The following is a 112965-nucleotide window of genomic DNA, read 5'->3' on the forward strand; positions in this document are numbered from 1 at the left end:
TTTTGGTATTCATTTAGAGACCGATTGAAGTCTGCTTGATGTATCTAGCAATACCTACTATCAACGCGGATAAGTGCGTATTAACTCCAACGAATTAAGTAATTCAATAGATAACCCCAGTCTCTTGCGCTAAACGCGGCGGGCCTGCGTCCGCATGTACTACTTTTTCACGTCGATACTCGCTTAGATTTAAGCTCGCTTTACTTGTAGCAGCGAGCACAGTCCTCGTCTTAAACCTAACTTCTTCCCTTAAATACTTGCTAAAAAATAATACTTGAAAATTCAAATCTACTGTATTAGTATATGCATACAGTGAACTCAAGAAAACGTTCTTATGGCAATAAATCGAGATTTATCTCCTGATGTTTTTCAAATCGCGACTGGCAGTAGTGAGCCTATTTATCGACAAATGGTGGAGCAGTTGCGTCGTCAAATCTTAGGTGGGCAAATTGCAGCGGGAGATGCGATGCCATCGGTGAGGGAGGTAGCGACTGCTTTAGGGGTTAATCCTATGACTGTGTCAAAAGCCTATAGTTTGCTCGAAGGCGATGGCTGGTTGGCACGTCGTCGGGGACTCGGTATGGTGGTCGCCGAACGCGAATCGCAATTTGCTTTGGCTGAATCGCGCCTGGAGCTGATACGTCCTAGTTTGCAAAGAGTTGCCTTGGAATCGCAACAATTAAAATTGCAGCCCGAAGCAGTACTGCAATTATTTTCTGAAATTTTAATTGACGATACGAAGGATATTAACTCGACGTCGAGTTGATATCGCGAGTGTTTGTTTTTGCTTCATTGTGTTTTTTTGTTCGTTTGGTTTTATTTTCTATTTTTTAAATTCATTAGATTCTTAGGAAAATCATGATCTCTACTTTTCGACATATCAGCATCACTATTTCAAAATTGATGGTGATGAGTTTCTTGGGCTTATTTGCCTTTTTGTCTTCTGCAGCGCATGCAGAAACGCGTATCACGACCAATGACGCTAAAGCGGCAAGCGCCTCCGTATCCGCGACTCGCGGTCTCTTGTTTGAAATTAAATCGGGTAAAAATGTTGCGTATTTATTTGGATCTATCCATATTGCCAAAGCGGATTTCTATCCTATGTCGCCCAAGGTAGAGGCCGCCTATCTACAGGCTGATACTGTAGCCATCGAAGCCGATACCTCTGATGCACAGGCGGTGCAAGCCATAATGCCCAAATTAAGTTATGCAGCGCCGGACAAGTTGGAGAATCATGTGACACCGGCAACCTGGAACAACATGAAAAGTGTGTTCGGACCGGCTGTGGAACAAATGCAAGGATTTAAGCCTTTCGTCGTAACTTCGGCATTGGCAATGCAAGCTGGTATGCAAATGGGTTATGACCCTAAGCAAGGTATTGATTTGCATTTCATTAATCGTGCAAAAACGGATAAAAAATCACTGGTGGAATTAGAGAGCCTCGATTTTCAAGCCAGTGTCTTAGGCGGTTTGTCTGACGAAGAGGGCGATGCTTTGCTTTCTTCCTCTATCGACGCATTAAAAAAAGGTGAATTTTCAAAAGAATTAGACGGTATCGTTAGTTCTTGGAAAGCGGCTGATGCCGATGCTATCGCGAACTTATTTGTCGATGCAGCCAACAAGGATCCCGCATCCAAAAAAATGATGAAGATGCTGATGGATGATCGCAATGAAGGCATGGTCACAAAAATTAATAGCATGATGACTAGCGGCAAAAAGCTGTTTGTCGTTGTCGGCGCAGGCCATTTAGCTGGCGAGAAGAGTGTGGTTGATCTTCTGAAAAAGCAAGGTTTGGAAGTGAAGCAAATTCGTTAATTAAAAAGGGCTTTTTTGCCTCAATTAACTCCATTTGTTTGAACATTATTAGAATAATTTAGGACATCGTATGCACGCACCGATAAGCATTAAAGGCTTGAGTAAGCAATTCAAGCCACACAGAGTTTTGAAAAATCTGGATTGGGAAGTGGAAGCCGGTAGTATCGTTGGCCTGCTAGGTCGCAACGGTGCTGGTAAGTCCACTTTGATTGAATGTTTATTGGGCTTGCGTGATGCCGAACCCGAGAGTGAAGTGCGCTTGTTTGGCGACGATGTCTGCGATTTATCCGAAAGCACCAAAGCAAAAATTGGTTATGTACCGCAGACCAGTGATTTGTTTGAATGGCTAACACCACGTCAGATGTTGGCGTATTTTAAAGCTTTGTACCCACACTGGAATGACGCTAAAGTTGATCATTTGATGCAACGTTGGGATCTGCCTTACGACAAGATTATCAGTAAATTCTCTGGTGGACAAAAACAACGCCTGTCCATTATTCGCGCTTTAGCACATGACCCTGAATTATTGATTTTAGATGAGCCCGTTGCCAGTCTCGATCCTGCTGGTCGGCGGGACTTTTTGCGAGAAATTGTGGACAGCGTCATAGGCCAAAATACGACTATCGTTTTTTCTACCCATATCCTGTCTGATCTGGAGCGGGTCGCAATGAAAGTCGCCTTTTTGTCGAATGGCAGAATCGTCCATCAACAAATGCTCGATGACTTGATGGAAGTGAGCTTACAGGTGACCGGACCATCTGCCATCGTCTCCCAGCTTGGTCCGCAAAAAACCTTGCAAAGCACCATTTTGAATGACGGTAATACAAGGTTACTGGGGCAGTGGAGCGAAGCACAATGCAGTCAAATCATGGCGCGTAGTGATCTGAAAGTCGAGCGGCTGAGTCTCGAAGATTTGTTCATAGAAATGACGAAGTAGTCGATAAACCAGAGAAGCTGATCAGTTCGTGGAGCGTGTTGGATGAAGAATGTAGTTTTGATTTGGATGCAGCCTTTTTATGCCAGGCTAAATAATGAAGGCTTGAAATCGCTATTATTGGTGATGGCCATGTTTCCTGTGCTCTCACAAATTTTGGCATTTTTCTCGGAATGGAATAAAGGCGATGGCTTTCACCTAAAGGCATTTGCCATCGCTTTTGGCTTCAGTTTCGTCGTCTTGTTGATTATTGTTTTTTACATTTGGTTTGTCATGCTGATACAAAATATCGGCTTACAGTTTTCGCCTGCTAATGCAGGCTTGGTACCTCGCATTAAAACGTATATGCAAATCGCGATCGTCACGCCTATTGTGTTGTGTGCCGCGGTTGCGGTATTAGTGAATTGGCTCATTACACACAAAATTTCTATGTTGCCAGGATTTGTTTGCGTAGTGGTTACGGTATTTTGTATGTTGATCGTTCGCAGTCAATGGGCAGTGATTCCCATGGTCATTAGCTTTCAACTTCCTGCGATGTTAAAACTCTCGGGCGTTGAAAATATAGAGCAACAGATTGAGCGAACAGTCGGCCTACCCTTGAATCTGGTTTTACTTTTAGCGGCTATCCTCGTTGTAGGTTTGAGTGTGCGTTGGGTGTTCTCAGTGAAAGATGAGAGTTTATTTAGAATGCATAAACGTACTGTAAGCTTTCGTCACAATTTGAGTGGAGACAAAGCACATGAGACAGGCATTATGCATGCATTGTCTAGTGCGTTCTTCTCATGGATGAATTTTTGCGTTAAACAAGCTTCGTTAGAGAATTCAAATCAGCGTAGCAAGCAAAATCTGATTGCGTTTGGACTTGGCCCTCGCTTGCATTGGCTGACTATTTCAACACAGTTACTGGCTATGCTGATCTGGGGTCTATTTTCGGTATTTGTACTGACTCGGTTTTCGGCAAAATCAAATGGCGATTTTGTGAGTGGATTCGGTATGGGATTTGGTGCCATCGTTATAATGTCGCAACCCTTACTCTTAGGTTTGCAAATGTTTTACTCTTTATACCAAACACGTGCGGAACAGGCTTTGGTCAGTTTGACACCTGCGGTTCAAGATGCGCAATTGCAAGATAGCTTGCTTCAGCGATATTTACTAAGGCAATTTTTTATCCTATATAGCATTAGTGTCTTGGTTACGGCGTTGGTTTGTGGATTCGTGTTCCCATTTGATTTAAAAAGTGCCGCCATGGTGTTATTTGTCAGCACAATTTTTCCTATGGTTTTGGTGATAACTCGTAATCACTCGGCCATGCGTTCCGCTTCGGATCACCCTTTAATAAAGCTTCTGCTTATTTGTGTCGCAATTTTTGCTGTGTTTTTCTGCGCCTTGCTGGCACTGCCTTTGCAACTGATCTGGTTGTATTCCCTAGGCATAATTATCGTGACTATCGTGTTATTGGTCAGATCTATGCAATTAAGAAAGCAGTCTAGGATGTTTCCGGTTGGTCGGGCTGCGTAAATGATCTTAGATCATGCTGCATTCCCAAAAGTTCTGGCTTTAATTGATCCGGTTTGAGATGTCAAAAATGGTGCGAGGATTTGAGTGAGTTTTAGGTCGCCCGCTGGCATCGCATAAGTAAAACTATAAAATGAATGAGGTTCGATAGAGTTCGCACGATGAAAAAAGTCTGACTCTTTGGATGCAACCCATCTATATGCGCTTGAATAGAGAGGGTAAAAAAATCTTTGTATTTCTTGCTGGCTTTATTCCCAATTGCTGCACAGATGATTACAGGTTTGCTGGTTTTTTTGGGGCAGAAAAACCTTGGTATTGACTCGGCAGCATGCACGTATGGAGAGTGTTGCTGATCACCCGCTTCTTAAGTCTTTTGTCGTATGCGCTTTGCTTTTTACGGTTGGCTTGGCGATGATTTTTTATATGCCGCTGAGCGTGACGTTCGTCTTTTGTGCTTTGGTCTTGGTGATGACAGTAATTCTGTTCACACGCTATAGACGCCTGCAATTATCACGATCTATTTTTCCTGTCGGGCGCGCTGTTTAGTTCGACTAGATTGATACGACGGAGTTGAAGGGAGTTTTGCCGAGTTCGTCGGGTTTATAAAAACTCGGCAATTAATTTAACCAATTCTGCACCATAGCTTTCTAATTTTTTGGCGCCGACGCCGGTAACACCACGTAGATCGTCAAGCGAGCGTGGTTTGGCTTTGGCGATCTCACGTAGGGTAGTGTCGTGAAAAATAATGAAAGCGGCGGTGTTGTGCGCTTTGGCTGTTTCGACGCGCCACCAGCGTAGGCGCTCGAAGATCGCTTGCTCACTGTCCGACAGATTCGTCTCAGAAAAATCTTTGGCGGATTGGCGTTTATGTTTGACTGCTTTTTCTGCTTTCTTATATTGGCGCAATTGTATTTTGGTTTCGCCACGTAAGACCGCACGTGATTCTTCAGTTAATTTTAGCGAACTGTAATTTTCGTAGTCGACGGCGACTAATCCAAGTGCAATCATTTGACGTAATAGCGCGCGCCATTCAGCTTCGCTTTTATCGGAACCTATCCCGTAAGTCGAGAGTTGATCGTGACGCCATTGTTTTACGCGGTCGGTATCAATACCCCGTATTACGTCGATCACATGACCCGCGGCGAAACGTTGATCGACGCGATAGATCGTTGAAAGAATTTTTTGCGCCGCGACGGTGCCATCGAATGAGCTGGGTGGTAATAAGCAGGTATCGCAATTGCCGCAAGGCTGAGACGCTTGTCCAAAGTAATCGAGAATGTGGACGCGACGACAGTTCAGTGTTTCGCATAAACCCAACATGGCGTCTAATTTGATGCCTTGTACTCGCTTGAAGGTTTCATTCGCTTCCGACTCGTCTATCATGCGTCGTTGTTGCACCACATCCTGCAAGCCATAAGCCATCCAAGCATTAGCGCTGGCCCCATCGCGTCCAGCGCGTCCGGTTTCTTGATAATAACCTTCTATACTCTTCGGCAAATCTAAATGAGCGACAAAACGCACATCGGGTTTGTCTATGCCCATGCCAAAGGCGATGGTGGCGGTCATGACGATGCCATCTTCACGCAGAAAACGCGCTTGATTTCGATAGCGATCAGATTGCTCCATGCCGGCATGATAGGGCAGAGCCGTGATGCCATTTTCATTTAGGAACTCGGCCGTCTCTTCGACTTTTTTGCGTGACAGGCAGTACACAATACCCGCGTCGCCGCTGTGTTGTGCATTGATGAAATCGAGTAATTGTTTGCGCCCATTTGCTTTCTCGACGATTTGATAGCGGATGTTGGGCCGGTCAAATGAAGAGACAAACTGCATGGCATTTTCTAATTGCAGTCTATGGATAATTTCATCGCGCGTTTGTTGATCCGCGGTCGCAGTCAAGGCTATCCTGGGCACATCGGGGAAGCGTTCGTGCAGTATCGAGAGCTTGATGTATTCGGGGCGGAAGTCATGCCCCCATTGTGATACGCAGTGTGCTTCGTCAATTGCAAACAGTGCTAGCGGCGTTACGCTTAGTAGCTCTAAACAACGTTGCGTCATTAAGCGTTCTGGTGCGATATACACCATGTCCAGTTCACCCTCCCGCATCATACGTTCTATACGCATCGCTTCTTCAAAACTCTGAGTCGAGTTGAGAAAGGCAGCACGTACACCGACTTCGGCTAGTGCATCAACCTGATCTTGCATCAAGGCGATTAAAGGCGAAACCACGACACCGACTCCGTGCCGTATCAAGGCTGGAATTTGGTAACACAATGATTTGCCACCGCCTGTTGGCATCAAGACCAGCGCATCACCTCCTTTGACCACATGATCGACAATCTGCCCTTGCTGCGAGCGAAATGCGGGGTAGCCGAAAACCGTCTGCAGCAGGTGCAGAGCCTGATCTTGTTCTGGTGTGGTAGCTTGCTGCATAAGTAACTTGAACCTATTCCGCCCAATGAATTACACCGGTATACGCGGTAATCAAAATCATGCAGCCAAAGGCGATGCGGTACCAGGCAAAGGCATTGAAATTATGCGTGCTGACATAGCGCAGCAACCAACGTACGCAAAAGAAGGCAGAGATAAAAGCTGCCACCGTCCCCAAGCTAAACATTGGGATATCGGCGCTGGAGAGCTCATGTCGGGCTTTATATAAAGAGTAAACCGTCGCGCCCAATAAAGTTGGAATCGCCAGAAAGAAAGAAAACTCGGTTGCTGCTTTACGCGACATACCAAACCACATACCACCGATAATGGATGCGCCTGAACGGCTGGTGCCCGGGATTAAAGCAAATGCTTGTGCCAGACCAATTTTCAATGCATCGCTGATACGCATATCGTCGACGGTTTCTATCTTGGAGGTAGGTTGAAGCTTATTGTGTTGATGGCGGCGTTCTGTCCACAAGATAATAATGCCACCTAGAATGAAGGCGAGTGCAACCGGCTCAGGTTTGAATAAATACGCCTTAATTTGCTTACTAAATAATAAACCGAGTATGGCAGCAGGTAAGAACGCGACAATCACATTGAGTGCAAAACTCTGAGCGGTGCGATCATGACCCAGACCTTTGACCACGCTAAAGATACGTTGCCTATATTCCCAGCAGACGGCAAAAATCGCACCCGCCTGTATCACAATTTCAAACACTTTTACTTTTTCACCAGTGAAATTTAACAGACTACCCGCTAGGATTAGATGACCTGTGGACGAAATTGGCAAAAATTCCGTGAGACCCTCGACGATGCCCATGATGACAATTTTGACTGCGAGTAATAAGTCCATAGCGTGATGAATATTTTTAAATTAGAAAATGCTGAGAAGGCACGAAGCTTATCATGGGCAGGCAAGGCCTGAACCTAAAATTGACGAGAAAGTGAGTGAGAATCAAGCAGCGCGGAAGTTAGATTCAAGATGATTATTTAAGCTTTGTTGGTTAGGGCCTGTTAACATTTAAATTGGGAGATGCGTTCAAGCCAAAAGGCGGGATGGCAAGGCGTAGTTCGCCGCCGAGGCTGGTGCCTCGGCAAGAGCTACAACGCTGTCCATCGCGCGTTTTGGCTTGAACCCTTCGGGAATGGGTAAAACGGGCACATGGCGTTGTTGCAAGTCGCTTACAGTGCTCGCACTGCGGCGCGCCTTGACGGTGAAGTCAGGGTTTAGAGCAGCATGCTGCTCACTGACGCAACGAAGCATCCTTGCAAGGATGCTTTCCTTTAGCGATAGCCTAGCCCTGTGCCCGTTTTTCCGCATTCGCACTCCCAATTTAAATGTTAACAGGCCCTAGATCTGGGGCGGTCGATTGCTCCAATACCTGCAACCAATGCAAAGCATAGTCGCGCGTATCACCACACATTTCTTGTGACGCTTGTAAACCTGAGCAGCATGCGGGCCGACCAGGCTGAGCAAAAATAGCGCAGCGCAGGTCCGCCGTCAATTGGATGCAAGGTATGCCAGCAGGTTTGCCATCGGGCATTCCTGGAATTGGACTGGAAATCGAGGGGGCGATGCAGCAGGCGGCACACTGCGGGCGACATTCTTTGGTTTTCATGGACGTATTGTAAACCGAGTGCCTTTATTTCTTGCTCGGTCTAGTTGAAATTTGCAACTAAATTTGTGGGAGTCGGTTATTTTATATGTGCACTCTGGCATTTTAAAAAGATATTTCAAAACTTTATGTTGTTGGTCTTGCCTGGGTATTTCGAGGATTTGTTGCTGGACTTGCCTTGACCAAATTGAGCATACCGCTTACATTACTGACTCTAGAGTAAGTTAATTTTATGGTGTGTTTTTAATATGATGTCATGCCCTTTTAAGCCACGCTGGGAGCGACGTAAAGATGCGCGTCCGCAGGAGCTATTGGATGCTGCGCTTGATCATTTTGTGGCGCGTGGATTTGCGGCGACCCGTTTAGATGATGTGGCAAAGTCGGCTGGTGTGTCGAAAGGCACTTTGTATTTGTATTTTTGCAGTAAGGAAGAATTATTTAAGGCCGTTGTGCGTGAATCCATCGTGCCATTGATTGGTGAGGCTGAAGAGGTTATTGAGCAATTTACCGGTACCAGCGAAGATCTGTTTCGCAATTTGATGCGAACTTGGTGGGGTAGTGTGGGCGCCTCTAAGCTCTCGGGTTTGCCGAAACTAATGATGGCAGAAGCCGGTAATTTCCCTGAACTTGCACGCTTTTATCAGGAAGAAGTGGTTGATCGCGGTGAAAATTTGGTGACCAGCGTATTGAAACGAGGTATCGCGCGTGGTGAGATACGCCAGCTTGACTTGGAAATCGCGCCAAGGATGATTACCGCACCGATGATTATGATGATGATGTGGAAACATTCCAGTGGCGTGTGTAAAGTCGATGACGCTAAATTGCCAGCCTATCTTGAATATTATATTGACATGGCTTTGCGCAGTATTTTGATAGAAAAGTGATCATTAATCTACAAGCTGTCGTCGACGAATTTGGGCACTTGATACTTTTTTACCAGTTTGGCCTGAGTATTATTTTAAAATTGCGTGATTCCTGCGAAATCACCGAATAAATCGCGCTGATTTTGGCAAATATTGATGTAAATGCTTCTTTTCATGGCGTGCTTTGATAAAATGCAGTTTCTTTTTCGGGCGTAAACTGAATAGACTTGTTCTTGTAGTAAATAGCTAAGATATTCAGAATGACCTTTGACAACTAATGCAAGTGAGTAAATTGACCATGAACATCGAACAAGCCCGTTTTAATATGATAGAGCAGCAAATTCGTCCGACCAATGTGAGTTCGCCAGAGGTCTTGGAGTTGCTCAGTATTGTAAAACGTGAAGACTTTTTCCCAGCAGCGCAAAAAAGCCTGGCATTCTTTGATACTGGCCTGCCTTTGTTTCCTGGCATCGTTTCTTTAACGCCGAAACTGGAAGCCCGCATAGTTCAAGAAGTCGCAGCGAAAAAGACGGATTCCGTGTTAGTGATAGGTGCGGATACTGGTTACCTGGCCGCTATGCTGGCCTATCAGGCGCGCCATGTGACAGTGATGGAAGCCGTGCCTGAAATTCGCGAGCTGGCACAAAATAATATTACTAAGAACGGTATTCGTAATGTTGATGTGCAATGGGGCGATGCAATGCAAGCAGGCTCATTCGCTGCATTCGACGTCATCGTGGTGACAGGTTCCTTAGAATCCTTGCCACAATCCTTGCAAGAGCAACTCAATGTTGCTGGCCGCCTATTTGTCGTAGTTGGCAGTGAGCCAGTGATGACCGCGCAGTTAATCACGCGCGAGTCCGAGTTATTCTTTAACACGAAAAAGTTATTCGAAACATCGGTGCCGCGCTTGTCTCAAGTTGCGCCAGCATCGACATTTAGTTTGTGATTTCTTTGAATTAAATCCATCGTTTCGGTAGAAAAAATACTTATGCAAAATATGACTGCACCCGAGTTAGCACAATGGTTAGCCGATTCTTCAAAAAAAGCGCCATTTTTACTTGATGTTCGGGAACCTTGGGAGTATGAAACTTGTCATATTCCTGAGTCGCAGCTCATACCCATGCATACAGTGCCTTTGAAGTTTGAGCAGTTAGATCGTGAAGCCACCATAGTTTGTATTTGTCATCACGGTGGTCGCAGTATGCAAGTAGCACATTTCCTCGAGAGAAATGGCTTTGATCAAGTTGTTAATTTGACCGGTGGAGTACATGCGTGGGCATTGCAGGTTGATACCTCAATGGCTACATATTAGGGCAGTCTTTAGTGGTGCTAAAGACGCCTGCATTTGATTTATTCAGCTCATTTGTAGCCATCTGCTTGAAGGCAGATCATCAATTGAAGTGATATTTAATTTTTTTCGGAGCATTTTATGCGTAAATCTATTATCGCTAGTGTTATCGCGACCGCGTTTCTTTCCTTGAATGCCGGCGCCAGCGATTTGCTGCAAATCTATAAAGAAGCTTTAGTCAATGATGCCCAATTTAGTGCAGCACGTGCTTCAAAATTGGCCGGTCAGGAACGCTCTGTCCAAGGTCGTTCTAGCTTGTTGCCAAGCGTAGGACTAAGTGCTGGTGTGACAAAGACGCATTCAGAATTTGACCCAGATGTTGGTGCAACCACTACCAGCAATAGTACAGGTCGTTCTATGACTTTGTCCTTGTCTCAGCCGTTGTTCAACATGGCAACTTGGGAGAATTACGAACAATCTAAATTAGCAGTAGTTAGTTCAGATTTGCAATTCGCCGCAGCACAACAGGATTTAATGTTACGTGTTAGTCAGGCCTATTTTGATGTCTTAGCTGCACAAAATACTTTAAAAACCTTGCAAGCGCAAAAAGTAGCGGTAGCAGAACAATTGGCTTCGGCAAAACGTAACTTTGAAGTGGGAACTCAGACGATCACGGATACCCACGAAGCCCAATCACAATATGATTTAATTACCGCACAAGAATTAGCTGGACAAGGTGATTTAGATGTAAAACGTGCAGCCTTGCGCCAAATCATTGGTAAAGATGCCGGTGATTTGGCTATCTTAAAAGACGGCGTGCAATTGAGTGCACCTATTCCTGCTCAGTTGAATGACTGGGTAGAGTCTGCGGAAAAACAGAACTTTTCTGTCGCCGCTTCGGAAGTGTCTTTGGAAGTAGCAAAGCGCGAAATTAAGAAGAGTCGTGCTGGTCATTTGCCAACCATAGATCTCTCTGCGAGTACTGGTCGCAGTACGGGTTCATCCGCTACACTGCCACCTGGCGTGAGTAAGCCAACTACGATAGGTGTTTCTGTCAAGATCCCTATTTTTAATGGCTTTGGCACCGATAGCCGGGTACGTGAAACGATTGCTTTAGAAGATAAAGCCCGCAACGACCTAGAAACTGCACGTCGCAGTGCTGCACAGACGGCACGCCAGTCTTATATTGGTGTAGTTAGTGGTCTGGCGCAGATCAAAGCTTTCGAAGCCGCTGAAATCTCCAGTCAATCTGCTTTGGACTCAACCAAACTTGGTTACCAAGTTGGTGTGCGTATCAATATCGACGTTTTGAATGCACAGCAAAAGCTGTCAAACACACGCCAAAGTTTGGCTAAAGCGCGTTACGATTCCATCATGAGTGGATTGCGTTTGAAAGCAGCGGCGGGTTCTTTGAAAGAAGCTGATCTGGCAGAAGTGAATGCCCTGTTGATAAAGTAAATTTTCTCGAAATTCCCCCAATAAAAAACCCGCTCGATGCGGGTTTTTTATTGGTGAAGTTTTGGGGTGATTGAAAAGCTTTCGAAATTCCAACTTATTTAGTGAGATAGCTGACGGTAGTGTAAGTCACATTGTTTGTTGATGCCGAATAAAATTCTATCCGCAAGCCCCAACATATCCGCAAGAAACACAGCGCGAGCAGCCATCTATTTTTTGTAATGCATAAGCGCCGCAATCAGGACATTTTTTACCTGTTGCCGTATAGGTCATGGGAGCGGATTCGACTTCATATGCTAAGTCATCCATGCCGTAGGCAAGCTGTTTGTTTTTGAATTTTTCTGCCAATACAACGATAGGCACCTGATTACCACCTGCGTCTAAGAAGCCACGCTTCATCAATATGCGTTGTAGGGAATAGCCAATCGCTGCGACTTCGGATTCATGAAACAAGGGGGCTTGTGAACCATCATCTTTGGTGATCATGCCACAACGTACAGTACCTTTATCCCATACTACTTCGCGCATGTCGGCCAGCGCTTTGGCGATGGAGCCGCCTGAGCGTGCTGCCATCGACAGCAAACGCATACTAGCGGAAATCCATTGCTGCCCATCGTTTTTTTGGCCCGCAGGCATGAAAAATTCAAACGGTCGTTCTATGGTCGCTAGTTCACCACCCACCATGCCTTGAATATGAATGAAGCTGACCGTCAGATAAACAGTTTTTTTGCCTTCATAGGTCATGTACTGCACTTTGGATGTGACTGATTCGAGATCGCCAAATGGACGGCCATCAAATTGTTTGCGCAGCAAATCGTCATCCGGTACGGCCTTGATCACGGACGCAGGGGTTTCAGTGCTGACGGATAAAACGCTGCCTAATATATTGTTGGGACGATAGGTGGCAAGGCCTTTGAGCCCAGCGCGCCAGGCATCCATATAGAGATTTTGAAAATCTGCATACGGATAATCAGCCGGCACATTGACGGTCTTGGAAATGGCGGAATCGACATAAGGTTGTACTGCTTGCAGCATCAGCATATGATCATTCGCCGACATATTTAAAGCAGTGACAAAGGCGGGCGGTAATTTGCTATCGTCCGATACGTCATTACCTAAATGACGATACAGACGCCAGGCATGATCAGCCACTTCATAGATTTTACTGTCGCCTACTGCCATGCGTTTTTTGCGGTTATAAACCCAGGAAAACGCGGGTTCGATACCATTCGAGGCATTGTCGGCAAAGGCTAATGTAATCGTGCCGGTTGGTGCGATTGAGAGTAAGTGTGAATTACGTAAACCATATTGCGCGATTTGTTGGCGTAAATGATCGGGTAAGCGTTTTGCAAACGAGCCTTGTAAATATTGCTCACTATCGAATAAAGGAAATGCGCCTTTTTCTTTCGCGAGTTCGACTGAGGCTTGGTAGGAGGTGTTACGCATAGCCTCGGCAACCTGGGTCGCAAATGTGCGTCCTTCCGCCGAGTCGTAACGTAGGCCCAGCATCACCAAAACGCTACCCAAACCTAGGAAGCCCAAGCCGACCCGGCGTTTCGACATGGCTTCGTCGTGTTGCTGTGGCAGCGGCCATGCGGTAGCGTCGAGCACATTATCCAGCATGCGGGTAGCGACACTGACGACGGTTTGAAATGCCTCAAAATCGAAACTCGCCTGTTCGGTAAAAGCAGACTTTGCGAAGCGCGTTAAGTTAATAGAGCCGAGGCAGCAGCAGCCGTAATCGGGTAAAGGTTGTTCACCGCAGTTGTGTACATACAAACCATTGGCATCGAATGCATTGATACCCGGAATTTGCACGTCGTAGACCATTTCTTCGCAGTCGAAGCTGATGCTCGCGACGGTTGCGCTAAAGCGTTCGCGATTTAATTTGCGACGATAATTTGTCAATGCTTTGTCCAAGGCATCGCTTTTTGCTGTATCCGCGAATCCTATTAGTTCAGCATAGCGCTGTAGATTGTCGCCGCTAATACACAATTCATGCACCACTTGTGTCAGGTAAAGTGCCTTGCCACCATGACCATCGGGCATCATCTTTTCTACAGGGTGTGGCCCTTTGCGTTCTTGATAAAGCGTGGCGACGATGCCTAGTCGCATTAACATACGTTGTACGCGTTGCAGCGTGTCGATATTGCTTTGAGTTAAAACTACACTGATGCCTTTTTCTTGTGTGCCTTGTACTGAGCCATCAGCGTCAAATAATCCGCGTAGAAATCCAATGTAAAAATCCGAAGAGCTCGTTTCAAACGCATCGTGCATGATTTTCGCTTGAGGGCGCATGCCTAATTCGAAAGCTAAATCTCTCAAGCTACTATTTTTTAAACGATATTCGTCACGTCCCTTTATCGCACAAAAACCTTGAAAATCCGAACGGGTTTTCAGCTCTGTCATTGCGTGCTCTGCGGCTGCGATGATGCCATTGCTGGTCGCGAAGGAGCTGCCATTGACTTGGTGTTTGATTTCTTTGTCCCACACACTGAGTACGGCTGTTTCTTCTTTTAGCGTGCCATCACCCAAGAGCAGGCCGATCAAGTAGCCCTGATTTTCTGAATAATTCCCTTGCCAGCCAAGATAGTTGCGATGATTGTGCAGGGCAATTTGAACACCAGCTGTGAGTTCGCCCGCTTTGACCCAACTAAATTCTTGGCGGTAGCGAGTCGACTTTGTGATTTTTCTGACCAAATGATCATGGGTCAGACGCAATTCTTGACCTTCTTTTGTCTTCAGTTTGAAGACGGGTTTTATTCCCGTTGCAAAGAAACCTAAATCGCTCGATGCAAATTCTTGTCCATTAATGATGGCATGAAATGGAGTACCTAATAATGCACTGACTTGTTTGGCACCTTCTGACGTGGCAATCCAGGTATCTGCCGTCACGCAAGGATTCGTGGCCTCTATCGTTTCACAATAGTGCAAATTGTTTTCGGCATTGATACGGGATAAAAACAAAATGCCAGGCTCGGCGTGATCGTAAGTCGATTTCATGACTTCATCCCACAAGTCGCGCGCCTTGACGGTTTGATATACCCACAAGCCTTGCTCATTTTGATAAGCACCACTGAGCTTTTTATCGTCGCTGGGTTCGGCTTTATGGGTTAGCAGAAAATCGCCATCGGCGGCAACCGCATTCATAAAGGTATCGGTGACGCCTATAGAAATATTGAAGTTAGTCAGGCCACCTTGATCCTTAGCATGAATAAATTCAAGAATGTCGGGATGATCGCAACGCAGAACACCCATCTGCGCACCACGTCTGGCACCGGCTGATTCAACCGTAGAGCATGAGGCATTGAATACTTGCATAAACGAGACGGGACCAGAAGCACGTGAGCGGGTGCCGCGTACTAAGGCATCTTTGGGACGTATTGTTGAAAAGTCATAACCGACACCACCGCCGCGACGCATAGTCTCTGCCGCATCTGATAGGGCGGTGTAGATACCTGGTTTGCCATCAGTGGTGCTGGAAACTGAATCACCGACTGGTTGTACAAAGCAGTTGATCAAGGTGGCGTGTAAATCCATCCCTGCGGCTGAATTAATTCTGCCTGCAGGTACGAAGCCATTTTTTTGTGCCCATAAGAATTTCTCTTCGTAGTAGGCCTGGAAGTCGGGTGCCTCAACGCTGGACAGGGCTTTGGCGACGCGTGCCTGGACGTCCTGAATGGTCGCTTCTTCGCCTTTGGCGTATTTTTCCAGAAGGACATCGAGGGAAATTTCTTGTGGTGACATATCGGGCCATCCTAGGATTTTGTCGTTGGCATTCATGCTAGTTTTTTCGTGGAGTGAGATCAGAGTGTGATGCTTTTCAGCAGAAATGGATGCTTCATTATAGACCTCTGTACAGCTTTTTCCTTGACTCTTCTCAATTAGAAATTATTAAAATTTAAGCAATTTTTACTCAGTTAGACGCTTTTTATGGAGTGCTAAAGGCGAGGAAAGATTCAGGATTGTCATGAATTTTTTGATATTTGATAAAAAATGGCGAATCTATTGATATAAGTTAAAGAATTCATCGTCGCGAGCACGCCGACTTTGATTTACATAAGAATGATTCTCGTTTATAGTTTTGTCTTGAAACAAGTTTCTTCATTGATCGCGACCCCGACTAGTATTATGAACTCCATAAATGCAAATATGGCAACGCCTGCGAATTTCACCAAGCCAGTACCGGCAGTACCGCTGCCATCGCCATCGCTGAGCATTTCCGCTGAAGTAAAAAAGCTGGCGGATATTGCGATTGGCGAAAAATGTGTGGTGCGTCAGTTGCTCGTGCCGACTGGTATGCCGGAATGGTTGACTCAATTAGAAGACATAGGATTTATCGCAGGAGAGCCAGTGACCTTGATGGCACGCGGTGCCTTCGGCGGAGATCCCTTGGTGGTTCGTATCGGCTTGTCAACTTTTGCCTTACGTAAAGCCGAGGCGGCTTGTGTGCTGGTTGATGTGTTGGCAAACGATTTAGAGAATAAGGCTGCTGCATGAAACAGCTTAAACCCGCAGCGACACAGTCAGTTATTCACTTCCATGCCAGCGGTCCCTTAGTTGCCTTAGTCGGCAATCCCAATTGCGGTAAAACAGCCTTATTTAATCTACTCACCGATAGCAAACAAAAAGTTGCGAATTACGCCGGCGTGACGGTGGAACGCAAAGAAGGGCGCTTGCATACTGCGTCCGGTAAAACCTTGCGCGTGTTGGATTTGCCCGGCACTTATAGTCTGCATCCACGTTCTCCTGATGAACGTGTCACGCATGATGTTTTATACGGTAATGCGATAGGCGAAAAACGGCCTGACTACGTAGTATGCGTGGTGGATGCCACGAATTTACGGCGTGGCTTGCGTTTAGTGATAGCGGTACAGCGTCTCGGTATTCCTTGCATGGTGGCGCTGAATATGACGGATATGGCAGAACAGCGTGGCCTGCATATCGATGAACAGGCCCTAGCACGCGAGTTAGGTATTCCTGTTGTGCGCACGGTGGGTATCAAGCAAGGTGGCGATACTGCCTTGAAAGCGATGTTGGACAATATTCAAGCTTTAAATAGTCACGCCCATCTGGACGACAGCGATCCAGCAATCCAATCGCACACGGATCTCGATCATGAGCGTGTGCGCCAGATTTTGGCAAAATTGGGTTTGGATGAAATAGTCCCCCATAACACGAGTGATAAGATTGATCGTGTCGTGCTGCATCCCGTAGTCGGACCTACGCTATTAGCCGTCATCTTATTTTTGGTGTTCCAAGCCGTGTTCGCTTGGGCAACCGTCCCCATGGACTTGATTAAAGAGGGTACGGAATGGCTGGGTGCAAGCATTTCCACATTGTTGCCTGAAGGTTGGGTACAAAGTTTGATCGTCAACGGCATTATTGCTGGCGCTGGTGGTGTGATTGTGTTTTTGCCGCAAATTCTGATCCTGTTCTTCTTTATCTTGGTCTTGGAAGAGTCGGGCTACTTGCCACGTGCTGCTTTCTTACTGGATCGCTTGATGGGAGGAGTGGGCTTGTCGGGTCGTTCATTCATTCCCTTGTTGTCGAGTTTTGCCTGCGCGATACCAGGCATCATGGCTGCACGCACGATTGCCAATCCACGTGATCGTATGGTGACGATTATGATCGCGCCATTGATGACTTGTTCCGCACGTTTGCCGGTATATGCCTTATTAATAGGGGCATTCATTCCACAGCGAGATGTATGGGGAATTTTTGAATTACAAGGATTGGTTTTGTTCGCCCTATATGGCGCAGGCATTATCGGCGCATTGGCCGTGGCTTGGGTCTTGAAACGATTTACCGCGCAAAGCCAGATACGCACTTTGATGATGGAACTACCGAGCTACCATTTACCAACTATTCGCAATGTCTTGATAGGTTTAAAGCAGCGTGTGGTGATTTTTATGAGTCGCGTTGGGGGCATTATTTTGATGCTGACGATCGCTTTATGGTTCCTCGCCAGCTATCCCGGCGCACCCGCTGGCGCAACCGGAATGCCGATAGAATATAGTTTTGCGGGTTACATCGGTAAAGCTTTGGCAGTCGTGTTCGAGCCTATCGGTTTTAACTGGCAAATCAGTATTGCTTTGGTGCCTGGTATGGCGGCACGAGAAGTGGCTGTCAGTTCTTTAGGAACTGTGTATGCTTTGGCAGCGGCTGGTAGTGACACGGCTGAAGCCTTAATGCCTTTGATCGCAAAACAGTGGAGCATAGCGACCGCATTGTCCTTGTTGGCGTGGTATGTTTTTGCACCACAATGTTTGTCGACGATAGCGACTGTCAAGCGTGAGACTGGCGGTTGGAAAATGCCTATGATTATGCTGGGCTATTTATTTGCACTCGCTTATTTGGCCTCTTTTATTACTTACCGAATCGCACTCGCTTGTGGTTTGGGCTAACTAAAACAAGAACACGATCAATCTAAACAAGTTGGGCGAGGTTTTCTAAAATACTCGTCCAACCTTGAATCACACTGGCTTCATAATCTGACCACACGCCTTCATGCACCAGATGTAAAACGCAACCATGCTCTGATTTGTTAATACTGAGCGTGACGTAGGTGGCAGGAAATGGATTGCCACCAAAACTAAAACGCAGATGCTGTGGCCGGTCGATTTCCAAGTACTCACCACGATGCTCGGCATCGACACCATCCCTGGTTTCGATAATGCAAAATTTGCCACCAACGCGCGCGTCGATTTCCACGGTTTTCATAATACCCGTCGGTGTGGCAAATAAAAATTTCCCTGCTTTCTGCGGATCTAACCAGGCATCAAAAATGGCTACAGCGGAGGCCGTAAATTCACGTGATACTTTGACGGCGCAGGTGGTTTGGGTCATGTTGCTCTCCTTCTTAGTTCTTTGTTTAAATAAAAGCGAGTGTCATTTTTCTGTACGAAAGAAACTGCCTCAAGATTCGCGAGCAAGCAAAAAAATAATATTAGCGCCTAAGCTTTGCTGGACTTTCATTGTAGCTACGTTTTTGAAGTTGCTGGTAAAACTAAGTCAGGACTTGCTGCAAAACGCAGGATTTGAAAATACTTGCGGGTGTCTTAAGTGCTAGTTTGCCGAAAACAGGCAAGGACGGGACATGGAATAAGAGTCATTGCTCACAAAACTAGAATTCGCTTTTTCTTGGGGTTAGAAAACAAAAAAACCATCCGGCGAAACTGGATGGTTTTTTTGTTTTCGAATCTTGGTGGAGTCGGCGGGAATCGAACCCGCGTCCAAGAGCACTCTACAGACAGTTCTACATACTTAGTGCTGTTATTTAATTTAATCCCGACGACGCGAACGCACACGCTGCGGCAGGACGAGTTACCTATTATTTAGTTCCAAGCTAAGTAGCCCAACTTGAAACGATTCCCTATAAATGACTCTAAGCTGTTACCAGCCCGCCCTAGGGAAGAAGCGGTTAAGAGTTAGCGAGCGATTAAGCTGCTAATGCGTACGAGTTATCGTTTGCAGTTATATATTTCAGATTGTATTTACGAGGTAGTCTGGCCTCGGTATGCCCTGCTCTGCTTTGCAACCCCTGTCGAAACCAGGTCGACCCCAAAGCAATGCTAAGTATACTCTATATGGGGCGAGCTCTCCAAGTTTCAACTATTTTTTTAGGCTGTTTGGGTTTGTAATACTTTGCCACGGACTAATTCTAGTAACTCCAATGGCGAATCTAGGATGGCATCGGCTTTCCAATGCGTTGGTTCTGTCGCACCGCAATAACCCCAAGCAGCGGCCACACTGGTCATGCCGGCAGCTTGTGCAGCTTGGATATCACGCAAATCATCACCAACATACCAGCATTCCGAGGCTGGAATTTGAATTCTGCGCGCTGCCTCTAAGAGTGGCTCTGGATGCGGCTTTGCATGAGGTGTAGTATCGCCAGAAATAATGCATGCAGCGCTGATCAGCTCGATTTGTGGTATCAGCGGGCTGGTAAAACGTTCGGCTTTATTGGTAATAATGCCCCAGGTGACGTTTAATTGTTCTAGTCCAGTGATTAATTCTTTGACGCCTGAAAATAGTTGACTATGCACCGCAATTGCAGCTTCATAGTTTGCGAGAAACTCAAGGCGCATTGCTTCGTAGTCTGGATGTTCAGGAGTAATTTGAAATCCAGCTCCGATTAAGCCGCGCGCGCCCGCTGAGGCAAATGGCCGCAAGCTAAGATAGGGTGCTGCGTCTAAACCGCGGTTGAGGCGCATTAAGTTGACGGCTGCCGCCAAGTCAGGTGCGGTGTCGGCAAGCGTACCATCTAAGTCGAATAGAACTGCTTTTGGTGTAATCATAATGGGCGCGTGCAGGCGACTAAATAATTGACGCTAGTATCTTGATTGAGTGAATAAATTTTGCTAAGTGGGTTGTAGCTCATGCCTTTCATTGCATCAACGATGAGTCCGGCATTGCGTATGTCTTGGGTTAACTCGGCAGGTGTGATGAATTTTTCGTAATCATGGGTTCCCTTGGGTAGCATCTGTAGCAAATATTCGGCACCAATGATGGCGAACAGATAGGCTTTGGGATTGCGGTTTATGGTGGAGAAAAACACTTTGCCACCTGGTCTGACTAATTTGGCACAAGCGCGGATCACGGATGCTGGATTGGGTACATGTTCCAGCATTTCCATGCAGGTCACAACATCATATTGTCCTGCCTCGCGGTCTGCCATGTCTTCGGCAGCGATTTTTTCATAGCGAACTTGTATGCCGGATTCTAAGCTATGTAAATCTGCCACCTTTAATGCTTTGTCCGACAAGTCTATGCCAGTCACATCCGCTTTTTTCTTCGCCATCGATTCGGCCAAAATCCCGCCGCCACAGCCTATATCGATTACTTTTTTGCCAGCTAAAGGCGCTAAATTATTGATCCATTCCAGGCGTAAAGGATTGATTTCGTGCAAAGGCTTAAATTCTGAACTGGGATCCCACCAGCGATGTGCTAAATCGCTGAATTTTTGAATTTCAGAAGGATCAACATTAGTGCTTGCATTATCGGAGGTGGATATAGACATAGAAATTTTTAGCAGTGGTAGGTACGAATGCAAACGAAGGGTGGGTGTGCGCTGGTTTTGGAAAAACTGGCCTCATTTTAATGTAAATAGGGATGAAAATTAATTTCACCAGTGTCGTTGGTGAAAGAAATCTAAACTTTATCGATTTGCCATAAAAAAACCCGCCGAAGCGGGTTTTTATTAAGTAAGTTTGAAAATTACTTATTGATAGTACGTGTGCCAACCACTTCGATTTCAACGCGGCGGTTTTTAGCGCGACCTTCTTTAGTTTTGTTATCAGCAACTGGTTGTTTTTCGCCTTTACCTTCAGAGAAAACACGTTTTGCATCGATACCGCGGCTGATGATGTAAGCCTTCACTGCTTCAGAGCGACGAATAGACAATTTTTGGTTGTATTCATCAGTACCAACAGAATCCGTGTGACCAACTGCAACGATGACTTCCAGATTAACGTCTTTCAATTTAGATGCCATGTCATCCAATTTAACTTTAGCTTCTGGCTTCAAGATAGCTTTATCAAAATCAAAGAAGGCATCAGCTGCAAACGTGACTTTTTCAGAAGTTGGAACTGGTGCTTGAGGTTTTACTGGTGCTGGTGGTGGTGGCGGTGGAGCAACTGGTGTTGGAGGTGCCACTGGTTTTGGTGGTGCGGGTGGAACTAGTGGTAAATCGCAACCTGCAACTGCATCGGCTGGAGTGTAATACCCTGTGCGCCAGCATAAACCGAATGGATCGCGAACGATGACGCCACGTGCATCTTGTACATAGGCACTGTATGGTGTGTTCGCTTTGATGTCAGTGATAGTTTGAGCTGAAGCCGAAAAAGTGGCAACGGCACTAGCTGCAATTGCGAGCTTGACTAAAAGTTTCATATTTTTTTCCCTCGGTTGAGAATATACGCAGAAAAACTGCGTTAAAAGATGCAAAAGTGCAAATGCAAAGAACGTAAAGATAGAATTTTAACACGTACTTGATGACATGACTATGACAAGCACCATGCTGTAAAGAAATTTTTCAATTGTCTTGTGCAATGCGGTGAACCGATTTTGCCATAAGTCGACTTCGCAGCATTGAAATGAATTCGAGTGCAAACTCGGTATTGGGGGCTTTTGTCTTTTTTTGACAACATGATAAATATCTTTCTTGAAACTTTCAAGCTTGTGGTGTTTTCGGTAAATAAAGTGAAAGTTGTCAGCTGCCTATTTCTCGATGTTAAAAGACTTTGTTTGTCGTGTATTTAAGTACTTGAATGGCGGTTTATAAAAACGATGGTAGAGCAGGGTAGCCGTGCTAAAATGAGCAGTTGAAAACAAAATGCCGCTGTGGTGGCGATAGTCAAATAAATAAAAATATCGCTATTTTGACGGTGCATTGAGTTAATAGATGTAGGACTTCCGCCAGCCTAGTGCTGGCTTGTTATTTTAACCAAGCTTACTGCTGGTTTTTTAAGCACATAATTAAGCATTTAGTAAGCACTCAAACAAGTCTGACCGCCAATGGATCAATTCGCAAAAGAAACACTCCCGATTTCCCTTGAAGAAGAAATGCGCAAGAGCTACCTCGATTACGCCATGAGCGTGATCGTAGGCCGTGCTTTGCCGGATGTGCGTGATGGTTTAAAGCCTGTGCATAGGCGCGTTTTGTTCGCGATGCATGAAATGAATAACGTCTACAACCGCCCATTTGTGAAGTGCGCGCGTGTGGTCGGTGAAGTCATGGGTAAGTATCACCCGCATGGCGATGCATCAATTTACGACACCCTGGTGCGTATGGCGCAGGACTTTTCCTTACGCTACACCTTGGTCGATGGTCAGGGTAACTTCGGTTCTGTCGATGGCGATAATGCGGCGGCGATGCGTTATACCGAGTGTCGCTTGGATAAAATCGCAAATGAAATTCTGGCCGACATCGATAAAGAAACGGTTGATTTCGTGCCTAACTATGATGGTAAAGAAAAAGAACCATCGGTCTTGCCAACCCGTATTCCAAACCTGTTGATCAATGGATCTTCAGGTATTGCGGTCGGTATGGCGACGAATATCCCGCCACACAATATTACTGAAATCATCAACGGTGCTTTGCATGTACTGCGTAATCCAGAATGCACGATTGATGAATTGATCGAAATTATTCCAGCACCAGATTTTCCAACCGCAGGTTTGATTTACGGTGTATCCGGTGTGCGTGATGGCTATCGTACTGGCCGTGGTCGTGTTGTGATGCGCGCCAAAACCCACTTTGAGGAATTCGGCAAAGAAGGTCGTACTGCGATCATCGTTGATGAGTTGCCGTACCAAGTCAATAAAAAATCTTTGCTTGAGCGTATTGCGGAAAACGTTCGCGATAAAAAGCTCGAAGGTATTTCTGATATTCGTGATGAATCCGATAAATCGGGTATGCGTGTTGTGATCGAACTCAAGCGCGGCGAAGTACCCGAAGTCGTCTTGAATAATTTGTACAAGCAAACGCAATTGCAAGACACTTTCGGTATGAATATGGTTGCGCTGGTGAATGGACAACCAAAGCTATTGAACCTGAAGCAAATGTTGGAATGCTTCTTGTCGCATCGTCGCGAAGTCGTTACACGCCGTACTGTATTTGAATTACGTAAAGCGCGTGACCGTGGTCATGTGTTGGAAGGCTTGGCTGTCGCATTGGCCAATATTGATGATTTCATCGCGATTATTAAAGCGGCCCCAACGCCACCGATCGCGAAACAAGAATTGATGACACGTGCTTGGGATAGCTCCATGGTGCGTGAAATGTTGACCCGTACTGCTGCGGATAATCCGGGTGGTATCGAAGCATTCCGTCCAGAGAGTTTGCCTAAGCATTACGGTATTCAGACCGATGGCCTGTACAAATTGTCCGACGATCAGGCGCAAGAAATTTTGCAAATGCGTTTGCAACGTTTGACTGGTTTGGAACAAGACAAGATTGTTAATGAGTATAAAGACGTGATGGCAGAGATCGCTGATCTTTTGGATATTTTGTCCAAGCCAGAACGCGTTACCGTCATCATCACTGATGAAATGACAGCCTGTATGAACGAATACGGTATCGGTAATAAAGATGCACGTCGTTCTGAAATCGTCTTGAATGCGACGGATCTTGAAACCGAAGATTTGATTACACCGGTCGATATGGTGGTGACTTTATCGCACACGGGCTATATGAAATCGCAACCTTTGTCTGAGTACCGCGCACAGAAACGCGGAGGTCGCGGTAAACAAGCGACAGCGACCAAGGATGACGATTGGATTGAACAATTGTTCGTCGCGAATACACATGATTACATCTTGTGCTTCTCGAATCGTGGTCGTTTGTATTGGTTAAAAGTGTGGGAAGTGCCACAAGGCTCACGTAATTCACGCGGTAAGCCTATCGTGAATATGTTCCCATTGCAGGACGGTGAGAAAATTACCGTGATCTTGCCATTATCTGGCGACAACCGTACTTTCCCTGAAGATCATTACATCTTCATGGCGACTAGTTTGGGTACCGTGAAGAAAACGGCATTGAATGACTTCAGCAATCCACGTAAAGCCGGCATTATCGCGGTCGACTTGGATGATGGTGATTTCCTGATTGGTGCAGCATTGACCGATGGTAAGCATGATGTGATGTTGTTCTCCGATTCCGGTAAAGCTGTACGCTTTGATGAAAACGACGTACGTCCTATGGGCCGTACAGCCCGTGGTGTGCGCGGTATGAATCTGGAAGAAGGTCAACAGGTTATTGCTTTGCTGGTCGCGGAAAATGAGCAGCAATCAGTCTTGACCGCAACGGAAAATGGCTTCGGCAAACGTACGCCTATCACCGAATACACACGTCACGGTCGCGGTACTAAGGGCATGATCGCGATCCAGACTTCTGAACGTAACGGTAAAGTTGTGGCCGCAACCTTGGTTGATCCAACCGATGAAATTATGTTGATCACAACTGGCGGCGTCTTGATCCGCACACGCGTTTCTGAAATCCGTGAAATGGGCCGTGCGACTCAGGGGGTGACTTTGATTGCGGTGGAAGATGGTACTAAACTTTCCGGCTTGCAGCGCATCGTTGAAACAGATGCTGATCCAGAAGCTGTTGAAGGCGGCGAAGCAATTGGTGACGCGGCTGTCGAAGAATGAACGTAGGGTGGGCACGTTTTTGGTGCCCACGCGTTACGGTTAAAATACTTCGGAAAAAATATTGACATAAAATCTCCGGCTTCCGTCGGACACGTGGGCACATAAAACGTGCCCACCCTACGTTTGAATACAACGGTTTGAAAACCATGAACACGATCTACAATTTCTCAGCCGGCCCAGCCGTCTTACCAAAAGAAGTCTTGCAACAAGCAGCAAGTGAGATGTTGGATTGGCATGGTAGCGGCATGTCGGTGATGGAAATGAGTCATCGTGGCCCAGAATTCATGTCTATACTCGCGCAGGCACAAGCTGATTTGCGTGAATTATTGAACCTACCCGCCAACTATAAAATCTTGTTCTTGCAAGGTGGTGGCTTAGGCGAAAACGCCATCGTGCCTTTGAATCTGGTAGGACGCAAAGCCCAGCCAGCGACCATTGATTTTATCCACACAGGTTCATGGAGTGGTAAGTCAATCAAAGAAGCGAAAAAGTACGCGAACGTGAATGTCGCCGCTTCCAGTGAGAGTGCTGGCTTCAATGGCGTGCCAGATCCTTCCACTTGGAATTTGTCAAAAGACCCCGCTTACGTGCATCTTTGCACGAACGAAACTATCGATGGTGTTGAATATCACTTTGTTCCTGATATCGCGCAGCAAACCAATGGCGCAGCTCTGGTAGCAGATATGTCTTCCCATATTTTGTCGCGTGTGATTGATGTCTCAAAATACGGCGTGATTTTTGGTGGCGCACAGAAAAATATTGGCCCGGCAGGTTTGACTTTGGTGATAGTACGCGAAGACTTACTCGGTTCGGCATTGCCAATTTGTCCGTCTGCATTTGACTGGAAAATCGTGGCCGATAATGACTCCATGTACAACACGCCACCAACTTACTCCATCTACATTGCTGGTTTAGTATTCCAATGGCTGAAACGTCAAGGTGGTGTTGCGGCGATGGAGCAAAAGAACATCGCTAAATCTAATTTACTCTATGAGTATTTGGATAGCACAGATTTCTATGTCACGCGCGTTGCAAAAGAATTCCGTTCGCGTATGAATGTACCGTTTTACTTGAAGGACGAATCTTTGAATGCCGCTTTTTTAGCGGCGGCAAAAGAACGCGGTTTATTGCAATTGAAAGGTCATAAATCAGTAGGCGGTATGCGTGCCTCGATTTATAACGCGATGCCGATAGAAGGTGTGCAAGCTTTGGTCGGGTTTATGCGGGATTTTGCTGAGGCAAATAGTAAGTAAAAAATAATCTAAATCATCAGCCCTTTCTTTATATGGCACCCACCATCACCTAGAAACCGTGGCGCTGATGAATCAAGTCACAAGCTTGAATAAGATTGAACATGTTATTTAAATTTTTCAATTGCGCTTGCTGTGTGATTGATCTAAAAACGGTTTTTAGGTTTTCAAATGAACGACAATAAATTACTCCCTCTCAGAGAGAAAATCGATGCCATCGACGCAGCAATTTTGGAATTACTCAATCAACGTGCCAGTGTTGCGCAAGAAGTTGGTCACGTTAAAGCAGAGACCAATGCACCTGTTTTTAGACCTGAGCGTGAAGCACAAGTCTTGCGCAATATGGCAGCGAAAAATACTGGCCCTTTGCTCAACGATGATATTCAATTGATTTTCCGCGAAGTGATGTCGGCATGCCGCGCTTTAGAGCGCCGTGTCGTGGTGGCATTTCTCGGTCCAGTCGGCACTTTTAGCGAACAAGCTGTCTACAAACAATTCGGTCACGCGATCGAAGCCTTGCCTTGCATCTCTATCGACGAAGTGTTCCGTGCGACCGAAGCGGGTACCGCTGATTTTGGTGTAGTGCCTATCGAAAATTCTTCTGAAGGCGCAATCAATCGCACCTTGGATTTGCTCTTGCAAACGAGTCTCGCCATTAGTGGTGAAGTCGCAATTGCTGTACAACATAGTTTGATGAGTAAGTCAGGAACTATGGAAGGCGTGACACGTATTTGTGCGCACTCGCAAGCATTGGCGCAATGCCAAGCTTGGCTCAATCAACATTATCCACATGTAGAACGGCAAGCAGTCGCGTCGAACGCGGAAGCGGCACGCATGGCTAGTGCGGATTTTAGTGTCGCTGCGATTGCCAGTGAGATCGCCGGACATCAATATAATCTGGGTATCGTCAGTGCGCATATTCAGGACGATCCACATAACCGCACACGCTTCGCCGTTGTTGGACGTTTGAATACGACACCTAGCGGCAAAGATCAGACTTCTATCGTTCTCGCAACGCCAAATAAGGCGGGTGCCGTGTATAACTTGCTCGCACCATTGTCTAAGCATGGCGTATCGATGACACGTTTTGAATCGCGTCCTGCGCGTACTGGTAATTGGGAATATTACTTTTACGTCGATGTGGAAGGGCATGCGATGGATGCCAAGGTGAAAGCCGCGATGGAAGAGCTAAATCAAGATGCGGCGTTTTTTAAGATATTAGGTTCCTATCCCTGTACTGTGTAAGTTTTTTTAGCCGCAGAGGTGCAGTGATTTCGTAGGGCGTGTGAAACCCGCGCCGCTGGCACGTCGAATTCCTGAACAGCACGGGTTTCACCCACCCTACGATACTGAGTGAGCTCCTGCTTACGCAAGAGCGACATTAAAGATGATTTGGCGTTGTAAAGCATTTGAATTGGCATAAAGATGGAAAACCAAGCGACGCAAACGCGTCCATTTTTTAACAAGATAGTGTTGATCGGTGTAGGTCTGATCGGCGGCTCTTTCGCCTTGTCTCTGAAAAAGGCGCAAGCGGCTAAGCATATTGTGGGCTTAGATCGTCATTTAACTTCTTTAGAATCTGCAAAACGACTGGGAATCATCGATAGTTTTACCGATGACATGGCGTCTGGCGTAGTTGATGCAGATTTGATCGTGATCGCCACTCCCGTTGCACAAACTGAGAAGATACTCAGCGCGATTTATCCGTATTTACAAGCAAATACGATAGTCACGGATGCTGGTAGTACCAAAGCTGATGTGGTACTCGCTGCACGAAATTCTTTGCAAGAAAAAATCTCGCAATTTATACCTGCGCATCCGATTGCAGGACGTGAAAAAAATGGTCCAGAAGCAGCAATTGACGATTTGTATGTTGGTAAAAAAGTGGTGATCACGCGCTTGGTAGAAAACAGCGATCAAGCAGTCGAATTAGTTGCACAGGCTTGGCGCGCATGTGGTGCCATCATTCATCATTTAAGCCCAAAGGAGCATGATCAGGTTTTTGCTTCGGTTAGCCATTTGCCGCATCTGTTGGCCTATGCATTGGTTGATGATATTGCTGCAAAACCGCACGCCGACCGCTTGTTTCAATATGCGGCGAGCGGCTTCCGTGATTTCACGCGTATCGCAGGATCTTCGCCAGAGATGTGGCGCGACATCAGTCTGGCGAATCGTGATGCAATCTTGGAAGAACTTGATTCTTATAGCCTTAAATTGCAACAATTGCGAGCAAGCTTGGACGCCAGTGATAGCGTTGCTTTAGAAGCGATTTACAGTCGTGCCCAAACCGCACGTGTGAATTGGATTAATGCCATTGAGGCGGCGGAAGCGCAGAATAAAGACGGTGGCGATTAAGTAGATATAAGTAGGGTGTGCCGTGCGCACCCGTAGATGAAATTTCAGTAGCAAAATTATTGAGAAGAGTATGAAAGAACATAGTAAACATTACCCACTACATCTTGATTTACATCCCGTCATGAAAGTGCAGGGCACTGTGCGCTTGCCTGGCTCCAAAAGCATTTCAAACCGGATTTTGTTATTAGCCGCATTGTCCAAAGGCACGACACAAATTCATGATTTGCTCGCATCGGATGACACGATGGTGATGTTGAATGCTTTGCAAAAGCTCGGTGTACATTGGACGCAAGAGGGTAGTTCGCATAACTACACGGTAATTGGCGCCAATGGTGTGTTCCCGAATCATCATGCAGATTTGTTTATGGGGAATGCGGGTACCGCAATTCGTCCCTTGGTCGCAGCGCTGGCAGTGTTGGGCGGCGATTACACTGTGCATGGGGTGGCACGTATGCATGAGCGTCCTATCGGCGATTTGGTGGATGCCTTGAATACAGTTGGTGCGCAGATAGATTACACCGGTAATCCCGGATACCCGCCTTTGCATATCAAGCGTGGTCATATTCATGCGCAAAAGATGCAAGTAAAAGGTAATGTGTCTAGCCAATTCTTAACGGCCCTGTTAATGGCCTCGCCACTTGCGGCGCATCATAGTGATGTGGTGATTGAAGTGCTTGGCGATTTGATTTCTAAACCTTATATCGAAATCACCTTGAATTTAATGGCACGTTTTGGCGTCGAAGTGGTGCGCGATGGCTGGCAACGTTTTACGATTAAAGCGGGTCAACATTATTTGTCACCTGGTGTGGTGTACGTCGAAGGAGATGCGTCGTCGGCTTCTTACTTTCTGGCGGCAGGTGCAATCGCTGGCGGCCCCATTCGTGTCGAAGGTGTTGGCAAAAACAGCATACAGGGCGACGTTCGTTTTGCCGAAGCACTAGCGAAAATGGGTGCCAAAATCACCATGGGTGATAACTGGATAGAAGCGGAAACCCAGGGCCCGCTGCAAGCGATTGATATGGATTTTAACCATATTCCTGATGCCGCAATGACCATCGCTATCGCAGCTCTGTATGCGAATGGCACGACTACCTTACGGAATATCGAAAGCTGGCGCGTTAAAGAAACGGACCGAATTGTGGCAATGGCAACAGAGCTGCGCAAACTCGGTGCGATCGTTGAGGAAGGTCAAGATTTTATGCGGGTCACACCACCTGCCGAACTTGCGCCGGCGACGATAGATACTTATGATGATCACAGAATGGCGATGTGCTTTTCATTGGCGACCTTGGATGGCGTTGCGCGCCGCGGCGCGTCGATGCGGATCAATGATCCTAAGTGTGTTGCTAAAACGTTTCCAGACTTCTTCGAAGCTTTTGTGAAGATCAAACACGAGGATTTATTTTGAACGGTTCAGTTACTATTCCTGTTATTAGTATTGATGGTCCTACCGCTTCTGGTAAGGGTACGGTGGCGCATCGTGTTGCCAAGCAACTGGGTTTTCACTACCTCGATTCTGGTGCGCTGTATCGCTTGACGGCCTTGTCCGCGATACGTCATGGGATCGATTTGTGGGAAGAGCAACAAATTGCTGATTTAGCACGTGTTTTGCCTTGCCGTTTTGAAAAAGGTCATGTTTTTCTTGCTGGTGACGATGTTACCGATGCGGTAAGGCAAGAAGCCATTGGCGTTGCTGCCTCTAAAATTGCCGTCTTGCCATTGGTGCGCAAGGCTTTGGTGGAGCTGCAAGTGTCATTTCGTCAATTGCCCGGTTTGGTCGCAGATGGACGCGATATGGGGACGGTGATCTTTTCCGATGCAATTCAAAAAGTCTTTTTGACCGCAAGTGTGGAAGCACGTGCAAATCGTCGCTATAAGCAATTGATTGAAAAGGGTTTTCCTGCTAATATGGAAGACTTGGTAAAAGATTTGGCAGAACGTGATGCTCGCGACATGGCTCGCACAGAAGCGCCTCTCAAACCCGCACCAGGCGCGTTCTTACTTGATACGTCTCATATCACTGCGAATGAAGCAGTGCATCAGATACTCAGTCTCTACGCTAATGTTTTAAGGGAATCTCGATAAATTCAATTGTGGGGCGCATTGCGTTGTAGGTATTGTAAATTCGATCCTCGCAGTACTTCAGTACTGCTCCGGAAAGCGCCTAGCACTGCATCCCCAAAATTGAATTTCTAGAGATCCCTAGAGAAATTTCAAAACTTAGTTCGTCTGCTAAATTTTTTAATTTTTCTTATTTGGTTCCCACTTAGTTTCGCTTCTGTGCAAAATGAAAGTGGGTTTGTTTAACCCAACCCGGTAAATAGACCTTTTGTCCTATTCCGGCTAACCCGTAAATATTATGTCTACTGTATTCATGACTCAAGATTTCGCAACTGGTGCTGATAGTTTTGCAGCATTGTTCGAAGAATCTTTATCCCGCCAAGATATGCGCTCTGGCGAAGTGATTTCTGCTGAAGTCGTTCGCATCGACCACAACTTCGTGATCGTTAATGCTGGCCTCAAATCAGAAGCATTCATCCCTGTTGAAGAATTCAAAAACGACCAAGGTGAATTGGAAGTTAACATCGGTGATTTCGTATCCGTAGCGATCGAATCATTGGAAAATGGTTTCGGCGACACTATCTTGTCCCGCGACAAAGCAAAACGTTTGGCATCATGGCTCGCGCTCGAAAAAGCGCTGGAGTCTGGCGAAATGGTTATCGGTACTGTTAATGGTAAAGTTAAAGGTGGTTTGACTGTTCTCACGAACGGCATCCGCGCTTTCTTGCCAGGTTCTTTGGTTGATACACGCCCAGTTAAGGATACAACTCCTTACGAAGGCAAGACTATGGAATTCAAAGTTATCAAGCTCGACCGTAAGCGTAACAACGTTGTGTTGTCACGTCGTGCTGTTGTTGAAGCTTCTATGGGTGAAGAACGTCAGAAATTGATGGAAAACCTGAAAGAAGGCACAGTGGTTACTGGCTTGGTTAAAAACATCACTGACTACGGTGCGTTCGTTGATTTGGGCGGCATCGATGGCTTGTTGCACATCACTGATTTGGCATGGCGTCGTGTGCGTCATCCATCTGAAGTTCTCACAGTGGGTCAAGAAATTACTGCGAAGATCCTCAAATTTGATCAAGAGAAAAACCGTGTGTCCCTGGGCGTTAAGCAATTGGGCGACGATCCTTGGACAGGTTTGGCACGTCGTTACCCAGCAAACACACGTTTGTTCGGTAAAGTAACTAACTTGACAGACTACGGTGCGTTCGTTGAAGTCGAGCAAGGTATCGAAGGTTTGGTCCACGTTTCAGAAATGGATTGGACAAACAAAAACGTTGCACCAAACAAAGTTGTTCAATTGGGCGACGAAGTTGAAGTTATGGTTCTGGAAATCGACGAAGAACGTCGTCGTATCAGCTTGGGCATGAAACAGTGCAAAGCAAACCCATGGGATGACTTCTCCTTGAACTTCAAAAAAGGCGACAAAGTTAAAGGCGCGATCAAGTCTATCACTGACTTCGGCGTGTTCATTGGCTTGACAGGCAACATCGATGGTTTGGTGCATTTGTCTGATTTGTCTTGGAACGAAACAGGTGAAGAAGCAGTTCGTCGCTTCAAGAAAGGTGACGAGTTGGAAGCCATCGTATTGGCGATCGACGTTGAGCGTGAGCGCGTTTCCTTAGGCGTTAAACAATTGGAAGGCGACCCATTCAACAACTACTGCGCAATGAACGACAAAGGCGCATTGGTCACTGGTACAGTGAAATCTGTTGAAGCTAAAGGCGCAGTCATCCAATTGGCTGATGAAGTTGAAGGCTACTTGCGTGCATCAGAAATCTCCCGCGATCGCGTGGAAGATGCTGGTACCCACTTGAAAGTTGGCGACACTGTTGAAGCATTGGTATTGAACATCGACCGCAAAGCACGTGGCATCCAATTGTCTATCAAGGCAAAAGATTCTGCTGAAACTCAAGAAGCAATGCAGAAGATGGCGACAGCTGTTGATTCCAATGCAGCTTCTGGCACAACTAGCCTCGGCGCTTTGTTGAAAGCTAAGCTTGATAACAAAAACTAAGTCAGCAATGGGCAGCTCTAGCAATTCAATTGTAGGGATGCAGTGCACGAAGCTTCCCGCAGCAATACGTCAGTATTGCGAGGACAAGCGACACCGCCATGCGCCCTAGAATTGGATTGATAGAGGTGACCAAATGACTAAGTCAGAGTTAATTGCTCGTCTGGCCGAGCGGTATCCACAACTGGTAGCAAAAGATGTGGATATCGCCGTCAAAACTATTTTGGACGCGATGTCCGATGCCTTGGCTACTGGCCAGCGCATAGAAATTCGTGGCTTTGGTAGTTTCGCTTTAAATAGCCGCCCGCCCCGAATTGGACGTAATCCTAAATCCGGTGACAAAGTGATGGTGCCTGAAAAACGGGTGCCGCATTTCAAACCAGGTAAAGAATTACGCGAAAGGGTGGATGCGACAGTCGGTCAGCCCATACTGCATGATTAAAGTGTGATCAGGTGTGGAAAAAAGTGAGTAATTTGCACTAAGAAAACAAAACGGCATAAGGGATTTCCCGATATGCCGTTTTTTTTCACGTACAATTTCATTTGTTGAATCATTGTTTTGCGTTTGTTGATGAATCGGTATTAGTTGCTTAACTGGTTTATGAGAATGTAGGCTTTGATTGCTATTCGTAACTTTGGCAACTTAGGCTAACTATGAAAATTATTTCTAAATTTATTTGGCTGCTGGTCTTTATCGCCTTTTTAGGCTTTGCCTTGAAGAACGATAAAATCGTGACACTTGAGTATTTCTGGGGCTATCAGCAATCGGCTCCTCTGGTGATCTTGTTGTTGTGTTTTTTTGTTGCTGGCGCTGTATTTTGCTTGTTGGCGATGGCACCGATGGTGTTCCGCCATCGTCGTGATATTTCACGCCATAAAAAGACGATTGCGGAGATAGAAAAAGAGCGTCAACTCGAACAGGCAGCTGCAAATCAAGCACCAACGCCAGATGCGATTCCTAATGTGATCCGCAATTCTTAATTTTTAATCTTTAATCTTTAATGCTATCCACTGAGACCCGTCACTATGGAATTTGAAATCTGGTGGTTACTAGGTATTCCTCTATTTTTTAGCCTTGGTTGGATTGCTGCGCGGGTCGATATCCGCCAATTGATCTCTGAGTCAAGCAGCCTTCCAAAAGGTTATTTTAAAGGCTTAAATTTCCTACTCAATGACCAACCTGATAAAGCGATTGACGCCTTTATCGAAATCTTAAAACTGAATCCCGAGACCGTTGAGTTGCATTTTGCGCTCGGTAATTTGTTCCGTCGTCGCGGTGAAACCGAACGTGCCATTCGTGTCCATCAAAATTTATTGTCACGCCCAGATTTGCCGATAGAGCAGCAAACGCAGGCGATGTTTGAATTAGGACAGGATTATCTGAAGGCTGGTTTATTAGATCGCGCTGAAGAAACCTTTAATCAATTGGTTGCAGGCCAATACGCCATTCCGGCACGCAAGGCTTTGCTTGAAATTTATCAACGCGAAAAGGAATGGTTGCGAGCGATAGATGCCGCTCATGCTTTGCAAGAGTCGGGTGCCGGTGGAAGGCAAAAAGAGATTGCCCAGTTCTACTGTGAAATTGCGCAGGATGAATTAGTACATACACATCCGGAAGCTGCGATGACTATGTTAGATAAAGCAATTGCCACCGACCGTCACAATGTGCGTGCGGCGATTTTGACCGGCGATATCCATCTGGCGAAAGGTGATATTGAACAAGCGGTATTGGCTTGGCGTCGTGTCGAGCAACAAAGCGTGCCGCATGTAGCTTTGGTAGCGCAACGCTTGATGGATGGTTATCGCAAACTAGAGCGACCTCAAGAAGGCTTGAATTTGTTGAAGTCCTACATGGCAGAAACGCCGTCTATCGATTTGCTTGAAGTCGTATTTAAAGCGACTCTAGAATTAGAAACTGTCGCCGATGCGAATCAGTTAGTCAGTAGTGAATTGCGTCGTACGCCAACCTTGTTGGGACTCGATAAATTGCTGGATGCACGCATGATGACTGCACCACCAGAAGTGCTGCCAGAGCTTTCTATCGTCAAGAATCTAGTCAGCGGTTATGCACAAAAATTCACGCGCTATCAATGCACGCATTGCGGGTTTAAAGCGCGGCAATTTTATTGGCAATGTCCTGGTTGTAGTAAGTGGGAAACTTATCCACCGCGCCGGACTGAAGAACTGAATGTGATGAATTAAGCTTATGTATGGCGATAAGATAAAAACTTAGCCGCAGAGGCGCAGAGGACTTTTCGATTTATCGTTTTTCTCCGCGTACTCTGCGCCTCTGCGGTTTGGCTTTTCGCATACAAAGCTCATGCTCTTTTTAAGGAATTGTTCTAAAGATGAAAATAACAATAATTGGCACAGGTTATGTGGGATTGGTGACTGGCGCATGTTTAGCTGAAGTCGGTCACGATGTGTTTTGTCTGGATGTGGATCAGCGCAAGATAGCTATCTTAAATGACGGCGGCATTCCGATTCACGAGCCGGGTCTCGATGAAGTTGTTGCTCGCAATGTCGCTGCTGGGCGTTTGCGTTTTTCCACCGATGTTGCCGCCAGTGTGGCACATGGCGACGTGCAGTTTATTGCGGTTGGTACGCCGCCAGATGAAGATGGTTCTGCGGACTTAAAGTATGTGGTGGCCGCGGCACGTAATATTGGTAAACACATGACGAGTTTTAAAGTCGTGGTTGATAAGTCGACTGTGCCAGTAGGTACCGCGGATCGTGTATCTGCTGCGATTGCAGAGGAGCTGGCGACACGTCAATCCGATTTGGATTTTGCCGTCACTTCAAATCCTGAATTCTTGAAAGAGGGCGCAGCGGTTGCTGATTTCATGAAACCGGATCGCCTCGTGATTGGACATGCGAATGATGCACAAGGTCAGCGCGCGCAGCAGGTTATGCGTGAGGTGTATGCAAGTTTTGAAGCTGCTGGTCATAAAATCTATTGGATGGATGTGCGCTCTGCAGAATTCACCAAGTACGCAGCAAACGCCATGTTAGCGACGCGTATTTCATTCATGAATGAATTAGCGAACTTGGCAGACAAAGTCGGCGTGGATATCGATGCGGTGCGTCAGGGCATAGGTTCGGATCCGCGTATAGGCCCAGGCTTTTTGATGGCTGGTTGTGGCTATGGCGGTTCTTGCTTCCCAAAAGATGTACAAGCACTGGTACGCACTTCGCAAGAATATGGCCATGAACTGAAAATTCTGCAGGCGGTTGAAGATGTGAATGAAAATCAGAAGCATGTTCTGGGATCAAAGATTTTTGCGAAGTACGGTAAAAAATTGCAAGGTTTGAAATTTGCTCTGTGGGGCTTGGCGTTCAAACCGGATACCGATGATATGCGTGCAGCCTCCTCAAGGGTGTTGATACAAGAGTTACTGCGTGCAGGTGCAAACATTGTGGCGTTTGACCCGGTTGCCACCGAAGAGGCACAACGTGTGCTGGCCTTGGATTTCGCAGACGCGCCGGAATTGTTAAAGCAAATTAGCTTTGCAGCAGATCCTCAAGCGGCATTACCTGCAGCGGATGCTTTGGTGATCGTCACTGAATGGAAAACTTTCCGTGCAGCAGATCTGAATCAAGTGAAAGCAAGTTTAAAGCAAGCAGTCATTTTTGATGGTCGTAATTTATACGATCCTCGTGCGGTCAAATCTTTAGGGATCGAATATCACGCAATCGGTCGTGCCGTATTAACACAAAACTAGGTCAGTATTAAATTATGGCGATTACACAAAAGCGCATTTTGGTGGCGGGCGACGTCATGCTGGACCGTTATTGGTTTGGAGAAGTCAATCGTATTTCGCCCGAAGCACCAGTTCCTATCGTACGAGTTGAGCGGCGTGAAGAACGATTGGGAGGCGCTGCCAACGTAGCGCGTAATGCAGTGGCACTCGGCATAGAAACCAGTTTGCTAGGCGTGATTGGCGAGGACGAGGCTGGGCATAATGTCGAAACTTTGCTCAAGGAAGTTGGGATTCATAGTTATCTGAACCACGACCCTAGCATCTCGACGATTATTAAGTTACGAGTGATAGGTCGTCAGCAGCAGCTTATTCGTATCGATTTTGAAGAAAAGCCGACAGAGCAGATCTTGAAAGATAAATTGTCGCGCTTTAATAGCCTGATTGCCGAACATGACGTGATTGTCTTATCCGACTACGCTAAAGGTAGTTTAGTAAATGTCGCCACCATGATTACACATGCAAAAAGTTTAGGGAAATACGTGTTGGTCGATCCTAAGGGAAGTGATTATTCCATCTACCAAGGTGCAAGTCTGTTGACGCCAAACAAGTCAGAGTTGCGCCAAGTGATCGGAAGTTGGAAAGATGAAGCCGACTTGAATAAGAAGGCGCAGGCTCTACGTAAAGAGCTGGATATAGCAGGCTTATTGCTGACTCGCTCTGAAGAAGGCATGACCTTATTTACCGATGATGAGATACTTCATGTGCCAGCGATGGCGAGGGAAGTTTTTGACGTGTCAGGTGCTGGAGATACCGTGATTGCAACAGTCGCGGCGATGTTAGCTGAAGGCAAAAATCTGCATGACGCCGTTTTAATTGCTAACCAAGCCGGCGGTATAGTTGTTGGTAAATTGGGAACAGCAACGGTCACCAGAGAAGAATTGTTTCAAAAAATGTAGTCTTTTAATAAATTTAATGTAATATGTATTTGCAATAATAAATTGATGTTTATATTGCGAGTGAATTACATTTTATTAAACACATTTTTTGGGAGCTCACTATGTTGAAAAAGATTATTTTTGCGCTTGCTGCCTTGTTCACAAGTATCAGTTTCGCGTTTGCCGATGTAGATGTGAACAAAGCTGATCAAGCAGCCTTGGATGGCGTCAAAGGCATAGGTCCGGCCAAGTCAAAAGCCATTTTGGCCGAGCGTGCAAAAGGCGGTGATTTTAAGGATTGGGCCGATTTTGAAGGGCGCGTGAAAGGCATAGGCGGAAAAAATGCCATGAAATTGTCGGATGCTGGTTTGACCGTGAATGGTCAGGCTAAAGGATTAGTAAAAGCAGAAGCTAAATCAAATACTAAGCTTAATTCTGCCACTTCCAAAACAGACGCTAAAGCAACAAGTAAATAGAGTACAGTGATTGATCTTAGTTGAACAGAAAATCCTCATTCGTATATGAGGATTTTTTTTGCGGGTCATATTCGCACATGTTATTACGTAGCGGTCTTGATAAAAATCGACGCTTTTCTGCTCTTTTAAGCAGAAACTACCTACAAGGTTTAGAATGTGATTTTGTATTTCTATTACGCCTTATTACTATGAGTTATATCACGATCGAAGACACCATAGGCAATACGCCTCTAGTCCGTTTACAACGTTTACCGAGTGAAGAATCGCGGCGTCGGAATAATATTATTTTGGGTAAGTTAGAGGGAAATAACCCTGCTGGCTCAGTCAAAGACAGACCAGCGCTTTCTATGATCAAACGAGCCGAGATGCGCGGCCAAATTAAGCCAGGCGATACCTTGATTGAAGCAACCAGTGGCAACACCGGGATCGCCTTGGCGATGGCGGCAGCGATGCGTGGCTATAAAATGGTCTTGTTAATGCCTGAGCATTTGAGCGTAGAGCGGCGCCAAAGCATGGCTGCATACGGCGCCCAGATTATTTTGACGCCACAGGCTGGTGGCATGGAAACCGCACGTGATTTGGCGGAGCAAATGCAAAAAGAGGGACGGGGCGTCATTTTGGATCAGTTTGCAAACCCTGATAATCCCTTGGCACACTATGAAGGCACTGGGCCAGAAATTTGGCGCGATACCCAAGGTCAAGTGACACATTTTGTGAGCGCAATGGGAACCACCGGCACTATCATGGGCGTGTCTGCCTATTTGAAAGAGCAAAATCCAAACGTGCAAATCATCGGTGTGCAGCCAGAAGAAGGTTCGCAAATACCAGGCATACGAAAGTGGCCAGAGGCCTATTTACCTAAAATATATAACAAGGCGCAAGTCGATGTGGTGGAATCAGTTAGCCAGGCAAATGCTGAGTTAATGGCGCGGCGTTTAGCGGTAGAAGAAGGGATTTTTTGTGGCATTTCTGCCGCAGGCGCATGTGAAGTCGCATTGCGAATCTCGGAAACTGTGGAGAATGCCACAATAGTTTTTATTGTGTGCGACCGGGGAGATCGCTATTTGTCGACAGGTGTATTTCCTGCGTGAAGTAAAATAATTGAGTGTTGATTAAGCGTTGTTGATAAACAACGTTTTCGTGCGATTTATCTTCTTTTCGCTAGGCCAAAAACAAAAAATCGAAGCCAGTAGACACTGAGCTTCGATTTTTTTATGGCAGGCCATGAAAATTAGCCGTTGTTTTCCGCATCTTTAGGCTTGAACTGCTTATCGCTGATACGGAATTTTGCTCGACGGTCACCCATCAATGCACGTAAATCTTTGATGCTGACATCGCTAATTTCATGCATGCGAATTAACAATGAAGCGCCAACTGGCAGACGGCGATGGCGAATCTTACTGATGACCGGTGGCGCAACTTCCAATGCTCTGGATAAAGCGGCATCATTTTTCAAATGCAATTGTTTAATCAAAGTATCCAAAAGGTTATTTGGATCGTAGTCGATTTCATCTGATTCTAGTTGAGTCAAGTTTGGCATCATTACCTCGTTATTTGTTTATTGATGTTGCAGTAGGGTGCAGTAATAAATTACTTAATCAGTAATACTATATCTTTAAACCAAATTTATCTACTTTTTTAAAAAATAAGTAAGAAAAATAAGTGGCAAATTCATTAAATCTATTGACACTTTCTGCAAATCATCATAAATGTATCATTAGATAACATTACTCTAGTATAAAAAATTCTTATTTGCAATATTTTTTATTGCGTAATTTTCAAATGAGACGATGTAATTTGGATAAGGGAAGTTTTATTCGTTTTTTCTACGGGCAAGACTGATTACTTTCCCTAAATCAATCACTGACATCGCATAAAAATAACTGCGGTTGTATTGTGTGATCGCAAAAAAATTGTCAGTCCCTAACCAATATTCAGTTGGAGTATCACCATTCTGTAGATCGATCAAACCGTATTTAAGGTTGCGTGGGGCATTTTCATCTGGTGTACTGACAATAGGTCGTAAATCGTCTAGAAGATAAGTCGCTTTTAAGCCCTGAGCTAAGATTGTGGCTAGTTGTTGTTCGTCGATCTTATCGTTACTTAAGCTCGCAGGGAAAGCGTAAGGTAAATTTTTCTTCCAACCATGAACTGCTAAATAATGTGCAACGCTACCGATAGCATCTGTTTCTGATTCCTTCAAATCAATTTTGCCATCCTTGTCGAAATCAACCGCGTATTGGCGCAGACTGCTAGGCATGAATTGTGCCAAACCAAGCGCACCAGCATAAGATCCTTTAACGCTGAAAATGTCTATGCCAGATTCTCTGGTCCATAGCAGTAGCTCGCTTAATTCTTTCTTAAAGAAACTCATGCGTGCTTCTTTGGTAGGCGTTTCTGGATAAGAAAATGCCAGCGTAGTTAAGGCATCGATGGCGCGGAAGTTGCCCGTATTTTTGCCGTAAATGGTTTCGACACCGATTAAGCCCACGATGATTTCGGCTGGGACGCCGTATAAATTTTCTGCGCGGTTTAGTGCCTCTACATTACGCTCCCAAAATGCCACACCTGCATCGATACGCGCGTTTTCTACAAATCTTGCGCGGTAGACTTTCCAGTTCTTAGGCTTACCTGCTGGCATAGGCTTTATGAGCTGCACAACAGTTTCGATATAGCGTGTCTTGTCGAAAATGGCAGATAGCTGCGCTTTATCGAATTGATGCTGCGTTTGCATCTGTTCGATAAATTCCTGCACTTCCTTCCATTCTAGATAATGGACGTCTTCGGAAGTGATAGATTTTGTCGTCGTAGGCTTGTTTCTCGTTGGCGTTTTTTTTGAGTGACTATTTTTCTTTTTCGGACTACTTTTCTTCTTGTCTGGTGTTGCGGCGTTGGCATCCAGTTTGCCCACCATTCCGGCGCTGGCTGCAAGAAAGGCGCTAAGAACAAAAGTAAAACATAAAGTGCGCAATAGGCGTTGATAGTTGAATGAAATTTTCAAGGTATAGGTATCGGTAAAAGTGCAGGCAAATACTGCTGCGGAGATAAATTAGTCAGTGAGCTATTTTATCTCCTTTAGCAGGGCTTTGAGCTGTTGAATTTTTTCGTTAGGATTTGCAATAGGCTTGCCATATTTTATTTGTAGATAAAGGGCGATGAACTTGTCTACGATGGCTAATTGTGGCGGGCTTAGGTGTTCGTGTAGGCGACGTGCAAAACTTGCAGGCGCTTCGTGGATTGCTGGTTGCCACCCACGTGCTTGCATTTTTTTGCAAAAAACTAGGTAGATTTTGTCGTGCCCCGTTATCTGAGGACGGTTTGCAAGTAGAGGAATGGCGAATATCGCCAGCACGATTAAACCTAAGATAAAGACTGATAATAGTGTTCTCTCCCAATTGATGCTGGAAAGACCCAGACTTTGCCACAGACTCTCTTGTTTGTCCTGGTTGTAATTTAAGACCCATTGATTCCATGCATTATTTACCGCGCTCCAGCGCATACGCAAATCATTTGCCCATGAGTTTTGGACGATGAAGTCGCTAACCATAGCCGCAAGGCCGGTGTTTTTTTGAGTCGCATCTAAATTCTTTAAAATGCGATCCGGCGCTACTGCTGCGGTAGGGTCAACTCGAACCCAACCCGCGTTATCTAACCAAACTTCGGCCCAGGCATGGGCGTCAGACTGTTTAATCTCATAGTAGCCATCTTGCGTATTGCGCAAACCGCCTTGGTAGCCAGTAACGACTCGTGCAGGGATACCCATTGCGCGCATGAGTACGACAAAGGCGCTGGAGTAGTGTTCGCAGAAACCAGCGCGGCTGGAAAAAAGAAATTCATCGACGCTATGGCGCCCTAAGGCTGGCGGTTCCAAAGTGTAATAAAATTTTTCTTCTCTAAAATAGCGTAGTACCGCTTCGATTCTGCTCTTTTGATCTGGGAAGCCTTGTTGCAGCTTTTGTGCGAACTGCATAGTGTCGGGATTAAATCCACGTGGCAAGCGCAAATTAATTTGAATTTGCTGGGCATCAAAATCAGGGTTGAGACGATAGTTAGGATGCGAAAAAATCTGGTAACGAATGCGTTTGTTAATGGGTAGTTCGCTACGAATTTCGCCTAGTGCATTTAAATGTGCTGTGCTAGCTTCAAGTTCGGGGGCACTTGGTACGCTATCTAGGCCAAACAAATAATGATTGTTTCCAGGTTCCAGCGTGATTTCTTGCGCTAGTGGTTTCCCCGCTACGTCGAGCTTGATCGCTCCTTGCGGCAGATTTTGAGTCAATTGTTTCCAACTGCGACCATCAAAATGGCTCATGACGATGGCACGCCAATACATCGCGGATTTAGCGGGTGCTTCACCTAAAAATTTGGCACGGAAAACCAATTCCTCAGACATTGCCAGTTTGCTGATGTTGCCAGGTGACATAGAGTCGGATAAGCCGCTACGGGCGATATTGGCATCACTTGGTAAGCCCCAAAGTGGTCCTTGAATTCGGGGGAATAAGTAGAAGCAAATCAAAGTTAAAGGTGCGGCCAGCAGTAACATTTTCAGGATTAGCTTGCAGCGTACCCACAGCGAAGCTGTTTTTTCTGAAAATTGAAATGACAATTGGGCCAGCAGTAGGGCGAACGCTGAAACCAAGACTTGGAAAGCAGTGCCTAAACTTTGTGAGTTAAAAAAACTGGTAAGCAGGAGGAAGAATCCAAGAAATACAACGACAAATAAATCTCGTTTTGCATGCATCTCCAACATTTTGCAGGCTAAGAGCAAGATCAACATGGCGACGCCAGTTTCCCTTCCCAAGAAGCTGCGAAATTGCCAGTAGATTGCCGCCATTAGTACGGTTGCAATCGGGAGCAGTATCCAGCGCGCGGGTAATTGGCGCCCACTCAAGGTGAGCCAGGCACGCCACGCCATCAAGCTCATCGCACTTGCGCTAATCCAGTTGCCGATAGAGTCCAGATGATTTATCACCACAAGCAAGCAGGCAAGCACCAGTAGCAAGGTATCAATTTTTTCTCGACTTAGTCTGCGCCAATATGAGTTGAACTTATGGCCATTCGCGTCATAAATTAGGGGCGTACTCATGGCTGGACACCTGATTCCTCATCGATACCATAAAGTGCCAAAGCGCGTAAACAAGCGGCACGATGCTCCTCATTCAGAGTGGGGGGATAGTCGATATGGCCGAGTTTAAATCCATAGGCAAGACCTTGCCGTTCGGCGTCTAAAATCCACGCGGTCATCCGCGACAAGCGCAGTTCTATGTCGAGTTGTGTACTTAATTGTGAGAAATCGAGTACAACTTCACCTTGCGCGCCGCCAGAAAATAACTTCGTGACTAAACTACCGCCTGCATCCAGATCAATTCTTGCGATGTGCTTCCAAGACAAATGTTTGAGTGGATCACCCGATTGATAACTGCGTACACCCGCAAAATCTTCATCGCCATTGCTATGCAAACCGGTACCATCGTCGCTGGGACTTAAAGGAAGTGCTGGTGGATCGACCTCTGGGGTTGGGTAGACCAGGGTTTTTGTGTCTGGCAGCCAAGTGCTCCAGGCGCGCAATAAGCCTAAGGGAAACCAGGTTTGAATTCGAATTCTTGGAATTGCTAAATAGCCGCGCTGCTTGCTTTGAATTTGTAAGCGCAAGAATAAACTTTCCTGAGGATTGATATCGACGATATGTTCTACAGTATTGCTAGTAACGAAACCAATATGCAAAGCATAACGTGCCAAATTTTGTGTATTTTGGATGCGTATAGGGAATTCCGCCACATCGCCAGCAAATATAGGCGGGCAAGCGCTGGCGTTTAAACGCAAATAAGCCAGATTCCTAAATGTGAATAGGGCATTAATGGCGGCTAAGCCCGCCAATAAATAAGTCATTGCAAAGCCGAGATTGAGATTGTAATTCGTGGATGCTAAAAATAATAAAACCAGCATGAGCACAAAAGACAAACCGGGCTTGCTCGGTAAAGTGAACACGCGTCTTTGTTTCAAAATGACTTCACCGACTTCAGGACGATTTTCCAGAAAGACGGCACTGCGCCATTTTGATTTCAATTGATTGATCAAATTCATGAACCGTTTGGTGTTGGTTGTGTTCGCGATTGAGCCATCACTGCACAGCGACTTTGAGCATCAGCTGTGTGAGTAAGTCGGCACTGGCACTGGCTTTATTGTGCATCGCCTTGATAGGGCGCAGGCGATGTGCGATGACCGGAATAAGTACCGCTTGTATATCTTCGGGTAGCACATGATCACGACCTTCCAGTGCTGCCCAAGCGCGCGCTGCCTGAAGTAAGGCAATAGCTGCGCGAGGACTCATACCTTCTGCGAACAAGCCCGATTCACGGGTAGCTTGCGCGAGTTTTTGTAAATAATCAATCAGAGCCGGAGACGCATGGATATTTCTGACTGCGGCTTGGGTTTCCAAGAGTTCCGCAGGTTGCATGATTGCGCTCAATTGTTTGAGTAAAGTTCGTCTGTCTTCACCCATGAGTAAGGCGCGCTCAGCTTGTGCATCGGGATAGCCAAGCGCAACACACATCAGGAAACGATCTAGCTGCGATTCGGGGAGTGCAAAGGTACCAACTTGATGCGTAGGGTTCTGCGTCGCGATCACGAAAAACGGCGATGGCAGCAGGCGGGTTTGTCCTTCGGCACTGACCTGTTGTTCTTCCATCGCTTCTAATAGTGCAGATTGTGTTTTTGGTGTAGCGCGATTAATTTCGTCTGCCAATAAAACTTGCGTGAATATAGGTCCAGGATGAAATACAAATTGACTTTTTTCACGCTCGAAAATAGATACGCCGATTACGTCAGTCGGCAATAAATCTGAGGTGAATTGCATGCGATTGAACTTGAGCCCTAAAGAGATGGACAATGCATGTGCTAAAGTCGTCTTGCCTACACCTGGTACATCTTCGATCAATAAATGCCCTCCCGCCAATAGACAAACCAGTGCTTGCTGTATTTGCTTGGGCTTACCAATAATGACCCGATTCAGTTGTTTTGCTACCTCATGGACTTTTGAAAACATAGGTTTTTCCCATAGAATCGTTACAGTGTGTATAAACCAGATTGTAGGCAGATTTAGTTATCTTTTGCACGGTATCTTACGGCTGTTCAGAAAATTGCATATTTATTCAATTAAGTTGACACTGTCACTAATTCGTTACATTAGTCATCAAACAGGGGGAAGTGAATGGCAAGGCCAGAAAAAATTCGTTTAGGTGAAATCTTATTACAACAAAAATTGATGACCGAAGATCAGTTGCAGTTTGCTTTGGCCGAGCAAAAACGTACTGGACGTAAATTGGGACGTTTGTTTGTCGAAAATCGCTTTGTGACGGAGGATCAGATTTCTGAAGCGATGGCACGTCAATTGAACATTAGCTTCGTCAATTTAAAACAATACAATATTAAGCCAGACGTCGTGAAGAAATTGCCAGAGCTGCAGGCGCGCCGTTTTCGCGCGATTGTTCTGGAGCAGTTGGAGTCCGTGTTTTTGGTCGCGATGGTTGATCCCACCGATTTGTTTGCTTACGACGAGATCAGTCGCATCTTAAAATCAGGCATACAGTTGGCGGTGGTGAACGAGAATGATTTGTTGGCCGCGATTGATAATCTTTATCGTCATACCGAGGCGATTACTGATTTAGCGAGGGAGTTAGAGCAAGAACTGACTGATGCCAACGTCGATTTTGCAGGATTGGTTGCGTCGACCGGTACTGAAGACGCGCCAGTCGTGAAACTATTGCAATCGGTCTTTGACGATGCAACACAAGTTCGTGCGTCGGATATTCATATTGAACCGCAAGAGAAACGATTGTTAATTCGATTTCGAATTGACGGGCTTTTGCATTTACAAACAGAAGCTGACATCAAGATCGCGAGTGCACTGGCATTGCGCTTGAAGTTGATTTCCGAAATGGACATTTCGGAAAAGCGTCTGCCGCAGGATGGGCGCTTTGTGATTAAAGTGCGTCAGCAGCAGATTGACGTGCGTATTTCGACGATGCCGACTCAGTATGGTGAGTCGATCGTGATGCGTCTGTTGAATCAAAGCGGCGGTATTTTGAATCTGGATCGTATAGGCATGCCGCGCGGTATGCTGGAACGTTTTCGTTCGATTATCCACAGACCAAACGGTTTAGTCTTGGTCACTGGACCGACGGGTAGCGGTAAGACGACGACACTGTATGGTGCGTTGGCCGAGTTGAATAAAGAAGATAGTAAGTTAATTACTGTTGAGGACCCGGTCGAATATCGACTACCAGGAATCAATCAGGTACAGGTGAACGAAAAGATTGAATTGAGTTTCGCGAAAGTGCTGCGCGCGTCCTTGCGACAAGATCCAGATATTTTATTGTTGGGGGAAATGCGCGATCAAGAAACGGCACAAATTGGCATGCGCGCTGCTATGACGGGTCACTTGGTGTTATCGACTTTGCATACGAACGATGCGATCAGCACACCTATTCGCTTGCTTGATATGGGTGTGCCACGGTACATGATGGGGAGTTCACTGCAAGCAGTGCTTGCGCAACGACTAATCAGAGTGATTTGTGAGAGTTGTCGCGAAGCGCATGTCTTAACGGCATCGGAACGTGAGTGGTTGAGCCTGGATATGCATGATAGTGTGGATCACAACAAATATTTTGCCGGTCGGGGTTGTGGTCATTGCAATGGCACTGGTTATCGTGGTCGTATGGGCGTATATGAGTTGCTTGAAATGACGAAAGCCGTGGTTGATGCCGCTCATGCAGATGACAATGAACGATTTATTGAAGCAGCCAAAGCACAAATGGCGGGTAATACTTTGCGTAAGTATGCAATTGATTTGATACTGAGCGGTGTGACGACGGTTAGTGAAGCAATGCGAATTAGTAATCAAATTGAAGAATAGGTTGAAGCATGCCATTTTTTGCTTACAGAGCGCGAAACCCGCGCGGTGATTTGGTTGAGGGCGTTATTGAAAGCGCAGATGCTGATGACGTGGCGCGTCAATTATTTACGATGGGGGTGTCACCAACTCAAATTGAGGAGACCAAAGAACCGAAGATCAATCAGGGGCTGCCATGGTGGAAGAGCTTGTTTGAGAGTAAGGTTCAACAATTGGATGTGCAATTATTTAGCCGCCAGTTATATACCTTGATACGGGCTGGTGTTCCCATTATGCGTGGACTGACTGGACTGCAAGAGTCGGCGGTAAGTCGGGCATTTCGAGAGGTAATTCGAGATTTGAGAGAATCGCTCGATTCAGGCAGGGAATTATCGGCAGCGATGCGCAGGCATCCCACCGTTTTTAGTATGTTTTTTATCAGTATGGTCAAAGTTGGGGAAATGACGGGACAACTTGATGCCATATTTTTGCGATTGTCGGATCACCTTGAGTTTGAGCGCGACATGCGAAATCGGGTCAAAACTGCACTCCGGTATCCTATGTTTGTGATGATAGTGATGTTGCTTGCGATGATCGTTGTGAATATTTTTGTTATTCCTGCGTTCGCTAAAGTGTTTGCGGGATTTAATGCGCAATTGCCTGTGATGACCCGGTTTTTGCTGAGTATGTCTGAATTTTTTGTCGATTATTGGTTGTTAATATTTGGCGTGGCAATTGCTGGAATATTTGCATTCAAGAGTTATCTGGCGACACGGGCGGGTCGTTTTTGGTGGGATAAGAGAATACTTTATTTTCCTATCTTTGGACGCATCGTTCTAAAAGCCAGCTTAGCGCGTTTTGCCCGTAGTTTTGCTTTGTCCAGCAAGAGTGGGGTACCCATAGTGCAAGCTTTGACGGTAGTTGCCAATACGGTTGATAATACTTTCATTGCCAGCCGTGTAGAGCAAATGCGTGATGGCGTTGAGCGCGGCGATAGTATTTTGCGAACAGCCACGGCGACCAGTATATTCACGCCCGTTGTACTGCAAATGATTGCGGTGGGAGAAGAAACTGGTGCTCTTGATGAATTGATGGATGAGATTGCAGGCATGTACGAAGGGGAAGTCGAATATGAGTTAAAAACCTTGTCTGCGAATATCGAACCAATTTTGATTATTGCCTTAGGTGTCATGGTTTTGGTTTTAGCCTTGGGTATTTTCTTGCCGATTTGGGACCTGAGCAAAGTAGCATTGCGAAAGTAGAGAGCTTTCCACTCTAGACCAACATATCTTGATGTTTGGAGATATATTTTTTTGTTATGATGTACTTGTAATTAAATGCGTGAGTATTTATTTGCATTTTGCTGATTGAATTATTTTTAATGGAAATTTTATGAATAAGAAACAAGCTGGTTTTACCTTGATTGAGTTGATTGTTGTTATTACTATTCTTGGTTTATTGTCTGCAGTTGCTTTACCGCGATTTGCCGCTTTGCAAACAGAAGCACGTATTGCAAAAATGAATGGCGCTTTAGCGTCCTTGAAAGCGGGAGCGGCCTTGGCTCACTCCGTACAGTTGACGCAGCAATTAGCGCCAGCGGCCTCAGTGACAATGGAAGGTGCAGTGGTGCCAATGGCAAACAGTTATCCAACTACAGCGTTGACATCAATTCCTGTTGCAGCAGGTTTGTCTACACCTGATTTTGTATTGACTGTAACTTCTGCTACCGTGTTTACAGTATCCGCTGATGCAAGTCATGTCGCTTGTGCGGTGACCTATACTGTTCCAGCGGCAGCGGGTTTTCCTCCGACTTATAGCAATGCAGGTTTGACCGCAGCAAACTGCGCATAATCGTCAAGGGATTAGCTTGAGGCTAATCCCTCCGTCAATTTTGGAAGACGATAACTCGACGCCTGTGTGTTTTTTCCTCTCTTTACATGCGACGATAGAATCTCATTATGCAAAATCCTGATCGACAATTTACGCATGGCTTCACCTTGGTGGAGTTGATTACGGTGATCGTTGTACTAGGTATTTTGTCTGCAATCGCAATTCCCCGATTTACCAGCAAAACAGAATTTGATGCCCGAGGATTTTTTGATCAGACGCAAAACATGATCCGCTATGCTCAAAAAACTGCCATTGCTCAGAGACGCAATGTATGGGTGCAGTTGAATCAAACTACAGGATTCATTTGTTTGACCTACGTCAGTGTCAATAATGATTGCTCAACTGACGGCGGCGCACCGGTCGCTGATCCTAACGATCAAGTTTGGTATAAAAAGTCTGCTCCTGCGAACGTGGCGTTCACCAGTTCGCAGTCATTTGCTTTTACACCATTAGGAAGTCCCAATCCTAATCTGGCTTACTCGATAGTGGTGCAACAAGATGGTAGTACCGTCGTTGGAACGATACGGGTTGAGGCTGAGACTGGTTATGTACACTAAAACTACTCATTTATCCAGGACCATGCGGGGCGTGACGCTGGTTGAGTTAATTCTCTTTATGGTGATAGTCAGTGTGGCGGTGATCGGTGTCCTGCGCGTGATGGGATTGACGAATGCCACCAGTTCAGATCCCATGCGAGAGAAGCAAGCTTTGGCTATCGCCGAATCTCTACTGGAAGAAATTCAATTGCAAGCTTTTACCTACTGTGATCCGGATGATGCTAACGCAACGACGGCGACTAGTGCTGGGGCTTGCGCAAGCCTGATTCAAGGTCTCGGTAGCACTTCGGGCGAAACCCGATACGGGAATCCTAGGTTTGATAATGTTGGCGACTATCATGGCTTTAGCATGAAACCTATAGTTGATATTCAAAATCAAGTGACTCCTGGTTTGCAGGACTATCAAGCAGATGTATTTGAAACCGCGGATTTAGGCGGAGATCGCATCCAAATTGATGTCACTGTCACGACAGGTGCGGGTGCCGATGCGGTGAACGTGAAATTAACAGGCTACCGCTATCGGTATGCACCAAGGACGGTGCCTTAATGAAAAAAGAAGTACAAGACTCTATGATGCACTTCATTCAAATTGACGCATCGAAAAAAAATAAGCATAAAGTAGATATACGGTCGTTTACTGGTCAGAATTGGTTTTGCTCCACTTCTGGATTTACGCTGGTCGAACTCATAGTCGTTATTTTGATTGGCGGCATTCTCGCCATGGTTGCGGCCAATTTTGTATCCAGGCCTATTGGCCAATATCAGGATCTGGTCCGACGCGCGGAAATTTCTGATGCCGCGAATACGGCAGTACGCAGGATGTCTCGTGAATTGCACCTAGCTTTGCCAAATAGCATTCGATATCCGAATAGTAATTGTGTTGAATTTTTACAAACCAAAGATGGTGGGCGCTATCGTTCTGCCGCGCCAGGTAAAGTGTTTTTGACCGAGGCAACTTCCGGTAATGAGTTTGACGTCTTGGGTAACTTAAATTCTTTACCTGCTAATGGCGATTTTTTGGTTGTTTATAACTTAGGCATTCCGGGTGCAGATGCCTATCAGCCTGGCTATCGCGGCGTTATCAATAGCGTAGGTACGAGCTTGAATCTGATCAAATTGAGCACGGAAATTCAAAACCCCTTGGACTCTCCATCGAAGCGATTTTATGTTTTATCAGGTAGCAGTGCTGCGGTTTTCTTTGTTTGTGAAAATGCCGGTGTTGACGCAAACAAGAATGGCATCGGAAAACTATTTCGGGTCTCAGGCTACGGCATTAATACAAGTGCACCAAGCGCTTGTCCAGTATGGTCGGGCGCAGCGACTCAGGCACTTCTGGCAGAAAATGTCTCTAGTTGCAGTTTTAATTATTCTGCTGGTGTGGTTGAACGCAATGGCCTGTTGTCGATACGTTTGGGTATTCAGAAACTAAATGAGTCTGTTAGCCTTTATCAAGATGTGAATATCAATAATGTGCCATAAGTATTTTCCTATTCCCCTACCTCAGCGCAATAAGGGGTTTTCTCTGGTGTCGGCCATTTTTCTGTTGGTCGTGTTGGCTGCATTGGGGGCATTTATGTTGTCGATTTATATGTCGCAACGCACTGTCTCGACACAAGATGTGATGGGGGTGCGCGCATATCATGCGGCGAATGCGGGGATAGAGTGGGCGACCTATCAAATACTGTCACCAGAAAACACGGTCGCCGTCAGTGCTCCTTATGCAGGCTGCGCCCCGAATATGGGTTCGCCAACATTTGGCGGAGCTTTGCAGGGTTTTAGCGTGGTAGTCGACTGCGTTATGACAGTTGCAGTTGAAGGTAACAACACGATTCGAATTTATCAAGTGACCGCGACGGCTAGCTACGCATCGCCGGCATCGCCAGCGACTATGCCAAAGCCTGATTTTGTAGAACGTAGGCTCATTGCAAGCCTGAATACCTGTCGTGTTGGTATCACTGGCCTTGCAACTGATCCACCATGTAGTTGATTTGTAGTTTGTTTCGCTTGCAGTAAATGCCTTGATGATACTAAGGATGGATCATGCTTGTTTCTGAATATATATCCCAAGTTATTCTGCGTGTCTTTGCGCAGGCCAGTGCCGCTCTAGTTCGGACTTGTTTGTTGACATCGCTGATCCTGTTGGCATGGACGACGAATCTTGCGTCGGCACAAACGGTGATTGAATTTAATAGCACAGGGGGAACCACAGCGACCAATGGACTACATTTCTATATAGATAGCACAAGTAAAATCCAGGTTCGTCGACTCAATAACACGGGACAAGTATATAGCCCCACCGCAACGCCACCGAGTAATAATTTGGATAATGGCGTATTCATCCGAGCGAATACCCGTGTTTATGGCCCCTCACATACAGTGTCTACATTTAACCCATCGGGGGGCATGTATAGTACGTCGAGTATTACGGCCGCTAGCCCCGCCAATCCAACCACGGCAGGTGTTTTGCAAACGGCAACAAGCAATCTGGGTATTACCGCTGGCCCGCAAGTAAGCATTGTTTGGAAATACACTACGCCAAATGATTTTTTGACGGCGGAAGTTACTTTAGTTATCCCTGCACTGTATCCGGTGAGCGCAGCTAACCCGGTGCGTTACTACCATGTGTTTGATACTTATCTTGGGGGCAGTGATAGTGGCTGTGGTCTAAACGTCTCTGGAACCAAGCGCATCGTTGGTACCTACAGCGCACCTTGTGGTTCTAGTACTACATTGCCTGCTTCTGGCATAGTAGAGTCGTTTCGGGAACGCAATGGCACTTTTAGTGCCTTTTGTGCAGCGGGTTGGAATACTTTCTTTACCAATGGCAATCCTAATTGCTCAGTCTTGCAAACGAATCCAATGAGCAATACGATCACAACCACTTTGCAGGACACAGGGATAGGAATTGAATTCGATTTTACAGCGCCTGGAACCTATAATTTTAGTTATGACTTTGTCGTTGGTAGTACTGCAGTACCCGACTACGATCATATAGAAATCAGACACGATGGTAGTGCTACGCTCTGCCCCGAAAACATCGTTGTTCTGGCCTGCACATCATCGACGGTTCCTTGCCCAGCTCTCAGCGTTGTGAATACCGGAACTTTAACTGGTTCGGTCTCATTCGCGCCAGCTGCAACTGGGGTCACTTTTACCCCATCGACCTTCACTTTGGGTAGTGCTGCTAGTTCCATGAACATGGTCTTGCAAGCGACGGCTGCCTCGGCTGGCACCTACACTATGCTCGGATCTGGATTGAGCAAAGCGCCACTGAATGGAACAAAATGCACGAATCTGGCTGGAACTGCGTCAGCCACTTGTTCTATTACGATAGCCAATACACCATGCGTGACAAGTTTTGAATGCATGGAGATGGGAGCGACTTATTACAATCCTGTAACTGCGACTAATCGCAACCCGCTGTATACCAAACTGACCGCAACTGGGTTTAAGTTTGATGTGTTGGCTTTGCAGGCCTCTGGAGCGATTGCCACCGCTTTTACAGGGAACGTCAATGTTGAATTGTATGACGATACCGCAGGCAGTTGTCTGGCTGCACCAGCCCTGGCCGGCACCACACAGGCCTTAAGTTTTGCAGCGGTCGATAATGGCAGGAAATCTATACTCACAGATATTGTGCTGGCCGCTGCCAATAAGAAGCTCAGATGCCGAGTGCAGCAAACCGGCGTTAGCTCGCCAGTGACAGCCTGTTCTTCTGATACTTTTACGGTACGCCCAAAAACTATTAGTACGATATCGTCAAATGCGACAGCCGATAATGACTCTAATGGTTTATCTACCGCCGGTTCGACTGTGCTTCGCGCGGGAAGCAGTAATTTCACTTTGAATGCTTCGACGGGGGTAGTTGGCTACGATGGCACACCCAAGATCAATACTAGTTTGTTAGAGTGGACAGGCGTACCTTCCACAGCCAATGGTGGTGTGCCAGCACCTGGCACAGGGACGCTTTCCGGTTTATTTTCAGCAGCCAATGGCGCCACTGGTAATAATGCGATTGGAACCACATTTACCTATAACGAAGTTGGGTATTTCCGCTTTAAAGCTTTAGGTGTCTATGACGACGATTTCGTGACGAATTCTGGATCGGGAGACGTCGCGAATGGCGATTGCACTAATGATGCCTCTAATATTTTGGTGGGTGGTAAGTATGGGTGCAAGTTTGGGAATAGTGCGGTGAGTGCACATTTTGGCCGTTTTATACCCGACCGTTTTCAAATTAGTAGTCCGAGTTTGACTGAGGCATGTAGTCTGGGATTGCCAGGTATTACACCTTTTACTTACTTTGGTCAGGATGGTTTTAAGACCTTATTTGTGATTACTGCACAAAATAGTAGTGGAGGAACGACAAGAAATTACACCGATACTTTTGCTAAATTGGATTTGACGAATTACGGCAGCTATCAATTTACGATAACTGGCGCTCCAGCGGGATCGTCTATCGGGACAGGAGCCGTTGCACCAATTGGTAGCTGGTTTGCAGGAGCGACTACGACGCCAAGTGCATCCGCTCAGGTGCCAGTGTGGCACAAAATCACCCGACCTTCTGCCTTAAGCAATGAAACGCTAATTGGCGTTTACGTGGCGCCCACCGATGGAGAAGTCCCTGCGGCAGCTACACCCACGCTAGTAGGAAGCAGCAGGCAACGTTATGGGCGTATGCGCTTGCAAAATGGCTATGGTTCGGAAATGTTAGATTTGCCCGTACCGTTTTACGCTGAGCATAGAATCGGTAACCTTTGGGTAAAAAATGTGGATGATAGTTGTACGCCGATCGCAGCACCGACGGCGGCAACAGGCTTAAGCTTTTTTCCAGAAACAGGAGCAAATCACCTAAGTGCAAGCGAAACCACAGCTACGGTGAGTGCAACTGGGAAACTTGTCGCAGGAGATAGTAAATTGAAATTTTCCAAACCGGGTTTAGGTAATAGTGGTTATTTCGATTTGGCTTTGCCGGTGCCATCATGGTTGCAGTTTCCATGGAGGGGTGGTGTCACGCAGATGAATCCTGAAGCGAAAGTCAAATTTGGCGCTTACAAAAAAGCCAATGAATTTATTTACCTTAGGGAAGTGCACTGATGCGCTGATTCAGGTGTCACTTTTTTTGTGTCTGAATAAAGTCATCATTCCGACAACAAAAGAATGAGCAAAGATTGACAACAAGCTCTTATTATCTTAACGTCAAGCAATATTGGTGAATTGGACTGTATGCATGAGATTATTCTCACGTAAGAAACAAAGTGCTGGCATCGTGGCGATTGGTCTTGGATACGAAGGATTGTATTCGGCCTGCGTTCGACATGAAATTGCCAGCTTGCCTGTGTTAGATTTTCTATCTTTTTACCCACAAGAAAATCAAAGCTGGAGCATTTTGCTTGAGCGTCTGGCTAAAGAAACACCCGTTCGTAACAAGACCTGTTTATTACAATTACGGTTCGAAGAGTATCAATGGTTCGCTATAGACGCTTTGAATGTACCCGCCGATGAGTTGAGAAGTGCATTGCGTTGGCGACTCAAGGAACTGTTGGATTACAGTATCGATATGGCCAGCTTTGATGTATTCAAAGTGCCTGGTGATATCGCGAACGGTGGGCGTAACCAATCTTTGATTGCAGTGGTCTCTAAAAATGAGACTCTGATAAAAAATCAAAATCTGTTTTCCCAAGCAAAATTACCTTTAAGTCTGATCGATGTGCCTGAGATGGCGCAAAGAAATATTTCCGCACGAATGGAGCCAGAAGGGCGCGGCTTGGCAATGTTGTCTTTTGACGCTGCCGGTGGTTTGTTAACCGTGACCTTTGCTGGGGAGTTGTATCTGGCACGTAAGCTCGATATTACTTTGCAAGATTTGCAGAAAACCAATGAAGATGAGCGCAACCTCAGTTTTGAGCGCGTTTCCCTTGAATTGCAGCGCTCCTTGGACCATTTTGATCGCCAACATAATTACATTACGACGGCCAAATTGATGTTGGCACCCTTAGGCGATATCGCAGAATCATTGCGAGTGTTTTTGTCGGCGAATATGTATTTACCAGTTGAAGTACTTGATCTGGCAAGCATAGTTCGTTTGGACAAGATACCAGAATTAAAAAATGCTGAACGACAACAAGCATTCTTCTACATTATTGGTGCAGCATTGCGCCAAGAAGAGGAATTAACATGAGTCAGCAGATCAATTTATTTAATTCATCTTTACTAAAACAGCGCACTTTTTTTACTCCGAATAATTTGCTGTTTTCCTTGCTTGGGATCGTACTACTGATCCTGATCGGGTATTTTTTTCTGATGACACAGACTAGTAAGCTGAAGAAAACGGCAGACCTGAGCGCGCAGCAATTTCAAAATTTGACGGCGCAAGTCACGAGTCTACGAAATGCAGAAGTACCAAAAACAAAAAATGTTCGGCTGGAAGCGGAGTTGTTAGCGATAGAAAATTCTTTGCGCAGACGCCAAAGAATTACTGAAATTTTGCAAAATACAAATTTTGGCAATACCGATGGTTACTCGGCCTATCTGACGGCTTTTGCTCGTCAAATTCCCACTAATTTGTGGTTGACTGGTTTTAAGTTAGAGGGGGCTGGCTACGATTTGGTATTGCAGGGGCGCACATTGCAACCTGAATTATTACCCTTGTACGTTGCACAACTAAAGCGTGAGAAAATCATGCAGGGCAAGACGTTTTCTGCGCTCGAAATGCAAAGACCTGGTTTAGAGCTTGCGGCGGCAAGTGTAAGTGCTGCTGCCACCGACACGAAAAAAACAAATAACGATGCACCGTATTTAGAATTTGAATTGCATTCTTCGGAAGTGAAAGAAAAAGCCGTGATAGAGGCAAAATCGAAATGAATCAACAGTGGAAATTATTCCTTGCTAAGTTTGAAGCTTTGAGTAAAAGAGAGCGCGTGATCGTATTTGTTGCGCTTGGAATATTGCTCCTGTTTTTAGGCAATATTTTCGTTTTAGAGCCACAATTGAAACAGCAGAAAATCTTGAAACTCAAGCATGAAAGTGATCTGTTACAAAATAGTGCATTGCAAATGGAAATTGCACAGCGTAGTGCTGCAATTAAGACAGATCCTGATGCTGAAGTGAAGCAAAGAATTGCAGATGTCCGCAATCGCCTATTACAAATGGACGTTGAACTGGCTGGCGTACACAAAAATCTGGTACGTCCTGAACGTATGGATGCTCTATTAGAAAACATCTTGAGACGAAACAAGCGATTGCAATTGATTTCACTGCGTAGTTTGCCGGTGGTCAATTTGATGGACGTGGCTAGTGCTTCGGACACCAGCACCGGTGGGGCAAGCACGACTGCAACTGTTGGCGCGGAAGGTCTGCTTGCGAATCCGGGGCAGGGCGGTGGAATTGATGAACGCAGTATCTATAAACATGAGGTTGAGCTTATCTTGCAGGGTAATTATTTAGATATGCTGAGCTATATGCGTGAATTGGAGTCTATGCCAGAGCGTGTGTACTGGAGTAAGAGCTCATTGAAAGTGATTGAGTATCCTAAAGCGAGTTTGAGCTTGCATCTTTTTACTTTAAGTCTGGAGAAAAAATGGCTCAATCTCTAGCATGGGTTTTGCACAAAGTTGAAGCGCTTCCCGGATACGTTTTGCTGGCCCTTTTTTTGTTAGGTCCACAGCAGCTCATGGCACAAGATTTAGCTGACCCGACCAAACCGCCTGCTCGCTTGTTACAGGCGAATGAAGAAGGGCTAACAACGGGTCCAGTATTGCAATCAATTTTAATTGGCGCAAACCGAAAATTAGCTATTATTGACGGGCAGGCTGTTAAGTTAAATGGAAAATTTGGTGAACAAACTTTGGTTCGTTTGACTGAGACCGAAGCGGTGCTCAAACGTGGAAATACTTTGCAAGTATTAAAGTTGTATCCTGATTTTCAAAAAAGTCCGGTACTGGAAAAAACAAATACCACTTCAAAAAATACGGAAGCGAATAGTCACAGTTCGAAAAATAAAAGTGCTGGATTAATCAAGAAATAATTGCTTGTGTAATGAATGCGTAACAACGGAATAAGTGACAGCAGAATAAGTGATAGCGTCATAAAAAAATAGTTGGTTTGAGAAGGTTGAAAAATGAAAAAAATATTATTGTCTATGTTGATGCTCATGGTCGCAGGATGCGCTATGCCGCCATCGAGACAAGAAACCTATGACTTAATCAAGAGTGAGATGAGCAAGGCCGCTGCGGAGAAAGTAAAAGCAGCGGAGCCTGATGTTGTGTCGGCCTCTTTATTGCCCTCTTTGAAAAGCGATTTGCCACCAGTCCGCAAGCCTTTGGAAGAACGCTTTAATCTTAATTTCATCAATGCACCAGCCAATCAATTCTTTATGGGGATCGTATCAGGCACACCCTACAATATGTTGGTACATCCGGACGTGACAGGTACTATCTCTGCCAATTTGAAGGACGTGACTTTATTTGAGGCTTTGGATGCAATACGCGAGTTGTATGGATACGAGTATAAGGTCGAAGGGATGCGGATTTATGTGCGCCCATTAATTTTGCAAACGCGCGTTTTTCAAATCAACTACTTAGCCTCAATTCGTAAAGGTACTTCAGATATACGAGTAACCTCTGGTTCGGTTGCGGATGCGACTTCTTCAAATTCAAATAGTAATAGTCAAAGCAATCAGCAAACACCTGGTAATAATTCACCAGGAGGTTCTGGCTCACATTCGGCCACGTCGAGCAAGATCAGTACTAGTTCGAATAATGACTTTTGGTCTGAACTTAAGGCCTCTTTAGATGTCTTGGCCGGTAATGGTCAAGATGGGCGTCAGGTGGTGATTAATCCGCAGTCTGGTGTCGTGGTGGTACGTGCAATGTCGGATGAAATTCGTAATATTGGTGCCTATCTAAAAGCGACCCAATTGTCAGTTGATCGTCAAGTTATTTTGGAAGCGAAGATTCTTGAAGTAGAACTTAATAATCAGTATCAGACTGGGATTAATTGGGCCTCTTTTGCTTCGCTAAAATCATCGCCTAACTCTGCCACGTCCCTGGGTTTTCTCTCACCAGGTTCCACCTTAAGTACTACCGGGGTGAATGCGATCGATACTGGTATTAGTTCGGTTACCGGTCTCAACCTGGGCGCGGCGTCACATGCTGCAGGCTCCTTGTTTGGTTTAGCATTTCAAACCGCGAATTTTTCAGCCTTGTTATCGTTTTTGGAATCACAAGGGAGTGTGCATGTTTTGTCCAGCCCACGTATTGCGACTTTAAACAATCAAAAAGCGGTATTGAAAGTTGGTAAAGACGAATTCTTTGTGACAAGTCTGAAAACCACGCCGGGTACCACGAGTAGCGCCGGCAACACAGCGCCAACAGTCAGCGTTGAAGTGCAGCCTTTTTTCTCTGGTGTGGCATTGGATGTGACACCACAAATTGATGATACGGGCAATATTATCTTGCATGTCCACCCCTCGGTAAGTAAGGTCAGCACCATTGATAAAACGGTCAATGCAGGTAGTGCGGGTTCCGTTGTTTTGCCTTTAGCATCGAGCGTCGTATCTGAAACTGATAGCATTGTTCGAGGCCAAAATGGCAGAATTATTGCTATTGGTGGTTTGATGCGGCAGTCGAATTCCGATGACCGCTCGCAGGTTCCTGGCGCTGGCGATGTACCTTTCCTTGGCGGTCTATTTAGAAATACGAATCAGATTGCGCAAAAGCGTGAGTTGGTCATCTTGATTCGACCTACGATAGTAGAAGGCGACGCCGCTTGGGAGCAAGATATCCTGGAAAGCCAAAAACGGATTGAAGAGATCACGCCGCGCACTCGTATCGAAAAGAAATGATATGAGCGCTGATTGCTTACTTCGTCATTTCAATTTTTGCGTGCGAAAAGTAAGTTCAAATCAGTTTAGCTTCCAAGTCCCTTTATCGTTTTTTAAACTCCAAGCTAAGTATGTATAAATCGCATTTTGGCTTACATGAAGTGCCATTTGGTATTACGCCAGACACCAGTTTTTTCTTTTCTTTTGGCAGCCATCTGGAGGCTCTAAATACCTTGTTGATTGCTGCAAAAAGTGGTGAAGGTTTTATAAAAATTACCGGAGAAGTCGGCACAGGTAAGACTTTGCTATGCCGTCAATTTTTGAAAACAGTCGGTACTCAGTTTGTGACCGCTTATATTCCGAATCCTTTTCTGGAGCCGCGAACTTTGTTGTTAGTTCTTGCAGATGACCTTGAAATTCCGCAGGAAAAGGATAGTGAACAACATGAAGTCTTAAAAGCAATTAACTTAAGGCTTTTAGATTTGGCTCGTTCTGATAAAAAAGTCTTGTTGTGTGTCGATGAGGCTCAGGCGCTGCCATTGGAAACCTTAGAGGCTATTCGCCTGTTGAGTAATCTTGAAACCGAAAAAAGAAAGCTGTTACAAATAGTCTTGTTTGGGCAGCCAGAGTTAGATCGACGTTTGGCACGAAATGAAATTCGTCAATTGGCGCAAAGAATTAGTTTTCATTATCGTTTACGTCCCTTAAATTTCGCCGAGGCGCGATTTTATATCAACCACAGACTTAGAATTGCCGGTTATGGCGGCCTATATTTATTTAGTTTGCCGGCTTTATATTTATTGTGGCTGGCTAGTGGTGGTATTCCGCGTATGCTGAATATTCTCGCCAATAAAGCCATGATGTTGGCCTACGGTGCTGGCGATAAGCAACTCGGGCTGAAACATGTCTGGTATGCGTTGAGAGACACCGAAGCTGCGCCTATATTGAAGCAATTACAGTCTATGTCGAAAGGCATAGGTGCACTCGCAGGTATTGCCTTGTTGTCTGTGTTAATTTGGAAGAATTTTATCTGAGTATTTATGAGCTTAATTAATCAAATGCTGCAAGAATTGGAGCAGCGTGGTGAGCAAGAGAACATGACGTCGACACGGCGTTATACTCAGTTTGGTAGTAATGCGCCCGTTGCGGGGCAAACATGGTCTAAATTTCTGGTCTGGATTTTACTTGCCGCAGCGCTGTTGGTGTTGCTGTGGTTTTTCTTGGCGAAACGAAATGATATCGGTACATCGTCAATAAATGAATCTCAAAAAGTAGTGTCGCAAGTCGCTGCCACTTCATCGCCCAATGAACTTAGCTCTGCGACTTCGGTGGCCTCGACGCAATTGCCAGCAATCGCTGATTTGCCTTTGCTACTTAAATTAAGTACTCAGGTGAGTCTGCAAGCCAGTCAAGCAGATGGCCTTTCTCCTGATGCGCAAAAACTAAGTAATGCAAGCCTAACAGGTGGGGCAAACAAAATAATAGGCAAAGATGTTTTTGCCGACGATGGCAAAGACAAGCCAGTAACAAGCGTTGAAAAAGCGTCGCAGTCATCGCAGCCTGATGTCACGCCACACAAGATATCTGGACAAACTAACAAAGCGACTGAGTCTGTAGTGGATGCAGATAAATCAAAACCAGCAGTACACAGTAATCAAAAAAATGAAACCATAGCGTCATCCAACAAGGCAATGGAAAACAATGTCGATGGTCGCCCACCGACTATGATTAAAGAAATTTCACCTCAACAGGGCGCAGAAGGACAGTTTCGACAGGCCACGGTGTACCAACAGCAAGGTCGGACCACTGAAGCAGTAAATGCCTTGCAACAAGCCTTGCTTTTGGATGCACAACATGCGCCTGCCAGGCAGTTGTTAATCTCTATGCTACTCGACAATAATCGTCAGGACGAGGCGATTCGTGAGTTGAAGCAAGGATTAGCACTGGATCCGCAGCAAATTAATTTTGCCATGATCCTGGCTCGCTTGCAGGTCGAAAGAGCAAAATTGAGTGACGCGATAGAAACCTTGCAACGCGGTTTGCCTGTGGCGCAGGAGCGCCCCGATTACCTTGCGTTCTTGGCGGCACTGTATCAAAAAACCGGGCAGCATAAAGATGCCATTCAACTCTATCGCCTGGCATTGAAACGACATACTCAAAATGGGGTTTGGTGGATGGGTTTGGGAATTTCCCTGCAAGCCGATGCGTCGCCGAGCGAGGCGATTGAGGCTTATAAACAGGCCAAACAGCGCTCTGGCTTGAGTGCAGAGTTACAGGCTTTCATTGATCAAAAGCTTGCGCAACTGCAAAAGTAACTGCTATTCAGACGAAGTCCCTACAAAGCGCTAGAACTCAGTTGCGTGTAAGTTGTTCGTATCATTTACTTAATATTGCGTGTGAATTCGCTGCGATTTAGCCAATAAATTAGTTTATTGTAAATAATTGTGGATAGATTTTGTGCCTGTGATTAAAACAATTTCCTAGGTGATGCCGCAAGTCCGTAAAATAGCGCCTTATATTTAATTGCGCTAAATCGGCTCAATTATTCCAATTACCCCAATCAACTCTCATAGAACCTGTCTTTGTTGACGGCCTTGCAGAAGATGGTCAGCAGTCCTTGTTGATATCTCGCAGATAGCGCAGCAAAAAACCGTTCTGATTCATCAAAGAAGAATACGCATGTCAATACAATGGTTCCCAGGGCATATGAACGCAGCGCGCAAGAAAGCTGCAGAAACCATGGAAAACACCGATCTGGTGATAGAAGTGCTCGATGCCCGCATCCCGCAAGCTAGTTGCAATCCTATGGTAGAACAATTGCGTTTGTTTCGTCAGCGTCCTTGTCTGAAAATTTTAAATAAAAGTGATCTGGCCGATCCGCATGCGACCAAGGCTTGGTTAGATTTTTATAATGCGCAAAAAGGCGTCAAAGCCGTTGCGATGAGTTGTAAGAAGCCAGCGGATGTCGCTAAGGTGCCTGGTTTTGCCCTGGAAATGGCACCACATCGCGGTGTACCGACTAAGCCTTTGCGCATGATGATCATGGGTATTCCCAACGTGGGCAAATCGACTTTGATGAATGCCTTATTGAAAAAACGGGTCGCGAATGTCGGTGATGAGCCTGCAGTGACTAAGGTGCAGCAGCGTTTGTATCTCGGTAAAAATATGATTTTGACCGATACACCAGGCATGCTCTGGCCTAAGATTCAACATCCTACTGACGGTTTGATGCTGGCAGCGAGTCATGCAATTGGTGTCAATGCTTTGATTGAAGAAGAGGTCGCGACGTTTCTGGCCGAATTATTGTTGCAGCGTTATCCCCAATTTTTGACCACTCGTTATGGCTTAAATACCGACGGTATTGATGCGGTCAGCGTAATCGAAGGCGTTGCCAAAAAACGTGCTTATCGTTTGAAAGGCGGCGATTGGGATTTCGAAAAAGCAGCGCATACTTTATTGCTCGATTATCGTAGTGGCGTATTGGGACGGGTTAGTTTGGAGACGCCGCAAAGCCGTGAACATTTGTTGGCAACTTATGTGCCGCCCGTATTATTGGGACAAGGCAAAAGTGTCGACACGGGCATGATGGAAGATGCTCTAGATCAAGATGAAGAGAATTAGTCGTATTGACTAGCTCAACTCGAACTACGGGAGCGGTAGCGAATGGGAAAGCTATTTGCCAAAATACTGTGTAGCGTGCTGATGGCCTATGGCGGTTATTTGGCAGTAGAACGTTTTCTACCTGGTAAGGGGGGTATAGGCATTGCGTTGACGTCCTATTTTTGGGGACGACTATTTGCGCGTGACTTTATCAATTTGTTTTCCTGGATTAAATATCAGGCAAAAAAATCTGCAGTATTTCATTGGCATGGTAGTTATTACAGTTTTGACGGACAGCAGGTACGCTTTTTTTTAATTGAAGATAAGGTATGGATTCCACTGCGTGATGTGCGGCATCTGCTGGAGCCTGAGTTAAGTGAGCGCGAGTTACGTTTATTAGGTGATGCCTATGCGGTGATTCCTGAACAGAAAATGAACGGCGTAAGCGAAGACGGTTTGTTACAGTTACTCAGATCGCGCACGGATAACCGGCATACCAGCTACAAGATGGTCAGGTTGAAGAAATGGTTGTTGACCGATGCTTTGCCAAACGTCAAACGTTTACCCAAATCTGCAGTTAATAATATCTGACTGAATTGAATGCGTGATTAGATTTTATGGCAGGTCAGCATAGTAAATAATCGAGAATAAAAATAGAAGAATCAGGGAGTTTTTGAATGCGATTGATCCATAGTTTTATTGCTGTAAGTAGTCTAAGTATGCTAGCCCTGACTGTCGATGCGCAAATGTCATCATCAACCACATCGAAAGTCAAAGTTAGGGCAAGTGAAAAGCAACTGGTGCCTCAAGTTCAGGAATCGATTTTAAGACCCCACCTGGCTTATTTGTCTGATGATTTGTTGGAGGGTCGTGGCACGGGGCAACGCGGCGGCGATTTAACCGTGCGCTATTTAGAGACTCAAGCAGCTCTGCTTGGTTTGCAGCCACTCTTCCCGAATCAGGCATTTCCTTATCGTCATCCGGTGCAGATCATAGGTTCGTTGACTTTGCCCGACAGTCATATTGAATTTGAAGCAGGTGCAAAGACGTATGTGCCGAAAGCCGGTGCTCAAATTTTGATTGCCAATTCGAATGGTCGTGAACAAGTCGCTTTTGAAGCCCCTCTACTCTTCGTTGGCTATGGCATAAACGCACCTGAAGAGGCTTGGGATGATTACAAAGGCATCGATGTAAAAGGCAAAATCTTGGTCATGATGGTAAATGACCCACAACCAACTGCGGCTGAGCCTGGCAGATTTGGCGGTGAGGCAATGACTTACTATGGACGTTGGATTTATAAGTTTGAGGAAGCTTCACGTCGCGGCGCAGCGGGTGTGTTATTGATACATACCAATGCCTCTGCTGCTTACGCTTGGAATGTGCCGCAAGCGAGTTTTAGTCATGAGCGCTTTAGTCTCGCCGGTGGTGGTAATCCTATGGAGGGGTGGTGGGCTGAAGCTAGCGTACAAAGCGTGTTTGCGGATGCTGGTTTGAACCTGAATGAGATGCGAGCACAAGCTGAGCGTCGCGATTTTCTACCTATCCCTTTACCAATGCAGGCTAAAGTGCGTTTGCATAGCGCTGTGCGCCAAGTTGAGCAATTTAACGTGGTGGGTGTGGTAGCTGGCACTGATCCAGAACTAAAAAAAGAAGCCGTCGTTTATTCTGCGCATTGGGACCATTTGGGTAAAGTGGAAGAACCCGGTAAGCCAGTTCAAATTTGGAATGGCGCAGTAGACAATGCGACTGGCGCCGCCGCTTTATTGGCGATGGCGCAAGCAGCGGTTAAGCATCCAACAAAGCGTAGTCAGATTTTCTTGTGGCCTGCGGCGGAAGAGCAGGGCCTGATAGGCAGCCTTGCCTATGTGCGGAATCCGGCCTGGCCTTTAGCAAAGACCGTCGCAGATCTGAATCTGGATAGTATGAACTTTGTCGGCAAGACTAAGGATATAGGTATTGCAGGCAGCGAACGTTCCAGTTTATTTGAGAGCGCTCAACACATTGCAACACAGATGAATCTCAAGATTGCGAAGAGTGTGCCTGACTTAGGCGGGGCGTATTATCGCGCAGATCATTTTAATTTCGCACGCTTTGGGGTACCTGCTTTTAATGTGGGATCCGCGGTATTTTCCGGTGACGGATATTTTGAATTTTCTGAGCATGAACATGCCTCTGAGCGGAAGATGAAGGGTTTCAAGACTTCCTATCACACGGTGAAAGATCGCTATGATGCCAATTGGGATTTAAGTGGCATGCTGCAGCAAGCCCAATTCACCTTGAATCTCGGCTATCAGATTGCCAACGACAAGCAAGCGCCGCGTTGGAAAAAAGGTGATCCTTATGGTTTGATTCAGCGCTAGGTTTTATGTGCTATAGATTTAATGCGCGATAGATTTGAGGAAGAAAATAAAAAAGTGGCTCGATTGAAAAATCGAGCCACTTTGTATTTGAGTCTGTTATTTGAGCAAAGTGCTTAAGTGAGATTGCTGATTTGATTCAGATCTTAGCCATTAATTACTTTGCGCGTATAGGACTCCAAGTAGTCCATCAAATTTTCAGCGCCTGCCGCTGCTGCCGCTTCATTGCCATCGGCGATACCTTGTGCCAATAGCATGTGACAACGTGCTGCTTCATGCATATCGCCTTCATGTTGATAGGCATACCAAAAGCGACGACATTTAATAATCAGTGGAATGACCGCTGCAACTGCAGATGGATTGCGGCAGGCTTCATGAACTACATGATCCAAAGCTTGATCGGCCGCCATAAATTCATCTAATTTGCCGTCCTCGGCAGCGCTGACCATCTTCTCGCCGCAAGCCAGAATGTCCTGGCGCAATTGCGGGCTGGCACGTCGCGCGGCACTGCTGGCGATTAATTTCTCAATGACACGGCGGGTTTCAATTAAGGTGACGTGTTCAGCCGCTTCGATATCTTTGACGATCAGGCCACGACGCGGTAATTGCACGATCAATCCATTCGATGACATACGCATTAAGGCTTCGCGTAAAGGCGTTCGTCCTAAGCCTGTAATCTCGATTAATTCGGATTCAACAATAGGTGCGCCAGGCTTGAGTTGTAAGGTCACAATCATGCTTTCTATCGCATCGTAAGCGACATCGGCAGCACGCATTTTATTCTGAGGTGTTACTTTGGCTGGTTGCATACACTAGGGTTGTGGAAATATTATGAAAATTATCATTGGATTATAAGTTATTCACCTGATTTTTCTCAATTTTATTTTGAAATTTAGCGTGAATAACATACAAAAAAAGCGACAAAGGATTCTATGCTTACCTTTGTCGCTTATTTCCCTAGGCTAAATAGCTTGCTAATTTGCTTAAAAATGCCTATTGCCGAATTTTTGATTGGGATTCAGGCAAATTTAGCAAAATTGAAGCCGAAATTTAGGCCAGATAATGGGTTTTTACTTTGGTATAAAATTCCAATGCCATGCCACCTTGTTCACGTGGACCAAAGCTTGATGCTTTGCTGCCGCCAAATGGTACATGGTAATCAACTCCGGCAGTAGGAGCATTGACCATCACCATGCCAGCTTGCATTTCGCGTCTGAATTGGGTCGCATATTTGAGTGAAGTGGTGCAAATACCGCCGGATAAACCATAGGGCGTAGCATTGGCGACTTGAATTGCTTCTTCAAAATTTTTGACTTTCACTAAAGTGCTGACGGGGCCAAATACTTCTTCTTGATTCAGGCGCGCTTGCGGGTTGTGATTTTCAATTAATGCTGGGCTAAAGAAATAGCCATTGCCATCCAGACGTTGACCGCCTGCCAATAATGTGCCGCCTTCCTCTTGTCCTATGCTGATGTAGTGCAGATTTTTATCAAGCTGACGTTGATCGACGACTGGGCCAATTTGGCTGATGGGGTCGATTGCTGCACCCACCTTAAGCGCCTTAGTTCTTTCAATCATCGCTGCTGCAAACGCAGGATAAATCTGCTCGGTAACGATAGTGCGGCTCGAGGCTGTGCAACGTTGCCCAGTGGAGTAGAAGGCGCCATTGACTGCGCATTCGACGGCGACGCTTAAGTCGGCGTCATCTAAAATTACCAGCGGATTTTTGCCGCCCATTTCTAGCTGAAATTTTTTCAAGCTGAGCGCGCAATGTTGGGCGATTAATTTACCGGTACCAACCGAACCGGTAAAACTAATCGCATCGACAGATGGGTGTTCGACCAGCGCTTTACCTGCAACGCCATCGCCCATCACCAAGTTAAATGCGCCTTTGGGCAGACCCGAGCGCGAGATAATTTCAGCTAAAGCCCAAGCGCAGCCCGGGGTCAATTCTGAGGGTTTGATGACGACGGTGTTGCCGCAAGCAATTGCCGGTGCACTTTTCCAGGCAGGAATCGCGATAGGGAAATTCCAAGGCGTAATTAGGCCGACCACACCGACCGCTTCACGTGAGGTGATAACCTCCATGCCAGGACGTACCGAGGCAATAGCTTGTCCGCCTATACGCAAAGCTTCGCCAGCAAAGAATTTGAAAATGTAGCCAGCGCGGGCGACTTCACCTACCGCTTCGGGCAAAATTTTACCTTCTTCACGAGCCAGTAAAGTGCCGAGTTCTTGTTTGCGCGCAAGAATTTCGCTGCCGATAAAATCCAACACATCAAAACGTTGTTGCGGCGTTGAACGACTCCAAACAGGTAGGGCGGCTTGTGCGGCTTGTACGGCTAAGGCGACATCCGCCGCATCAGCTTCTGCGTATTCACCGATGACTTCGCTGGGGTCAGAAGGATTAATATTCGCGCGTGTTTTTTGGGAGGCGAGCCATTCGCCGTTGATAAATTGAGCGTAGGTGGACATAGGATTTCCTTATTTCGCAGGATGAGGTTTTTAATTTTTCTTCAAAAGAGAGCGTGCTGGCTTCACCTAAAGAACCACCCGTGACCATGCCAAGTACACCAGCGTCGATTTGAAAGGCAAAGTGTTTCTTCATCGCTAATGGATCGAGATCTTTGTTTTCTTTGAACTTCGTAGTTACAGCAGGAAATATACCGCGCCATTTTGGGAGATTCATGTTTGCTTCTTTATGAAAAGAAATATGAACGACTCCTAGTGTAATACTAGTCAAATATATTTACAATATATTTGATAAAGTTTTTTGGCATTTTTGTGTTTGTGCCTTATTTTTGATTAGATGAGTTAAAAAATTCAAGCTATTCTTTATATTTAGTAAAAAATAAGACTGCCCACTTGAGCCAGCACCGATGCCAAGTGGTAGGGTTGGTGATATGAATTTTGTGATTATTTAATCAATTTATTGAAGCATAGTTTGCAATCATGTATTTATATAATTGGCTTTATATTAATAAGCTAGGTACACTAATTAAGCAAATAGTAATTTAAACAACAAACTTGAGGCTAAATGTTTGAATTCACTTTATTTCTAAGCAAGTTGATTTTCAAAGCCTACAAATTGGGATAATATTTTATTGAAATTTCAACATTTTGCCGAATTCAATTTGGCATAAAACTTTAATAGCCAGCGATTGCATTTCCATAAATTATTTAGACCTTGATAAACATGTTACAGAATTCTATGTTAACGAAGCTCAGTGTGATCGGCAACACGTCGAAGCAAGTTATGGCTCAATCCATTAATGATGTTTTTTTTGCAGAACCTTTGTTTGATGCCATGCCTGATCTGGTCTTTTTCGTTAAAGATTTGCAGGGCAATTATGTTGTTGTAAATAAAACACTGGTATTGCGTTGTGGATTGAAGGACAAGGATCAATTGCTGGGGCGCAGCACGGAAGAAGTGTTTCCTCCCAGCTTGGCACATTCTTATGCTGAACAGGATCAATTGGTCTTGCAACATGGTCATGAGGTTAAAGATCAGTTGGAACTACATCTCTATCCTGATCGCGATCCTGGCTGGTGTTTGACGAACAAGATTCCTCTACGTGATAAGGACCATCATATTATTGGTTTAACGGGAACCTCGCGTGATCTGGGTATGCCAGATCAACGTCACCCTGTTTATCATCGCATAGCGGCCGCAGTGCGCCATATTCATACGCATTACGCAGAAAATGTGCAGATGGCAGAGTTGGAGCAGATTACTAATTTATCCGTTGCTCAGATAGAGCGTTATTTTCAAAAAATATTTTCTCTGACGCCACGTCAATTTTTGATCAAAGTAAAACTCGATGCCGCTACGGCTATGCTGGCTGATGCCAGCCGCAGTATTACCGATATTGCAGCATCCTGTGGTTATCAGGATCACAGCGCATTCTCTCGTATGTTTAAAGCGACCGTGGGTATGACGCCGTCCGAGTACCGTGAAGTTTTGCTGGCCAGACCAGTTGCTACGGGGCGACAGTGAGTCGTACTCAAAGTAAGCTTAAAACCAGTGAGAACTGCAAACCGATAGCTATTGATCCTTACTGTGACTTATCACAGTTAAGGCCTCATCTAAACGCATTAAAAATTCTTGCGCATTCTCGATTGAGAATACAAGCGGCGGTTTGAGTTTTAAGACGTTATCGTAGGGGCCGTCGGTTGATAATAAAATCTTATGTGCCTTTAAATATTCAATGACGGCATTTGCTTCGCCAGTCGCTGGTTCTAAAGTCGCGTGATTTTTTACCATCTCGACGCCGATAAATAGACCCATTCCACGGACGTCCCCAAGTAGAGAAAATCGCTGTTTTAATTGATGTAAGCCCTGTAGTAAAAAGTCGCCGACTTTTAGTGCATTTTCTTGCAATTGCTCTTGTTCGATCACATCAAGTACCGCTAAGCCCATCGCGCAAGACACGGGATTGCCTGCAAAGGTGTTGAAATATTCCATGCCTGTGATAAATGCCTGTGCGATTTTTTCTGTGGTAACGACGGCGCCCATAGGGTGTCCATTACAAATCGGTTTGCCCATGGTGACTATGTCAGGTACCACGCCTTGCGATTCAAAGGCCCAGAAATAGTTGCCAGCGCGGCCGAAACCGACTTGCACTTCATCAGCGATACAGACTGCACCTGCAGCTCTTGCATAAGCGTAAGCCGCTTGTAGATATCCCTCAGGTAGTACAACTTGACCGCCGCATCCTAAAATCGATTCACAATAGAAGGCGGCTGGCTTTTCACCGCGTACATGGATTGCCGCAATCGCACGTTGTAGATCTGCAGCATATTGCGCGCCGGCTGCTTGATCGCCGCGACGGTAAGGGCCGCGATAGTCGTCGGGTATTTCTGCAACTTGAATATGGGCAAGGCGACCACGTCCTCCTTTGCCATCAAATTTATAGGGGCTGAGTTCTATCATGGTGGGGGAATTGCCATGATATGCATGATCAACCACGATGATGTCATTGGCTTGTGTGTAAGTCTTGGCGATGCGCAATGCTAAATCATTGGCCTCGGTGCCAGAATTGGTGAGAAAAACGACAGAGAGTTCAGCAGGTAAGGTCGCTGTTAAACGTTGGGCGTACTCGACAATGTTGTCGTGCAAGTAGCGCGTATTGGTGTTGAGTTGCGCCATTTGCTTTTGCCCGGCAGCGACTACCGCAGGATGACAATGCCCCACATGGCAGACGTTATTCACCATGTCGAGATAGGCGTTTCCTTGTTGATCAAATAGATAAGCGCCTTCGCCACGGATCATTTTGACCGGTTCTTTATACGACATGCTTAGGGTAGGATTGATATGCTTGCGACGCAAATCGATAATCTCTTGTGAACTGCGATTCGGGATGGGGGCGACGGTAGTTGGCATGATGAGTGTGGTTCTGAAATAGCTGGGTTGGTGCTACGTGTAAGTTTAATGTGAGCTTAGTTTGTTTCGGAAATAACATTCAAAAATTGATCTTGCAGCTGCGCATAATCCATCGTGTCCAATTGACGAATCAAACGACGCACCCCAGTTTGGGAGACCAGAATGTAGTCGTTGTCAGGATTTTTTCGATAAGCGCGTGTTGCCATCAAAATGCTCTGACACAGGCGTGCCATGATGACGTGAAACAGCACTTTAATCTCGTCCGTATTTAAAGGGTGCTGTGTCTGGTAACCGCGCAAAATCGCCAATAGACAAGCCCGCACACCTTCTTCTTTTTCTATGCTCTGCACTGCGTATACCATGGTGATTGCCAAATCGACGATACGCAAATGGCGACACATATCGCCAAAATCGATAATGGCATTGACGTGTGGACGGGCTTCAGCGGCGTCGCTATCAACAATCACATTGAAATCATTGGCATCATTATGTATTACCGACATAGGCAACGTTGCTTTCCAATGTGCCTCGTTTTCTGCGAAATAGCGAGTGTGCCTGGCAACCAATTCACGTAAGCCGGCCTCTTCAATGTGAACAATTTCGCTTTCTAATTCTGGTAGATTGCTGATACTCCAATCAACATATCTATCCATACTGGCATGCGTGAAATTGCTGAGGCCACGATCAAGTTTGGCGATAGCGACGCCTAAGCTGGTTTGCAAATAGGCGTGATCAATATCGTCGCGTTTGACCACATTGGCATAGATATCTCCAGCGACAAAACTTAATAAGCGCAGATGGCAGGGTTCGCCGCTAGGCGTGGTGTAAGGAATGATGTGCTTCTGTTCCGCTGTGAGTATCACTTTGGGTAGTGATAAGTCTGGGCAAGTCTTGGCGAGATGAAGTAAAGCTTCGTTTTCTATATCAAGATCGGCATAGGACCAATTGGGATTCGCAATCTTAAAAACAAAGCTTCCTTGCGACGTCGTCAATTTGAAATTGCGATCAGCGTAAGAGGGCAATTCTTTGATGTCGCCTTGAATTTTCCAATGTTGCTCTATTAATGTCAGGGCTAGCTCTAGCGTAATGGTTTGCATGGATGTACTTTTAAAACCTCGCACGGTAATGATACGGAGGCAGAGGAAAGCCCGGATTCAGCAAAACAGCGATTAATCGTCTACGCAATCTCTGTTTTGCTTCGTGCCTGGTTCTGTGAGATTACCGCTTATATATCAAAGCTAATCCCTTGCGCCAATGGCAAAGAGTGGCTGTAATTAATGGTGTTGGTGGAACGACGCATGTAAGCTTTCCATGAATCTGAGCCAGATTCGCGGCCACCGCCTGTGTCTTTTTCGCCGCCGAAAGCGCCGCCAATTTCTGCTCCAGACGGTCCGATATTGACGTTGGCAATACCGCAGTCACTGCCCACGTCCGACATGAACAATTCTGCTTCGCGTATGTCGGTGGTAAAAATACTTGAGGATAAGCCTTGTGGCACTTCATTGTTCCAGTCGATTGCTTGTTGCAAATCCGTGTAAGGCACGATGTACATAATCGGTGCGAACACTTCATGATGCATGTGTGCGGTTTGTGTAGTCATTTCGACCAAGGCAGGGCGTACGTAGTAAGCCGCTTCACAGCCAGTAACGGCCACGCGCTCGCCAGCAAATACCACACCCTGATCAGCTTGCGCTGCGGCTAAGGCCTGTTGCATATTTTCATAGGCTGCTTGATCGATCAGGGGGCCGATCAAGGTAGATTTCTCTAGTGGATTACCGACCGGCAGGCCAGCGTAGATTTTCTTTAAGCGTGGCACGATGGTGTCGTAGATGCTGTCGTGTACAAACAAGCGACGTAGAGTCGTGCAACGTTGGCCAGCAGTGCCAACTGCCGAAAAGGTAATTGCACGTACCGCCATTTCTATGTCAGCGCTCGGTGCAACGATCATGGCATTATTACCGCCTAGTTCGAGGATTGTACGAGTCAAACGTTTGGCGCAGGTTTCTGCCACTTGACGACCCATGCGCGTACTGCCAGTCGCGCTCACCAAGGCGATCCGTTTATCTTCCACCATCTGAGCTCCGGCTTCACGTGCGCCTAGGATGAGCTCGGCTAAACCTTCTGGTGCATCATTGCCTGTCTGGTTGAAACGTGCGACTGCTTTCATAAACAAAGCCTGGGTAGCAATGGCAGTGAGTGGTGTTTTTTCTGATGGTTTCCAGGTGACCGCGTTACCGCACACAAAAGCCAAGGCTGCATTCCAAGCCCATACCGCAACAGGAAAATTGAATGCGGAGATCACGCCAACCACGCCTATCGGATGCCATACTTCCATCATGCGATGACCTGGACGCTCAGAGGCGATAGTGAGGCCATATAATTGACGCGACAAGCCAACGGCGAAATCGCAGATATCTATCATCTCCTGCACTTCGCCCAAGCCTTCTTGCAAAATTTTGCCAGCTTCCAAAGTTACTAGCTGTCCCAAAGCAGCTTTGTGCGTGCGTAATTCTTCGCCAAATAAACGTATCAGTTCGCCACGACGAGGCGCTGGTACTTTTCGCCACGTCGTAAAAGCGGTATGAGCGCGCGCTATCTTTGCACTGACTTGCTCGGCTGAATCCGCACGCAAACTCGCCAGCGCTAATCCGGTAATCGGCGAGACGCTAGAAATATCTTGGCCTTGATAGTCTGCAAGTGTGACGCCTAGTGTGGCAAGTAGGGTGTTGATGTCTTGTGTCATGGCTTACTTTCTGTTTTATGCAGTTTTTTAAAATTTTTCTGACGCTGGTGGTGGGCACTAATGTGCTTGTGATTTCAAGTAAAGGGATATTTTTTACCTATGATAGTTAAATTCTCGGATATCAACAAACGAGAAATTTAGTGATAAAACGGAGGACTATTTATACCGTATCCCTCAGCTTGGAACTTGAATCAAAATCAATCAACGACGATATTTGTCCTTAAACTATCGCAAAAAATGGTCCTTGAGGCCGTTTCCTTACTTCGAATTAAATGGTGTCAATCGACAGACATAGGGAATTATTTCCGCATTGCCTTGTCCAAGTGCTTTCTCTTATTTGGCTGTTGTATAGATTCTAAGAAAAAAATGTCTTTGCATTATAACGAAGTAATTAAATTCGTTTTTGAAAAATACTGACACCTGCTGGCTATACTTGTGCTTAACTAGCTTGTTGTAATTCACCTTATTGCGGCTATCAGTAATCAGATCTTTAAAGTTAAATCCCACTCAGAGGAGTATCTATGCAAGTTCGTTGGCGTCTTAAACCCTTTGCCATATTTATCGTCAGTTCCATTAGTCTCGCTTCCGCTTGCGCCCAGGCCCAAGTCGCTACCGCTCGCGTCGAGGGTTTGCGTGAAAATAATCCGCGTTGGCATGCGTTGACGGGAGCGCGTTTGGTGATAGCGCCCGGCAAGGTGGTCGAGAATGGCACCGTGGTGATACGTGATGGTGTGATCGTATCTGCAGGTTCAAATATTACAGTGCCAGCCGGTGCTAAGGTTTGGAAGTTGGACGGCCGCACTATCTATCCTGGCTTTATCGATATGGCGAGTAGCCTCGGTGTACCGGCAGGCTTGTTGGCAGCGCCAGTGGCGGCACCAGCTGTGCCAGGCGCAGCACCTCGTGTGACCGTGCCGCGCGTCGTGAATGGCCGGGCGCTGGCCAGCGAGAATGCCCGTGTTCGTCCGGAACAAGACGTGGCGAATCAATTGGAGCTGCGTGCGGATGAAGCAAAGGCGGTACGAGAATTAGGCTTTACTACGGTATTGGCGACACCGTCGTCAGGTATCTTCCGCGGACAAAGTGCGCTGTTGAACTTGAATGGTGCTGATAATGCGAAGTCACTGGTTTTGAATACTCGTGTCGCCCAGCATATGGCGAATGAATTAGAAATGGGGCGTGGCAGTAGTTATCCAAGTTCTTTGATGGGCGTAATCGCGCAAGTGCGTCAGACTTTTTACGATGCGCAATGGTATCAACGCGCTAGCGACTCAAAATTAAAGCAAGAACGTCCGCAAGTCAATGAATCCCTAGAGGCTTTGAAACCGGTATTGGCGGGGCGCCAGCCAGTGATTTACGCTACTGACAATGAGCAGGCTTATCAACGCGTGGCCAAGCTACGTGATGAGTTTAAATTGCGTGTGATTTTGCAAGGCAATGGCTTTGAATATCGTCGCACCAATCATTTGAAAGCCGGCGGCATGCCGGTGATTGTGCCTTTATTGTATCCGAATGCCCCAGAAGTCGAGAATCCGGACATGGCATTAGATACTTCTTTGGAAGCGATGCAACATTGGGAACAAGCGCCTTCGAATTTGGCGATGCTCGATAAAGCCGGCGTTGAATTTGCGATCACAGCGGCAGGATTGAAAGATCCCAAGAAAGATTTCTGGACGCGCCTACGTCAAGCGATACGTCGCGGTTTACCAGTTGAGCAGGCATTGGCGGGCTTGACGACGACACCAGCTAAACTATTGGGTGAACAGAAACGCTTGGGCACTTTAACGCCAGGTCATATGGCTAATATCGTCATTGCCAGCGGCGATATGTTCAATGACGATAAAGCGAATATCGAAATCACCTTCGTCGATGGCAAACCCTTCGTTACCGAAAACTATAATCGTTTCGAATTGCGTGGTAGCTGGGAGGTGAATGCCGGCGGCAAAACACAGACTTGGAATATTACAGGCACTGCTATAAAACCTGCACTAACCATAGATGGCGTCAACGTAGAATTGAGTCTGCGTGATAATCAGTTGCTGGCTCGCTATGGCGATACGGTGATTATTGCCGATGGTCGAGGTGATAGCTTAAGTGGCACCGTACAACAAGGGCAGGGCAAAGCGGTATTGTGGGCCGCCACTCGTAGTAAAGCGGCGCTTGCTGATAACACGCCTGTCAAACCTGAGAAAATGCCAGCGAGCTGGAAAAATATGTATCCTGCTGGTCCCTATGCATCTGTGATTAGCGCTCGCCCATCCGCTTTGTTGATAAAGAACGCCACAATTTGGACCAGCGCTAAAGCAGGTAAATTAGAGCAGTCTGATATGTTGGTCGTTGATGGCAAGATCAGTGCTATCGGTCAAAATCTAAAAGTGCCCGCCAATGCCGAAGTCATCGATGCAACTGGCAAACACCTCAGTCCTGGCATTATAGACGCGCACTCCCATACTGCGATGATGCAAGGTATTAATGAAGGCACTAGTTCCATTACCGCGGAAGTTCGCGTGGGTGACATTATTGATGCCAGTAGTATCAATATCTATCGTCAATTAGCTGGCGGTGTGACGACTGCGAATGTCTTGCATGGCTCAGCGAATACTATAGGCGGTCAAAATCAGGTGATTAAAATGCGTTGGGGTTCTGATGCGGAAGGCCTGAAATTAGACGGTGCTTTTCCGGGAATTAAATTTGCCTTGGGTGAGAATGTCAAACAATCCAATTGGGGCAATGAAGCAACGGGTCGATATCCACAAACACGGATGGGTGTGGAGCAAATCCTGCGTAGTGCTTTCCTCGCTGCACGTGCTTATAAAGAAGAACGTGAGGCATGGCGCAAAGCACCGAATAGCATGATAGAGCCGCGCCGTGATTTGCAGTTAGATACCTTGGTTGAACTGCTGGATCGCAAACGTATGATCCATATTCACTCCTATCGTCAAGATGAAATTTTGATGTTTGCCCGCTTTGCCAAAGAGTTTAATTTGATGATAGGTACCTTCCAGCATGTGATGGAAGGCTATAAAGTGGCTGATGAAATCGCCGCCTTAGGTGCTGGTGGCTCTACTTTCTCTGACTGGTGGGGTTACAAGATGGAGGTGATTGATTCAGTGCCATTTAATGGTGCCTTGATGCATCAGGCAGGCGTGGTCACCAGCTTTAATTCTGACAGTGATGAGTTGGCACGTCACTTAAATACAGAAGCGGCTAAGGCCGTGAAGTATGGTGGTCTGTCCGAAACGGAGGCGCTTAAATTCGTCACCTTAAATCCAGCGAAGCAATTGCATATCGATCACAGAACAGGTTCTCTGGAAGTAGGAAAAGATGCCGACTTTGTGATCTGGAATACCAGTCCTTTATCGACATTTAGTCGTGCGGAACAAACTTGGATAGAAGGACAACGCTATTTCGATTTGGCCAGTGACGCACGTTTACGTAAGGAGGCGCAAGAAGAACGCCAACGTATTGCGAGCAGTGTGATCGCAAGCCGTACGCCCGCCGCGCCGAATAATACCAGAGCAAAAGATGCGGTGACAGAGAAAGTAAGTGCACCAAAATCTGCTGCTGAAATGTTAGAAGCCAATCGTGCCTATTTAGAATTGCAGCATTGGATGCACATGGTCAGCAAGCATCGTACCGGCTATTGGAACGGTGCAGAAGAACACGAATGTACAGGAGAAGAATAATGTCCGCATTATCCCCAAAAAACTCCTCAAATTTCTCTAAAAATTCGGTTTCTATAATGAATAAAAAAATTAATTTGCAAGCCACGATTGCCAAATTATTTGGCCTCACGATCTTGTCCGCTACCGGTATGCTGGGTCTCGCCGATCTCTCAATTGCATCCGATAATGTTCCAGCCGCGGCGCAAAAAATACCCCTAGTATTTAAAGGCGCGACTTTACACACTGTCAGCGGTGAAAACATCGTCAATGGCAGTATGCTGGTCGACAAAGGCCGTATCGTTGCGCTGGGTAGTCAGATCAATGTACCAGCTAATGCACAAGTAATTGATGTCAGTGGCAAACACATTTACCCAGGCATGATTGCCGCCAATACCGTGATGGGTTTGGCCGAGGTACAGTCTGTGCGTGCGACCTTGGATTACGCTGAAGCAGGTGCGATTAATCCTAACGCACGTGCTTTGGTGGCAGTGAATCCCGATAGCGAGCTCATTACGACGGCACGTGCGAATGGCGTTTTGGCGACCTTGAGTGTACCGAATTCACCTGCTGGTTTAATCAACGGCACTTCTGCCTTGATACAAATGGATGGTTGGACTTGGGAAGAAATGGCAGTGCAAGCGGAAGTGGGTTTGCACATTAATTTGCCTATGCTGCGCTTTAATCCAGAATTATTTCCTGCGCCTTTAGATTCACGTCTCGAAGAAATTCGTAAAGCGAGTGCGCAGCGCTTAAAAATGCTGGAAGAGGCCTTCGATGCGGCATTGGCCTATCGCGATGCACGTGCGCAAAACGACGGTACTCAGATTGATGTACGTTGGGAAGCGATGCTACCAGCGTTGGCTGGTAAGCGCCCCGTATTTATTCATGCGCAAGACGTGAGTCAAATTCGTTTTGCTTTGAATTTTGCCCAACGTTATCAGTTGAAATTAGTCATCGTGGGTGGTGCCGATGCGCCCGTGTTGGCCGATGTTTTGAAGCAGCGTCAGGTACCGGTCATCGTCACGGGTATTCATAAATTACCTATGCGTCGTGGTGCCGACTATGATGCTTATTTCAGCGTGGCGGCCAAGTTGTCACAAGCTGGCGTGCCATTTTGTATCGCGCGCGCTGGCACCGACGATGACGCGCCTAATGAGCGTAATTTGCCTTACGAGGCCGCGGTCGCCGCTACTTTCGGTTTAGATCCGAATGAAGCTTTAAAAGCGATCACTTTGTATCCGGCGCAAATCTTGGGTGTGGCGGATCGTCTGGGCTCACTGGAAGCAGGTAAGTTGGCGAACTTCTTCATTACGAATGGCGACCCTTTGGAAACCGCGAGTAAAGTAGAGCAAATTTATATTCAAGGCAGGGTGGTCGATGGTTCAACTAAACAATCGAGATTGACTGAAAAGTATCAACAAAAATACTTACAGAAAAGTAGTGTTCTCGCTAAACCATAAAAAACTGATTGATACAGCCATCAATTAAAAATGGCAAATAAATCAATGGCGTGCGTCGGAAGTTCCCAATTTTTGGCGCATGCTTCTTTTTTGAAATAAATTTTTGAGTAAGTTTTAACTCAACATTAAAAAAGCATCGAAACTAAGATTGTTTATTGGTATAGTGATTTCATTTTTGGCGAGGTGGATATCTAGCCAAAGTGCCAGATTTGCCACAACACAGGCTTCTCAATTTTCCTACTGCTAGCAGATGAATATTCTTCATGACATACGTACTAGCCACAATGACGCAGATCGGCGATTTGCCGCATTAGTCGATGATCATGATCGGTATAATTATTTTCCCGAATGTATAAAACTGGTTTATGGCAGAACTGGCTTATCGCACATGAATCAAATGGGATTGACCCTGTTTGCCGCGAAAGACTTGCTAAACCTGCAATCTAAAGCACTTGAGGATTTCTTTGTTGCTCAGTATCGCGAGGATTTCCTGCATTTGTGCGAGGAAGTATTTAATGGTGAATCAGTCAGCCTTGAATGCCGATTACTCAATCTTGCGGGCCAAACTTTGTATCTTGATTTACGTGCAAGTCCTGTGTTTGATGAACATGGTGAGGTGATTGCGATGTTTGCGATTGCGCGTGATATCACCAAGAAGAAAAATATTGAGCAGGCATTATTCGAGAGCGAGCAACGCCTGCGTTCGTTGATAGAAACCATCCCCCAACAAATCTGGACGGCAGATCCTGCAGGCCAACTAACTTTTGTGAATCAGCGTACCACGGAGTACTTTGGCGTAACTGCAGAACAGATTCTCGGCTCCTCATGGAAACACCTGGTGCATGCAGATGACTTGGCCAGTACGGAAGTACTGTGGCGTATTTCCGTAGAGACAGGCGTGCCCTATGAAGTTAACTTTCGTCTACGTCGTGGTGACGGCGAGTTTCGCTGGCATCTCGGTCTCGCGATCCCAGTTCGTGATCAGCATGGTCAAATCTTGCAGTGGTTTGGTAGTAGTACTGATGTGTCTAGCAGCAAGCAAAATGAAATTGAATTGAAAGACAGTGAGCGAAATTTGGCAGCGGCGCAGGCCAGCGCAAAAATTGGCAGTTGGCGTCGTGATTTGTTGACGAATCAAGCCATATGGTCGGCAGAGATGTATCGCATTTTTGAATTCGATCCCACTAAGCCTCCCCCTGATTCTGATACTTTGTGCGCCAGGGTACATCCAGATGATCGCGATAAATTCAGCGCAATCTGCGATCCCAACGCGCATGCTCATGTCAAAGGCAGATATCAACTTGATTTTCGTTATCCTCTCGCAAGTGGCCAAATCCTTTGGGTAGAGTCCAAAAATGAAGCTATTACGAATGAACACGGTGTGGTGGTCGCTTTATGTGGAACAGCTCAAGACATCACAGAACGCAAGCAAATCGAACAGGCCTTGCAAACCTCGCAGCAATTGCTGGCACAGTGCCAAACCATAGCAAAAATCGGTGGTTGGGAAATCGATCTGAAAACTAGAAATTTGATTTGGACTGAAGAAACTTACCGTATTCATGATACTAGTCCTGACGAATTTAACCCTTCTTTAGATGCGGGTCTGAGTTATTTTTTACCTGAATCCAGAGCCATAATTAGTCGGGCCTTGGAGGCCGCCATAGAAACTGGCGAAGGTTACGATCTCGAGTTAGAAAAATTCACAGTCTCAGGTCGAAAGATCGATGTCCGTACAACTTGTCATGTGACGCTACATGAAGGCAAAGCCGTACGGTTGACAGGAATTTTTCAAGATATTACCCAACAAAAAGCAGCGCAGCTGGCACTTAAGCACGCCTATGTAGAACTAGAGCGATCTAATGGTTTGCTGGAGCATATAGCGCATTACGATGCTTTGACGCATCTGCCAAATCGGGTTTTGCTAGCAGATCGTATGCAGCAAGCAATGGCGCAATGTCAGCGGCGGAACAATTGTCTTGCTGTGGCCTTTTTAGATCTTGATGGATTTAAAGCGATCAACGATGTGTATGGTCATAGTGTTGGTGATCAACTGTTGATTGAGATCGCGGCGCGTTTGCGTACTTCGCTACGCGAAGGCGATACTTTGGCACGCTTAGGTGGAGACGAATTCGTTGCGATTTTGACCGATCTAGATCAAAGTAAAGACTGTGAACCTGTGCTAGCACGTTTGCTCGGGGCAGCATCCGAACCAGTAGATTTACATGGCGCGCAGCTACAGGTTTCTGCGAGTATAGGCGTGACTTTGTATCCACAGGATGGCGTCGATGCAGAGCAATTGTTGCGACACGCCGATCAGGCTATGTATTTATCGAAACAAGCGGGCAAAAACTGTTTCCATTTATTTGATGTGGAACATGATGCCGCGGTCAAAATTCAAAGAGACGACTTAAGCCAGATCCGTCAGGCGCTATTCAATCAAGAATTTGTTTTATTCTATCAACCCAAAGTGAATATGCTTACCGGCGACATCATCGGTGCGGAGGCGCTGATACGTTGGCAGCACCCGGTTAAGGGTTTGTTGGCACCTGCGAGTTTTTTGCCGACGGTAGAAAATCATTTGTTCAGCATAGAGATTGGTGCATGGGTGATTGCAACCGCTTTGGAACAAATGGCGCAGTGGCAGCAACGCGGTTTGCGTATTCCGGTGAGCGTCAATGTCGGTGCTTTGCAATTGCAGCAAGTGGATTTTACTCAACGTTTGCAACAACAGATCGCCCATTTCCCGCAGTCGATTTATTCTATGTTGGAGCTGGAAATTTTAGAGACCAGTGCCTTAGATGATATCGAACAGATCTCTCAAGTAATTCATGCATGTCAGGCCTTGGGTGTCAGCTTTGCTTTGGATGATTTTGGTACTGGTTATTCCTCTCTGCGTTATTTGAAACGCTTACCCGCCGAGATGCTAAAAATCGATCAAAGTTTTGTACGCGATATGTTGGAAGACGAAGGCGACCTGACGATTATTAAGGGCGTCATTGGACTTGCACAGGCTTTTCATCGTAGGGTGATTGCCGAAGGCGTTGAGACCGTTGCGCATGGCGACATGCTGCTATCAATAGGATGTGAGTTGGCACAAGGTTACGGCATCGCGCGCCCCATGCCTGCAGCGGCAATGTCGGAATGGATCGCAAACTGGCGTTCACCTTTCAAGAAATAGCCTCTATAAAAGAAAAGAAAAATGGTGCGGCAATTTTTTTGCCGCACCATTTTTTATGTCTGATATGAGTGATCGGTTTAGGTCGACCTCTGCATGAGATTGAATGTTGGGTTTATTTGATGGCCCAGGTAAATGCAATCACATGCGATGGTTTGTTCACAATGTTTGCCGATTTTTTGGCGTCGAATTGGCAGTTTTTCAAGGCACTTAATGATGCTTTATCGAGGTTGGCGAAACCGCTGGATTCTTCTATTTTTGCTTCTGTGACTTTACCGCTTGCATCAGTAGAAAAACGTAACTTAACTTGGCCTTTTTCTTCTTTACGCAGCATTTGTGCATCGTATTCAGGCATCTCGCAGGCATTCATTTTGAGAACGTTACTGGTTTCATCTGCGCTTGCGGATAAGCATGCCAGTGATAACAGTGAGCCCACGATAGTGGCGATAAGGCGAGAGTTGGCGTACATAAAACCTCCATTTAAGTTGCAAAGTGAATTAAAAAAACTCGACTGAGGCAGAGCTGCGGTGCGGCATTTCCTTTATCTGGAAATTGCTAACTCTGTTTTTCCTTTGTCTCTGGAGTCCAATATACGTGCTTGAAGTGCGCAGTCAAAATTGTGATTTCGTATGTCTATTATTCGCAAAAAACATAATGCTAAGCATGCATTTTCTTGGTGCGCGAAGGTCTGGAAATGGTTGGATTGAATCACCGCGACGGTGCAAAAAACAGCCGATTTGCGAGGAATTCAACAAGCTTGTTCGGTGTTTGGGCTGAATTGGTGCGATCCAAATTTTTTTAAGAAATGATCGTTTTTTTTGTGATTCCGTATTTTTTCCACACATTTTCAGTGAATTTCTGACGCTGGATAGTAAAAAATGGTGTGAAGTGTCTATGAAAGCTTAAGTAAGCACAGATTCAATCGCATAATATCGACAGTATTCCTTTTGTAGAGCCTGACCGCAGAGGTTTCCTCAATCTGGCGATAATAGTAAAGTCCATTTTTATTTGATGTAGAGAATTTCAATTGCAGAAAACGCCTATTCCCTGGCAAGTTATTAAAGCCGAGCTTCTCCTTATTCTTGTTGTTGCGCTCATTTTGGCGCTGAAGTCATTTCGCTTTGTGAGCGACGATACCCGGCTGGTCTTGCGTGGTGAATTGGATCTGGTCAGTATCGCAATGATAGAAAATGCTTTGCGTGAACATAAAGGGCGGTTTAATACACTGCAATTTGAAGATTCACCCGGCGCCGGTGCTGCCGCTGGCATGATCGTTGATCAGGTTGAGGCTTTGATTAATCGTAATCACTTAAACACGGAGGCGCGCGGCTATTGTGCTTCGGCCTGTGCTGCTGCGTTCTTGTTGGGCGAAAATCGTACGCTCTTAAAAAACAATGATAATGCACCGACTTTTTTAATGATTCATGCTTTTCGCAATCATGTCACACGTGAGGTGAATTACGGCAAGACGGAAGCATTGAATAAAAAAATGAGTGCCAGAAGCTTGAGTAAATTGCCCATCAACTTACTCAATCGCATTTTTGATGATAAGAAGGGCACGGGTGATGGCGAGATTTATATCTTTCGAGATCCGCAACGCACACCTAACGGATTTCATCATGTATTTGTGTGCGACGGCTCACGTCATGTGGTCATCGGCCAGTGCGAAGCAATAGTTGGTGTGACGCCAGAGAAATTGGGAATACGCGTAGCGAAATAGTTGAACACTGGGTTTTCAATTGCAAAAAAAAATCCCAGTGTGTTTGCACTGGGATTTTTTATTCTAAAGCGATCAGCTGCGTCTTATTTTTTCAAGCATTTTTCCAAAAATTGATCTTGTTCCCATAATAGATGCAAGATATTTTCACGTGCAGCATAGCCATGACTTTCTTTCGGTAAGATCACCATGCGAGCTGGCGCGCCCAAGCCTTTTAAAGCCTGGAAGTAGCGTTCGGTTTGCAGTGTGAAGGTGCCTGGATTATTGTCGGCTTCACCGTGTACTAACAAGATCGGCGTTTTCATTTTGTCTGCATTCATGAACGGCGACATCTTGGTATAGACCTCAGGTGTTTCCCAATAATTGCGTTGTTCACTTTGGAAACCAAATGGTGTCAAGGTTCGGTTGTAAGCGCCGCTACGTGCGATACCACAGGCGAATAATTTAGAGTAGGTCAATAAATTGGCCGTCATAAATGCACCGTAAGAATGACCACCGACAGCGACTTTTTTCCTGTCGATATAGCCAAGTGCATCGACTGCATCAATCGCAGCTTCTGCATTGTCGACCAATTGCGGTACAAAATTATCATTCGGTTCCGTTTTACCTTCGCCTATGATAGGGAAGGCGGCGTCATCCAAGACCGCATAACCACGAGTTGCCCAATAGATGAAAGAACCATAGCTAGGTGCGGTGAACGCATTTGGGTTGTGCGTACTTTGACCCGCGGAATCTTTATCTTTAAATTCTGCGGGATAAGCCCAGATCAGGAGCGGTAATTTCTCCTTCTTGGTCTTGTCGTAGCCTGCTGGTAAATATAGCGTGCCAGATAATTGCACGCCATCTTTACGTTGGTATTTGATGACTTCTTTGGAGACGTTTTTCAAACCTTCATACGGATTTTTAAATTGCGTAATTGGTGTTAACTTGGCATCTTTGATATTGCGGAAGTAGAAGTTAGGGTAATCCGTTTTAGACTGAATCTGCACCAATACATCACCTTTAGCAAAATCTTCAATCGATTGGATGTTTTCGATTTTGTCGGTGTATGTCGATTGATAAACGCGGGTCTTTTCTAAGCTATCGACATTCATCGCATCGATAAATGGGAATTGACCTTTCTTGGTATGACCTGCGCCGATTAAGTAGGCTTTGTTATCTTCGATAGCCAGTACGCGCCTGTCGTATTGATTGCGCTTAGTTTCGAAGCGACCAGGATTAGCATATAAATCTTGTGAATTGCGGTCAAATACCAAACGTGGAGTTTCTGCAGGATTGGATGGATTGAAAAAATAGGTTTTTTCGTTACGTGTGTCATACCAGTTATCGCTGATGACGGCCAATTTATCATTGCCCCATACAATACTGCCAAAACGTTGCGCCGTTTTTACCAGCGATTTTGGCGCTTGATCAAATGGCGCATCCCATTGGAATACCTCATCACGGAAATCGACTTTTTTCGCAGGATCGCCACCGTCTAAAGCGACGACATAGGACAAGCTGGCTGGTTTATCAGCACGCCAGTTCATACTGCGTTTGCCTTCACGTACTGCACTAAAACCTTTAGGAATAATTTCGGTCAAAGGCACTTCATTGACCGTCTTAATCACTTTACCCGTCAAATCCATGACCACGGTTTTGCTAGGAAAGCGGCTAACTGGAACGACATAGGAAAAGGGCTTTTGTATGCTGGTGATCATGATGAGTTTGCCGTCAGGAGAAAAACTCTCTCCGGCAAACATTTCGGCTTTTTTCCATAAACTGCTGGTGCCATTCACATTCACTTTATGTAACTCTGAACTGGCGATATTTTCAAAATTGATTTCGTCGTTGCGATTCTTGAGCAAATCTGGGTAAGTACGGTTTTGTGCCGCTTTACCATCTGCATTGGAAATAATCGCGCCTGTCGGTAAGTCTTTACTAGCGTCCAACAGGGGGGCGCGATTTTTGGGTAAGAATTTAACTAACAGGTTGTCGCTGTCTTTAAACCAGATAAAGGGACTATCCAGATTGGCATTGATATTCGCGCCGCTGATTTTTTTTGCCTGTGCGGTCGCAACGTCGATCACCCACAATTCCACGCCCTTGTCAGTGGTATGGGTGAAAGCGATTTTCTTTTCGTTCGGCGACCAACTGATATTGGCGATCAAAGGATCTTTTGGTAAGCCTTTGACTTGTTGTTCCTCGCCGCCGCTGACTTTGCGGACTTTCAAATTATTGATGTAGTTGGTCGAGCTGGAAATATTGGTAATGGGGTTGATACGCAGGCCACCCAAACGCAATTCTGACTGATTTAATTCGGCTAAAGTTTTAAAGGTGCTGCGATAGGTCAGCAGCATCATTTGTTTTTTTGAATCCATACTAACCGCTGGTGCACGCACAACATCGGCTAGTTCCAAAATAGATTGCGGCGGTTTTTGATAGGGCAGGTTTTCTTGAGCTATCGCGGTAGTGGCCATGCCTATGCTGGCAATGCTGGCGGCTAAACTTAATAAGCGCAGTGTTGTTCTCATTATGAATCCCATTGTGAAGGTTGGTTATTGAAGGGTTTTTTTTGCCCCACTTAGACAGATTTTTACTTGTGAAGTTCATTGCTTGCTGTTTAAGTCGGAGTTTCGATTTCCATCAAATTGTGAAATTGTCTAATTGGTATTTTAAAAATATTATATCAACACGCTCTGCGAAAAATCTCTGCTAAAGTGTCATCAGCCTACCAGGTTTGATGCTGCTTTTTTTGTGCTCCTCGCAGCATGATGTATCGCTACCCCCCGTGTTGTACGTTTTGACTTTCTTATAAGGAGATGTCTGTGCAAATTTCTTCCCTCACCCAAAAAACTACTATCAGCCTATTACTCAGTGCTTGCTTTGCTCTACCTGCTGCCTATGCGGATACGCAGTTGCTACGACAACCAACGGTATCACGTGACCATCTTGCTTTTGTGTACGGCGGTGATATCTGGTTGGCTGATCGTGATGGTAAAAATCCACAACGCCTGACCCAACATCCTGCAGCAGAATTTGCCCCCATTTTTTCGCCCGATGGCAAATGGCTGGCATTCTCGGCTTCCTATGATCGCAATACCGACGTCTATGTCATGCCTGCAGGTGGCGGTGAGGCGCGACGCTTGACCTGGCATCCGGGTGCCGATGTGGTCGTTGGGTGGAGTACCGATAGCAAGCGAGTGATGTTTTCTTCAGGTCGTGAAATTGCGGTGAGTCGTAGTACACATTTGTATGAAGTTTCGGTTGAGGGTGGCTTTGAAAATAAGGTGATGGATGCGATTGCGTTCGAAGGCAATTGGTCCGGCGACGGGAAGTTATTGGCGTATCGCCCATTTCCTCAAGCTTATGCAGGTAGCAGTGGCTGGCGTCAACATCGCGGTGGCACCACGCCACCGATTTGGATTATCGATATCAATGGCAAGAAACTAGAAAAAATCCCGCATGAAAATGCCACTGACAAATCGCCTGTTTGGATAGGCGATGATGTGTATTTCATCTCCGATAGAAATGACGGTGCGGCCAATTTATTCAGCTATAACCGCAAGAGCAAAGCGGTGAAGCAGTTAAGTAAAGAGACGGTATGGGATATTCGTAGTATGAGCGCCTACGACAAAACCATAGTGTATGAAGCGGGCGGCGTCTTGAAAGAATTCGATACCGCGACCGGTAAAACCAAAACCATATCAGTCGATTTGAGCGCACAAACCGGTCAGGCAAATCAGTTGCGTCCGCAATGGAAAGATGCAACGGGCAATGTCACTTCTGCCAGCTTGTCACCTACCGGCAAACGTGTCGTTGTGACTGCGCGCGGTGAAGTCTTCACGGTGCCTGTTAAAGATGGTTCGATACGCAATTTGACTGAGACTGCGGGCGTGCGTGAAAAAGATGCGATCTGGAGTCCAGATGGAAAACACATCGCTTATATTTCCGATGCGGGCATAGAACATAAAATCATTATCCGTGATCAAACAGCGAGTGATGCAGGCAAAACGATAGCGCTTGGTAAAGCCGGTTATTTCACTTTGCTCGAATGGTCACCGAATAGCCAGATGATTATTTTTCAGGACAATCATTTGCAACTCTTTGCCGTAAATTTGGCGCAAGGAAAAATCAGCAAGATAGATGAAAGCGCGCGTCGTTCGAATTTTGCGACTTCGTTTTCCAGTGATAGTCGCTGGTTGGCGTATACAGTGGCTGGTGCTAATCACTTTTCACAAGTGAAATTATATGATTTCAACAGCGCTAAGAGTAGCACCATTACGGATGGTTTAAGCGATGCGGACAATCCTGCGTTTGCTCCTAGCGATTACCTCTATTTCACCGCATCTACCAATGCAGGTCCTACCCACGTGGGCCTCGACATGTCGAGTCAGGAGCGACCATTGCGGAACGGAATCTATGCGGTGGTATTAGCGGCCGACGGCAAGTCGCCTTTGCTACCAAAATCGGGCGATGAAGACAGCAAGAAAGACGATAAAAAGGACGACAAAAAAGACAGCAAGTCCGACGGCGATAAAAAACCAGAAGCTAGCGTCGTAGCGGATGCAAAAAAAGACGAAGTTAATAAGCCCACCAAAGCAGTTAAGGTCGATCTGGCTGGCATACAGCAGCGTATCGTCCCTTTACCCATCGCTGAGCGTAACAACGGTGCTTTGTCGGTCGCTTCCGATGGTGCTTTATTTTTTCTGGAGCGCCCACAACCGGGCGTCAGTAATGATCCTCCGGCAGAACGCAACGGCAATAATGCGAATTTGATGCGCTTTAATTTGGAAGAGAAAAAAGCCAAATTAGTCAAAGCTGGCATCGCCGAATACAGCCTGAGTGCGGATGGTAAAAAACTCTTACTGCAGTCGACAGGCGCCAAATTAGAAATCGCTGATGCAGCGGAAAAAATTGATCCTAAACCTATCAGCTTGGCTGGGCTCAAAATGCGCGTCGATCCCCGTGCTGAGTGGGAGCAGATTTTTAATGAAACCTGGTGGATGCAAAAAGAATTTTTCTACGATGGAAATTTGCACGGCATAGATTGGGATGGTATCTATAAGCGTTACCATGCCTTACTTAAAAACTTGCAGAGACGTGAAGATTTGAACGAGCTACTGGTCGAAATGATAGGTGAATTGCAGGTCGGTCATAACCGCGTTGGTGGCGGCGATATTCATCAAGAAACGCCGGTGCCCGTTGGCTTACTAGGTGCAGATTTTAGTTTTGAAAATGGTCATGTACGCATCAAGACAATTTTTAAAGGCGACCGTTGGAGTCCATTCTCGCCTGCACCTTTGGCGATACCGGGTCTGGATGTGAAAGAGGGGGATTATTTAGTCGCGATTGATGGTAAAAACGTCGATGCAAAAAATAACTTGCATGCCTTGATGGAAAACAAAGTCGGCAAACAAGTCAGTCTTACTATCATGCGTGACCTCGCTAGCAAAGTAACCCACCAAGTCATCGTGCAGCCGATTGCGAATGAAGCTGATTTGCGTCAATGGCATTGGATAGAAAAAAATCGCGACTATGTGCAAAAGAAAACAGACGGCAAAGTCGCCTACGTTTATTTGCCCAATACCGGCGGTGAAGGCTATCAATATTTCAATCGCATGTTTTACGCCCAAGCCGAAAAATCAGCCTTGATTGTCGATGAACGTCGTAACGGGGGTGGGCAAGCTGCCAACTACATCACGGACGTGCTCAGTCGCCAATATCTGGCCGGTTGGAAAGATCGTGACGGCATGATCTACGAAACGCCAGGTGCAGCCATCTATGGTCCTAAGGCGATGCTGATTGATCAAGACGCAGGCTCAGGCGGCGACTTTTTGCCTTACTCGTTCAAACGTCTCAAATTGGGCACACTGATAGGTAAGCGGACTTGGGGTGGCCTGATCGGTATTTCCGCTAATCCTAACTTAATTGATGGTGGTAATCTGGTAGTGCCGTTCTTCCGTTTCTTCACGCCGGACAATGAATGGCGAGTAGAAAATGAAGGTGTCGCACCTGATATTGATGTTGATCTCGATCCACTCGAAGTCAATCAAGGTCGGGATCCGCAACTCGACGCCGCAATAAAAGACGTGACGGAGAGATTGAAAACTTACCGTGACATTAAGTTACGCGTGGCGCCGCCTATGCCTAAGAAATTGGGGCAGTGATTTTGCTTAGATTGTCTTAGATTGTCTTAGTGATTGGAAACTCTTCTTCTGCTTGTTCAGTGGAAGAAGAGATACAGACTCAAGAATACAAATATCTTTTGATCAGGGTCTTTGCGAAGACCCGGGCGCTTAAGGTTTCGGGCGTCATTGTGATAGATAGTTGATACGGTAAATCTCTAAAATTTTTACCGTACAGACGACAATTATTTACTTCGCAAAACGCATAAAATGCTGCCGGCATGTGCAAGTCATCAGGGAAGGTAAAAGTTACTTTGGTGGTTTGCTTATTCGTGAAGCATGCTGATTGAGGTTTCAATTGAAATTAAACCATGTATTCAAGAGAGAGTGATTATGAAATGTCCAGTATGTGAAAATGCTAGTTTAATGATGTCGGAGCGGCAGGGCATAGAGATTGATTATTGTCCGCAATGTCGCGGTGTTTGGTTGGATCGCGGCGAACTGGATAAGATTATAGAACGCTCTGGTGTTGCGACTCCCGCGCCGAATGTAGAACAGAGAAGTCCTGTGCAGGCTCAGGCGCAATCTTATCCTCAGCAACAAACACAGTCGTATCCACAACAGCAGAGGCATCAATCTACTTACGGGCATCAGCAACAGCCCCATGCTTATCATAAGAAGAAAAAAGAAGGTTTTCTGTCTGAGCTGTTTGATTTTGATTGAATATTTTGAGTTGGAACTTAGGTGTAAACCCAAGTAAGTAGAAAGGATTGCAGATCATTTATATGCTGGTAAGCCTTGTTTCATTCTAAAGATGGCTACATAAGCGTTTCCGATATAGTAATTTTCACCCTTGGGAAAAACACTAGAAAACACCTGTTGCAAAAATCTTCATCTCAATAGTGTGAGCGCCCATCAACTTGCTTGGGGCGCTTTTTTTTAGCTCGTATTTTGGCTAGGCCGCGTAAATGGCTACACTTTGTACGAAGCAAATGAAGTGGAAAATCTGTTGCGCGATGTTGGTTTTGTGAGTATCACCCCATCTAGTTTGCAAGATCCGGTTCAGGGTTTGGTGTATGCTGTGGTGGCAACTTGGGTCTGTCCTAAGCACAAAAAATGAGCGGTTGAAGTGACCTGTTGCACCGACTAATTTCCTCATTCCGAAAGGGAAAGAATGCCAACGAATAAAAATCTCTTCTTAGATCGAGGCGCCTTGTTTAATGTCTTTGTTGGCGCTTTAGTTACTACTTTAGTTGCTACTGTAGTTGCTACTTTAGTGAGTGCAAGCGCACATGCGCAAGAAAATTCCGATGCGGTTTCTCCTTATCGACCCTCAGTGTCAAGCCCCGCATTATTGCCTTTAACGGGACAGTTAGAATTTGAGTTGGGCTTGCTACGTGTCAAGCAAGATGATGTGCGTCGCGATAGCTTGCCGTATTTATTTAAGCTGGCATTTAGCAAAGAGTGGGGCCTGTTATTTGGTGGCGAAGCGCAAGTGGTAAATCGTATTGATGGCGCAGCCACACAACGTGGTTTTGGTGATTTGAATCTGGTTTTGAAACGCGCTTTTTTGAACGAGGATGGCAGTGCTTTGGGTCTTGAATTTGGCAGTAAAATCGCCACGGCAAAAACAAGTATCGGCAGCGGCAAAAATGATTTTGTAATCAATGGAATTTACAGCCGTGATCTCGATGCGGTGCATATGGATTTGAATTTCAACTTGACCCACTTAGGCTCGGTTGAAGCGGGTAGCGCCTCAATACAAAAAGCCTGGTCAGCTTCTTTTTCAACACCGATCAATGATAAATGGGGCATCACAGGCGAAATGAGCGGTACCCTACGAAAAGGTAGTAGCAGCACCGCGCAGACTTTGCTAGCACTGACCTATAGTCCGCATAATCGTTTGACGATCGATTTTGGTGTGGTGAAAGGCTTAAATAAAGGCGCACCGGATTACACTTTGTTTAGTGGCTTTGTGATTCCTGTGGCTAAATTATTTTGAATCATTTAAATCGAATCAATGACCAAGCCAAAGTACATCACAGAGTCCGAAATTGATTCACTAATTGTTTCACTATGAATCAACTGAACTCTGCAAACTACTAATCCTGGCTGAACTCAAAGGCAATCTTCCAGCGTCTCTTTCCCAGGAAAATAAAAACCGATTCGCTGCACCGCAGATTCGACCCTGGCAGGCTCCCATGCCGCAGCGGGTATGTAATTTGGCATCACGCCAGTCGGACTGTTTTCTTAATTCTTGATAGCTGACATCTTCACAGCGACATACGATGGTGTCGGCGACGCATAGTTGTTTCAGCTCGGGGCGCAGTGCAAAACTACGATGCAAACGTCCCGCAAAGGCTAGCCATTTTTTGCGTTCTTTGAAATAGCTTTGCGCTTTAGTATGTTGTCCGCTAGCTGCATAACCTGCGATGTGTCCTTCAGTAAGTGCCAGATCAACACCGCCTATGCCTGTGCCTTCACCCGCGCAGTAGACATGCTCTTGTGAGCTAGCCTGCCATTCGTTTACGACGACTTTTTCATAGTTGTCCAGATCTTTAAGCTCGCAATTTAAGGCAGCAGCGAGATCGATGTTGGGAATCAATCCATAACCGCAGGCCAGCAAGTCGCAGGGGATCTCTTGAATGTCACCGAGTATCGATACGGTCGCGCTACCAACTTGTTCCTGGGGTGGATTTGATAAATCAGATTGCACTTGCTTTTGTGCGCTCAGCACATAACTATCAGCGTGATAGATCACTTCTTTCAAACTACGGCCTAACTTTATTGCTTGCGAGATTTTGCTGGGGGTGGCCAGTAAACCCAGGGCGAATCGGCTAAGTTGGCCAAATTTAGCCTGCTCTAGAATATGCGTAACTTCAGCGCCACGTTCTATCAGGCTGGCAGCCACGGCCAATAATAAAGGACCTGTTCCTGCGACGATCACACGTTTGCCCGCAACAGGGTAGCCGGCTTTAGACAAAGCTTGTAAGCCACCTGCGCCGGTGACACCGGCTAGTGTCCAGCCAGGGAAGGGCAGTAAGAGTTCGCGGGCGCCGGTACACAGTATGATTTTTTTTGCGGAAAATGTTTGCGCTTCGCTGGGTGTGTTAAATGTGCCTTGAGTTTCAACGATGATTTCAATTGCATCGTTGTTATGGCAGGCGTGTATTACTTTGGATTGGAAATGAAAACGCACATGATCACAATTGTTCAGTGTGTTCCATAAGGCGAGGGCTCTTGAATCGCTTTGTGTTTGCGCTCCACCGCGCCAAATCTGTCCGCCGGACATAAAATTGTCATCTATGATGTCTATCTGTAGGCCGGACTCTGCGGCAGCAGCAGCGGCTGCCAGACCCGCTGGGCCGGCACCGATGATGAGTAAGTCTGTGCTTATCTTGATATTCATGCCAGTGCTCCAGTCAAGATTTGCATATCGATACTACACAGTGTTTGACAAGCTAACTGATGAGGCTGGCCATTAATTGTCACACGACATTCCTGACACACACCCATTCCACACACTGGGGCGCGCGCCATACCGGTGACTGACTGACGTGTGCAGAACACTTCACAGATCGCTAGCGCTGCTGCAACGCTGATGCCGGGCTCTACCTGATGTGATTGACCGTTGATGCTGATGCCAATTTTGTCTGTATTGTTTTGGGTAGGTGATTTCATGTTCACTTCGTGTCTTTTAATCGTAGATTAGTGTTGCTGTAAATCTCGTGATGGCCAATAAGATTTAACCTCAATTTTGCTAACTTGTTGACAGATTTGATCTTTTAAAATTTCAGCAGTGGCCATAGAAGTCGTAATGCCCAAGCCCTCGTGCCCGGTCGCCATCCATACATTTTTGCGACTAGGATGAGGGCCTATATACGGCAAGCCGTCAGGCGTTGCCGCACGAAATCCTGTCCAGGCGCGTATGGCTTTCAGATGTTCAAGAGCTGGCACATAGCTAGTCGCTTGCGCTAACATTTTACTGAGAATACCGGTGTCGATTTCTTTGTGTGTAACGTCAAATTGGCGCGATGAACCTATGAACACTTGCCCCGTTGGGCGCGGTTGCAAATTAAAGGCAACCGAGTCTCCATCCGAAGCGTGAGCGCTTTTGATGTAGCCTAATTCCACCAATTGATGTCGGATGAAATTGGGATAGCGATCAGTAATCAAGAGATGACCTTTTTTGTAGCGCAAAGGCAGGTCGTCAATTAATTGTCTTGAGGCGATACCATTGGCGACGATCACATGCGTGGCAAACAGTTGACTGCCATCGGATAAAACAACACCACCCTCTATCAGTTCGCTGACGCTGCCACGATGACGTATGGCATTGCCCGGTCTGGCTGTTAGCGCGATATCGAGTAGAATCTGTGCGCTCTTGGGAGGGTAGACCAAGGCGTCTTGCTTGACTAACAAACCGCCTGCTAATCCTGCGCGTAATTCTGGTTCTAGTTGATGCAATTGCGCTGCGCTGAGTAGTTCGCAGGCGATATCATGGGCTTGCAGGATATTGAGTTTAGCTCGTGCTGCTTCCATTTCTTCTTCATCGGCAGCGACCCAAATCGTTCCGCATTGGCTGTATTCGTGCTTGCTGGATAGACTTACATCATCAGTCACCAGTTCGCGCCACAATGCCAGTGAATAACTGCTCAGTGCTAGTTCTGCCGGATTGTCATCCATCACCACCAGATGTCCCATGCCCGCAGCTGTGGCTCCACCGCCTATAGTGCCGGGTTCGATCAAGCACAGTTTGAGGCCCGCTTGGGCGAGCGCGGCAGCGCAGGCGCAGCCTATGATGCCGCCACCAATGATGATGACGTCGTAGGATTCTTGTTTAGTCATTGCCGGACATCCTTAACGTATGCCATACACGAAGGGGTCGCGCTCATCGAGTAGTAAAGTGGCTTCCGCATTGACGAATGCCGTGCCGCGTAAAGTGGGGTGAATTTTCCCAGTCTCTTGGCTGTGCTGGAAGCTGCCTTCAAACACGCTGCCTATGATGCTTTCCTGACGCCAGATTTCACCTTCTTTGAGTTTGCCATCTGCCGCGAGGCAAGCCAGTTTTGCGCTAGTGCCTGTGCCGCACGGCGAGCGGTCGTAGGCCTTGCCCGGGCAGAGTACAAAATTTTGACTGTCATTTTCGGGGGCTGAGGCAGGCGCGAATAATTCTATGTGATCGATTTCTCCGCCATTGTCGCCCGTAATCCCAGTCGCCTTGAGTGCTTCACGTACGCGCCAGGCAAAACTGCTCAGCGCCTCTATGTTTGCCAGACGCATGTCTTGACCATGCTCCGCGACCAGAAAGAACCAATTGCCGCCCCAAGCCACGTCACCAGTGACTGGCCCATGTCCTTCGACTTCAACTGTGACCGCATGTTTGGCGCGATACGCTGGCACATTGTGTACGGTGACGCTGTGGTCCTCGTGTAGCTCGACTGCCACCGCGCCTACCGGGGTATCAATTTTGTGATTGCCGACATTTAATACACCTTGATAAGCCAAGGTGGCGACCAGACCTATGGTGCCATGCCCACACATGCCGAGGTAGCCGACATTGTTAAAAAAGATGACACCTACTGAACAAGAAGGATCATACGGCTGGCAAAGTAGGGCGCCGACCAGGACATCAGATCCGCGTGGTTCACATACGACCGCGCTACGCAGATGGTCAAATTTTTCTCTAAATATCTCGACGCGTTCCGATAATGGACCATTCCCTAGATCGGGGCCGCCATCCACGATCAAACGGGTAGGTTCGCCACCGGTATGGGAGTCAATAATATGAATTTTCTTGATGGCAGTGTTCATGGCGGATATTCCCCGGATGCTAGGTTGGATGAATGTTGACTAATTAGGCAAGTGTAGCGAACTGAGTCATGGCCGTCTTGCTTATTTATCGTTTATCGAATGCCGAAATCAGCATAGTCATACCCGCTTTCTGATTGAGTAATAAAATGTGCAAATAATTAAGCCCAGTTGCTTTTTTGTGGCGTGTGATTTCATTTTTTAAATGAGGAACTAAATTTCTTTAAAATGCTCTTATTTTTTTATTTCTAATTCGTATTTTGTTCCGATTTCAACTTAACCAGGCTATTCATAATGATAGATTTTAGAAGTGATACCGTCACCCGCCCAACCGCAGCAATGCGTACTGCAATGGCGAATGCTGAGGTGGGCGACGATGTTTATGGTGATGATCCTAGTGTGAATGCACTGGAAGATAAGATGGCTCATCTCACTGGTAAAGAGTCAGCTTTATTGGTGCCTAGTGGCACCCAGAGTAATTTGATTGCGTTGCTCACGCATTGCGGTCGAGGTGATGAATACATCGTCGGACAAAACTATCATACCTATTTGTATGAATCCGGCGGCGCCGCCAGCCTCGGTAGCATCGTACCGCAACCGGTTGCAGTAGAAGCCGATGGCAGCCTGGATTTGAATAAGATTGCAGCCGTGATCAAACCTGATGACGTGCACTACGCGCGTTCTAGCTTATTGAGTTTAGAGAATACCCATTTAGGTAAGGTGTTAAGTAATAGCTATTTACAGTCGGCCATTGCTTTGGCCCGGTCACATCAGATGGCAGCTCATCTGGATGGCGCACGCGTATTCAATGCGGCAGTGGCGCAGCAAATACCAGTGAGTGAAATCACCACGCCATTTGATACGGTATCGGTGTGTTGTTCTAAAGGCCTGGGGGCACCTATCGGTAGTCTTTTGTGTGGGCCGCGTGATTTTATTTTGGCAGCGCGTCGTTGGCGCAAAATGGTAGGCGGCGGTATGCGTCAGGCGGGTATCATTGCGGCCGGAATTGATTACGCATTAGATCATCATGTTGAACGTTTGGCGCAAGATCATGACTTGGCTATGAAGTTACAACAGGCCTTAAGTCAGATGCCTGAACTGAAGGTAGAGCCAGCGCATACCAACATGCTCTACATAGAATTTGCCTCGCAAGAAATTGGTTTGCGGGCAGGTACTTATTTACGAGAGCGCGGCATCTTGATTTCTGCTGGAAAGCGGGTGCGACTGGTGACTCATCTGGATATCAATAATGATGATGCCGAATCCTTTGTGCAGACTTTGAAACAGTTTTTTCACTCAATATGAGGTGAGGGGAATTGGATTGTCAGTGCCTGATGCATTCCTAACCATGGCTTAATTAAGTCTGCATCGGGGCACTGACAGTGAGGCTGTTGTAGATTTAGTGTTGTAAGAATTTAATTGAAGCTACACCACCAAATCCACCTGTTGCATCGTCTTTGCCTGACCATCTTCGGTCAGCCATAGACCAGATGAACGTATTTGTCCATCGCTCTGATTGTGAGAATTTTTAAGTTCGAATGGTGTACTGACATTGCCTAAGTAGAGTGCACCAACATTGGCTTGCTTTAGACTTTGTAATTGGTCTTTGCCACTACCATCCTTAGTCCACACTTGCAGTTTTTTGTAAATGGCATCGTTCTCATCTATCCAGTGATTGCCGTCGCTGTCATAAGCCGCCAACTCTGCGAAGCCATTGCCGGTGCCGGGGCCAAATAATTCTGTGCCATCGTTAATTTTGCCGTCGCCATTTTTGTCGAAGGCCAGAAAACCCGAGCCTTGCACAAAGGAGATGTTTTCTTTTTTACCGTCGGCATTCAGGTCGAAAGAGAATTTTTGTGAGCTGAGTTGCGCACTATTGCCAGTAAAATTAAGCACCAAGGGATCGACTTTTTTGGCATCGCCGAGGCGTATCTGCTCGCTGCTTTCTTCGTGATAGCTGCGTTGCAAGTTAAAGCTGAGATTGAAGTCAATTTTTTTATTATCTGCCGTGGTGATGGTGCCGCTGGCTTGGAAGTTACTTTGTTCGCTCTCAGTGTAGGCGTAATGCCTTTCCACCTCGACGCCCCAGCCAGCACGCCTTGCTGCAGGCTCAGGAGGCGCACTCTTTTCTACTTGATTCTTTGTGTTGGCATTCGCGACTTCAGGCGGACAGCCGCAGGTTTCTCCCGATTTCATATCGCCGGGATTGAAGGTCGTTATTTTGCGTCCGGTGAGTAACTCAACCAGATACTTAATTAGTGCATAGCGCGGATCATTTTCTAGTTCATCTTCTAAGTTTTCTATGGCCTGCGCTTCTTGCGTTTGCGCTGTTTTCGCGGCATCAGAAAGCTGTACATTATCGATCTGTGCAAGCTGAGCCGGAGCACGATTTTGTGGGATGTCATTACGACGGCCTTCAAAGTCAGGACGCTGATCGCCTATCCATACGCGCATTTTTTCTTGCGTTTCGAGGCGCTTGCTGGCGTTGTAATTGCCTTGTAGTTGAATATCTGAAGAGGCGATTTTCATGGCTTTATCCCGTCATAGTGTTTGGTATCGTAGACTTCATCTGCCGCTAGGGATCATTCACGAACAATGCATCTATTCTTCAGACACAGGCGTAGGGAATGTGCTACCTCTAGAGGCAAGCAAGCACGAGGCAGAGCGAAGTGCCATCTGCCATCAACAAACAAGTCTGGGAATTTGCAGAAAAACCGAGGACAGTGCTGCTGGCTGTTAGGCTGGCGGCATTGATTTGTTTGTCACTAGGGGTATCGGAAGTTTCTAAGAAAGCTTGATTTGTTTGTTTAGATAGATTCATCGTAAAAAGCGTCATTGACTGCTGATTTTTGATCTGTAGTGTTTGAAAAATAGAATTGATGAAGTGACTTCAATTTTGATGCGGGAAGTGGCGCAGGTGGGAGCTATGCCATCGCTCGCGAATCTAGCTTGTAAATCTGGTTTTTGAGTACGGAATAAGAAAAGCACTTGACACTAGACGACTGGTCTAATATTATTCGCCCATGCCTACTTCTCATCCTGCCACAGCTGTCCATCAAGATACCCGCGAGCGCATTTTGCTTACAGGGGAAAGTCTGATCTTGGGTAAAGGTTTTTCAGCTCTAGGTCTGAGTGAGATTTTGGGCGCGGCAGCGGTGCCGAAGGGCTCGTTCTATCATTATTTCCAATCAAAGGAAGGTTTTGGTGTGGCGATGCTAGAGCGATATTTTGCCGATTATCAGCTGCGCCTGCGCCGTGCGCTGCAGGAAGACGAACGCCCGGCATGCGAGCGTCTGATCGCTTATTTTGGTGGTTGGCTAGAGCAGGCGCGTTTATCGGCTTGTAATAAATTGTGCCTTGCAGTGAAGTTGGCGGCGGAAGTATCTGATCTGTCCGAGCCTATGCGTCAAGCTTTGACGGTGGGCATGCAAAGTATTACGACAGTGATTGCAGAGGTACTACGTGAGGCGCAAGCAGAAGGGCAACTGCAAGAACACGATGCACTTGAACTGGCCGAATTTATTTATGCAACTTGGGTCGGTGCTTCTTTATTGAGTAAGGTGCATTTGGAAATACGGCCTATGGAGTTGGCGATGCAACAAACAAAAATTTTATTACGTGTTTAAGTTCGCCGCGCCAAGGAATAGAACTAAGACGCCAATGACCGCAAAATGCAGAGACAACATAGTGCGGAAGAAGCAGAATTTGTCGTGTGATTTAAGTAGTAATAAATAGGAAATGCTGAATAAGTAGCAATAAATAAGTAGTAATGAATTAGTAGTAACAAATAATCAGTAATAACGAAGGTGGGCAGAAGCCCATTTTTTTGAAATCAAAACTAGACGACCGGTCTAATTCATTCGGATTTAATCTGGTTACTTGCTTTAATTAAAGGAAAAATGCGATGTTGAAAAAATTATTATCCCCAGTCAAAGTCGGCTCTGTCGAGCTGAATAATCGCGTCATGATGGCGCCTTTGACGCGCTCACGTGCAGCACAACCAGGTGATGTCCCTCATGCTTTGAACGTGGAATATTATGCGCAAAGAGCGACGGCTGGTTTGATCGTGACCGAGGCTAGTCAAATTTCCCGTCAAGGTCAGGGTTATGCTTGGACGCCAGGTATTTATACCGATGCGCAAGAAGCAGGTTGGAAATCGGTTGTGGACGCCGTTCATGCTAAACAAGGACGTATCGCTTTGCAGCTCTGGCATGTGGGACGCATCTCCAATACGCTCTTGCAAGAAAATGGCGCAGCGCCAGTATCGGCTTCCGCCATTACGGCAGAAAATAGCCAGTCCTTTGTGATTTTGGAAGATGGAACACCAACGAATGCACCAACTTCGCAGCCACGTGCTTTGGAATTAGCCGAGATTCCTGGTGTGGTCGCACAGTATCGTCAGGCGGCCTTGCGTGCAAAACGTGCAGGTTTTGATTTTGTGGAAGTCCATGGTGCGAACGGTTATTTGTTGCAGCAATTCTTATCAACCAACAGTAATCAACGCGAGGATGCTTATGGTGGTAGCCTGGAAAATCGCGCGCGCCTGATGTTAGAAGCGGTAGATGCTGCGATTGCAGAAATGGGTGCCGATCGTGTTGGCGTTCGTTTATCACCGAATTTCGTAGCCCACGGCATTGCAGATACCGAAGCGGAAGCAAGTGCACTGTATTTGGCCAAAGAATTCAGCAAACGTGGTATCGCCTATTTACATATTGCGGAGCCGGATTGGGTAGGTGGTGCAGAATTAAGCCCTGAATTCCGTCTAGCATTGCGTGCCGCATTTACTGGTACTTTAATTTGCTGCGGTGGCTATACAGCGGAAGAAGCAGATGCGCTGATCTGCAGTGGCTTGGCCGATGCGGTCGCATTTGGTCGTCCCTATATCGCTAATGCAGATTTAGTGGAACGCTTTGCTACCGGCGCTGAATTGAATACGCCCGACCGTGCGACTTTCTATGGTGGTGCTGAAAAGGGTTATACCGATTACCCAACTTTGTTGAAACAAGCGGCTTAGTCAGGCCCGATTTACTTTGCTAGTTTAGCGTTCAATTTGCGCCGCCACATTTGCTAGTGAATTGTGGCGGCGCTTTCATATTCTAAAATATGCCTGCGGTACGACTTATTTGTTCAAATTCTTTTTCAAGTGCTTTGCCTTGATCAGGTAAACTTCAGTGCTTGTTTCAATGAATTAGAAATAGGACTGACGCAGAACAGTCGTTGGCCTCATTGCCCTCGGCACCTCGCCTAGCCAGTACAATCTCGCCTAAGTCCTTAGAAGGTTACTTATATGTTAAAAATTTTAGGTAAGTCCAGCTCTATTAATGTCCGCAAAGTACTTTGGACTTGTGCCGAAATTGAACTGCCATTTGAATTGAGTGAATATGGCTCCGGCGCGCCGCATGCGGTCAATACGCCGGAATTTCTTGCCTTGAATCCCAATGGTATGGTGCCTGTGATTCAAGATGAAGGCGTGACTTTATGGGAATCCAATACAATTTGTCGTTATCTGGCGACGCGTCATCAACGTGTTGACCTGCTACCGCAAGAAGCGATGCCACGCGCGCAAGTGGAAAAATGGATGGATTGGCAGGCTACAGAATTGAACAATGCCTGGCGTTACGCCTTTATGGCGACTGTCAGGCAGAGCGCCGCACATAAAGATCCTGATGCGATTGCACTTAGTGTCCGCGAGTGGAACCGGCATATGGCGATGATGGATCAACAATTGCAACAAACTCAGGCCTTTGTGAATGGCGAACAGTTTTCCTTAGCCGATATTGTTTTGGGATTATCCTTGAATCGCTGGCGTTCGGCACCGATTGCGCATGCATATTTGCCTGCTTTGGACGCTTATTTTGAACGCCTTGCACTACGTCCAGGATTCTTAAAATACGGCGCGAATGGCATAGCGTAGTTTGCGCTTAGTCCAACTCTTGGCGGAACGGTCGCGCTGCAAGCGAGAGACCGGTACTGAATAATTTACTTCTTAATCTTAAAAAATTATTACTATGACTTTTGCTACCTGGTTTTCCTTTTTCTGCGCTGCGTGTTTGATCGCTATTTCGCCAGGTTCTGGTGCGATTTTGTCTATGTCGCATGGACTCAATTATGGCGTCAAGCGCGCTAGTGTCACGATACTGGGCTTGCAGTTTGGTTTGTTGCTGGTGTTGATCGTTGCTGGCGCTGGTGTCGGCTCTTTATTGCTGGCATCTGAAACTGCATTTAGCCTGGTGAAAGTATTGGGCGCTTTGTACTTGATTTATTTGGGTGTCACGCAGTTCTTTAGTAAGCCGCAAACCAGCCTGGTAGTGCAAAGCGGCGACCTGGAAGCTGCTGCACATATCCCCAGTTTTCGTCGTCGCGTACTGACAGGATTTTTGACCAATGCCAGTAATCCTAAAGGGATCGTATTTATGGTGGCGGTCTTGCCCAACTTTATTAATAGTCAAGCTGCTTTGTTACCGCAACTAAGCATCTTAGCAATAACGATGGTCGTCATTGACGCCAGCGTGATGCATAGTTACGCGCTATTAGCCTCTTCTTTGCAAAACTTAATGCGTGATGTGAAGGCTCAGCGTATCCAAAATCGCGTATTTGGTGCGGTATTGGTGTTGGTCGGTGCGAGTTTGTTTTTTGTGAAACGCGATACCAACGTGATGCCAGCATGAAGCCAGAGACATTCAACTTATGAATTCTTCTGTCGTACTATTTCCACTACTACCGATAGTTGCAATATCGCACCTAAGGAAAACAGAAAATCTGGGATAATGGATATTCATTGTTTCTTATGATTATCAAATTGCATGCGTTTTGAGACGACTCCCGAAGAACCCGAAGAAATGAGCGATGCCGCTTTGGCAAATCGTCGTTTAATTGGCGGTATTTTGGTCTCATTGCTATTGCATGCCATCATATTGTCTTTGCAATTTGGTATTCCCGGTCTGGATTTGCCCAGCCTGGAAGCGCCGTGGAAAGAACGCCGCACGGCAGTTGAGCCGCTACAAGTAGAGATTCTCAGCCCAGCACCGCAAGCTCTGCCGGTTAAACCTACGCCATCCGTCACCACGCCAGAATTATTTAAATTACCAACACCGATACTTCCATCGCCTATACCGAAAGCCAGTGTGCCGCCCAACAGCGGTATTCAAATGGTCGCGCCTTTGGCTAAAGTTGAGCCGGTGGTGGTAAAAAAAGTCACAAAGCCATTAAAGTCCCAAGCACAAACGAGTACGCCACCACAGCCTGTGGTGAAACGGGTATTGCCACCTGCCGAATCTCCAACGCGTATCATCGCGCAAGATCAAGTCAAGAATGACGATTTTGTCGTGCCTTTGACCAGTGAAGAGGAATTGCAACGTCGTGCGGATGATAAGAGAGAAAACAAACAGAAATCGGAAGCGATTCCCGAGGATGCTATCATCGATAAAAACGCTGATCCTGAACTGATCGCCGAACAGAAACGTCAAGATGAATTGAAGAAATTAGAACAAGAAAAATTGCTGATTGAACAAAAGCGTGAAGCCGATATTAAGCAGAAAAAATTAGCGCAAGAGACAAAAGAAAAATTGCGTCTACAAGAAGAGCAGCAAGCACAGCAGAAGGCAATTCAAGAAAAAATCGCGCAGGAGAAATTAGCACAGGAGACCCTGCAACGTGAGCGCGAACGTGCTATCGAAGACATGGTACGTGAAACTAAGCGTCAAGAATTGTTAACGCAAGAAACCTTAAAGCAAGAAGAGCAAAGACGACAAGCCGAACAAAAACGTTTGCGTCAATTGGCGCAGGAACAAGAGCAGCAAAAACAAGAAGCCTTAGCGCAGCTGCAGTTACGTCAGAAGCAGCAAGAAGAACAAGCCGAAAGAAAGCGCGCTTTAGAAATCGCCGAGCGTAAGAAAGCCGAGGAGTTAGAGGCGCAAAAACTGGCCGCGCAACTTGAACAAAAACTTCAGGAACAGCGTCTTGCAGAACAGAAGGCTCTGGAACAAAAACTGGCAGAACAGCGTGCCACTGAACAAAAGATCGCCCAGCAAAAATTAGCGGACCAAAAATTAGCAGAACAGAAGTTAGCTGAACAAAAAGCAAGCGAGCAGAAACAGGCGGAGCAAAAGGCGATAGCCGATGCGAACGCGCGTGCTAATGCAGAGCGTGAGGCCGCTGCTGCCAATGCGGCAGCCAACGCTGCACGTTTGGCGACGGCCAAAGGCAGTAGCGATAGCACAGGGCAGGGCAAAGGCGGGGCAAATAATGCCACAGGCAATACGAATTTGGCGCCTGGCTTAAGTAAGGGCGACCTCGCCAGTCGTTTGCGTGAGCAAGCACGTAGTGGTGATGTATTTAAATCGGCGCCAGCAACGCCTTCAAACGGTAAATTACCGGACGATAGCCGTTCACGTCGCCGCAGCTTCCTTGGCGCCTACGATAAAGAAGTGCCTCTGCGCATGTACGTCGATAGTCTCAAGCAAAAGATGGAACGTAACGGCAATTTGATTTATGAAAAACGTTCACTCAGTGATATTGAACATAATGTTTTGATCAACATGGTGATACGCAGTGATGGCACGATAGAAGAGGTGACCATTATGCGTACCAGCGGTAATCGTGCTATCGATGAGAAAGCCCGTAACATCATCATGGCAAATGCCCCGTTTTCTGTTTTCCCCCCAACGCTGGCGGCGAAGTATGATGTGATAGAAATTCAACGAGTGTGGAGTTTTGGCGATCGTCTGCGTATTCTGGAAGATCTCCCTCCTTCATTTTGATCTTGAGCTAGTCTCAAGCGTATCCAAAGCTAAGCGAGAAAATATGCGTATTTTGATGACGGGAGGCACGGGCTTAATTGGTCGCCGCCTTTGTGCCGCTTTAACTGCGCGCGGTGATCAGGCCACCGTACTGAGCCGTCGTCCACAACAGGTCGCCGCTTTGTGTGGTGCCTCAGTAAGATCGATGCAGAGCTTAGAAGAATACACCCAGGACACCGAATTTGACGCAGTGATTAATCTGGCGGGTGAGCCTATCGTCGATGCCCGATGGACAGCGCAACGCAAACAAATTTTGCTCGATAGTCGGGTCGCCTTAACCACTACTTTGGTACAAAAAATCAAACAGGCAAAACATCGACCTCAAGTCTTACTGAGCGGTTCTGCGATTGGTTTTTACGGTATGCATGAAGACCTAAGCCTGACAGAGGATGACGCTTCAGGTCATGATTTTTCTGCGCAATTATGTGCCGCTTGGGAGCAGGCTGCATTGGAGGCACAAGACGCAGGCGTACGTGTGGTATTGCTACGTACTGGTTTGGTCATGGATGAAGCGGGCGGACTGTTAAAAAAAATGCTGTTGCCATTTCGTATGGCGATGGGCAGTCGATTGGGCGATGGCAGACAATGGATGAGCTGGATACATAGGCAAGATTATCTGCGCGCAGTCTTAAGCTTGTTAGACGATCATAGCGCGAGAGGTGCATTTAATTTAACGGCGCCTCATCCTGTAACGAATGCGCAGTTTACTCAGGCTTTGGCGAATTCGGTGCATAGACCAGCGGTCTTTTTTGCACCAGCGACCATTTTAAAACTGGCTCTCGGCGAGCGTTCTGACTTACTTTTATCGGGTCAAAAAGTCGTACCGCACGCTTTGTCTGAACGTGGTTTTAAGTTTGAGTTTGCTGACTTGCCCGGCGCTTTGCGAAACTTGCTCAAGTAGTGATGGGTGCTTGATGGAGCGAGCTAAACGACAAATTTGTCCGCAATGTCTGCGTGCTAGTCGGGCTTGCATCTGCGCTTGTATACATCAGGTACAACATCAAACCGAAGTACTTATATTGCAGCATCCTGCTGAGACCAGTCACATCAAAGGCAGTGCTCGTCTGCTGCATCTGTGTCTGCCGAATAGCACAATCATGATTGCTGAGGTGTTTGATGAAACGATTCTTAGACAAGCCTTGGAGCGGGACGCCAAACAAAGTGTCTTGTTGTATCCAGACACCAGTGGTTTGCCCACTGCATCGGAGTTTGTGAAACAAGAATGCGGTACCGTACGCCTGGTCGTAATCGATGCAAGCTGGCGTCACAGTCGTCAAATGCTTTTAAAGAATCCCTCACTTCAAAGCCTGCCGCGTTATGCATTGCGTGAGGTGCCAGCCTCACGCTATCAAATCCGTCATGCGCATGCGGATCATCAGTTATCCACATTAGAAGCCTGCACTTATGCCTTGATGCAGTTGGAAAGCGATGCGTCAAAATTTGAAGCCTTGTTGCATTCTTTCGATGCATTTAACCAGATGCAGATTAAGTTTGGCGTGAATAATTTACTGCGCGATCAACTTAGAAAAACTAGTGCAAACTAGTGAGGTCGATACGTGACAATTAACTCCCTACATCATCACATTAATCATCGCGTTTCCTATCCCTATCAAAGCCGAGCCAGCTAGTAATCCTGCTGCAACTGCTTGCATGCCATCGACCCACACTTTGTAGCCGTGACTATCTTTTGGACTGTGCTTATGTTTTTTGTCCATTAACCAAAATACAAACGCGCCTATCCACATGGCGAGCACCGCTTCCGGTGGTAGTACCACGCCTAAGCCAATAGAGATGGCAGAAATAGGGAATTTTCCTTTGCTGATGATGGTGGCGAATTCGAAGATGATGGCAGCGATGGCGGCGATCACGATGGAGATAATCGCGCTTTGTGAAAGATTATTGAAGCCATGTCCTATGAGTTCCGCCACGCCTTTCCATTGCATCGCTGCGGGAAAAGCAAATTGATCTGTCACTATGTTGGCAGCTTGACGAATGCCATTGGCGTCCGGTGGTAAGAACAATAAAAAGTAAACTGGAATACAAGCGAGCGTGCCAGAAAAGATCCCTATTAAATGTCCCAGCACCTGATGCCGTGGCTTGGCGCCCAGCATATAGCCTGGCTTAATATCGGATAACAGACTAGCAGCGCTAGAGGCGACTTCAGCCGACATCCCAGCGGGAATCAGATTGGTGGCAGGATTGCTACGATCTAAGGCGCCCATAGAGAATTGAGTGATCTTAGATAAACCACTGGTCGGTATCCAAGAAGTTAAGGCCATAGAATTGATGCAAATCACCGTCAGCAAATACACTAAGGCTAAGGATATAAAAGCAAACAACCAAGGCACACCAAAGAAAGTATGCGTGGCCCAGACGCCCAATAAACTAAAGACAGGCACACCGATATAGGAAATCCACAAAGGCACTTCGATATGCGCGAGTACATCTTGGGTTTGCCCTGCATCAGCGTCTTTTTTGAAAAGGCGCGATAGTCCTCTGAAGATTTCTGGCTTGGCGAACAAGCTGATCAAGGATGCCACCACCATGATCACGATACCCCACCATAATGACCACTGATTTACGATTTCTATGCGTGACAGCGGCACTAATTTACCGTCGAGTCCCATGCGTGGAGCAATGTCACCAAGACTAATCATAATGGGGCCTAAGATGGCAAAATTAAGCACTGTGCCGATCAGACAACTGGTCGCAACTCGTATCCCCATCAAGGCACCCACACCCAGCATGGCGGCGTCGAGCGTAAAGCGTAAGCCCAAAGTACGGAAATCGATACCCAAGATCTTGGGTATCCATAAATCATATTTCACTGCCGCCAGGTAGTAATAAGTATCCAGTCGTTCCTTCAAATACCAAGGTTCGCTCAAGCCTGCCCATTGATCCAGCCGCAAGAGTTTAAATTGCAGCAGCTTCATCCAGCCATCGCTTAAAATAATTTGTAAAGCCGCAGTCCAGAGGCCGACTTTGGCTAGTAATTTCGCTTTAAAAATGCCGCTGCCAGCATCGCCGTTATACAAAGTATCGAGCACCACGCCGCAGGCATTGCCTTCGGGGAAGGGGAGTTGATCTTCGTTGATAAAACGACGTTTAAGCGGGAAGGCGAGTAACACGCCAAGGATAGCGATGATGACCATCCAAATCAGCATTTGCCACCAACTAGGAATGATCTTAGTGATCATCATGTAAGCGGGTAAGCAGGCCACTAGTGGCATGGTCATATAACCAGCCGAAGTGGCGATGGATTGTGTACAGTTGTTTTCTAAGATCGTGAAATCTTTGGCAAAGCCCGCGCTCTCTAGTGCTTTAAAAATGCCAAACGCCAAGATGACAGAAATTAAATTGACACCAATCGAAATGCCAGTCTTGGCGCCTATATACATCGCTGTGGCGGATAAGATGCCTCCCAGCAGAAAACCTGATAAGCCTGAACGCCAGCTCAATTGCGCCATATCGCCGCGATACACCTTCTCTAACCACCATTGATCTTTTTGATGGCGCGTCCAGGTTTGAACCTGTGCCTCATTGAGCTGTTGTATAGCCAAGATAATCTCCAGATTTTTTATTGTTCAGGAAGTATCTAGGGCAGTTGTAGTGTTGTCAAGACGAGTGGGGTATTATGCAGCCTGTTCCTAAGTATAAAAAAATATTGCCACAAATGATAAAAGCAAGGTCAGTAAGTTCTTTTCGCTCGACGCGATTGATTCTTGGATGCTTGATCGTATTGTGTCATTGCATGATCATCGTCTTTTTGAGTCGTACAAACCTGCGGGCGAATGTTAAATTTTCAAATTCTGTAATGACTGTCGTGCCGATCTATCGTTCAGGCCCAGCTGATCCGGTGCCAAGTGCCAAGCCTACTGCGAACAAGAATTGGCCCAAACTGCGAGCGATAAAAAACTCAATTGATACGCCCATCCAGACGATTGATACAAATGTTAGCGAACACATGTCTGTGGAAAACGGAAGTAGAAACGAATCAGCAAGCAGTTCATTGAGTGGCGTTGATTCAGCTAAGGATTTGACGACCTTAGGTAGCATCGCGAACCGCTACCGATTGCAGGTACCAAAGTCCGCAGTAGAAGAAACACTGACACCTGCGCAGCAAGCAGCACAAGACGTGCGTTCGAATTCTGCCAAATTAACTAAAAACGAGAAATTTGCAGTAGCAATGGGCACGCTTGATTGTATCTTTCAGGCTCGTCTCCCAGATGGCAAAGTTGTACGCGAACCAGGCAAATGGGTCGAGGTGGCAGCACGCTCAAACCTTACTTCTTTAGTTTTAGCTAAATCACGCTATTGTGTCAGATTGCATCAGGCAGAAGATGCAAACGGGAATGATTTGACTGCGATTAGTTCGGGTATTAAAGGGAAGTTGTAGATATCGTTTAATGGGGTTGCTGCATCAATATTGCTGGATAAATGTTACTGAATAAAAGCATGCATCGAAATACAAATAAGAACCTGATTAGTTAGCAATCCCTGATTGGCTCTACTCTGTCGTTCCCGCGTAGGCGAGAACCTAGCGTCGTAGTCACGTTTAAGGGCAAAGTCACTAGATTACGGCCTTTACGCACTGCTGTCCGGAATAATATTGGAAATATTCGGGAAACGCTGATGGTGCTTGAGTTGTACGATGACGCTGTTTGAATGGACTCGAAAAAGAAGAATAGGTGGTTGGCGTAAATATTCCCTCTCCCGCTCGCGGGAGAGGGCTAGGGTGAGGGTAGTTCAGCGACAGCAAAGTGTTTGAATGGGAAAAATAGGACAAAATTTTAAATATTTGTGCGTCGAAAAATGTCATCCGAATCTGCGCCCCCTCATCCCCGCCCCTTCTCCCGCTTGCGGGAGAAGGGTGTTGCTAGCTAAATTTGTCAAGAATGTTATTTCGGACAACTGTGTCCCTTCGCGGGAATGACGCACTATCGAATTTAAACTTTCTTAGCTTTGCATCTACCAAAAACAAAAAGATCCTCGTTACCGAAATAACGAGGATCTTTTTTGAAGCAGAGAACTTAGAACGCTAGGCTCTGGTTCGGCTACCGCATTTACATCATGCCGCCCATACCACCCATGCCGCCCATGCCACCCATATCATGGCCGCCAGCAGCTGGTTTGTCTTCTGGTAATTCTGCAACCAATGCATCAGTTGTCAAAATCAAACCAGCAACAGATGCTGCGTTTTGCAATGCAGAGCGTGTCACTTTAGCTGGATCGAGAATACCCATTTCGATCATATCGCCATAAGTGTCGTTTGCTGCATTGAAGCCGTAGTTGCCAGTGCCGTTCACAACCGCATTGATCACTACACTTGCTTCGCCACCCGCATTGGCAACGATTTCACGCAATGGTGCTTCGATCGCTTTCAAGACTAATTTGATACCTGCGTCTTGATCTGGATTGTCGCCTTTGATCACGCCGGCTGCTGCACGTGCGCGTAGCAATGCAACGCCACCGCCAGGCACAACGCCTTCTTCAACCGCTGCACGTGTTGCGTGCAATGCGTCTTCAACGCGTGCTTTTTTCTCTTTCATTTCAACTTCAGTCGCTGCACCAACTTTGATCACTGCAACACCGCCAGCCAACTTGGCAACGCGTTCTTGCAATTTTTCTTTATCGTAGTCAGATGTCGCTTCTTCGATTTGTGCGCGGATTTGTTTAACGCGGCTTTCGATACCAACAGCAGGACCTGCACCATCGATGATGATCGTGTTTTCTTTGCTGATTTCGATACGCTTCGCTTGACCTAATTGATCCAAAGTCGCTTTTTCCAAAGTCAAACCAACTTCTTCTGCAATCACTTGGCCGCCAGTCAAAATCGCGATATCTTCCAACATCGCTTTACGACGATCACCAAAACCTGGCGCTTTAACAGCAGCAGTTTTCAAGATGCCACGGATATTGTTCACCACCAAAGTTGCCAATGCTTCGCCATCAACGTCTTCTGCGATGATCAACAATGGACGACCAGATTTTGCAACTTGTTCCAATACCGGCAGCAAATCACGGATGTTAGAAACTTTTTTGTCGTACAACAAAACAAATGGGTTATCCAAAATCACAGCTTGTTTTTCTGGATTGTTGATGAAGTAGGGTGACAAATAGCCACGGTCAAATTGCATACCTTCGACGATATCCAATTCGTTTTCTAAAGATTTACCATCTTCAACAGTGATCACGCCTTCTTTGCCGACTTTGTCCATTGCTTTAGCAATGATGTCGCCGATGTTTTGATCGGAGTTTGCAGAGATAGAGCCAACTTGAGCGATTTCTTTGTTTGTTGTTGTTGGGCGAGCGATGTTTTTTACTTCAGCTACCAAAGCTACAACTGCCTTGTCGATACCGCGTTTCAAATCCGTTGGATTGAAACCAGCAGCAACATATTTAAAGCCTTCGCGAACGATTGCTTGTGCCAATACTGTCGCTGTTGTTGTACCGTCACCCGCGTTGTCAGAAGTGCGGGAAGCCACTTCTTTAACCAACTGTGCGCCCATGTTTTCGAGCTTGTCTTTGAGTTCGATTTCTTTAGCGACTGACACACCGTCTTTAGTCACTGTAGGCGCGCCATAAGAGCGTTCCAAAACGACGTTACGACCTTTAGGGCCCAAAGTTACTTTAACTGCGTTGGCCAAAACGTTAACACCGTTAACGATTTTTGCACGTGCGTCATCGCCAAATACAACTTGCTTAGCTGCCATAATAAAATTCTCCGAAAATAGGATATTTGAATTGAAAATAGTGCTTAGCCCAGACCAATATTGCCAGAATCAGAAAACCTCTCAACACAGAGACACAGAGATTTGGAGTGAGCACAGAGAAAGTCAAAGATTTTCTCCTGATGTTCTCTTGATCTCCGTGTCTCTGTGTTGAGAGGTTTTAGTCTGAACTTATAGTGAGTTGAGCGCTATTTCTCTGTATGTAAATTACTTTTGAACAATCGCGAAAACGTCTTCTTCACGCATAACCAAGACTTCATTGCCGTCAACTTTGACAGCTTGACCAGAATATTTACCGAACAAAACGCGGTCGCCAACTTTCACTTCTAAAGCGCGCACTGTGCCGTTTTCTAATACCTTGCCGTTACCGACAGCCAGTACTTCACCTTGATCTGGTTTCTCTGCTGCTGCGTCAGGCAAAACGATACCGGATGCTGTTTTTGTTTCTTGATCCAAACGTTTAACGATAATGCGATCGTGCAGGGGACGAAGATTCATACTAACTCCTAAAAAAATTACAAAAGTAAAATTACCAAAGTAAATAAAATTGCAAAATAAATGACTTAAACCAACTCAGCTTTGCTCGACTAAGTACGTCCAGCGCACTAAATATGAGCAGAGCAAGTCTTTTCAAGTCTCATTTCGCTAGAAAGATCTTGCTAGAGGAAACTACCAACAAGCTTACTAAGAACATTGTTAGCACTCTCTCTCGCTGAGTGCTAATTATATGGGCGGGGTGGGGCTTTTTCAAGGAAGAAAGTTGAAAATAGCGGTTTTATTTTAAAAATCAGAGGGTTAGCGTTCAATGAGCGGATGTTTTGTAGGTTTGTCAGGCAAACTCATATAATCATTGTACTTTTGAAATGATGGGGGAATCGGGTTCTAGACTGTCTAATGGGCTGCGAACGCCTCCTGCAATCTTCAATACATGCGTATAAATCATGGTGGTACTGACGTCATTGTGGCCGAGCAAATCCTGAACGGTACGGATGTCGCAACCGCTTTGTAGTAGGTGGGTTGCGAAACTATGCCTTAAGGTGTGGGGCGTGGAAGGCTTGAAACAAGCGTTTTTCTTTAAGGCGACTTGAAACGCGCGACGGAAAGTTTGTGGATAAATGTGGTGCCTTCGTACGATACGAGAGCGAGGGTCAGTCGAGACTGTTTGCTGTGGGAAGACCCAAAACCATGCCCAACTTTGATCTGCGCGAGGATATTTCTTTGCAAGTGCAAATGGCATTTCAACACCTGGCAGCGCATTTCGACGATCTATTTCCCATATGGGATGACAACGCGCCAAATGTTCTTTTAAGGCTGGTACCAGGCTTTGTGGCAGCATGACCACCCGGTCTTTCGCTCCTTTACCATCACGAATCAAAATGGCACCATGATCAAATTCGATATCTTTTACCCTTAAGCGGGCGGCTTCCATGATACGCATGCCTGTCCCATACAAGAGTTTGGCAAACAAGCCAAAAGTAGGATTGGCGGCGTTGAGCACTTGAATTGCTTGCTGCACTTCAAGCTTTGTGAGGACGACAGGCAAATGTCTTTTTTCTTTAGGACGACCAATTTCGTTAAGCCAAGGTAGCTCGATTTTGAGGACCTTTTTATATAAGTAGAGGAGAGCACTCAACGCTTGACGGTGTGTAGAAGGAGAAATATGGCGTTCGGCGACGAGCATGGATAAAAATGCCTCCACTTCTGGCGCACCCATGTCTTTCGGATGCCTAAGACCAGACCAGCGAATAAAAAAACGAATCCAATATACGTAGGTTTTTTCAGTTGCAAGACTGTAATGTTTGTAGCGTATGCTCTCGCGAACTTGATCTAACAAACGAGGTTGTTTCACTTCCATCTAGGTTCTCCTGTTATACTGTATATTTATACAGTATAACAAAAAAGAAGTAATAAACATAAGCCTTTTGAGTAAGTTGGAACAGCGTTGCTTAATTTATACGTTTGTGTTAACTTCGGTTTCTTTCACTTTAAAACAAGTTATGCAAAACCGAGAAGTTCAAAACATGAAAACCAAGATTGATTGGTTTCTGGTTTGGTGAGTATTCTGTTTCGTGGGTTGTTCTTTTGGGAGGTAATTTCAGTGAGTGGTTTTAAAGGCAGGTAAAATTGGTGGTAATTTCAATTTGTCTGTTTCAAATAGTGGTCGGTTATTTTTGGTTTCAAAAAACGCCAAGCTTTTATTGGTTTCAAAAATCAGTAGCGGGCATTGTGCAAACCGGGCAGTAATGTTTTGCTGGTTCGGTGCCAAAAAGGTCAAAACAAAGGTGCAGGGCCAAATACAAAGGCTCGCATAACGAGTAAGGTTAGATCGTGACGCGAAGCGGCCACGATCTGAACCGTTTGTTGGACGAGCCCGATTTATTTGCGT

Annotated in this window: 92 protein-coding genes and 1 other RNA gene (1 of these 93 cut by a window edge); 61 read left to right on the forward strand and 32 right to left on the reverse strand. The window is 46.2% G+C overall.

What is annotated here, in order from left to right; all coding sequences use genetic code 11:
• From AC1RR2_RS12440 to AC1RR2_RS12460, 5 genes are all read left to right on the forward strand, one after another.
• Positions 1 to 39, forward strand: the 3' portion of a protein-coding gene (locus AC1RR2_RS12440) for a hypothetical protein (RefSeq protein ID WP_493222581.1). Its footprint begins 453 nt before the window's first position; the window shows 39 of its 492 coding nt (coding positions 454-492); its start codon lies beyond the left edge, outside the window; its stop codon occupies positions 37 to 39.
• Between the two features lie 295 nt (positions 40 to 334).
• On the forward strand, positions 335 to 766 hold the full coding sequence (locus AC1RR2_RS12445) for a GntR family transcriptional regulator (RefSeq protein ID WP_493222582.1): 432 nt from the start codon (positions 335 to 337) through the stop codon (positions 764 to 766).
• A gap of 92 nt (positions 767 to 858) precedes the next feature.
• Positions 859 to 1815 (forward strand): TraB/GumN family protein, encoded by a 957-nt coding sequence (locus AC1RR2_RS12450; protein WP_493222583.1) that lies wholly within the window; start codon positions 859 to 861, stop codon positions 1813 to 1815.
• Positions 1816 to 1885: 70 nt separating this feature from the next.
• Positions 1886 to 2752: an ABC transporter ATP-binding protein gene (locus tag AC1RR2_RS12455; RefSeq protein WP_493222584.1), complete on the forward strand. Its 867-nt coding sequence runs from the start codon at positions 1886 to 1888 to the stop codon at positions 2750 to 2752.
• A 42-nt stretch (positions 2753 to 2794) separates the two neighbouring features.
• The gene (locus tag AC1RR2_RS12460) at positions 2795 to 4267 is read left to right on the forward strand and encodes a hypothetical protein (RefSeq protein ID WP_493222585.1); all 1473 of its coding nucleotides are present in this window, start codon (positions 2795 to 2797) and stop codon (positions 4265 to 4267) included.
• A gap of 597 nt (positions 4268 to 4864) precedes the next feature.
• On the opposite strand, the gene recQ is transcribed toward AC1RR2_RS12460, so the two are convergent.
• The 3 genes from recQ to AC1RR2_RS12475 form a co-directional block, all read right to left on the reverse strand.
• On the reverse strand, positions 4865 to 6697 hold the full coding sequence (gene recQ, locus AC1RR2_RS12465; RefSeq protein ID WP_493222586.1) for a DNA helicase RecQ: 1833 nt from the start codon (positions 6695 to 6697) through the stop codon (positions 4865 to 4867).
• 13 nt (positions 6698 to 6710) lie between these two features.
• The gene (locus AC1RR2_RS12470; protein WP_493222587.1) at positions 6711 to 7550 is read right to left on the reverse strand and encodes an undecaprenyl-diphosphate phosphatase; all 840 of its coding nucleotides are present in this window, start codon (positions 7548 to 7550) and stop codon (positions 6711 to 6713) included.
• Positions 7551 to 8031: 481 nt separating this feature from the next.
• Positions 8032 to 8316, reverse strand: a complete 285-nt coding sequence (locus AC1RR2_RS12475) for a YkgJ family cysteine cluster protein (protein ID WP_493222588.1) — start codon at positions 8314 to 8316, stop codon at positions 8032 to 8034.
• A gap of 245 nt (positions 8317 to 8561) precedes the next feature.
• On the opposite strand from AC1RR2_RS12475, the gene AC1RR2_RS12480 reads away from it, so the two are divergent.
• The 4 genes from AC1RR2_RS12480 (at position 8562) to AC1RR2_RS12495 (ending at position 11925) form a co-directional block, all read left to right on the forward strand.
• Positions 8562 to 9197, forward strand: coding sequence for a TetR/AcrR family transcriptional regulator (locus AC1RR2_RS12480; protein WP_493222589.1), 636 nt, complete (start codon positions 8562 to 8564; stop codon positions 9195 to 9197).
• A gap of 277 nt (positions 9198 to 9474) precedes the next feature.
• A complete protein-coding gene (locus tag AC1RR2_RS12485) occupies positions 9475 to 10125 on the forward strand; it encodes a protein-L-isoaspartate O-methyltransferase family protein (RefSeq protein ID WP_493222590.1) in 651 nt (216 codons plus the stop codon).
• Positions 10126 to 10167: 42 nt separating this feature from the next.
• Positions 10168 to 10491, forward strand: coding sequence for a rhodanese-like domain-containing protein (locus AC1RR2_RS12490; protein WP_493222591.1), 324 nt, complete (start codon positions 10168 to 10170; stop codon positions 10489 to 10491).
• A gap of 117 nt (positions 10492 to 10608) precedes the next feature.
• Positions 10609 to 11925 (forward strand): TolC family outer membrane protein, encoded by a 1317-nt coding sequence (locus tag AC1RR2_RS12495; RefSeq protein WP_493222592.1) that lies wholly within the window; start codon positions 10609 to 10611, stop codon positions 11923 to 11925.
• Between the two features lie 156 nt (positions 11926 to 12081).
• Here AC1RR2_RS12495 and AC1RR2_RS12500 read toward each other — a convergent pair whose 3' ends face one another.
• A complete protein-coding gene (locus tag AC1RR2_RS12500; protein ID WP_493222593.1) occupies positions 12082 to 15705 on the reverse strand; it encodes a ribonucleotide reductase barrel domain-containing protein in 3624 nt (1207 codons plus the stop codon).
• 348 nt (positions 15706 to 16053) lie between these two features.
• Between AC1RR2_RS12500 and AC1RR2_RS12505 the strand changes: the two genes are divergently transcribed.
• Together AC1RR2_RS12505 and feoB are read left to right on the forward strand one after the other, a co-directional pair.
• Positions 16054 to 16422, forward strand: coding sequence for a FeoA family protein (locus tag AC1RR2_RS12505; RefSeq protein WP_493222594.1), 369 nt, complete (start codon positions 16054 to 16056; stop codon positions 16420 to 16422).
• Complete coding sequence (feoB, locus tag AC1RR2_RS12510; RefSeq protein WP_493222595.1) at positions 16419 to 18329, forward strand: ferrous iron transporter B; 1911 nt, start codon at positions 16419 to 16421, stop codon at positions 18327 to 18329. The genes AC1RR2_RS12505 and feoB overlap by 4 nt, the downstream gene beginning before the upstream one ends.
• Positions 18330 to 18351: 22 nt before the next feature.
• Here the strand turns inward: feoB and AC1RR2_RS12515 are convergent, their stop codons facing one another.
• The 5 genes from AC1RR2_RS12515 to ompA all read right to left on the reverse strand — a co-directional run bounded on the left by AC1RR2_RS12515 (position 18352) and on the right by ompA (position 21816).
• Positions 18352 to 18771 (reverse strand): SRPBCC family protein, encoded by a 420-nt coding sequence (locus AC1RR2_RS12515; protein WP_493222596.1) that lies wholly within the window; start codon positions 18769 to 18771, stop codon positions 18352 to 18354.
• A gap of 356 nt (positions 18772 to 19127) precedes the next feature.
• Positions 19128 to 19487: a transfer-messenger RNA gene (ssrA, locus tag AC1RR2_RS12520) on the reverse strand.
• Between the two features lie 57 nt (positions 19488 to 19544).
• Positions 19545 to 20222 (reverse strand): HAD family hydrolase, encoded by a 678-nt coding sequence (locus AC1RR2_RS12525; protein WP_493222597.1) that lies wholly within the window; start codon positions 20220 to 20222, stop codon positions 19545 to 19547.
• Positions 20219 to 20944, reverse strand: coding sequence for a bifunctional 2-polyprenyl-6-hydroxyphenol methylase/3-demethylubiquinol 3-O-methyltransferase UbiG (gene ubiG / locus AC1RR2_RS12530; RefSeq protein WP_493222598.1), 726 nt, complete (start codon positions 20942 to 20944; stop codon positions 20219 to 20221). Before ubiG ends, AC1RR2_RS12525 begins: the two co-directional genes overlap by 4 nt.
• Positions 20945 to 21141: 197 nt before the next feature.
• Complete coding sequence (gene ompA / locus AC1RR2_RS12535) at positions 21142 to 21816, reverse strand: outer membrane protein OmpA (RefSeq protein WP_493222599.1); 675 nt, start codon at positions 21814 to 21816, stop codon at positions 21142 to 21144.
• 624 nt (positions 21817 to 22440) lie between these two features.
• Here ompA and gyrA point away from each other — a divergent pair.
• The 14 genes from gyrA to cysM all read left to right on the forward strand — a co-directional run bounded on the left by gyrA (position 22441) and on the right by cysM (position 38963).
• A complete protein-coding gene (gene gyrA, locus AC1RR2_RS12540; protein WP_493222600.1) occupies positions 22441 to 25077 on the forward strand; it encodes a DNA gyrase subunit A in 2637 nt (878 codons plus the stop codon).
• A 146-nt stretch (positions 25078 to 25223) separates the two neighbouring features.
• Complete coding sequence (serC, locus tag AC1RR2_RS12545; protein WP_493222601.1) at positions 25224 to 26330, forward strand: 3-phosphoserine/phosphohydroxythreonine transaminase; 1107 nt, start codon at positions 25224 to 25226, stop codon at positions 26328 to 26330.
• 168 nt (positions 26331 to 26498) lie between these two features.
• Positions 26499 to 27572: a prephenate dehydratase gene (gene pheA, locus AC1RR2_RS12550; RefSeq protein ID WP_493222602.1), complete on the forward strand. Its 1074-nt coding sequence runs from the start codon at positions 26499 to 26501 to the stop codon at positions 27570 to 27572.
• Between the two features lie 180 nt (positions 27573 to 27752).
• Positions 27753 to 28682: a prephenate dehydrogenase gene (locus tag AC1RR2_RS12555; protein ID WP_493222603.1), complete on the forward strand. Its 930-nt coding sequence runs from the start codon at positions 27753 to 27755 to the stop codon at positions 28680 to 28682.
• A 70-nt stretch (positions 28683 to 28752) separates the two neighbouring features.
• Positions 28753 to 30090, forward strand: coding sequence for a 3-phosphoshikimate 1-carboxyvinyltransferase (gene aroA / locus AC1RR2_RS12560; RefSeq protein WP_493222604.1), 1338 nt, complete (start codon positions 28753 to 28755; stop codon positions 30088 to 30090).
• On the forward strand, positions 30087 to 30767 hold the full coding sequence (cmk, locus tag AC1RR2_RS12565) for a (d)CMP kinase (protein WP_493222605.1): 681 nt from the start codon (positions 30087 to 30089) through the stop codon (positions 30765 to 30767). The genes aroA and cmk overlap by 4 nt, the downstream gene beginning before the upstream one ends.
• 274 nt (positions 30768 to 31041) lie before the next feature.
• Positions 31042 to 32763 carry a 30S ribosomal protein S1 gene (gene rpsA, locus AC1RR2_RS12570; protein ID WP_493222606.1) on the forward strand — a complete coding sequence of 574 codons (1722 nt, stop codon included), beginning with the start codon at positions 31042 to 31044 and terminating at the stop codon, positions 32761 to 32763.
• Positions 32764 to 32896: 133 nt separating this feature from the next.
• Positions 32897 to 33202 (forward strand): integration host factor subunit beta, encoded by a 306-nt coding sequence (locus AC1RR2_RS12575; protein ID WP_186889975.1) that lies wholly within the window; start codon positions 32897 to 32899, stop codon positions 33200 to 33202.
• Positions 33203 to 33414: 212 nt separating this feature from the next.
• On the forward strand, positions 33415 to 33741 hold the full coding sequence (locus tag AC1RR2_RS12580; protein WP_314862326.1) for a lipopolysaccharide assembly protein LapA domain-containing protein: 327 nt from the start codon (positions 33415 to 33417) through the stop codon (positions 33739 to 33741).
• A gap of 45 nt (positions 33742 to 33786) precedes the next feature.
• A complete protein-coding gene (gene lapB, locus AC1RR2_RS12585; RefSeq protein ID WP_493222607.1) occupies positions 33787 to 34962 on the forward strand; it encodes a lipopolysaccharide assembly protein LapB in 1176 nt (391 codons plus the stop codon).
• A 146-nt stretch (positions 34963 to 35108) separates the two neighbouring features.
• The gene (locus tag AC1RR2_RS12590) at positions 35109 to 36482 is read left to right on the forward strand and encodes a UDP-glucose dehydrogenase family protein (RefSeq protein WP_493222608.1); all 1374 of its coding nucleotides are present in this window, start codon (positions 35109 to 35111) and stop codon (positions 36480 to 36482) included.
• Between the two features lie 14 nt (positions 36483 to 36496).
• On the forward strand, positions 36497 to 37417 hold the full coding sequence (rfaE1, locus tag AC1RR2_RS12595; RefSeq protein WP_493222609.1) for a D-glycero-beta-D-manno-heptose-7-phosphate kinase: 921 nt from the start codon (positions 36497 to 36499) through the stop codon (positions 37415 to 37417).
• Between the two features lie 101 nt (positions 37418 to 37518).
• A complete protein-coding gene (locus AC1RR2_RS12600; protein ID WP_493222610.1) occupies positions 37519 to 37872 on the forward strand; it encodes a ComEA family DNA-binding protein in 354 nt (117 codons plus the stop codon).
• Positions 37873 to 38060: 188 nt separating this feature from the next.
• Positions 38061 to 38963, forward strand: a complete 903-nt coding sequence (gene cysM, locus AC1RR2_RS12605) for a cysteine synthase CysM (protein ID WP_493222611.1) — start codon at positions 38061 to 38063, stop codon at positions 38961 to 38963.
• Between the two features lie 140 nt (positions 38964 to 39103).
• Here the strand turns inward: cysM and AC1RR2_RS12610 are convergent, their stop codons facing one another.
• The 5 genes from AC1RR2_RS12610 to AC1RR2_RS12630 all read right to left on the reverse strand — a co-directional run bounded on the left by AC1RR2_RS12610 (position 39104) and on the right by AC1RR2_RS12630 (position 44917).
• A complete protein-coding gene (locus tag AC1RR2_RS12610; RefSeq protein ID WP_314863426.1) occupies positions 39104 to 39412 on the reverse strand; it encodes a hypothetical protein in 309 nt (102 codons plus the stop codon).
• Between the two features lie 273 nt (positions 39413 to 39685).
• Entirely contained in the window at positions 39686 to 40873 is a 1188-nt protein-coding gene (gene mltB, locus AC1RR2_RS12615) for a lytic murein transglycosylase B (protein WP_493222612.1), read from the reverse strand.
• Positions 40874 to 40933: 60 nt separating this feature from the next.
• Positions 40934 to 42958 carry a transglutaminase TgpA family protein gene (locus AC1RR2_RS12620; protein WP_493222613.1) on the reverse strand — a complete coding sequence of 675 codons (2025 nt, stop codon included), beginning with the start codon at positions 42956 to 42958 and terminating at the stop codon, positions 40934 to 40936.
• Complete coding sequence (locus AC1RR2_RS12625; RefSeq protein WP_493222614.1) at positions 42955 to 43956, reverse strand: DUF58 domain-containing protein; 1002 nt, start codon at positions 43954 to 43956, stop codon at positions 42955 to 42957. Before AC1RR2_RS12625 ends, AC1RR2_RS12620 begins: the two co-directional genes overlap by 4 nt.
• A gap of 37 nt (positions 43957 to 43993) precedes the next feature.
• A complete protein-coding gene (locus AC1RR2_RS12630) occupies positions 43994 to 44917 on the reverse strand; it encodes an AAA family ATPase (RefSeq protein WP_493222615.1) in 924 nt (307 codons plus the stop codon).
• A gap of 165 nt (positions 44918 to 45082) precedes the next feature.
• Between AC1RR2_RS12630 and AC1RR2_RS12635 the strand changes: the two genes are divergently transcribed.
• From AC1RR2_RS12635 to AC1RR2_RS12720, 18 genes are all read left to right on the forward strand, one after another.
• Positions 45083 to 46786 carry a GspE/PulE family protein gene (locus tag AC1RR2_RS12635; RefSeq protein ID WP_493222616.1) on the forward strand — a complete coding sequence of 568 codons (1704 nt, stop codon included), beginning with the start codon at positions 45083 to 45085 and terminating at the stop codon, positions 46784 to 46786.
• 8 nt (positions 46787 to 46794) lie between these two features.
• On the forward strand, positions 46795 to 48024 hold the full coding sequence (locus AC1RR2_RS12640) for a type II secretion system F family protein (protein ID WP_493222617.1): 1230 nt from the start codon (positions 46795 to 46797) through the stop codon (positions 48022 to 48024).
• 130 nt (positions 48025 to 48154) lie between these two features.
• On the forward strand, positions 48155 to 48613 hold the full coding sequence (locus tag AC1RR2_RS12645; protein WP_493222618.1) for a pilin: 459 nt from the start codon (positions 48155 to 48157) through the stop codon (positions 48611 to 48613).
• Positions 48614 to 48720: 107 nt separating this feature from the next.
• The gene (locus AC1RR2_RS12650) at positions 48721 to 49209 is read left to right on the forward strand and encodes a GspH/FimT family pseudopilin (RefSeq protein ID WP_493222619.1); all 489 of its coding nucleotides are present in this window, start codon (positions 48721 to 48723) and stop codon (positions 49207 to 49209) included.
• On the forward strand, positions 49199 to 49756 hold the full coding sequence (locus AC1RR2_RS12655; protein ID WP_493222620.1) for a type IV pilus modification PilV family protein: 558 nt from the start codon (positions 49199 to 49201) through the stop codon (positions 49754 to 49756). The genes AC1RR2_RS12650 and AC1RR2_RS12655 overlap by 11 nt, the downstream gene beginning before the upstream one ends.
• A complete protein-coding gene (locus tag AC1RR2_RS12660) occupies positions 49756 to 50688 on the forward strand; it encodes a type IV pilin protein (RefSeq protein WP_493222621.1) in 933 nt (310 codons plus the stop codon). Before AC1RR2_RS12655 ends, AC1RR2_RS12660 begins: the two co-directional genes overlap by 1 nt.
• Positions 50678 to 51196 (forward strand): agglutinin biogenesis protein MshP, encoded by a 519-nt coding sequence (locus tag AC1RR2_RS12665; protein ID WP_493222622.1) that lies wholly within the window; start codon positions 50678 to 50680, stop codon positions 51194 to 51196. Before AC1RR2_RS12660 ends, AC1RR2_RS12665 begins: the two co-directional genes overlap by 11 nt.
• Positions 51197 to 51249: 53 nt before the next feature.
• Positions 51250 to 54306, forward strand: a complete 3057-nt coding sequence (locus AC1RR2_RS12670; RefSeq protein ID WP_493222623.1) for a hypothetical protein — start codon at positions 51250 to 51252, stop codon at positions 54304 to 54306.
• Positions 54307 to 54439: 133 nt separating this feature from the next.
• Complete coding sequence (locus tag AC1RR2_RS12675; protein ID WP_493222624.1) at positions 54440 to 55390, forward strand: type IV pilus biogenesis protein PilM; 951 nt, start codon at positions 54440 to 54442, stop codon at positions 55388 to 55390.
• Entirely contained in the window at positions 55387 to 56073 is a 687-nt protein-coding gene (locus tag AC1RR2_RS12680; RefSeq protein ID WP_493222625.1) for a PilN domain-containing protein, read from the forward strand. Before AC1RR2_RS12675 ends, AC1RR2_RS12680 begins: the two co-directional genes overlap by 4 nt.
• A complete protein-coding gene (locus tag AC1RR2_RS12685; RefSeq protein WP_493222626.1) occupies positions 56070 to 56804 on the forward strand; it encodes a type II secretion system protein M in 735 nt (244 codons plus the stop codon). The genes AC1RR2_RS12680 and AC1RR2_RS12685 overlap by 4 nt, the downstream gene beginning before the upstream one ends.
• On the forward strand, positions 56789 to 57235 hold the full coding sequence (locus tag AC1RR2_RS12690) for a hypothetical protein (protein ID WP_493222627.1): 447 nt from the start codon (positions 56789 to 56791) through the stop codon (positions 57233 to 57235). Before AC1RR2_RS12685 ends, AC1RR2_RS12690 begins: the two co-directional genes overlap by 16 nt.
• 93 nt (positions 57236 to 57328) lie before the next feature.
• On the forward strand, positions 57329 to 59053 hold the full coding sequence (gene mshL, locus AC1RR2_RS12695) for a pilus (MSHA type) biogenesis protein MshL (RefSeq protein ID WP_493222628.1): 1725 nt from the start codon (positions 57329 to 57331) through the stop codon (positions 59051 to 59053).
• Between the two features lie 110 nt (positions 59054 to 59163).
• Positions 59164 to 60066: an ExeA family protein gene (locus AC1RR2_RS12700; protein WP_493222629.1), complete on the forward strand. Its 903-nt coding sequence runs from the start codon at positions 59164 to 59166 to the stop codon at positions 60064 to 60066.
• 6 nt (positions 60067 to 60072) lie between these two features.
• Positions 60073 to 61347: a tetratricopeptide repeat protein gene (locus AC1RR2_RS12705; RefSeq protein ID WP_493222630.1), complete on the forward strand. Its 1275-nt coding sequence runs from the start codon at positions 60073 to 60075 to the stop codon at positions 61345 to 61347.
• Between the two features lie 364 nt (positions 61348 to 61711).
• The gene (gene ylqF, locus AC1RR2_RS12710) at positions 61712 to 62653 is read left to right on the forward strand and encodes a ribosome biogenesis GTPase YlqF (protein WP_493222631.1); all 942 of its coding nucleotides are present in this window, start codon (positions 61712 to 61714) and stop codon (positions 62651 to 62653) included.
• Between the two features lie 42 nt (positions 62654 to 62695).
• Complete coding sequence (locus AC1RR2_RS12715) at positions 62696 to 63223, forward strand: BRO-N domain-containing protein (RefSeq protein ID WP_493222632.1); 528 nt, start codon at positions 62696 to 62698, stop codon at positions 63221 to 63223.
• An 86-nt stretch (positions 63224 to 63309) separates the two neighbouring features.
• Complete coding sequence (locus AC1RR2_RS12720; protein WP_493222633.1) at positions 63310 to 64992, forward strand: M28 family peptidase; 1683 nt, start codon at positions 63310 to 63312, stop codon at positions 64990 to 64992.
• Positions 64993 to 65135: 143 nt separating this feature from the next.
• Here the strand turns inward: AC1RR2_RS12720 and AC1RR2_RS12725 are convergent, their stop codons facing one another.
• The 3 genes from AC1RR2_RS12725 to AC1RR2_RS12735 form a co-directional block, all read right to left on the reverse strand.
• Positions 65136 to 65798, reverse strand: coding sequence for a GntR family transcriptional regulator (locus tag AC1RR2_RS12725; RefSeq protein WP_493222634.1), 663 nt, complete (start codon positions 65796 to 65798; stop codon positions 65136 to 65138).
• Positions 65799 to 66039: 241 nt separating this feature from the next.
• Positions 66040 to 67464 carry an aldehyde dehydrogenase family protein gene (locus tag AC1RR2_RS12730; RefSeq protein ID WP_493222635.1) on the reverse strand — a complete coding sequence of 475 codons (1425 nt, stop codon included), beginning with the start codon at positions 67462 to 67464 and terminating at the stop codon, positions 66040 to 66042.
• Entirely contained in the window at positions 67397 to 67678 is a 282-nt protein-coding gene (locus AC1RR2_RS12735; RefSeq protein WP_493222636.1) for a dihydrodipicolinate synthase family protein, read from the reverse strand. Before AC1RR2_RS12735 ends, AC1RR2_RS12730 begins: the two co-directional genes overlap by 68 nt.
• Before the next feature lie 507 nt (positions 67679 to 68185).
• Between AC1RR2_RS12735 and AC1RR2_RS12740 the strand changes: the two genes are divergently transcribed.
• On the forward strand, positions 68186 to 68986 hold the full coding sequence (locus AC1RR2_RS12740) for a PAS domain-containing protein (RefSeq protein WP_493222637.1): 801 nt from the start codon (positions 68186 to 68188) through the stop codon (positions 68984 to 68986).
• Positions 68987 to 69034: 48 nt separating this feature from the next.
• Here AC1RR2_RS12740 and AC1RR2_RS12745 read toward each other — a convergent pair whose 3' ends face one another.
• From AC1RR2_RS12745 to amaB, 3 genes are all read right to left on the reverse strand, one after another.
• Positions 69035 to 70372 carry an aminotransferase class III-fold pyridoxal phosphate-dependent enzyme gene (locus tag AC1RR2_RS12745; protein WP_493222638.1) on the reverse strand — a complete coding sequence of 446 codons (1338 nt, stop codon included), beginning with the start codon at positions 70370 to 70372 and terminating at the stop codon, positions 69035 to 69037.
• Positions 70373 to 70428: 56 nt separating this feature from the next.
• Positions 70429 to 71469, reverse strand: a complete 1041-nt coding sequence (locus AC1RR2_RS12750) for a phosphotransferase (RefSeq protein WP_493222639.1) — start codon at positions 71467 to 71469, stop codon at positions 70429 to 70431.
• A gap of 128 nt (positions 71470 to 71597) precedes the next feature.
• On the reverse strand, positions 71598 to 73115 hold the full coding sequence (gene amaB, locus AC1RR2_RS12755) for an L-piperidine-6-carboxylate dehydrogenase (protein WP_493222640.1): 1518 nt from the start codon (positions 73113 to 73115) through the stop codon (positions 71598 to 71600).
• A 521-nt stretch (positions 73116 to 73636) separates the two neighbouring features.
• Between amaB and AC1RR2_RS12760 the strand changes: the two genes are divergently transcribed.
• The 3 genes from AC1RR2_RS12760 (at position 73637) to AC1RR2_RS12770 (ending at position 81418) form a co-directional block, all read left to right on the forward strand.
• The gene (locus AC1RR2_RS12760) at positions 73637 to 76801 is read left to right on the forward strand and encodes an amidohydrolase family protein (protein ID WP_493222641.1); all 3165 of its coding nucleotides are present in this window, start codon (positions 73637 to 73639) and stop codon (positions 76799 to 76801) included.
• 56 nt (positions 76802 to 76857) lie between these two features.
• On the forward strand, positions 76858 to 78240 hold the full coding sequence (locus AC1RR2_RS12765; protein WP_493222642.1) for an amidohydrolase family protein: 1383 nt from the start codon (positions 76858 to 76860) through the stop codon (positions 78238 to 78240).
• A gap of 250 nt (positions 78241 to 78490) precedes the next feature.
• Positions 78491 to 81418 (forward strand): EAL domain-containing protein, encoded by a 2928-nt coding sequence (locus tag AC1RR2_RS12770; protein WP_493222643.1) that lies wholly within the window; start codon positions 78491 to 78493, stop codon positions 81416 to 81418.
• A gap of 112 nt (positions 81419 to 81530) precedes the next feature.
• Here AC1RR2_RS12770 and AC1RR2_RS12775 read toward each other — a convergent pair whose 3' ends face one another.
• Positions 81531 to 81884: an energy transducer TonB family protein gene (locus AC1RR2_RS12775; RefSeq protein ID WP_493222644.1), complete on the reverse strand. Its 354-nt coding sequence runs from the start codon at positions 81882 to 81884 to the stop codon at positions 81531 to 81533.
• A 654-nt stretch (positions 81885 to 82538) separates the two neighbouring features.
• Between AC1RR2_RS12775 and AC1RR2_RS12780 the strand changes: the two genes are divergently transcribed.
• The gene (locus tag AC1RR2_RS12780; RefSeq protein ID WP_493222645.1) at positions 82539 to 83135 is read left to right on the forward strand and encodes a hypothetical protein; all 597 of its coding nucleotides are present in this window, start codon (positions 82539 to 82541) and stop codon (positions 83133 to 83135) included.
• Between the two features lie 83 nt (positions 83136 to 83218).
• On the opposite strand, the gene AC1RR2_RS12785 is transcribed toward AC1RR2_RS12780, so the two are convergent.
• Complete coding sequence (locus tag AC1RR2_RS12785) at positions 83219 to 85645, reverse strand: S9 family peptidase (protein WP_493222646.1); 2427 nt, start codon at positions 85643 to 85645, stop codon at positions 83219 to 83221.
• 294 nt (positions 85646 to 85939) lie between these two features.
• Here AC1RR2_RS12785 and AC1RR2_RS12790 point away from each other — a divergent pair, with 294 nt between their 5' ends.
• From AC1RR2_RS12790 to AC1RR2_RS12805, 4 genes are all read left to right on the forward strand, one after another.
• Complete coding sequence (locus AC1RR2_RS12790; protein WP_493222647.1) at positions 85940 to 89281, forward strand: S41 family peptidase; 3342 nt, start codon at positions 85940 to 85942, stop codon at positions 89279 to 89281.
• 351 nt (positions 89282 to 89632) lie between these two features.
• Positions 89633 to 89962, forward strand: a complete 330-nt coding sequence (locus tag AC1RR2_RS12795; protein ID WP_493222648.1) for a TFIIB-type zinc ribbon-containing protein — start codon at positions 89633 to 89635, stop codon at positions 89960 to 89962.
• A 256-nt stretch (positions 89963 to 90218) separates the two neighbouring features.
• Complete coding sequence (locus AC1RR2_RS12800) at positions 90219 to 90359, forward strand: hypothetical protein (protein WP_493222649.1); 141 nt, start codon at positions 90219 to 90221, stop codon at positions 90357 to 90359.
• Positions 90360 to 90413: 54 nt separating this feature from the next.
• Positions 90414 to 91241, forward strand: coding sequence for a transporter (locus AC1RR2_RS12805; protein ID WP_493222650.1), 828 nt, complete (start codon positions 90414 to 90416; stop codon positions 91239 to 91241).
• 72 nt (positions 91242 to 91313) lie between these two features.
• Here the strand turns inward: AC1RR2_RS12805 and AC1RR2_RS12810 are convergent, their stop codons facing one another.
• From AC1RR2_RS12810 to AC1RR2_RS12825, 4 genes are read right to left on the reverse strand one after another with little or no spacing between them, the layout of a single operon-like run.
• Positions 91314 to 92648 (reverse strand): FAD-dependent oxidoreductase, encoded by a 1335-nt coding sequence (locus tag AC1RR2_RS12810; RefSeq protein ID WP_493222651.1) that lies wholly within the window; start codon positions 92646 to 92648, stop codon positions 91314 to 91316.
• On the reverse strand, positions 92645 to 92920 hold the full coding sequence (locus tag AC1RR2_RS12815) for a 2Fe-2S iron-sulfur cluster-binding protein (RefSeq protein ID WP_493222652.1): 276 nt from the start codon (positions 92918 to 92920) through the stop codon (positions 92645 to 92647). The genes AC1RR2_RS12810 and AC1RR2_RS12815 overlap by 4 nt, the downstream gene beginning before the upstream one ends.
• Positions 92921 to 92947: 27 nt before the next feature.
• Positions 92948 to 94087 carry an NAD(P)/FAD-dependent oxidoreductase gene (locus AC1RR2_RS12820; RefSeq protein WP_493222653.1) on the reverse strand — a complete coding sequence of 380 codons (1140 nt, stop codon included), beginning with the start codon at positions 94085 to 94087 and terminating at the stop codon, positions 92948 to 92950.
• A gap of 12 nt (positions 94088 to 94099) precedes the next feature.
• Positions 94100 to 95053 (reverse strand): 4-hydroxyproline epimerase, encoded by a 954-nt coding sequence (locus AC1RR2_RS12825; protein WP_493222654.1) that lies wholly within the window; start codon positions 95051 to 95053, stop codon positions 94100 to 94102.
• Positions 95054 to 95344: 291 nt separating this feature from the next.
• Between AC1RR2_RS12825 and ltaE the strand changes: the two genes are divergently transcribed.
• The gene (gene ltaE / locus AC1RR2_RS12830; RefSeq protein WP_493222655.1) at positions 95345 to 96355 is read left to right on the forward strand and encodes a low-specificity L-threonine aldolase; all 1011 of its coding nucleotides are present in this window, start codon (positions 95345 to 95347) and stop codon (positions 96353 to 96355) included.
• A 120-nt stretch (positions 96356 to 96475) separates the two neighbouring features.
• On the opposite strand, the gene AC1RR2_RS12835 is transcribed toward ltaE, so the two are convergent.
• Positions 96476 to 97579 (reverse strand): SPM autocatalytic domain-containing protein, encoded by a 1104-nt coding sequence (locus tag AC1RR2_RS12835; protein ID WP_493222656.1) that lies wholly within the window; start codon positions 97577 to 97579, stop codon positions 96476 to 96478.
• Positions 97580 to 97688: 109 nt separating this feature from the next.
• Positions 97689 to 97871 (reverse strand): hypothetical protein, encoded by a 183-nt coding sequence (locus tag AC1RR2_RS12840; protein WP_493222657.1) that lies wholly within the window; start codon positions 97869 to 97871, stop codon positions 97689 to 97691.
• A gap of 202 nt (positions 97872 to 98073) precedes the next feature.
• On the opposite strand from AC1RR2_RS12840, the gene AC1RR2_RS12845 reads away from it, so the two are divergent.
• The 7 genes from AC1RR2_RS12845 (at position 98074) to AC1RR2_RS12875 (ending at position 105392) form a co-directional block, all read left to right on the forward strand.
• Positions 98074 to 98676 carry a TetR/AcrR family transcriptional regulator gene (locus AC1RR2_RS12845; RefSeq protein WP_493222658.1) on the forward strand — a complete coding sequence of 201 codons (603 nt, stop codon included), beginning with the start codon at positions 98074 to 98076 and terminating at the stop codon, positions 98674 to 98676.
• 278 nt (positions 98677 to 98954) lie between these two features.
• Positions 98955 to 100064, forward strand: coding sequence for an alkene reductase (locus tag AC1RR2_RS12850; RefSeq protein WP_493222659.1), 1110 nt, complete (start codon positions 98955 to 98957; stop codon positions 100062 to 100064).
• 273 nt (positions 100065 to 100337) lie between these two features.
• The gene (locus tag AC1RR2_RS12855; RefSeq protein ID WP_493222660.1) at positions 100338 to 100964 is read left to right on the forward strand and encodes a glutathione S-transferase family protein; all 627 of its coding nucleotides are present in this window, start codon (positions 100338 to 100340) and stop codon (positions 100962 to 100964) included.
• Positions 100965 to 101058: 94 nt separating this feature from the next.
• Positions 101059 to 101718: a LysE family transporter gene (locus tag AC1RR2_RS12860; protein ID WP_493222661.1), complete on the forward strand. Its 660-nt coding sequence runs from the start codon at positions 101059 to 101061 to the stop codon at positions 101716 to 101718.
• A 135-nt stretch (positions 101719 to 101853) separates the two neighbouring features.
• Positions 101854 to 103809, forward strand: a complete 1956-nt coding sequence (locus AC1RR2_RS12865; RefSeq protein ID WP_493222662.1) for an energy transducer TonB — start codon at positions 101854 to 101856, stop codon at positions 103807 to 103809.
• 43 nt (positions 103810 to 103852) lie between these two features.
• Positions 103853 to 104749 (forward strand): TIGR01777 family oxidoreductase, encoded by an 897-nt coding sequence (locus AC1RR2_RS12870; protein ID WP_493222663.1) that lies wholly within the window; start codon positions 103853 to 103855, stop codon positions 104747 to 104749.
• Between the two features lie 13 nt (positions 104750 to 104762).
• Positions 104763 to 105392, forward strand: coding sequence for a tRNA-uridine aminocarboxypropyltransferase (locus AC1RR2_RS12875; RefSeq protein WP_493222664.1), 630 nt, complete (start codon positions 104763 to 104765; stop codon positions 105390 to 105392).
• Between the two features lie 27 nt (positions 105393 to 105419).
• On the opposite strand, the gene AC1RR2_RS12880 is transcribed toward AC1RR2_RS12875, so the two are convergent.
• On the reverse strand, positions 105420 to 107408 hold the full coding sequence (locus AC1RR2_RS12880) for an OPT family oligopeptide transporter (protein ID WP_493222665.1): 1989 nt from the start codon (positions 107406 to 107408) through the stop codon (positions 105420 to 105422).
• 254 nt (positions 107409 to 107662) lie between these two features.
• Here AC1RR2_RS12880 and AC1RR2_RS12885 point away from each other — a divergent pair, with 254 nt between their 5' ends.
• Complete coding sequence (locus AC1RR2_RS12885; protein WP_493222666.1) at positions 107663 to 108244, forward strand: hypothetical protein; 582 nt, start codon at positions 107663 to 107665, stop codon at positions 108242 to 108244.
• Positions 108245 to 108911: 667 nt separating this feature from the next.
• On the opposite strand, the gene groL is transcribed toward AC1RR2_RS12885, so the two are convergent.
• The 3 genes from groL to AC1RR2_RS12900 all read right to left on the reverse strand — a co-directional run bounded on the left by groL (position 108912) and on the right by AC1RR2_RS12900 (position 112434).
• Positions 108912 to 110561: a chaperonin GroEL gene (groL, locus tag AC1RR2_RS12890; protein WP_493222667.1), complete on the reverse strand. Its 1650-nt coding sequence runs from the start codon at positions 110559 to 110561 to the stop codon at positions 108912 to 108914.
• 225 nt (positions 110562 to 110786) lie between these two features.
• Positions 110787 to 111077: a co-chaperone GroES gene (gene groES, locus AC1RR2_RS12895; RefSeq protein ID WP_186889009.1), complete on the reverse strand. Its 291-nt coding sequence runs from the start codon at positions 111075 to 111077 to the stop codon at positions 110787 to 110789.
• Positions 111078 to 111426: 349 nt separating this feature from the next.
• The gene (locus AC1RR2_RS12900) at positions 111427 to 112434 is read right to left on the reverse strand and encodes an integron integrase (protein ID WP_493222668.1); all 1008 of its coding nucleotides are present in this window, start codon (positions 112432 to 112434) and stop codon (positions 111427 to 111429) included.
• Positions 112435 to 112965 lie beyond the last annotated feature (531 nt).

The sequence above is a fragment of the Undibacterium sp. GW821-FHT11H02 genome, from assembly GCF_058808015.1.

Bases quoted from the DNA above. Each gene is read 5' to 3' on its own strand.
- pheA (WP_493222602.1), top strand. From the start codon at position 26,499: ATGAACGACAATAAATTACTCCCTCTCAGAGAGAAAATCGATGCCATC.
- AC1RR2_RS12730 (WP_493222635.1), bottom strand. From the start codon at position 67,464: ATGTCCACCTACGCTCAATTTATCAACGGCGAATGGCTCGCCTCCCAA.
- AC1RR2_RS12460 (WP_493222585.1), top strand. From the start codon at position 2,795: ATGAAGAATGTAGTTTTGATTTGGATGCAGCCTTTTTATGCCAGGCTA.
- AC1RR2_RS12775 (WP_493222644.1), bottom strand. From the start codon at position 81,884: ATGTACGCCAACTCTCGCCTTATCGCCACTATCGTGGGCTCACTGTTA.
- serC (WP_493222601.1), top strand. From the start codon at position 25,224: ATGAACACGATCTACAATTTCTCAGCCGGCCCAGCCGTCTTACCAAAA.
- AC1RR2_RS12855 (WP_493222660.1), top strand. From the start codon at position 100,338: ATGTTAAAAATTTTAGGTAAGTCCAGCTCTATTAATGTCCGCAAAGTA.
- AC1RR2_RS12765 (WP_493222642.1), top strand. From the start codon at position 76,858: ATGAATAAAAAAATTAATTTGCAAGCCACGATTGCCAAATTATTTGGC.
- ylqF (WP_493222631.1), top strand. From the start codon at position 61,712: ATGTCAATACAATGGTTCCCAGGGCATATGAACGCAGCGCGCAAGAAA.
- AC1RR2_RS12590 (WP_493222608.1), top strand. From the start codon at position 35,109: ATGAAAATAACAATAATTGGCACAGGTTATGTGGGATTGGTGACTGGC.
- AC1RR2_RS12525 (WP_493222597.1), bottom strand. From the start codon at position 20,222: ATGATTACACCAAAAGCAGTTCTATTCGACTTAGATGGTACGCTTGCC.
- ubiG (WP_493222598.1), bottom strand. From the start codon at position 20,944: ATGTCTATATCCACCTCCGATAATGCAAGCACTAATGTTGATCCTTCT.
- rfaE1 (WP_493222609.1), top strand. From the start codon at position 36,497: ATGGCGATTACACAAAAGCGCATTTTGGTGGCGGGCGACGTCATGCTG.
- AC1RR2_RS12850 (WP_493222659.1), top strand. From the start codon at position 98,955: ATGTTGAAAAAATTATTATCCCCAGTCAAAGTCGGCTCTGTCGAGCTG.
- AC1RR2_RS12475 (WP_493222588.1), bottom strand. From the start codon at position 8,316: ATGAAAACCAAAGAATGTCGCCCGCAGTGTGCCGCCTGCTGCATCGCC.
- AC1RR2_RS12740 (WP_493222637.1), top strand. From the start codon at position 68,186: ATGTTACAGAATTCTATGTTAACGAAGCTCAGTGTGATCGGCAACACG.
- AC1RR2_RS12820 (WP_493222653.1), bottom strand. From the start codon at position 94,087: ATGACTAAACAAGAATCCTACGACGTCATCATCATTGGTGGCGGCATC.
- AC1RR2_RS12635 (WP_493222616.1), top strand. From the start codon at position 45,083: ATGGCAAGGCCAGAAAAAATTCGTTTAGGTGAAATCTTATTACAACAA.
- AC1RR2_RS12870 (WP_493222663.1), top strand. From the start codon at position 103,853: ATGCGTATTTTGATGACGGGAGGCACGGGCTTAATTGGTCGCCGCCTT.
- ltaE (WP_493222655.1), top strand. From the start codon at position 95,345: ATGATAGATTTTAGAAGTGATACCGTCACCCGCCCAACCGCAGCAATG.
- AC1RR2_RS12720 (WP_493222633.1), top strand. From the start codon at position 63,310: ATGCGATTGATCCATAGTTTTATTGCTGTAAGTAGTCTAAGTATGCTA.
- lapB (WP_493222607.1), top strand. From the start codon at position 33,787: ATGGAATTTGAAATCTGGTGGTTACTAGGTATTCCTCTATTTTTTAGC.
- AC1RR2_RS12575 (WP_186889975.1), top strand. From the start codon at position 32,897: ATGACTAAGTCAGAGTTAATTGCTCGTCTGGCCGAGCGGTATCCACAA.
- AC1RR2_RS12770 (WP_493222643.1), top strand. From the start codon at position 78,491: ATGAATATTCTTCATGACATACGTACTAGCCACAATGACGCAGATCGG.
- AC1RR2_RS12885 (WP_493222666.1), top strand. From the start codon at position 107,663: ATGACTGTCGTGCCGATCTATCGTTCAGGCCCAGCTGATCCGGTGCCA.
- feoB (WP_493222595.1), top strand. From the start codon at position 16,419: ATGAAACAGCTTAAACCCGCAGCGACACAGTCAGTTATTCACTTCCAT.
- rpsA (WP_493222606.1), top strand. From the start codon at position 31,042: ATGTCTACTGTATTCATGACTCAAGATTTCGCAACTGGTGCTGATAGT.
- AC1RR2_RS12705 (WP_493222630.1), top strand. From the start codon at position 60,073: ATGAGCTTAATTAATCAAATGCTGCAAGAATTGGAGCAGCGTGGTGAG.
- AC1RR2_RS12760 (WP_493222641.1), top strand. From the start codon at position 73,637: ATGCAAGTTCGTTGGCGTCTTAAACCCTTTGCCATATTTATCGTCAGT.
- AC1RR2_RS12640 (WP_493222617.1), top strand. From the start codon at position 46,795: ATGCCATTTTTTGCTTACAGAGCGCGAAACCCGCGCGGTGATTTGGTT.
- AC1RR2_RS12580 (WP_314862326.1), top strand. From the start codon at position 33,415: ATGAAAATTATTTCTAAATTTATTTGGCTGCTGGTCTTTATCGCCTTT.
- AC1RR2_RS12735 (WP_493222636.1), bottom strand. From the start codon at position 67,678: ATGAATCTCCCAAAATGGCGCGGTATATTTCCTGCTGTAACTACGAAG.
- AC1RR2_RS12865 (WP_493222662.1), top strand. From the start codon at position 101,854: ATGCGTTTTGAGACGACTCCCGAAGAACCCGAAGAAATGAGCGATGCC.
- AC1RR2_RS12450 (WP_493222583.1), top strand. From the start codon at position 859: ATGATCTCTACTTTTCGACATATCAGCATCACTATTTCAAAATTGATG.
- groL (WP_493222667.1), bottom strand. From the start codon at position 110,561: ATGGCAGCTAAGCAAGTTGTATTTGGCGATGACGCACGTGCAAAAATC.
- AC1RR2_RS12815 (WP_493222652.1), bottom strand. From the start codon at position 92,920: ATGAAATCACCTACCCAAAACAATACAGACAAAATTGGCATCAGCATC.
- AC1RR2_RS12835 (WP_493222656.1), bottom strand. From the start codon at position 97,579: ATGAAAATCGCCTCTTCAGATATTCAACTACAAGGCAATTACAACGCC.
- AC1RR2_RS12665 (WP_493222622.1), top strand. From the start codon at position 50,678: ATGTGCCATAAGTATTTTCCTATTCCCCTACCTCAGCGCAATAAGGGG.
- ompA (WP_493222599.1), bottom strand. From the start codon at position 21,816: ATGAAACTTTTAGTCAAGCTCGCAATTGCAGCTAGTGCCGTTGCCACT.
- AC1RR2_RS12680 (WP_493222625.1), top strand. From the start codon at position 55,387: ATGAGTCAGCAGATCAATTTATTTAATTCATCTTTACTAAAACAGCGC.
- AC1RR2_RS12495 (WP_493222592.1), top strand. From the start codon at position 10,609: ATGCGTAAATCTATTATCGCTAGTGTTATCGCGACCGCGTTTCTTTCC.
- AC1RR2_RS12750 (WP_493222639.1), bottom strand. From the start codon at position 71,469: ATGCAAACCATTACGCTAGAGCTAGCCCTGACATTAATAGAGCAACAT.
- AC1RR2_RS12480 (WP_493222589.1), top strand. From the start codon at position 8,562: ATGATGTCATGCCCTTTTAAGCCACGCTGGGAGCGACGTAAAGATGCG.
- AC1RR2_RS12845 (WP_493222658.1), top strand. From the start codon at position 98,074: ATGCCTACTTCTCATCCTGCCACAGCTGTCCATCAAGATACCCGCGAG.
- AC1RR2_RS12795 (WP_493222648.1), top strand. From the start codon at position 89,633: ATGAAATGTCCAGTATGTGAAAATGCTAGTTTAATGATGTCGGAGCGG.
- aroA (WP_493222604.1), top strand. From the start codon at position 28,753: ATGAAAGAACATAGTAAACATTACCCACTACATCTTGATTTACATCCC.
- groES (WP_186889009.1), bottom strand. From the start codon at position 111,077: ATGAATCTTCGTCCCCTGCACGATCGCATTATCGTTAAACGTTTGGAT.
- AC1RR2_RS12470 (WP_493222587.1), bottom strand. From the start codon at position 7,550: ATGGACTTATTACTCGCAGTCAAAATTGTCATCATGGGCATCGTCGAG.
- AC1RR2_RS12900 (WP_493222668.1), bottom strand. From the start codon at position 112,434: ATGGAAGTGAAACAACCTCGTTTGTTAGATCAAGTTCGCGAGAGCATA.
- AC1RR2_RS12725 (WP_493222634.1), bottom strand. From the start codon at position 65,798: ATGCAACCAGCCAAAGTAACACCTCAGAATAAAATGCGTGCTGCCGAT.
- AC1RR2_RS12660 (WP_493222621.1), top strand. From the start codon at position 49,756: ATGAAAAAAGAAGTACAAGACTCTATGATGCACTTCATTCAAATTGAC.
- amaB (WP_493222640.1), bottom strand. From the start codon at position 73,115: ATGACACAAGACATCAACACCCTACTTGCCACACTAGGCGTCACACTT.
- AC1RR2_RS12630 (WP_493222615.1), bottom strand. From the start codon at position 44,917: ATGTTTTCAAAAGTCCATGAGGTAGCAAAACAACTGAATCGGGTCATT.
- AC1RR2_RS12445 (WP_493222582.1), top strand. From the start codon at position 335: ATGGCAATAAATCGAGATTTATCTCCTGATGTTTTTCAAATCGCGACT.
- AC1RR2_RS12625 (WP_493222614.1), bottom strand. From the start codon at position 43,956: ATGAATTTGATCAATCAATTGAAATCAAAATGGCGCAGTGCCGTCTTT.
- AC1RR2_RS12785 (WP_493222646.1), bottom strand. From the start codon at position 85,645: ATGAGAACAACACTGCGCTTATTAAGTTTAGCCGCCAGCATTGCCAGC.
- AC1RR2_RS12860 (WP_493222661.1), top strand. From the start codon at position 101,059: ATGACTTTTGCTACCTGGTTTTCCTTTTTCTGCGCTGCGTGTTTGATC.
- AC1RR2_RS12610 (WP_314863426.1), bottom strand. From the start codon at position 39,412: ATGCCAAACTTGACTCAACTAGAATCAGATGAAATCGACTACGATCCA.
- AC1RR2_RS12700 (WP_493222629.1), top strand. From the start codon at position 59,164: ATGTATAAATCGCATTTTGGCTTACATGAAGTGCCATTTGGTATTACG.
- AC1RR2_RS12805 (WP_493222650.1), top strand. From the start codon at position 90,414: ATGCCAACGAATAAAAATCTCTTCTTAGATCGAGGCGCCTTGTTTAAT.
- AC1RR2_RS12675 (WP_493222624.1), top strand. From the start codon at position 54,440: ATGAGATTATTCTCACGTAAGAAACAAAGTGCTGGCATCGTGGCGATT.
- AC1RR2_RS12600 (WP_493222610.1), top strand. From the start codon at position 37,519: ATGTTGAAAAAGATTATTTTTGCGCTTGCTGCCTTGTTCACAAGTATC.
- AC1RR2_RS12875 (WP_493222664.1), top strand. From the start codon at position 104,763: ATGGAGCGAGCTAAACGACAAATTTGTCCGCAATGTCTGCGTGCTAGT.
- AC1RR2_RS12555 (WP_493222603.1), top strand. From the start codon at position 27,753: ATGGAAAACCAAGCGACGCAAACGCGTCCATTTTTTAACAAGATAGTG.
- cysM (WP_493222611.1), top strand. From the start codon at position 38,061: ATGAGTTATATCACGATCGAAGACACCATAGGCAATACGCCTCTAGTC.
- AC1RR2_RS12655 (WP_493222620.1), top strand. From the start codon at position 49,199: ATGTACACTAAAACTACTCATTTATCCAGGACCATGCGGGGCGTGACG.
- AC1RR2_RS12810 (WP_493222651.1), bottom strand. From the start codon at position 92,648: ATGAATATCAAGATAAGCACAGACTTACTCATCATCGGTGCCGGCCCA.
- mshL (WP_493222628.1), top strand. From the start codon at position 57,329: ATGAAAAAAATATTATTGTCTATGTTGATGCTCATGGTCGCAGGATGC.
- AC1RR2_RS12670 (WP_493222623.1), top strand. From the start codon at position 51,250: ATGCTTGTTTCTGAATATATATCCCAAGTTATTCTGCGTGTCTTTGCG.
- AC1RR2_RS12825 (WP_493222654.1), bottom strand. From the start codon at position 95,053: ATGAACACTGCCATCAAGAAAATTCATATTATTGACTCCCATACCGGT.
- AC1RR2_RS12490 (WP_493222591.1), top strand. From the start codon at position 10,168: ATGCAAAATATGACTGCACCCGAGTTAGCACAATGGTTAGCCGATTCT.
- AC1RR2_RS12840 (WP_493222657.1), bottom strand. From the start codon at position 97,871: ATGAATCTATCTAAACAAACAAATCAAGCTTTCTTAGAAACTTCCGAT.
- AC1RR2_RS12690 (WP_493222627.1), top strand. From the start codon at position 56,789: ATGGCTCAATCTCTAGCATGGGTTTTGCACAAAGTTGAAGCGCTTCCC.
- AC1RR2_RS12650 (WP_493222619.1), top strand. From the start codon at position 48,721: ATGCAAAATCCTGATCGACAATTTACGCATGGCTTCACCTTGGTGGAG.
- AC1RR2_RS12745 (WP_493222638.1), bottom strand. From the start codon at position 70,372: ATGCCAACTACCGTCGCCCCCATCCCGAATCGCAGTTCACAAGAGATT.
- recQ (WP_493222586.1), bottom strand. From the start codon at position 6,697: ATGCAGCAAGCTACCACACCAGAACAAGATCAGGCTCTGCACCTGCTG.
- AC1RR2_RS12505 (WP_493222594.1), top strand. From the start codon at position 16,054: ATGAACTCCATAAATGCAAATATGGCAACGCCTGCGAATTTCACCAAG.
- AC1RR2_RS12620 (WP_493222613.1), bottom strand. From the start codon at position 42,958: ATGAGTACGCCCCTAATTTATGACGCGAATGGCCATAAGTTCAACTCA.
- AC1RR2_RS12685 (WP_493222626.1), top strand. From the start codon at position 56,070: ATGAATCAACAGTGGAAATTATTCCTTGCTAAGTTTGAAGCTTTGAGT.
- gyrA (WP_493222600.1), top strand. From the start codon at position 22,441: ATGGATCAATTCGCAAAAGAAACACTCCCGATTTCCCTTGAAGAAGAA.
- AC1RR2_RS12500 (WP_493222593.1), bottom strand. From the start codon at position 15,705: ATGAATGCCAACGACAAAATCCTAGGATGGCCCGATATGTCACCACAA.
- AC1RR2_RS12485 (WP_493222590.1), top strand. From the start codon at position 9,475: ATGAACATCGAACAAGCCCGTTTTAATATGATAGAGCAGCAAATTCGT.
- AC1RR2_RS12515 (WP_493222596.1), bottom strand. From the start codon at position 18,771: ATGACCCAAACCACCTGCGCCGTCAAAGTATCACGTGAATTTACGGCC.
- AC1RR2_RS12715 (WP_493222632.1), top strand. From the start codon at position 62,696: ATGGGAAAGCTATTTGCCAAAATACTGTGTAGCGTGCTGATGGCCTAT.
- AC1RR2_RS12645 (WP_493222618.1), top strand. From the start codon at position 48,155: ATGAATAAGAAACAAGCTGGTTTTACCTTGATTGAGTTGATTGTTGTT.
- AC1RR2_RS12455 (WP_493222584.1), top strand. From the start codon at position 1,886: ATGCACGCACCGATAAGCATTAAAGGCTTGAGTAAGCAATTCAAGCCA.